The following is a 114,503-nucleotide window of genomic DNA, read 5'->3' on the forward strand; positions in this document are numbered from 1 at the left end:
GCCCTTGAGCCGCGCGGCGGACGAAGAAGGCTGCCACTATGCGGACACCGTGGTCACCACGCCCAAGGGCTTCGTCGAGGCCTACAAAACCTATGCCGAAGGCGGGTGGGTTGGCGTCGGCGGCGACCCGGTCTACGGGGGCATGGGCATGCCCAAGGCCATCTCGGCTCAGGTCGAGGAGATGGTCAATGCCTCCAGTCTCGCCTTTGGCCTGTACCCCATGCTCACGTCCGGAGCCTGCCTGTCCATCGCCGCCCATGCCAGCGAGGCGCTGAAGGAGCGCTACCTGCCCAATATGTATGCCGGTGTCTGGGCCGGGTCCATGTGCCTGACCGAGCCTCACGCCGGCACGGACCTGGGGATCATCCGCACCCGCGCCATCCCTCAGGGCGACGGCAGCTACCGGGTCAGCGGTACCAAGATCTTCATCACCGGTGGCGAGCACGACCTTACTGAAAACATCATTCACCTGGTGCTGGCCAAGCTGCCCGACGCGCCTGCCGGGCCTAAGGGTATCTCACTGTTCCTGGTGCCCAAGGTAATGGTGAACGACGATGGCAGCCTCGGGCAGCGCAACGCCGTGACCTGCGGTTCCATCGAACACAAGATGGGCATCCAGGCATCGGCGACCTGCGTGATGAACTTCGACGACGCCGTCGGCTACCTGGTGGGCGAAGAGAACAAAGGCCTGGCGGCCATGTTCACCATGATGAACTACGAACGATTGGGCGTAGGCATCCAGGGCCTGGCCTCTGGAGAGCGCTCTTACCAGAACGCCATCGAGTACGCCCGGGAGCGCTTGCAGAGCCGTGCCCCCACCGGCGCCCAGGCCAAGGACAAGATCGCCGACCCCATCATCGTCCACCCGGATGTGCGCCGGATGCTGCTGACCATGAAGGCGCTGAATGAAGGCGGGCGGGCGTTCTCCACCTATGTGGCCATGCAGCTTGACGTGGCCAAGTACGCCGAAGACGCTGCCCAACGCACCCGCGCGGAGAACCTGGTGGCACTGCTGACGCCGGTGGCCAAGGCGTTTCTCACCGATGCCGGACTGGAAACCACGGTCCATGGCCAGCAGGTATTCGGCGGCCATGGTTATATCCGCGAGTGGGGCCAGGAGCAGCTGGTACGCGACGTGCGAATCACCCAGATCTACGAAGGCACCAACGGCATCCAGGCGCTGGATCTCATGGGGCGCAAGGTAGTGGGTAACGGCGGAGCCTTCTACAAACTGTTCTCGGACGAGGCGCGGGCTTTCGCCGAGGCCGGCGATGACCACCTGCGGGCGTTCACCGGCCCCTTGCTGGCCGCGCTGGACACGCTGGATGCACTTACAGGCTGGGTATTGGACCGGGCCAAGGCGAACCCGCAGGAAATCGGTGCAGCCTCGGTCGAATACCTGCAGGCGTTCGGCTATACCGCCTATGCCTATATGTGGGCTCGCATGGCGCAGGCCGCGCTCAAGGGTGACGGGGACACCTTCTACGCCAGCAAGCTGGGCACGGCGCGGTTCTATTTCGCCCGGTTGCTGCCGCGCATCCAGTCCCTGGCCGCGGCGGTCAGGGCCGGCAGCGAGTCGCTCTATCTCATGGACGCGGCCGACTTCTAAAGGGCTTACAAGGTGTAAGCCAGGGCTTACATACCCTGGTGGAAATGACTGATTGGCGGCCTTGGGGGGCTTCGGTATCTTGTGCACATGGACGTAGCGCAGGAAGCGCCGAACAGAAAAGGGACACGACAAGGATCACTGCCAAGGTTGGCGGGATGATAAGGATTTCAGGGAAACAAGTCTGCAAACCCCGCTTCGGCGGGGTTTCTTGTTTGCGGGCTATAAGATCCCATGCCCTTGCGCCACTGAACCGCAGCGGCGCGCCAAGGTCTGTTCGGTATACCTTCAAGGAAGCCAAACCATGGACCTGATCCGCATCATATTCGCCATTCTCCTGCCTCCGCTGGGCGTTTTCCTGCAAGTCGGCTTCGGTGGCGCCTTCTGGCTGAACATCCTGCTGACTCTGTGTGGCTACATCCCCGGCATCGTGCATGCCGTTTACATCATCGCCAAACGCTAGGCGTGCTCGCGGATATGGGATTTCGGCAGCTGGCGCTGCCTCCTACTGGATTGCTTTCCCGCTCATGGCAGGTAGTAGGAGCTAGCGCAAGCTAGCGAAAGGCGCTGGCCTCTACAGGCTGTCGTAAAACGCCCATTCGCATTCCAGGGCATGGGCCAGGTTGCTGGCCAGGCGGAACCCGTGGCGCTCTTGCGGGTAATAGTGGGCTTGCACGGGAATTCCCTTGGCCTCCAGGGAAGCGACCATCGCGGCGGTTTGCTCCGGCACCACTACCGTATCCAGCTCGCCCTGGAAGAAAATGACCGGCACCTGGATGCGTTCCGCATGGATCAAGGGTGTGCGTTCGGCATAGCGCTGGGCATCCCGGGCGGGATCGCCGATAAGCCAATCCAGGTAATCCGCCTCGAATTTGTGGGTTTCCAGGGCCAGGGCCTTGGGGTCGCTCACGCCATAGAGGCTGGCGCCGCCGCTGAACGTATCGAGCATAGCCAGGGCGCACAGCGTGGTGTAACCGCCGGCGCTGCTGCCGCGAATGAAGGCGCGCTGGCTGCGTACCCAGCCCTGGTCGCGTAGCCAGGTCACGGCATTGCCAGCATCCTCCACATCCACTACGCCCCATCGCTGATGCAGTGCCATGCGGTAATCACGGCCGTAGCCGCTGCTGCCACGGTAATTCAGGTCGGCCACGGCAAAGCCACGCTGGCACCAGAACTGGATGCGCGGGTCCAGCACCGGGTAGGTGGCCGAGGTAGGACCGCCATGGATGAACACCAACAAGGGCGCTTGCATGGCGTCGCTGGCGGCAGGGTAAAAGAAACCATGGGCCTGACCGTCGCCGCTGGGATAGGAGAATGGCCTGGGTTGGCTGATCTGCTCGGCCGGGAGCAGTGGCTCGGCGCCTGCCAGTACCTGAAGCTCGCCGCTGGCTCGGTCTACCGCCACTACCGAGGCCGGCCTGACAGGCGAGGCGGCGATGGCGTAGACATGGGTGTCATCAGCGCACAGGCTGCGGAAGCGGCTGAAGCCGTTGCCGTATTCACGCAGGCCACGCCCGGCCCGACGCTCGCCGAGGTGGCCGTACCCCTCGCTGAACCAGGTCGCGATGAAGCCGCCTTCGCCCAAGGGATGCCAGGTGGCGGGGCCCAGCTGCCACGGCGCCGCCGCGTGATCGCCCGGCTCGGCAGGCAAAGGGGCCCAGCCCGATGCCTGCTCGGCCCAAGGTTGCCAATAACCGTTGCGGTCACTCAGGCAGCCCAGGCGACCCTGGGCATCGAAGCGCGGCTGCTGCAGGGATTCGGCTTCTTCCTGTCCAGCGATACAGGTGGGTCGCGACCATTTACCGTTCCGCTCGCGCTGGGCGCACATCAACCGAGTACGGGTCCAGGGCAGCTCCGGGCGGCTCCATTCCACCCAGGCCAGGCGGTCGCCCGCTGGGCTGAGCGTGGCGGCGGCGTAGAAGTCCGCCCCCTCGGCCAGTACGCTGCGCTCACCACTGGCACCCTCGAAGGCCACCAGGCGATGGCTGGGGTAGGGCTGTCCTGGGCACTCTTCGACCGCCAACACCTGGCCGCGATGGTAGGCCAGGCCGCCATAGTGATAGCCGCCAGCGCTGAGCAGCACCGGCGCGGCCTGCTTGGTCAATGGCTGACGGTACAGTTGCTGGTCACGCTCGTTGACGAAGAAGAGCGCATCCGGGCCCGCGCAGAACGACCCACCGCCATATTCATAGACACGGCTGCGCACGCTGATTTCGGGCGGCGTTACCAGTTGGGCGTGGCCATTGTGCCAGTGGTACAAGCGGCAGCCGCCTTCCTCCGGGCGAAACTCGTTCCAGAACAGGCCGGCCTCGCTCAGGGCCAGCTCAGCGAAGTCGCGTCCGGCGGCCACGACGGCCATGGCGTCGAGGCGCTCAGCCCCGTGCGATGATTTTCGAGTTCCGCTCATTTCGATAGGTCAGCTCTTCGATGGGCGTTGTACTGTATTCAGCTTCTTCGCGCGCGGCGAGGATCACCCCGTGATGAGCCGACTTGGCGCAAACCGGGTCTGCGTTGCTGGCGTCGCCAGTGAGCATGAAGGCCTGGCAGCGGCAGCCGCCGAAGTCCTTGGTTTTCTCGTCGCAGGAGCGGCAAGGCTCCGGCATCCAGTCATAGCCGCGGAAACGGTTGAACCCAAAGGAGCGATACCAGATGTCGTCCAGGGAATGCTCGCGCACATTGGGGAAGGCCACCGGCAGCTGGCGGGCGCCATGACAGGGCAGGGCGGTACCGTCCGGCGTGACGGTCAGGAACAGGCTGCCCCAGCCGTTCATGCAGGCCTTGGGACGCTCTTCATAATAGTCCGGTGTTACGAAAATGAGCTTGCACGGGTGGCCCTGGGCTTCCAGGCGCGCACGGTACTCGTTGGTGATGCGCTCGGCGCGCTCCAGCTGGGCGCGGGTCGGCAGCAGGCCGACACGGTTCAGCTCCGCCCAGCCATAGAACTGGCAGGTGGCGAGCTCGACGAAATCCGCCTCCAGCGCCAGGCACAACTCGATGATGCGGTCGATGCGGTCGATGTTATGCCGATGGGTCACGAAATTGAGCACCATGGGATAACCGCGCTCTTTGACGGCCTTGGCCATGGCCAGCTTCTGGGCGAAGGCTTTCTTCGAGCCGGCCAGTAGGTTGTTCACCTGCTCGTCGCTGGCCTGGAAACTGATCTGGATATGGTCAAGGCCCGCGGCCTTGAAGCTGTCCAGGCGTTCTTCGGTCAAGCCGATGCCGGAGGTGATGAGGTTGGTGTAGTACCCCAGACGCCGGGCCTCGCCGATCAGCTCGGCCAGATCCTGGCGCACCAGCGGTTCGCCACCGGAAAAACCAATTTGGGCGGCGCCTATTTCCCGCGCCTGGGCCATGACCCGGAACCATTCCTCGGTGCTCAATTCCTTGCCTTGGGCGGCGAAGTCCAGGGGGTTGGAGCAATAGGGACATTGCAGCGGGCAGCGGTAGGTCAACTCGGCCAACAGCCAGAGCGGCAGGCCCACGGGCGGGGCCGCTGGCTCAGACGAGCTGGAGCCAATGCTTTTCACGCGCAACCTCCATGAACTGTTCGACGTCGTCGGCCAGCTCCGGCACGCCGGGGAACTGCTGGTCGAGGCTGTCGATGATGGCTGCCACGCTGCGCTGGCCATCGATCAGCGCGCCTATGGCGCCAGCACTTTCGTTGAGCTTGATCATGCCCTCGGGGTAGAGCAGGACATGCCCCTTCTGCGCAGGCTCATATTGGAATCGATAACCAGGGCGCCACTGGGGAACGCGGGTACGGTCGAAGGTCATAGGGCAATGCCTTTGTGCCAGACCCGTTCCCGGGTCACGCTGTGGTAAGGAGGCCGGTCCAGCGCGTAGGCCATGGTCATGGCGTCGAGCATGGTCCAGAGAATGTCCAGTTTGAATTGCAGGATTTCCAGCATGCGCTGCTGGCCTTCGGCCGTGGTGTAATGGGCCAGGGTAATGGCCAGGCCGTGCTCGACGTCCCGGCGGGCCTGGCCCAGGCGGGTGCGGAAATACTCATACCCGGCCGGGTCGATCCAGGGATAATGGGCCGGCCAGCTGTCCAGGCGCGACTGGTGGATCTGCGGCGCGAACAGTTCCGTCAGCGAACTGCTGGCCGCTTCCTGCCAGCTGGCACGGCGAGCGAAGTTCACATAGGCATCCACTGCGAAACGCACCCCCGGCAGCACCAGCTCCTGGGAGCGCAGTTGGTCAGGGTCCAGTCCCACGGCCTGGCCCAGGCGCAGCCAGGCTTCGATGCCACCGTCTTCACCCGGCGCGCCGTCGTGGTCGAGCAAGCGCTGAATCCACTCGCGGCGTACTTCGCGATCAGGGCAGTTGGCCAGGATGGCCGCGTCCTTCAGCGGAATGTTCACCTGATAATAGAAGCGGTTGGCGACCCAGCCCTGGATCTGCTCCCGGGTGGCACGGCCTTCGTACATCGCCACGTGATAAGGGTGATAGATGTGGTAATAGGCTCCCTTGGCACGCAGGGCCTGTTCGAATTGTGCCGGGGTCATGGCGTGTTGGCTCATGGGGCCTCTCATGTCTGTGTAACTGCGGCTGAAGCTGGCCGGGCCATGACGGCAGGCCACCTGCGCCAGCTTCGCTGCCTTTTATAGCCGGATGCTCATGCCATCGTAGGCGACTTCCACGCCACGGCGCTCCACTTCGGCGCGTTCGGGCGAGTCCTCGTCCAGGATGGGGTTGGTGTTGTTGATGTGGATCAGCACCTTGCGTGGTACGTTCAGCCCGTCCAGCACCTCGAGCATGCCGCCGGGGCCGTTCTGAGCCAGGTGTCCCATCTCCCGCCCGGTGCGGGTGCCTACCCCACGACGCTGCATTTCGTCGTCTTCCCATAGGGTACCGTCCACCAGCAGGCAATTGGCCTCGGCCATGCGCGCCAGCAGGGTATCATCCACCTGGCCCAGGCCAGGAGCGTAGAACAGGCGACCGCCGGTGTTCAGGTCTTCCACGATCAGCCCCAGGTTATCCCCGGGGTGGGGGTCGAACCGATGCGGCGAATAGGGTGGCGCGGCGCTGCGCAGTGGCAGCGGGGTAAAGCGCAAGGCGGGGCAGGCGGGCACGGTGAAGGGCTGGTCCAGGCCAATGGGTTGCCACTGCAGGCCGCCGTTCCAGTGGCTGAGCATGTTGAACAACGGAAAGCCGGTGGTGAGGTCCTGGTGGACCATGTCCGTGCACCAGACCTGATGCGGGCAGCCCTCGCGCAGGCTGAGCAGGCCGGTGGTGTGGTCGATCTGGCTGTCGAGCAGGATGATCGCGCCGATGCCGGTGTCACGCAGCGCACGGCCGGGTTGCAGCGGGGCGAAGCTTTGCAGCTGGGCGCGGATATCCGGCGAGGCGTTGCACAGAATCCAGTTCACGCCATCGTCGGACAAGGCGATGGACGACTGGGTCCGGGCCTGGGCCCGCAGCGTGCCTTCGCGCAAGCCGTGGCAGTTGGGGCAGTTGCAGTTCCATTGGGGAAAACCCCCGCCGGCCGCCGAGCCGAGGATCTGAATGTACATGAGGGCTCCCTGTCGAGCGCAAATGAAAACGCCCCGGAAATTCGGGGCGTCGCTTGCGAAAGGCTCCGACGGCAGCAAGGCCCGTCGGAGTCAGTGCGATCAACGGTTAGCGAAGTACATGGTCACTTCGAAGCCGATGCGCAGGTCGGTGTAGGCAGGTTTAGTCCACATGGGCAGATCCTCGTTAAGGGATGATAGGTCGGCATAGTTTAGTCCACCTGTAGGAGCGGACGTTCAAGCCGAGTCAGGCCACCATTGTACCGAAAGTAACCGGCCAGTTAGGTTAAAAAAAAAGAAAGCGCTTTACCGTTACGGTAAAGATGCCGTCCCCGCTGCCCACCCTTTGGGCGCCTCGCCGCCGTTGGTCAGCACCAGCCAGCCATGCTCGGCATTGACCAGCCGCCACGCCGCGCTGACCAGATCGGCCGAGCGCAAATCGCCCAGGGCCTGCTGCAAGCGCGCAAGGTAGCCTTCGCTATGGCCGCCCAGGTGAGCTTGCCAAAGGGTGTCGGCCAACTGGCCGTTATCCATTTCTTCGGGTTTGAGCCGGTTGAGCAGCGCCTGCCGTAGCCCCGCCAGTTTCTCGCTGCCCAGGTTGCCGACCAACCGCGGCAACTGCTTGAGGAACTGTTCGATATGGCCCAGCAACGCCGGTTGATCCGTGCCAGGCGACTGTACGCCGAATACCAGGCCCGGCTGGCCGGCGATCTGGCGGAAGCTGCTGAACACGGCATACCCAAGTTGCTGCTCCACCCGTAGCCGCTCATAGAAGGGCGTCTGGGCGATCTGGGCGATGAACCGCCAGGCGGCGTCTTCGGCGATCGAGGCCGCTGGGGCGGGACAGAAGAGCAGAAGCGCGTGCTCGCCATTGGCCGCGGAAATGGGCTGCCAACGCTTGCCTTGCATCGGCCGTGCTCGCGCTGGCATGCGAGGGTCTGGCTGGCCCGGCATGGCGCGCAAGGCAAGGTTCAGCGCGCTGCGGCTCGCATCGTTGAAGCCCACCGCCAAGCCTTCCCAACGGGCCACGCTCCACAACTTGTGCAGCCTGCCAGGCTGGATATCTCCAGCTTGCTGACGCACGGTAACGCGTGACAGCCCCAGGCAGTGCTCGGGCAATTGGCGCAGCAGTTCGCGAATAGGGGTTTGCGGGGTAGGCAGCAGGGTTTCGGCGTGGCGCCAGGCTTCGGGTGGGGGGGCGGCGCATACGGCCAGTACCTGTTCGAGCAGCGCAGGCATGGGCTCGCCGATACCGCTCAAGCGCAGTTGCCAATCTTCACCCAGCCGGGTGAACAACAGCTTGACCCCAGCCTGGCGCGCTTCCTGCACCAGGCGCTGCTGGCCCCGATCGACCACTTGCCACAGCCCTTGCTGGTGAGAGCCGCCCAGGTTCCAGCGCAGTATCACTTCAGCTTCATGGCTTGCCTTGTCGGTGCCACTGGCATAGCGCATGGCCCGCGGGTCTGGCACTGGCTGCTCGGGACGTCGGCTGGGCCGCAGGAAGCGATTGCGCTGGGGCAGTCGCCAATGTGCGCTGGTGACAGACGCCCCGGACGGGGACGGTGGCAGCGGATGCAGGGCCCGCTCCGGGCGCAACTGCCCCAGCAACGCGCGTAGCGCGCTCAGGCCCTGGGCATCCAGGCAAGGCGCGTGTATCTGTGGTTGGGCCAGCCGACGCGCCAGCTCCAGGGCGCCGCAGGTCAGCCGCTGGCGATTCTGCAGTAACGCATATTCCTCGCGCAGCATTGGCCAGTCGTCCACTGCCTCGAAGAATTCCAGCCAGTCGAAGGCCAGCGCCTTGATGACGGGGAGGGCCTGCTGGCCGCTGGCGGTAAGCTGGAATTCGATGTCGATCAGGGCCTGGTCTTGGTACTGATAAGGCACCTTGACCCGCAGGCTTTCGATCAACTCCCGGCGCAGCAGCTCGGCCTGCAAGCCGCCGGGCTGGGCATTGGCGCACCAGGTGCTGAAAAACGCGATGGCCTGGGGCGTGCCCTCGGGCAGGCCCTCGCAAGCGAACGCCAGGTTGAAGCGAGGCCCTGGGGGCTGTGCCTGTGGCTCGCCGCTGTCATCCAGCAGCAACGGCGGGGCCGGGGCCGGACGTGGCTTGCCGCGCGGTATCACCGAAGCGGCACGCTGCGCCACCCGCATCAGGTAGTCTTCCGGCTGCGGGCCCACCAGCGTCAGGGTCATGCGACCGCTGTGATAATGGTCCAGGTGGAACTGCCGCAGGGCGACCTGGAAATCAGCGCGGCCCAGCGGCAGGCTGTAGCGGTTGCCTGCATGGAAGGCGCGCAGCGGGTGGCGCGCTGAAAGCGGGCCGGTCAGCCACAGCTGATGATGGGCCTCGTTGTCCCGGGACCAACTGATGAATTCCGCGTGCAACACTTCGCGCTCGCGGCGCTGATCCGAGGCGGTGAGCCGAGGATTGACCAGCATTTCGCACAGTCGCTCCAGTGCGCCAGAAAAGGCCGGTACCGGCACCTCGAAGAAAAAGTCCGTGGCGCGCTCGCCAGTGGAGGCATTGAGTTGCCCACCCTGTCGCTGGACGAACGGCATCAGGGCCTGGTCGCCAGCGAACCGGGCAGTGCCCAGGAAAAACAGATGCTCGAGAAAGTGGGCCAGGCCGGGCCAGGCGGCATCTACGTCATGGCTGCCAGCGTCGACCCGCAAGAAAGCCGCCGCGCGCTTGAGGCGTGGCTCATGGCAGATGTTCACGCGCAGCCCATTGTCGAGTACCAGCGTCTCGCTGGCGGCTGAAGTAACAGCAGACATGGGGATCCGATCCGGTGGCAACAGGCCTTCATCGTAGCGGATCCCCAGAGTGGCGGGGGGAAATTTCGAGTAACAGAGAGGATGCGCGCAGCCTGGGGTCAGTTACGGAAGGCCGCGCCAGTGGCCACTACGCTGGCCGATGGCAACAATTGGCTGATGAAACGATTCCAGCGAGTGATGTTCGACGGCCCGACGAACACTACATCCGCGCTCTGCAGGTCGAACTGGCGCGCCAACAGGAAGGCCGTGGGCTTGCGGGCATCGAGGTAGAACACCGTGGGAGGTTCACCATTATCGGCCTGGGCATTGCGGATCACGTACACCGCTTCGGCGTTGGCGGTTTCCTGGCTCAGCCCACCGGCGTTGCCCAGTGCTTCCATCAGGTTGAAGGTACTGCCGCCGTAGTTCATCACCTGGGGGTTGTGTACTTCGCCCAGCACGTACACTTTGTTGGCGCGGTAATTACCCAGGTGTAGCTGGTCGCCGTTCTTGAGGTAGATCCGGTTCAGCGGCGAGTCCTTGCGGTTGAGGGTGTCGATGTCCAGCAGGTATTCCTTGCCGTCGCGCTTGAGAATCAGCCCGGCGAGGTTGGCGTTGTCCGCTTCGCCACCGGCCTTGCTCAGCGCGCTGACCAATGACAGCGGGACATTGGTGAGCGCCTGCGGCCCGGGGCTGCGGAAGGCGCCAGACAATACCACCCGCTGGCTTTCGTAGCCCTGTACGTTCACGTCCACCTTGGCCACCGTCAGGTAGCGGGACAGGCGCTGCTGCAATTCGGCGCGAAACTGCTCGACAGTCTTGCCGCCCGCCGTGATGGCACCGATGTAGGGGTAGTAGATGGTGCCGTCGCCACGTACCACGCGAGCGGCGGCGCTGCCCTGGTCCGGCCCGGAAGGCGCGTTCAGTTCTTCATGCTCCCACACCGTCACCACCAGTGAATCCCCAGGGCCGATGCGGTATTCCTCCGGCCTGAAGCCGAGCAGCTCGCCAGGTACCGGTTGCGGACGGTACAGCGATTGTTCCTGGGCCACGCTGGCGCTGGTGATCTGGACCACCCGCACCGGGCCGTTGATGCCCGTATCCTCGGAGGCATCGTCGGGGGTCATGTGTTGCCCCGGGGCGAAGGCACAACCCTGAAGCACCGCGCTCAACAACATGGCGAAACACACATTGAGTTTCATGAAAGTCTTCCTTGGAAACGGGCTGCACAGCCCAAAGCATCAATAAGCGTTCTTGTTGACGAAACCCTTGAACAGCGTCAGTGCGATGATCTTCAGGTCCAGCCACACCGACCAGCGTTCGATGTAGTCCAGGTCGTACTCGACCCGTTTCTGCATCTTGTCCAGGGTGTTGGTTTCTCCGCGCCAGCCGTTGACCTGGGCCCAGCCGGTGATCCCTGGCTTGACCTTGTGGCGCAGCATGTAGCAACTCACCAGGCGGCGGTACTGTTCGTTATGGGCTACCGCGTGGGGGCGCGGGCCCACGATGGACATGTCACCCATGAGCACGTTGAAGAACTGCGGTAGCTCGTCCAGCGAAGTGCGCCGCAACAGCTTGCCCAGGGGAGTGATCCGGGCATCGTCGCGGCTGGCCTGACGCACCTCGGCACCGTTCTCCTGAACGGTCATGCTGCGGAATTTCCAGACCTTGATCGGGCGGCCATCGAGCCCGTAGCGCAGTTGGCGAAACAGCACCGGCCCCCGGGATGTGAGCTTGATGGCCAGGGCGATCAGCAGCATCGGCAGGGCGATCACCGCCAGGATCAGGCCGGCGGCAACGATGTCTTCCAGACGCTTGACCAGGCTGCTGGACCCCTCCATGGGGCTGTCGATCAGGCTGATGCTAGGAAGGCCGTTGATGCTTTCGCTGCGCGCATGCAGCAGGTCGAACATGAACACGTCCGGGATCAGGTACACCGAGGCCGTGGTGTCGCTCAGGGCCCTGACCAGTTGCAGGATCACCGCCTCCTGGGCCATGGGCAGGGTGATGTACACCTTGTCGATGCGTCCCTGGCGGGCATGTTCGATCAATTGGTCCAGGCCACCGCGCACGGTCACCCGACGGTTCAAGCCTGAAAGGTCCATCTGCTGCGGCTGGTCGTCATAGAAGCCGAACAGCCGCAGCCCCATCCAGGGCGCCCGGGCCATGGAAAGGGCCAGGCGTTCCCCTACCCGGCCGGTGCCGACGATGGCCACGTTGCGGGTGTTGAAGCCACGCCGGCGCAAGCTGTGCAGGCTGCTGCGAATGGCCAGCCGATAGCCACAGAGTATCGCCAGCACCACAGCGAAGGCCTGCAACTGATGAGCCGTAGGCTGGGCCGCGTCGGTAGGCAACAGCTGGTCGGCCACCAGCAGGCACATGAAGGTCAGCGACCAGTAGGCCGCCACCCGTGCCAGCTCGCGGCCCACCCGCTCACCGCGCCAGGAGCCGTACAGCTTGTGGTATTCGCTCAGCCAGTGGAATACGAGCACGGCCAACAATACCTTGGTCCAGGTTTCGCTGGTGATGGGGCGCAGGTCCAGCCACTCTACCCAAAGTGTGCCACCGGCAATCACGGCCAGGTCGAGCAGGCGGTGCGCCAAGGACAGGAAGGACTGATGGGCGTGGAGGATGCCCTTGTTGGAAGTTGCCATAAGGTCGTCTCGTCAATAGGCCTTTGTCATTCGGGCGCGCACAGGTCAGTCAGGTCGGCCGCTCATAGCGCTGGTGCCGCCGTCTGAGCCGTCGCGAGGGCCAGGCGTGGAGCATTCGCCATGGGTGTCGGCAGCAAGGCCTCGGCGGCCCGGACCTCGACGAACTGGCGCAGTTGGCGTTCGAAACGCCGCTCATTGAACTGCTCGGCTTGCTCGCGGCAGGCCCGGGCGTCGATGCGGTACTGCTCGCGCTCGAAGGTCGCCACCGCGTCGATCAGGGCTTCGGTGCTTTGCCGCGGGTAGAACACCCCGGTGGGCGATGGGTCATCCAGGCCGCGCACGGTTTCCAGAACGCCGCCACGCCCGAAGGCGATCACCGGTGTGCCGCAGGCCTGGGCTTCCACCGGCGTAATGCCGAAGTCTTCTTCAGCGGCGAACACGAACGCCCGGGCGTTCTGTAGATGCTGGCGCAGCACTTCGAAGGGTTGCGGGCCGAGCACGCTTATGTTGGGCCCAGCCAGGGCGCGTACCCTGGCGAGCTCCGGGCCATCGCCGATCACCACCAGGCGTTTGTCCGGCATGGCCGAGAAGGCTTCCACGATCATCGGGATCTTCTTGTACGGCACCATGCGCGAGGCGGTGACGTAGTAGTCCTGCTTTTCACTGTTGAAGCTGAAGCCACTGGTGTCCACGGGCGGGTAGATCACGGTGGACGGGCGCCGGTAGGCCTTGTCGATACGCCGGCCGATGAACCGGGAATTGGCCACGAACTCATCCACGGCCGCGGCGGTACGCTGGTCCCACAGGCGCATGTAGTGCAGGATCATCCGCGCCAGCTTGCCCTTCAGGCCTTTGTGCAGGCCGCTTTCGGCCAGATATTGGTGTTGCAGGTCCCAGGCATAGCGGATGGGCGAGTGTACATAGGCAATGTGAAGCTGGTCCGGGCCGGTGAGCACACCCTTTGCCACGGCATGGCTGCTGGAAATGATCAGGTCGTAGCCGGAGAGGTCCAGCTGTTCGATGGCCATGGGCATCAGCGGCAGGTACTTCTGGTAATGCCGCCGGGCCTTGGGCAAGCGTTGTATGAAGGTAGTGGTGGCGCGCTTGCCACCCAGGCGGGCACGGTCTTCATCGCTGAGAAAATCGATGACCGAGAACAGGTCGGCCTGGGGCCATAGCTTGAACATGGACGCCAACACACGCTCGGCGCCAGCGAAGGTCACCAGCCAGTCATGGACGATGGCGATTTTCATTGATGCTCCCTGGCGCGCCGTTCGGCGGCCTTGATAGTGAGGATGGGCGAGGCGTTGCGGGTGCCTTGCAGCTGGTCGAGCCGGTCACTGATCAGGCGGGCCGAGGCTTGCCAACTGAAGCGGGCCACGTTGCGCATGCCAAGGGTGCGCAAGTGATCGCCGATGGTCGGGTTGTCCAGCACCAGGGCCATGGCCCGGGCCATCTGGTCCACATCCAATGGGTCGAAATAGAGCGCGCTCGATTGCAGCACCTCCGGCATCGATGCCGCGTTGGCGGCCAGTACGGGGCAGCCGCAAGCCTGTGCCTCCAGCGGTGGTATGCCGAAGCCTTCGTACAGTGAGGGGAATACGAAGGCGCTGGCCAGTTGGTACTGCTGGATCAGTTCGGTGTCGCTCAGGCGGCCAAGAAAACGAATGCGAGGGTCGCGCGTGGCCTGGCTGGTCAGGTCAGGGTCAGCGAAGATGCCGTTGGCGGCCCCCACGATCCGCAGTTCCACCTCCGGGTGATGCTCGATCTTCAGGAAAGCTTCGATCAGCCGGGCGAAGTTCTTGTGCGCGCTGGGCGAGGACACGGCCAGCAGGTAAGGCCGTGGGATCTCCAGCCGTCGCGGGCGAAAGGCGCCGCTCACGGCATTGGGCACCACCAGGATGCGTTGCCCGGGAATCCCGTAGAATCCGCCGATTTCTCGACGGGAAAACTCGCTGACAGTGATCAGGGTGTGGGCACGCTTGAGCATCAGCGGGGTCATGAGCCGGTAGGCGGTGCGAAAGGCCCAGCTATAGCTTTCCGGGTGGCGCACATAGGTGATGTCGTGGTGCGTGACCACCTGCCGTGGATAGAACAGCGGTGCGGTCGCGCACAGCGACAACAGCCAAGGCTTGCCTTGCCGACGTAGGTAGGCAGGCAGGTCCAGTTGTTCCCAGAGGTGGCCGCGGTGGCGGCCGATCACTTCGGCCTCGAGGGCCTTGGCGGTGTCCTTCATCCGGATGCCCGGGGGCGAAACGAAGACAAGGTCGTTTCGCTGGGCCTTGAGCGACAGGCAGATCTGCTCGGCGAACCGCTGCACGCCCCGTAGCTCCTGAGTCAGAAAGCGAGCATTGACGACGATCATCTTGTTACATCCTTGTGCGGCAATTCGTTTGCAAGCCGGCCGGTTGGCCCGCTCATGACATGTTCGAGTTTGATGAAGCGCGGCATGCCAGTGACGTCCACCGGGCCCGCCGGCGCGCCGGGCATGTTGAGCGTGACCTGGGTAGGCGCGCCCTGGGTCCAGACCGCCAGCAAACGTTGCTCGCCCTTGCCGAATATCAGCTGTACCACCTGCGCGGTGCCGGGCTCGACGGGCCGGGTTTCGGCTGGCAGGTAGCGGTATTCATTGAGCACCGGGGCGATGGCCTTGAGCGCGGCGTAGGCCGGCTTGGGGCTCAGGTCTTTGCGCAGCAGGCCAAAGTTGTGCTCCTGTTCGGCCGGGTCGCTGCCGTCATTGGCCAGGTCGTACCACCACAGCCCCTTGATCGCGGGCAACGTCTTGGCCAGCAGGTAGGCACGCGCCAGGTAGGTCGCCTGGGTGTCCTCGTCTATGCCGCAGGGATGCAGGCTGCCAGTGCTGTGCCAGGCCATTTCCGTGAGGTACAGCGGCACCGCCTGCCCGGCCACCGCGTCCAGGTGGGCGGACAGCTCGCGCATCCAGCCGATCCAATGCTCGGGGGTATTGCCACCGCCGGTTTTTTCGCAATGCACATAAGGGTGGAGGGAGAGGCCATCCACGTACTTCATGACTCCGCCCTGCAGCAGGCGGTCGGCGAAGCCAACCTTGATGCCATGGCTGGTCACCGCGCCGGCCAGGATGCGCGCCTTGGGGTCGATCTTGCGCAATTGACCGGACGTGTCGCGCACCAGCTCCAGGTAGGCGTCGCTGTAGGCCGGCGATACCGAGTCTTCCAGGTCCCACTCGTTGTATACCTCGTAGAAGCCTACCTGGCCCTTGAGACGCCGTGCCACGAAGTCCACGAAACGCGCGTAGCCCGCGCGCACGGTGGGGTAGATGGGCTTGCTGTCGCTGGAATAGAAACGGTTGCCGTAGCCCAGCATGAGGATGTTGTCCATGCCGCTGTCATGCTGGGCGGCCAGGTACTTGGTCCAGTCCGGCGAAATGCCCAGGACGCCTGGCTGCTGCTCCACCGTGGACCAGAACGCGTCGTCACGCACCGAGCGCACCCCGGCCTCGCGCATCAGGCCAAAGGGTGTACCCACCGGGCGCGGCAGATTGAACAGCCGGGTGTGTACCCCGACGATGAAATCCGGGGCGGCGGCCCAGGCGGGCAGCCCGCCGCTGAGCAGCAACAGGACGCTACAGAGCGCGTGGCGCAGGGAATACAGGGTCACGGGAGAGTTCTCGTAAATACTGCTCGAAAGCGGGGACGGAAGCGCGGGACAACAGGTGCGAAACGGCAATGCCCAGGAAGAGCGCGGCCACCGGTACCTCCAGCACATCAGTGGTCCAGCTGATCAGGGCGATGCAGAAGGTCAGGGTCATGAGCGCGCCGCTCATCCAGTCGCGCCGGGCGGCCAGGCCAGTGAGCAATGGCAGTAACGCGGCATAGAGCACGATGCCGCCAATGCCGAGGGTGGCCCACAGGTACAGCGCCGTGTTGTCGGTGACATAGGGCACATTGGCTGAATACACCGGGAACAGCGCCACGCTGCTGCCGATCATGCCGAACCCGGCGCCCAGTACCCCCCAGCCTTCCCGGTCGATGGCCTGGATCACCAGTGGCCAGGTGTTCACCAGGCGGTCGTAGAACGAGGACAGCATGGTATCGCCGGTGGTGGCATGGGCATCGAAGTCCAGCAGCACAGACAGCACCGGCAGGGCCAAGCCCAGCCCCACCACCAGCAGGAACAGCAGGCGGCACAGCAGCGGCCGGCGCAGGATGGGCAGCAGCAACAGCGAGCAGGTGAAGGCCGCCGCGGTAGATTTGTTGGTGGTCAGCAGTATCGCGCCCAGGGTGCTGGCGAACAGCAGCCCCATGAACAGGCGCGAGCGGGTGAAGGCGGTCAGGTACAGGGCATAGATCGCCATCATCATTGCCGCCGTGGTGGACATCCGCGCGAAGCCGCCCAGGCGATCGGTGCCGCCGGCGGACCAGGCCTGGTTGCCGCGCAAGGTGGTGTCGCCCAGGTTATAGCTGTAGCCCTTCCACGGCACGCTGGTGTACTTGTCCAGCAGGATGCCCAGCATCGAGGCCAGAAGACAGAGCGCGATCACCCAGGCCATCAAGTGTCGCTGGCGTTCCAGGTAGGCGCCACAGAGCATGCCGAACAGCAAGGGGCTGTAGATGAACAGGCTGAAACCGGCGTTGCTGGTGCTGGCGCCGTGCAGCATGCCCAGCAGGCTCGAGGCCAACAGCGACAACAGGGCCAGCCAGAAGCCGCGGCTCAGCCGCGCGCTCAGCAATTCCAGGCAGAACAGCGCCAGGCAGGCCACCTTGGGCAGGTACAGCAAGGCCGAGGCACCGGCCATGTCCAGGAAATAGCGCAGCGCGCCGGAAAAGGTCTCCACCCCGACCAGGCTGGCGGCTGTCAGCGCCATCAGCGTGGACTTGCGAAAAGCCAGGGCAGGCCGCCGCTCAGTCGCTGTGTACGGCAAGGTTGCTGCCATGACGTGGACGTCCTTTGATCACGACTTCGTTAAAGGTGTTCTGGTAAGCATCGAGCATGCGTTCCATGTCCAGGAGGTGCTCCACGCTGCAATGGGCCTGGTCGGTAAGCCGCTGGCGCAGGCTGTGGTCCCGGGCGATCCGGCCCATGGCCGCGGCCAGGGAGGCAGGCTGTTCGGGAAAGCAGAACAGGCCGTTGACGCCGTCCTGAACGATTTCCGTCAGGCCGCCGCGGCAACTGGCGATGACCGGAACCGAATGGGCGCAGGCTTCAACCGCCACCAGGCCGAAGGGCTCGTTCCAGAGAGAGGGCACCACCGCCACGTCGATGGCGCGATAGAAGTGTTCCGGTGATTGGTAGCCGACCAGGCGTATGCGCGGGTTGTCGCCCACTTGTGCCCTGAGCTCGGCCTCATAGGCGGCCTGGCCGCGTCCGGCGATATCCAGGGTCGCGGCCACCTCCAGAGCCTTGAACTGATCGATCAGCCAGCTCAGCCCTTTCTGTTCCGACAGAGTACCCATGTAGCCAAAGCGCACCGGCGCAGGCGCCGCCTCGGCCATGGGCTGGTAAGCAGCGACGCCGGTGTCCGCCCGAGGGCTGGCGCTGTAGACCACGCTGGCCTGCGCCTGGCCGAAGAAGCCGGCGGCGCGAACCCGCTGTAGCAAGAATTCGCTGACCCCAATCACCGCCGCCACCTGGCCCGAGCGTTCGGCGTGGCCTTGGCGCAGGCTTTTGCACAGTGTGCAGGGCGTCTTGCAGGGCGCGCCCTTCTTGAACATGTTGCTACCAGGGCAAAGCAGATAGAGGTCGTGCAACACCTGCACGATCGGAACCCCTGCCGCGGACACTTCATCCCATGCCGCCACAGACCAGCCGGCCAGGTTGTGGCATACCACCAGGTCCACTTTTTCCCGCTGGATCACTTCGCGCACGTACTGGCGCATCGCGCCGTTGTAGCGGTCGCGCAAGTGCCAGCCCAGGCGCGCCAGGGGGCCAGGGCGCTGGGGACTGTAGTGCCAATAGGTGTTGAGCAAGCCGGCGCGGTACACCTTCACCCCGCGCACCTCGCTTACATGCAGGCCGGGCTGCGGCCCGGTGGCCAGCACGCACACGTCATCGCCGCGCCGTTGCAGCCCCTCGGCAGTGCGTTGCAGTACGATCTCGGCGCCGCCGCCCACGTGAGGCGCATACAGGCTATTGATGAACAGTAACTTCATAGGGGGTAGGACTCGTGTGCGCCAAGGCGTCCGGACTCACCGTCACGGATGGCCTGTTCGATCAGGTTGAGCCGTTCCAGCGAGCCCTTGCGCCGGGCGACCTGGCGCAACAGGAACAGGAACAGCGAGCGATTCAGGGCGTACAGCCAGCCCGAGGCGGCCCAGACGTGCTTGTCGAACCAGGCCTGGTTGCGCGCGGCGTAATAGGCGCGAAACTCCGAATTGCCGAGCAGGAAGGTTTCGTAGATGTTCGCGGTGCGTGCCTTGATGTTCCACGAGTGCTCCAGGTCATCCAGCACGGCCTCGGTGGCGAGAAAGATATCGCCGCCGGACGCCGTGATGCGCCAGGTGTACTCGGTGTCGTCGGCGTACAGCAGCAAGTCTTCCAGGGGCAACCCGATGCGCTCGTAAAGCGAGCGGTGCGCCAGCAGCCCGCCGTAGGTGGTGAAAGGCAATCTCACCAGGCCAGTCGGGAGACGCTTGCCCTTGGGCCGCCCCCAGGGTGTGCGCCGCCAGACCTTGTATGGAAGCTGGGCCACGTGGAAGCCGAAGCAACTGGAGCGCCATTGCACCGCGAACGGCCGCGGCACGCCGGCGGCAATATCGGCCTGATGGGTAGGGCGAAAGCCGATCACCGCGGCCTTGTCCCAGCCGCGTCCCTGGGCGCACTCGAACAGGCGCTGGTGCAGCGCATCGATGGCCCCGGGCCTGGGCGCGTTATCGTCGTCCATCAGCCAGATGTACTCCGCGCCCCGTCTCAGGGCCGCCTCGATACCCACCCGATAACCCACGGCCGAGCCGGTATTGGTGGGCAGGTCAATGATCTCCACCTGGTCGGGCCAGGCTGCGCACAAAGCACGCAGGTTTTCGCTGGAGGCATTGTTGACCACGATCACCCGCTGGATACGCCAGTTGCTCAACGAGCGAGCCACCAACGTTTGCAGGTAGCTCAGGCGCTGGCCATAGGTGAGGGTCACCAGGGTGGTGGTGCCGCCAGAGCGGCGCTGCTGCCGGGCTTCAATACGCATGGCTGGCGACCCGCTGCAGGCTGTGCCGGGGCAGTACGACGCGCTGCTGGCGTTGCAGCAGGGTCAGCAGGATCACCGCGCGTTCATCGCCGTCGTTGCACAGGAAAATGGCCTCCAGCTCGCTGCCGCCAGCGATCACCCGCACCTTCTCGCCCTGCTCGAACGGCTGTGGCGCGGCATCGAGGGCCGCCCGCTGGCGGATGCCGGCGATCAGATGCTCGCTGACCGGGCACGGCTGTGGACCGAACGCCACGATCCGGCACACGCCACGGGTCGAACGGATCGGGTACCAGTTGGCGTCGCGCTCCATGCGGATGAACAGATAGCCCGGGAACAACGGTTGCTCAAGCAGGCGGTTTGCCCGTTGCGCGAGCGGTTGCAGCGGCCGATAGCAGGTGAAGCCCTGGCGAACCAGATGTTCCTCGGCCCGCGCTTCCTGGCGGGGCTTGGTCTGGATCAGGTACCAGTTGGCATTGGTGCGGGTGACAGTGGCGTCCATGGCAATGTCCTAGGCGAAGGGGTAGGCGGTGCGCGAGGCTACCGGTGAGGGTGCGGTTGCCGGCGTTGGGGCCGGGCGAGGCGCGGGCAGCAGCAGGTCGTACTCGTTCAGCCACTGGCGAACCTGGGCTACCGGGTTGAACATCAACACATCGATGATCGACAGACAGGGCACGAACGGCTGGCCGAACTGGGCGTAGGCGATGTCATGCATGCGGTGAAAGCGCAGGCTCAGGCCGGCCTGGCGGAAGCGATGTTCTTCATACAGGGCGCGCCCGCCGATAGCGTTGACGTAACGGTTTCCCCCCAGCCGGTGCATGGTCTTGACGACCCGGTCCTGCTTATCGGCGATATCGCGGATGCCCAGGCTGGACGCCAGCAGGATGGGTGTATCGATGCCAAGGTAGGCGCATACCTGGCGCAGGCTGTGTTCCAGGTAGCGGGCCAGGTTGCGCTCCGGGTAGCGCAGGCAGCTTTCCAGCAGCGGTAGCACCTGGGCCCGCTGAGGCGCGCGGGCATAGTGCAGGCTCAGGGTCTTGAGCAGGCTGTCCAGCGCGCCGCCAGCGGTGTCGGCCAGGCAGCGCTCATTGATGGCCAGGCCGTGGATGTCTCGCGCCAGTGGCAGGCTGAACAACCAGGGCTTGCCGCCGCACAGCACGCGGTTGCGATTGATCCAGCCGTCCTTGACGTACTGCAGGTCGTCGCCGAGCACGAACACGTCCGCGCCGGCGATCAGCTGGAAGTAGCCCAGGTAGGGGAACCAGTAGGGCTGCATCATGGCAATGGTGGTATTCATGCTGTCGGTCCTTCGCGCCTCAGGCGCGGCTGTCGCCGTAGTCGTATCCATAGGAGGCGCAGTCGTACTCGGCGGTGGACGCCTTGCGGATCACGCCGTTGAAGATCGCGCCCTTGAGTGACACGCCGTTCTGGGCCAGCCGCCGGCGCGCGACATCCACCTCCTTCACCGTGCTCTGGCCGAAGCGGCTGACCATCATGCAGGTGCCGGCCTGGCGACCTACGAGGGTGGCATCGGTTACCGCCATCACTGGCGGGGTATCGATGATCACCAGGTCGTAATGGGGTGCCAGGGCGTTCAGCAGGTCGCTGAAGTTCTGGTGCATCAGCAATTCGGACGGGTTAGGGGCCGCGTAACCGCAGGAGATGATCTGCAGGTTGTCCACAGGCGTGTCGTGCACTACTTGGGTGAATGGCAACTTGCCGGCCAAGGCGTCGGCCAGGCCGTGGCGCGGTTGCACGCCGAACTGCTGGTGCAGGTAGCCCTTGCGCATGTCGGCGTCGATCAGCAGCACGCGCTTGCCGGTCTGCGCGCTGACCACGGCCAGGTTGGCGCAGACGAACGACTTGCCCACCCCTGGGGTGGGGCTGGTGATCATCAGGACCTGGTTGGGCGCCTCGGCCATGGCGAAGTGCAGGCTGGTACGCAGACTGCGCAGCGCTTCCATGGTCGCTTCCCGTGGCGCCACTACCGCGAGCAGGCGTGACGGTGCCTGGCCCTTGCGGGTCTGCCCGCGGTTCAGGCGTTCCTGCTGGCGCGACAAGGGCAGCGAGGCATACACCGGCAAGCCGAGCTGCTCAACGCTCTCGGGGTTTTCCACACCCCGGTAGAACGCCTGGCGCAGGAAGATCAGCCCTACTGCCAGCAGCGCGCCGAGCACGGCGGCGAAGGCGACGATCAGCTTGCGCATGGGCTTGACCGGTTCTTCCACGTTGGCATCGGCCGCGTCGATGATGCGCACATTACCGATATTGCCGGCGCGGATGATGTCTTGCTCCTGCACGCGGTTAAGCAGGTTGGTGTAGGTCTGGGTGGTGACCTGCATGTCACGGGTCAGGCGCAGCAACTCCTGCTGGGTTTCAGGCAACTGGCCGACCTCGCCCTGCAGCTTGGCCTTCTGCGCTTCGAGCTGGCCGATCTGCTGGCTCAGCGCCACGGATTGCGGGTGCTGGCGGGTGTAGAGGCGGTCCAGGTCGGTGCGCTTGAGGCGCAGCTCCGACAGTTGATTGTCGTAGGCCACTACCTGGTCGAGCAGGGCGCGGGTCTGCTGGCCGATGTCCACGGCATGGGTGCGCAGCTGGAACTCATGCAGGGCCTGTTCGGACTTTTCCAGTTCGGCGCGCACCACTGGCAGTTGCGAGCGTAGGAAATCCAGGCGCTGGGCAGCTTCGGCTGAGCTGCGTTCCACGTTCTGGCGTACATAGCGGTCGCTCACTTCCTTGACCAGCATTACCGCGCGGGCCGGGTCCGCATCCTGGATGGAGAGGTAGACGATGCCAGAATCCTTGCCGGCTTCGCTGACCTTCAGGCGCTCCTGGTACTCCAGGGCGGTGGCCAGTTCCCGGTTGCGCACCAGACGGAACTCGGTGCCAGGCCGGGCCTGCAGCTCACTGACAGAAAGGCTCACGCCACCGCCCTGGCTGTCGCTGCCCACCTGGCCGCTCAACAAGGGCTGGCCGTCCGGGTCTTTCACGGTGTACTGGCCATTGGCGCCAACGGCAAGCGTCAAAGGCAGGCCAAGCAGCGCCTTGGGTACATCCAGCGCGTCCACGGTGATGCGCTCGCCGCCCCAGGCGAAGCGATCCAGCCCCAGTGGAGCGGCGGCCGGTTGGCCGTTGGCCGGCTTGAACTGGCGGGCATACCATTTGCCAAGGACCGGCAAGTAGCGTGGGGTCGCGACTATGTCCAGCTTGAGGTCAGTGATGACCCGGCCAAGCACCGCGCGAGACTTGATCAGCTCGATCTCCGTAGCGGCCTCGGAGACTGAGGTCGGCTTGCTGTTGAACACCGGGGTGGCATCCAGGCCGATTTTCTTGGGCTCGATCTGAATCATCGCATTGGCCTGGTAGACAGGCGTGGCGACCACCGCATAGGCAATGCCGAGCAGTGTGCACAGGCCCACCACCCAGGCGATCAGGACCTTGTGGTCGAACAGCATGCGCAGGATGCTTGCCACGTCGATGCGGCTGTCCTGGTGATATTCCAGGCTGGTACGAGGCATTGCGGTCATGGTCTTGCTCCTGGGCCAGGACTGACGGTGTTCACAAGGGGTTGCTGATGGGGAATGACGGGTTGCATGGCTAACCTCTCCCCACGGGCAAGGCCAGGCGGCGGCACAGGTTGCGGCTAACATTGGCCAGCATCAGCCCCAGGGCGCTGAGCTTTTGCCAAGGCGAAACCGCCGCCAGGGACAACCCGAACAGCTGGGTGACAAAGTGCTCGTAGAGGGCCTGCTGGCCGCGGTGGTGGTAGTAGTTGGCCAGGCAGGCGGCGGTTTGCAGCGACATGTGCAGCTTTTTTTTCTCGCTGCGCATGGAGAAGATTCCGCCGCTGTGCACCCGGTAACCTCCGGGCGCGATGTGTGACAGATACTTGCCCTTGCCGTGGGCGCCGAGCAGTGACCACCAGCACACGTCCATCAAGGGCGCTTGTTCCAGCTCCCGGGGTAGCTCGCGCAGGACGTTGCGGAAGCAGGCGGTAAGGGTGGAAATTCGCCTGCCTTGCATTAGTTCCAGGGCCGTGGCGTCGCGCTGATAGGCGCGGCCCAGTTGCAGGCCCAGTTCGCCGCGTTCGCTTACCATCACGGCATCGTGATAGGTGATGACGTAATCGGGATGGTGCTCGAGGAAATCCACCTGCTTTTGCAGCTTGAGCGGGTCAGTCCAGTAGTCGTCGCCATCGCAATATGCCAGGTAGCGCCCCTTGGCCAGGTTGAACAGCGCAGGGAAGAAAAGCTTGCCCTGCTGGTACTGGTTCTGTTCATGCAGTACCGGGCGGATCAGCTTCGGGTAGCGCTGGGCATAGGCCTGGATGATTTCCCGGGTGCCGTCGCTGGAGGCATCGTCGTTGATCAGGATTTCAAAGGGGAAATCCGTGCGCTGGGCCAGGAAGCTGTCCAGCGTGGCGGCGATGAACGCACGCTGATTGAAGGCCGGGCAAAGGATGCTGAGCAGGGGAACCCTTGCCTCGCCCCAGCGCTGCATGATGTCTTGTTCGGTTCGAATGTTCATCGTCCTACACTCGGTTTGCTGAACAGAAGAGCCACCCTGGCGGTCAGCAGGCGGTCACTGCCGACCACCAGCGCGAGGGTTCCCAGGCCGCACAGGGCCAGGCCGGCGAAAGTCAGCAGGCGATCCTCGCCCGCCATCGAGCGCACGATCGGCTCGGTCAGCCCCAGGCCAAGCAGGGTCATCAGGCTGATCCGCAGGATGTCGCGCAGCCACGCGCCGTGTATTTCGGGAGCCAGGTGCTGGTGCACCACCCTTGGCCAGATGGCGAAGGACAGCAGGCGCAGCACGAACCAGGCCGCCGCCGCGCCCAGCGCGCCACAGCTGTCGATGGCCAGGCACATCACCGGCACGGTGACCGCGGCCGACACCAGGCTGTACCAGACATGCAAGCGGATCCGCCCGTAGGCGTACTGCAGGTGATACTGGAAACTGCTGGCGGCCATGATGGCGCTGCCCAGCGCGTACCAGAACAGGATCGGCTTGCCCCAGTCGGCGGCGGCGCGGTCACCGCTCCAGGCGTAGAGCAGGTCCCCGGCGTGCACCGCCATCACGCTGGCCAGGGGAAACAGCAGCGTGCAGGTAAAGCGGCTGGCCGCCAGGTAGAGCTGGTGCATGTCGCCGTGACGGCCTTCGGCCAGGAGCACGGTCATGCGCGGCAGCAAGGTTTGCACCAGGGGGTTGATCAGCATCAGGATGCCGGTGGTCATCAGCGCCACCAGGGAGAAGTAACCGTATTCGGTCAGCAGCAGACGCTCGGAGAGCAGCATCTTGTCCAGCTGGGTGAGCACGATCCACAGCACCGAGGTGAACGAAAGGCTCAGGGCGAAGGGCACGATGGGCTTGACCAGGGCCCAGTCGAAGCCGCTGAACCAGCGCGGCGCGGGCAGACGGCCGTAAGCCTTGGTGGCGAAGATCAGGGTTTCGATCAGCGCCACGGCGAGCTGGAACTCGAAGAACACCAGGGCGTCCTGGGACACGAAGGCCACCAGGAACAACCCGCCGAAATAGCGCAGGGTAGTGATCACTACGTTGGCGCCGTTGAGCCAGCCGTGCAGTTCCAGGCCTTGCAGGCCGCTCTTGTAGAGGGTGGCGTACAGGCGCAGGGCAACCATCCAGCCCATGAGCACGACACAGTGCACGATGGTGTCGGTCGGCAGTGCCTGGGCGTTGAGCCAGTGGGCGGCGATCCATGGGCTGCCCGCCTGGATGCTGGCCACCGTGGCGACGCACAGAGGCAGGAAGATCAGCTCGAAGGAGCGCAGCAAGCCGCCACTGCCGCGACCGGTCGAGGGGCCGGCATGGTGGTGGTGGGCGATCTGCCGTACCAGGGACGGCGACAGGCCGACGTCCAGCAACTGCAGCCAGGTCTGTAGCACCGTGTAGAAACCGATCAGGCCATACACCTCGGCGCCCAGGTGGCTGAGGTAAAAGGGCATGATCAGAATGCCGATCAGCAGCGCATAGGCCTGGCCAACGTAGTTGAGCGTGGTGTTCTGGAAAATCGATCGTTTGCTGTTCATGACCAGCCCGGCGACTGTCGGTTAAAGGGCGCGACGCAGAGGCGCGACGTTGAAGCGTGGCGACTCGCACTGGCGTAGCAGGGTTTCGACGATGCGTTGCTGGGCAGGCTTGGCCAGGCCGGGGTAGATGGGCAGGCAGAGTACCCGGGCGGCAAGCTGGCGCGAGACCGGCTGCGGCAATTGCGGCTGCAGGTAGTCGATGGTGTCCAGGGACGGATAGAAATAGCGCCGGGGATTGATGCCCGCTTCCTGCAGGGCTGCCCGGGCCGCGAGCATGTCTAGGTGGCTGGCCAGGGCGATCGGGAAATAACTGTGGTTGAGCTCGCTCAGGGCGGTGGGCTGTTGCAGTTGGAGGTAGTCACCCAGGCTGCGCTGGTAGAAGTCGGCGATCTGCGCTCGCTCCTCGAGGATCAACGCGATGTCGTCGAGCACGCACAGGCCCATGGCGGCCGAGAATTCGTTGAGCTTGGCATTGGTGCCCAGACCTTCGATGGTTTCGTAGTCGGCGATGCCGAAGTTGATCATCAGCCGCACCCGCTCGGCCAGGTCGTCATCGTTGGTTACGATGGCGCCGCCTTCGATGGTGTGGAACAGCTTGGTGGCATGGAAGCTCAAGGTACTGACATGGCCCCGGTTGAGCACCGACCGGCCCGCATGAAAGCTGCCGAACGCGTGGGCGCCGTCGTAGATCACTGCCAGGGCATGACGCTGGGCGATGCTGTCGATGGCATCGGCCGCGCAGGGGTTGCCGAACACATGGGTGGCCACGATGGCGCTGGTATCGCTGGCCAGGCTTGCCTCGATGCGGGACGGGTCCAGGTTCCAGGTGGCCGGGCAGATGTCGGCGAACACGGGGCGGATCCGTTCCCAGTGCAAGGTGCTGCTGGTGGCGATGAAGCTGAACGGGGTAGTGATGGCGCTGCCGCGCAAGCCCAGGGCGCGGTAGGCTACTTGCAAGGCCATGGTGCCGTTGTTCACCAGCACGATGTTGCGCACGCCCAGGTATTCTTTCAGGCGCTCTTCCAGCTCACAGCACAGTGGGCCCTGATTGGTGAGCCAGCGTGAGGCATAGATGCCGTCGACGTAGGCTTTGAATTTTTCAAGATTGCCCATGTACGACTTGGTGACATTGATCATGGCTCTTCCTTGCGCAAAGCTTGCGCGGCTGGCTGTGGGGCTGCAGTGCGGACCAGGGAGATCAAGCGGCGGTGTCGGAGCGGGCAACGCTGCGTCGGGCGCGTTGCTGGTTGAGCGTGAGGATCAGCCGCGTAGCCAGGCTGCCGGCATGTGGATCGCCGTAGTGGAACAGGGCGGTGGCGCGCCTGAGATGCGGATCACAGGGCTGGTTGGCATGCAGGCTGCGGTAGCCCCAGAAGAGGTAGAGGTTGCCGGGCACCAGGGGCAGGGTACGCGGCTTGAGCCAGCCGGCATCGATGCCGCGACAGATCAAGCGGCGACTGAGCCTGTTCTGCAGTACCGCTTTCTCGGCTACGTTCAGGGCCACGCTGGCGCGCACCGGGCGCAGATTGGGAAACAGCACCAGGTCGCCGCGCTGTTGGCCTTCTTCGGGAATGAAGACGGGTACCAGCAGCGTGATCAAGGTGGCGTCGTAATGGAAGGCATTGGATTCACGGGCGCCACTACCGCCCTGGACGCAGCGCAACACCGGGAAGATCTCGCGGCTGGCGGCGCTCGCGCCCGTGGCATGGCGGTGCAGGCGGTCCAGCAAGGTGGCCAGTTCGGGCGAGGCGGCTAGCCGCGCCATGGGGCTGTCGGCAAGCGCGTCCAGGCCGTGATAGGCGAAGTACCGGCCGTTGTGCTGGCTGGCGTGCCGCTCGACGTAATGGCGCATGTCTGCCAGTTCATTAGCGCAAAACGCCTGTTCGATCACGGCATGGCCACGCTGGTCCATATCGTGGACCAACAGCGCGATGGAAACCGGGTCATAGCGAAAAGTTGGCGACATGACAAGACACTCTATCCGTGAATGAACTTTATTTGCAGCCGAAGTGCGAACTTCGGCCAAAGCTACCGCCAGCCCAGCTGATAATTAGCAGGGCGACTTGGTAATACCGCACGCGAATTTCGCGGCAACGCCAAGGGCTCTTCCATTGAAGTTGGGCAGCATTTGAACGTTACAAAACTTCAGGTAAGCCGAAGTCCTTCATGCTAAAAACACCAGCATTTAACGGGGGCTGCCTTAGGACACTTGCGGGGATTTTCTTCTGCGGGACTTCATGGCCCGGTCCGAGTCTTTGCCCGGATGAGTGATATATCGTTTTTTCCTGTTGGGCTGTCAATCGTTTCCGTCGAAAAAACAGCTAGAAGCCTTCCATTTTTCCATGAGACAATATAACTCATTGATCCATAACGATATTTTAATTTGACGCCATCTAAATGATGTCATTTTGGCTTTTGATGATGGCTCCGACCTGAAAGGCATTGTTTTTACAGTTGAAAAGCACGGCAACCGCTGGAATTGCTGGCTTTCCCAGGTGTGGCGGAGAAAAAATCGTTCGCTGGCATGGCCAAAACTTTGGCGACGGGTTGCCAGCGAAGGCCTCATGCTGAAATCAGGCCGTGCCGTTAAGTTGACATCACGTCAAGGGTGATCATACAGGTCAGGTCGCCGGTCTTGGAGATAAGGGGTCGAGGCTCGAAGCTTCGCGAGATGGTTGCGGTCCAGATCCGCCACTAACAGGCACTCCTTGGCCTGGGCCTGGGCCGCGGCTACGATCTCGCCAGCCGGCCCGCTCAGGCTACTCAGGCCGCAGTAATGCAGGTCTGCTTCAACCCCACAGTAATTGGCATAGGCGAGGTAGCAGCCGTTTTCGTAGGCACGGGCACGCACGGTGACCTGGGCGACGAACTCGAAGCCCGCCATGTTGGCGGTGGGCACCAGTACCAGCTCGGCCCCGGCCAGGGCCAGTTGTCGCACGGCTTCGGGAAACTCCACGTCGTAGCAGATCAACAGGCCCAGTGACCAGCCATGAAGCTGGACCACGGCGAAGCCTCCATCGCCCGGGCTGAACATGGCGCGGTCCAGCGCCCCAAACAAGTGTGCCTTGCGGTAGTCCAGAAGCCGCTGGCCTTGGGCATCCACCAGTTGCGCCGCGTTGTACACGGCCCCGTGTTCGCTCGCCTCGGGGTAGCCATAGGCGATGGCGATGCCTTGAGCCCGGGCGATGCTGGCCACCGCCTCCGGCAACTCGCCATCCGGGGGCTGGGCCAGCGCTTGGGCGGCCGAGGCGCCAATGTTGTAACCACTGAGGAACATTTCCTGGAACACCACCAGGTGCGCGCCCTGGCGAGCCGCCTCGGCGGCCCAGTGCCCGAGGCGACGCAGATTATGCTCGCTCGATCCAGGCCCGGCGGGCCCCTGGTAGATGGCAATGCGCATAAGGGAACCTCAATCGGGCAGGGCGACAGGGCCCAGGCTGTCGAAGAGATCGCCCGGGCCTGGGTTGTTGGGCGAAGTCTTGCCGCCAAAATGATTCATGATGCCCCATACGGCATTGAGTGACGTCTGTACGGCGCCCTCCACCCAGGCGGGTGTCCAGGACACGTCGTCGCCCGCAATGAAGATGCCGCGTTGCTCGGCGGGCATGTCCTTCTGCACGAAATGGGCGTACATGCGCTGGTTATAGCGGTAATGGCCCGGCAGCGCGCCTTTGAACGCACCGAGGAAGTGCGGGTCCGCCTCCCAGGAAACGGTAATGGGGTCACCAATGATGTGCCCGGCAATGTCTACGGTAGGGTAGATCTTCTTCAAGGCATCCAGCGCCAGCTTGACCCGCTTCTCTACGGGGTGAGGCAACATCTTGAGGGCGTCACTCATCCATGAGTAGGACAGGCAGATCACTCCCGGTTGGCCTTCGCCATTGTCGAACAGATAGGTGCCACGGGTAAGGCGGTCGGTCAGGGTCATGCTCATGGTATCGCGCCCGGTGACCGGGTCCTTGTCCTTCCAGAAAGGGCGGTCCACCATCACGAAGGTCTTGGACGACTGCATATAGCGGGTTCGATCCAGGGCCATCCACATCTTCTGGGAGAACAGCGATTCCTCACATTCGATCTGGGTGGTCAGCAACCAGCTCTGGCAGGTCGCGAGAACCGCCGGGTACACCCGCGTGTGGCCCCACACGTCAGTGACCGCGAACTGGCCGTTGGCTGCCCGCGCCACTTTCTGCACGCCGCAGCGTGGCGCCCCGCTGTGCAGGCTGCTCAGGCTGGTGCCGGCGGGCCAGTGGGCGCAGCGCTCGGGCGCGTGCCGCCAGATGCCCAGCGGTACCTGTTCCACGCCACCGACGACCAGATGCTGATGGTCGTCGCAGTTGGTCATCACCACGCGCAAGATTTCCAGCATGGAATTGGGGAAGTCTGAATCCCAGCCGCCAGTGCCGAAGCCGACCTGGCCGAACACTTCCCGATGCTGGAAGCTCAGCCCGGCGAAGGAGCGCGAAGTGGCGACAAAATCATAGAAGGTACGGTCATCCCACAAAGGTACCAAGGTATCCCATAGTGCCTTGAGGCGCGCTGTGTCACGGTCGCGGATGGCCTGCTGGATCTCGCTGAAGTGAGCGCGTTCTTCCAGTGCGTCGGCCCAGGCGTCGGCCACTTCCTGGAACAGCGGCGGCAGCTCGGAGGCGCTTTCGGCATAGTAGGTTTGCCCCTCCAGATCGATAACGGTGCTCCCGGAAGCCGCGGTCAGCGGGTTGGGGAAGGGCCGGGTTTCCAGGCCGAGCAGGTCCACGTAATGGTAGAAGGCGGTGGAGGATACGGGAAAACGCATGCCCCCCAGCTCGGCGATGATGCCCTCGGCACCTTCGAAGGGCTGCGAACGCAACCGGCCACCCAGGCGCGACGCTTCATACACCACCGGCCGCAGGCCCAGCTTCATGAGCTCGTAGGCGGCCACCAGGCCCGCGATGCCGGCGCCGATAATCGCCACTTCCTTGCCGTGATTGGCTTGCGGAATGCTGCCGAGACCGTCCGGATGGGTGATCCATTGGTCAAACGGGAAGGGAAAGTCCGGGCCGAACACGGTAATCGGCTTGTCGGAGCCAGCAGGATGGCGGTTGGGCTTGAGCATGGGCACCTCGCGGGGTTGCGATCTTGTCAGTATAGAAAGCGATGCCCGGCATTCTAGGTAGGTGCGCGCACGTTATTAAGACGCAGATTGTCGTCTAAATGATCGTTTATCGGTCATTGTGATGCGAGAGTATGCCATTTTGTAACGCTGGCATCTATCAGCCGCGCCCGCGGTCGATCTTGGTGCTCAGGATGATCGAGGTGGTGGTCTTGTCCACACCCTCGATGCCGCCGATCTGGTCCAGCAATTCATCGAGCTGTTCCGGCGAATCCGTATGCAGCCAGGCCACATAATCGAACTCACCACTCACGGCGCACAATTGCTGGATCTGCGCCATGGCGCCGAGACGCTTGAGCACATCGCGGCCAGCCTTGGGCTGCACGGTGATGCCGACGTAGGCTTGCAGCCCGCCGCTCAAGGCGCGCTGGGCCAGGCGCACGCCGTAGCCAACGATGACGCCGGTACGTTCCAGGCGGGCGAGGCGGGCAGTAACGGTGGTGCGGGCAATGCCCAGTTTCCGAGCCAAGGTGGCGACGCTTTCGCGGGCGTTCACCTGCAGGGCGGCAATCAATTGACGGTCAACCCCGTCGAGGGCAAAGGCGCTATGGTCGGTCATTGGATCTCAACGGATGGAGGCATAGGGCTATCCTAGTAAACCGCGACCCGGCAGTCACTCTCTATCGCAGCAAAATACAAAATACCGACGAAACTCTTTTGCGTCGCCTTTTGACAACGGTCGGCAACTAACAGGTTATTTTCGTTTTTTTGGCGCCAACGTTATGGCGAAATGCCATCTACCTATTTATTAATTTGAAGTGGCAATTAAATAATAATCGCTATAGTCGCGTCTGATTCAGCAGGAGCGATCGACATGGCATTGACGCAAGGAAAGTTGTTAGACGCCGTGCCCCCTTTGATAGTGGATCTGGACGGAACACTTTTACGTTCAGATCTATTACTTGAAACCTTCCTAGCCTATGTTCGGAAAAAACCAACCGGGGTTGTTTCCGTTCTTGGCTGGTTGCGTCAGGGCAAGGCCGAACTCAAGGAAGGGCTGGCTCTGGCCGCTGAGCTGGATGTAGCCGTGCTGCCCTACGATCCCGAGGTGCTGGGGTTGATCCGCCAGGCTCGGCGAGAGGGGCGTGAGGTGGTGCTGGCCACCGCCAGCCATCGTACCTTGGCCGAACGCATCGCCGCGCACGTGGGGGAATTCGACGATGTGTTCGCCAGCGAGCAGGGCCTGAACCTTTCCGCCGAGCGTAAACGGGCCCTGCTGGTAGCGCGCTATGGGGAGGGCGGCTTCGATTACCTGGGCAACTCTCGGGACGACCTGGCGGTATGGCCCAGCGCCCGAGAAGCGATAGTGGTCAACCCTGACGCCGGGGTCGAGCGCAAGGCTCGGCGGCTCGCCCAGGTAAGCCAGGTGATCGATTCCAACCCGCCGAGCCTGCGTCTTTGGTTCAAGGCGCTGCGCCTGCATCAATGGATGAAGAATCTGCTGATCTTCGTCCCGCTGCTGGCGGCGCACCTGCTCGGTCAACCGCAGCAGTTGCTCAACGGAGTACTGGCGTTTTTCTGCTTTGGCCTGTGCGCTTCCAGCGTATACGTGCTCAATGATTTGCTGGACCTGAACGACGACCGCCACCACCGCACCAAGCGCAACCGGCCCTTCGCCAGTGGGCGCCTGCGCCTGGGCCATGGACTGCTGGCAGTGCCCTTGCTGCTTACGGCGGCCTTTGGCGCCGCGGCCATGCTGCTGCCGTGGCAGTTCAGCGCGGTGCTGGGCGCCTATTACCTGCTGACCCTGGCCTATTCCCTGTACCTCAAGCGGCAGATGACGGTGGATGTGATTGTGCTGGCCATGCTCTACACGGCGCGGATCATCGCCGGCGTGGCCGCCTTCAGCGTGCCGCTGACGTTCTGGATACTGGCGTTCTCCATGTTCATCTTCCTCAGCCTGGCATTGGTCAAGCGCTACGCCGAACTGCGCGAAGCGCGTTCGCGCGACATGCACGCCATGACCCGCGGCCGCGGTTATTACCCCGGCGACCTGGACATGATCGCTTCCCTGGGCGCCGCCTCTGGCTACCTGTCAGTGATGGTGCTGGCGCTTTACATCCATGATGGCGCCACGGCGTCCTTGTACGCCTTTCCCCATGTGATCTGGCTGGCCTGCCCCTTGTTGCTGTTCTGGATCACTCGGGTATGGATGCTGACTCATCGCGGCGAAATGAACGACGATCCGGTAGTGTTCGCCATTCGCGACCGTATCAGCCAGGTAATCGGCCTGTTGTTCGGTGTCGTGTTCTGGGTAGCCACATGAGCCTCAACTCCTGGGGGCGGGTGCCGCATGCACCGCAACAAGGCCACGGTTGCGGCTGGCGTAGCGAGCTGGCAAAGGCCGCGGCTCGGGTAGTGAAAGGTCATGGCAGCACCCTGCCGTATGGCAATGGGCGCAGCTACGGTGACAGTTGCCTGGCCAGCAGCGACCAGGTGCTGACCATGCGCCGGCTGGACCGGCTTATCGAGGCAGACTGGGCCGCGGGGGTTGTCGAGGTCGAGGCCGGCATGACCCTGGCCGAACTGCTGGCGCTGGCCATCCCTCGCGGGTGGTTTCTGCCGGTAACTCCAGGAACCCAGTTCGCCACCGTGGGCGGCGCCATCGCCAATGACGTGCACGGCAAGAACCATCACCGCCGCGGCACTTTCGGCCATCACCTGATCAGCTTCAGCCTGTTGCGCCATGGGGAGGGATCGCTCCATTGCAGCCCGGACGAGCAGGCCGAACTCTTCGCCGCCACCATCGGTGGGCTGGGGCTTACCGGGATCATCTGCGCGGCGCGCATTCGCTTGATCCCCATTCGCGCCAGCCAGATCGACACCCAGACGGTGCGCTTCGGTGGGTTGGATGAATTCTTCGCCCTTTCCGAAACCCTGGACAGCCAGCACGAGTATGCCGTGGCCTGGGTGGATTGCCTGGCACGCGGCGCTCAGCGCGGGCGTGGGGTATACATCGTGGGCGACCATGCCGCCTATGGGTCTCTGGATACAGGCGGCCAGCCCAGGTTGCGGGTGCCGCTGACGCCGCCGGTATCCTTGGTGAACCGCTATTCCCTCAAGCCATTCAACAGTCTGTACTGGCATGCGCATCCCAAGGTACTGACCCAAGGGCGCAGCCACTACGAGCCTTTCTTCTACCCATTGGACCAGATTCTGCACTGGAACCGCATCTACGGCCGGCGAGGCTTCCAGCAATACCAGTGCGTGCTTCCTGAACGTAGCGCCAGGGCGGCGCTGGGACAGTTGCTCGAGCAGATCGCCGCGGCCGGAGAAGGCTCTTTCCTCGCGGTACTCAAGCGTTGCGGCCACTTGCGTTCGCCTGGCTTGCTGTCCTTTCCAATGGCCGGTGTGTCCCTGGCGCTGGACTTCCCGCAAAGCCCCGCGTTGGGGGAACGTCTCTTTCCCCGGTTGGACGCGCTGGTCCGTGAAGCCGGCGGCCGCCTCTATCCGGCCAAGGATGCGCACATGAGCGGCGCCGATTTTCGCCATGCCTACCCGGCCTGGGAGCGCGTCGAAGCCCTGCGCGACCCCACGCTGATGTCTCGTTTCTGGAACAGGGTCACCCAATGAAAAAAGTGCTGATCATCGGCGCCACCTCCGGCATCGCCAGCGCCTGCGCCCGCCTCTGGGCGGTGGAGCGCTGCGAGTTCTTCCTGGTGGCGCGCAATGTCGAAAAGCTGGAGTTGACCGCCAGCGACCTGCGCGCCCGTGGCGCTGGCCCTATCCACACCCATTTGATGGACGCTACCGCCTTCGCTGCCCATGCCGCGATGATGGCTGCCTGCCTGGCCGCCCTGGGGCAGATCGACATTGCCCTGATCGCCCATGGCACGCTGCCGGACCAGGCTGCGTGCGAGCAGGACGTGACCACCGCCATCAAGGAGTTCACCAACAACGCCACCTCGGTGATCGCCCTGGGCACCTTGCTGGCCAACCATTTCGAGCGCCAGCGCTGTGGCACCCTGGCGGTGATTTCCTCGGTGGCCGGCGACCGGGGCCGAGGCTCCAATTACCTCTATGGTGCGGCCAAGGCAGCGGTGACCACTTTCTGCGATGGCTTGCAGGCGCGCCTGTTCAAGGCAGGTGTGCACGTGGTGACCATCAAGCCAGGCTTCGTCGATACTCCCATGACCCAGGGCCTGCCACTGCCCGCGGCCCTGGTAGCCAGCCCGGCGGCGGTGGCGCGACGGATCGTGCAGGGCATCGGTGCCCGCGCCTCCACGCTCTATGCGCCCGGGTTCTGGGCGCTCATCATGTGGGTGATCCGTGCCATTCCGCAGCCGTTGTTCAAGAGGCTCAAACTGTGACCGCCCTGGCCGCCGGCGGCACCTGGCAGTACCGGGCCGTGGCGCTGTCCGTGGTGGCCTCGGCGTTGGGTTACCTGCTGTTTTCGCTCTGGGCCGGTTGGCAGCCGGTAAGCCATGCGGTGCTGGCCGTGGGTCTGGGCGGCACCTTGCTGGCCTTGGGCATGTCCCTGGTGAACTACGGTCTGCGTTTCATTCGCTGGCAAACCTACCTGGGGCTGATGGGGCACAGGGTGCCCTGGGCCACCAGCTGGCGCATCTACCTGGCCGGCTTCGCCCTGACCACCACCCCAGGGAAGGCCGGCGAAGCGCTGCGCGGGGTGCTGCTCAAAGACCATGGTGTGCCTTGGCCGACCAGCCTTGCGGCCTTCTTCAGCGAGCGGCTTTCGGACCTCTTCGCCGTAGTGCTGCTGACCCTGTTCGGCCTTAGCCTTTACCCCGAAGCCAAGCCGCTGATCTTCCTGGGGCTGGGCCTGGTGGGTGGCGGCTTGCTGGTGCTTTCCCAAAGCCGCCTGCTGGCCTGGGTCGGACGCTGGCTCGCCATGCAGTCTGGCCGCTGGGCACGCTTGCTTGGCACGCCGCTGCAGATCGTGCTCGAAGCCCAGCGCTGCCATCGCCCGGCCATGCTTGCCTGGTCCACCGTCCTTAGTGTGCTGGCCTGGAGCGCCGAGGCGCTGGCCTTTCATTGGATCCTGCAGTGGATGGGCGCGGATGTGCCCCTGGCCTTTGCCGTGTTCGTGTACGCCCTAGCCATGCTTGCCGGCGCGATCAGTTTCATGCCCGGCGGGCTGGGCGGCACCGAGGCGGTGATGGTGGGATTGCTGGTGTGGAAGGGCATGTCCGGCGCCGACGCCGTGGCCGCCACCGTACTCATTCGCTTGGCTACCCTGTGGTTCGCGGTGGGGCTGGGCGCGCTGATGCTGATGCGCGGTCGCCGCGATGCGCGCGCTTGAATCGTTCAAGGAGATGACACCCGTGAAGCAAGGACCCTTCGCTTACCCCCTTGGCCCCCGGGCTACCCCACTGCGTGGCCCCTGGGCGCTCCTGCTCCTGGCCCTCGCCATTACGGCCAGCTTCCTGGCCTCCAGCGGGCCGGTACAGTGGATGGACAATGGCATGTTCCTGGCGGACGCCTCCATCGGCCGCTACTTCAGCGAAACCCTCGGTCCTCTCGACCACCCGCTCTATCAATTCTTCAATACGGCGGTGTTCGAGCTGTTCGGTACCCAGGTGTTGAGCCTGCTCAATTCCATCCTGTTGCTGCCCCTGGCCGCGTCGCTGTATTGGCTGGCAGTGAACCTGGGCGCCCAGCGCAACCTGGCTATGCTCGGCGCCGCCGTGGCCGTGCTAGCCCATGCGGTGTTCTGGGTGTCCACCAAGGCCGAGGTGTATCTGTTCCATGCCCTCTTCGTAATCGCCGCCTATGCCCTTTACTTCGAGCGCCGCGGCAGCCTGGGCGCAGTGAGCAAGCTGCTGTTGATCGGCCTGTTCACCGGCATGGCGGCCAGCATCCATCAGCTGACTTTCATTGTGCTGTTGCCCCTGTATCTGCGCCTGCTGATGGAACAGCGGACACGCCTGCTGCTGACGCTACCGGCCTTTGCCCTAGGCTTCGCCACTGCCTACCCGGCCATGTTCAATGACTTGGATTCAGGCCTTTCCCTGTTCCAGATCGCCCGTCACTATCTCACCGGCGCCACGCCCTTCGAAAGCAATCCCAACTGGGAAGGCAGCATGCTGCGCTTCGACACTATGTGGCATGAGAAAAACTCCGTGGCCTTGCTGTGCCTGTCTCTGTTGGGGCCACAACTGCTCGGGCTGTTGTGCTACCCCAAGGACAGCCGCCTGCGCCTGGTATGGTGGGCGCTGTTGCTCGATTTCATTTTCGCCGCGTCCTATAACGTGAACGACCGCTTCACTTTCTTCCTGCCCGGCGCCTGCTTCGCCGCCATCCTGGGCGTGCTGTGCCTGCGTCAGTGGCTGGGGAATTCACGCTTGGCCAGCTCGGTGCTTCTGGCTTCGGTGTTCTGCTCCCCAGCGGCGCTGCTGTTCATGTGGATGCTCTATTGCGCCGGCCTCGTGCCCCTGCCCGTACATGCCGAAGCGCTGCCCTATCGCAACGACATCCACTATTTCATGGTGCCCTACCTGCGCGACCGCTCCGCCGAAGACTTCGCCCGCTACTACGAAACCTCGGCACCAGCCGGTGCGCTCATCGTCAGCGACTGGACACCCATGGGCGCGCTGCGCTCGGCCCAGGCCGCCGGTGCGTTGCAAGGACGCAGCTTCGAGTCCTGTGACAATGCCAGGGATTTGAGTACGTACCTGAAAGGGGCCGGTGCGTTCCTGCCGCGCATGAGTTACTGCGACAGCCTTACCATGCGTTACAAGTTGGAGAAACTGGTGGTGGGGTACCAACTATCAAGTAAATGAGGCCGAGGCGGGGCCAGACTGCGTGAGGCTTCATTCAACGTCGTTTCGATTGTTGCTGGGACTGAGCCCCTATCGCGGCGTCTTCGATACTGCCGACGATGACTTGCAACAGCACAGAGGCCTTTTCCAACCCATGCATAGAGTCGCTGCCTGAATAGTCAGGGAACCAGGGACGTGCATGGTGAAGACTCCGTGTGCATTCTAGAGCTGCCACGCGTCGTCGCCAAACAAAGGGTGGCAGCTGTACGCAGGTTGGCGAACCGGGACACACGGAACCCGGCAGACAAGCTTGTCTCCCGCGAACAGCCGCCATGACTCGAACTGCGCATACAAAAAGTGTCGGCAGCGGAAATGGGCGCTGTTGCGCCGTGTAGTCTTCAGGTCGCCAAACCTGGTCGCCGTATTTGCAGCGACGGGCGAACCATAGCGGCTACCAAGACGCGGCGCAAGCACAGGCCTCTACGGGTTAGTAGCATTAAAAGGGGGCTAGGTAAGCGCAGCTTTCACGCCAGGTTGGGCGGAGCCTTATGCCGCTTGAAGCGAAACGTCGGTATGACTCGGGGTGGGGTTGCTATCGATCCAGGCTGTGTGAAAACCCTAACTGAAAAATTAGGAAGGCGTCTCTATGCAAAATCTGCAGCTTAGGAAGTGGTAAGTAGACTCAGATTTCGCGTAGGAGCGCGGTTTTGAGGTTTTCAACTGTCTTCGCTTTCAAAAACGTTTTCAGACAGCCTGGACCCATAGCAGCCCTTTGAGGAGGAGCGGCATCGACAAGGAAAAGCAACCGACCTGGTAGCACAGGCCAGAGGACGAGCCAGCCTGGTCACCACCAAGGTTGGCCGATGCGCATGCACCGAAGCTGGAGGCCGGTCTTCAAGCGAGGCAGTGCAAGACAGGCTTTGTCGCTGCATGAGGAGCACTCGTTACTTTCTTATTTTAAAGACCGGCCTGACCGCACTCCCGCCAGACCCCTTAAATTCTTTGTCTATTCTCAGGTCGATTCAAGCACTGTGCACTGGACAGTCCCAAATCAAGGAACAACCTGATGGCCACCATTTTCAATGTCAAAGACTACGGCGCTGTCGGCAATAGCCGCGCCGATGACACCCAGGCGCTGCAAGCGGCAATCGATGCTGCAGCGGCGGCCGGTGGCGGTACGGTGTACATACCCGATGGCAGATACAAAGTAAGTACCCAGTCCCCTGGCACGGTGCTAGTGCTCAAGGATAACGTCAACCTGCAAGGGCAAAGCCGTTCAGTGACAATAGAGCTGGATGAAAAGACCTCAGCCGGCGATATCGACGGCATCATTCATATCAGTGGCACCAATACCAGCGCCCAGGACATCAGAGTGGAGGGCCCTACCCCCTATAACGGCGAAGTCAGTGCCTGGTCCATCGGTGATGGAATAAAGGTGATCCTCGACCGTATCAGCGCCAGCGGCGTTACCGGGTTCGGTATAGACCTGCGCGCAGAGGGCAGTCAGGTTCAGCTCACTAATTCGAGGTCCGACTTCAACGACGGGGGCGGTATCGTCGCCGCGGGGCTCGTGAACAGTATCTTGAGCGACACCTCGGTTTCAGACAACGGTGGAACCGGGCTGGACGTGACCGGCCCGCTGACTGTCCAAGACATGCACATCTTCAACAACAGCGGTCACGGCATTGTCGTCCAGGGCGACGACCAAGGGCGAGCCGCGACGCTGGTGGCAGGCAATTCCAACAGTAACTCAGGCGCAGGGGTGCTGGTCGAAAATGCCCAAGGGGCTTTGATTGACCATATGTGGGTTGACGATAGTGGAGGCTCGGGGATCGTTGTTAAAAACTCCAACAATACCAAGATCCTCTCCAGCGAGATCGACAGCAATGTCCAGTACGGGACCGGGCCAGAAATCCTGCTCGAGGAAAGTACCGGCACCCTGGTGCAGGGCAACACCATCGGCGATCAGACCAAGCCCGAGGCGGGGCATTCTACCTATGGGGTTGAAGAGCGCGGGCATAGCGACGCAAGCCTGATCGTCGATAATTTCATCACCGGTACTTCCGACGGCGAGGTCAAGGTGCTCGGCGCAACCACCCGCGCAGCCAATACTGCGGTAGTAATGACCACCTTCGGCACCGCTGGCGATGATACGATTTCGCATTATCAGGCGACATACGACACCCTGGTGTACGGTGGCGGTGGGCGGGATACCCTTATTGGCGGAACCGGAGACGACACCCTGATAGGTGGCGCAGGGGCGGACCTGATGTCGGGCTACGAGGGTAATGATACCTTCCGTTTCACCCGCATCAGCGATAGCTACAGCACCGCCACGGCAAGCTTTGCCGACACCATCACCCGCTTCGATGTCAGCCGCGACAGCATTGATGTCACCAGCATTGGCTTCAAGGGCTTGGGCGACGGGCATCACGGCACCCTGGCACTTACGTACAGTGCCTACGACAATCTGACCTACCTAAGAAGCCTTGATGCCAACGCCCATGGGCAAGCCTTTGAGTTGATCCTGGACGGGAATTATCAAGATAGCCTGACCAATGACAACTTCCTTGCATTGGTAAAGGGTACCGGTGGGGATGACATGCTGCATGGCACCGCCGGTGGGCCCGATACGCTGGTGGGCGGGGATGGCGCAGACTCGCTTTACGGCCGCGGTAGCGCCGATCGCCTGGTTGGAGGCGGGGGCGCTGATCGCCTGGCCGGGGGCGCTGGTGCCGATACCTTCGCCTATACCCGCACTAGCGATAGCCAGGTGGATGCCGCCGGCAGGGACCAGGGGCGCGACCTGATCTTGGATTTCAAAAGCTCGGAACATGACCAGCTTGACCTCACCGCCCTGGGCTTCACCGGCTTGGGTGATGGCTACGGTACGACGCTCAAGCTCTCCTACGACCCCGGCGCCAACGTCACTCGGCTGAGCTCGCTTGAGCTGGACGAAGCAGGTAACCGCTTCCAGATCGCTTTCGCGGGTGACCGCCTGCTGGACCTGGGCACGAATACCCTACAGTTTGCAGTGGCCGACCAGCTCAGGGTCATGTCGTTGTTCGATAACGATTACGTCGATATCACTGGAACCTCGAAAAGCGACACGCTGACCGGGTCAGCAGGCGACGAGCATATATATGCGCTGGCGGGCAACGATGTGGTGAAAGGGGGCGCAGCCCAGGACACCTTGGTGGGCGGATCTGGCGTGGACCGGCTGACAGGAGGCACCGGTAATGACTACTTCGTTTTCCAGAACGTCGAAGACAGCTATCGCACTGCCGACCGTAGCTACAGCGATGTGATTACGGACTTCGGGCAAGGCTATGATTATCTCGATGTGCGCGCCTTGGGCTTTACCGCCCAAGGTAACGGCCTCGACCACACGTTGAAGATCGATTACAACGAAGCACTTGATCGCACCTATGTGCGTAGTCTTGAAGACGATGATCAAGGCCGATACTTCCAGATAACCGTGAAGGGCAATCACTTGGCCGACTTCCAAAATGGCGACGGGATATCTTTTGCCCCGGTTGGCACGGCCTTCGCCTCCACGCCGGTTGAGCCGTTAGGTGTCGCCACCACATCCGCCGATCACGCCTTGGATTGATTGAATCCATACCCTGACGCGCTCGCCACACAATGGGGGCATGGCAGGGTATGGAGCGCAGCAGTGTTCGCACGCAGTACCGATCACGCCGCCAGCTCATGCTCACTCCGCGGCGTGACGCCTACGAGGGCTACCTCCACGGGCGCGCCTTCGGTCGTTGCCAAGTCGCTGGCCACCGGCGCGTGCATCGTACTGGCCGCGAACACGAAGTTACGGTGTGCCAGGCCAGTAACGTCCCCTTCGAGGGCCAGCTCAAAGGTGTGGCCCTGGGCATCTGCTTCCAAGCTGCGTACATAGGTACGGTCCGAGCCTTCGTTATAGATCACCTTGAGGGTGCCCTTGGTGCCATCCCCCAAACCTGTGTAGCCCAGCGCGGCAACGTCCAGCGTGTCCTTGCTCAGCTCAAAATGGCTGATAAGGTCTGCCTGCCCTCGGTAGGTATCGCTGGCGTTCTCGAAGCGGAAGGTATCTTTGGCCGTGCTGCCAATCAAGTGGTCGGCTCCGCCGCTTCCCACCAAAACGGTGTTTTCGCCTGGGTTGTAGAGCACGTCATACGCCTGGCTGCCCGTCAGAGTGTTATAGAGGCTGCCTGTAGCAGGCCCATCGGCAAAGATGAACTGATCCGCATCACTGCCTACGGCGGACGCGAGGCGCCCTGCATAGTCCAGGTTCAACACGAAGCGACCGTCGTAAAAGTCAGATTCGTAGGATTGCACCACTACATGGCCTACAGCGGCGTCGTACCCGTAATGGAGGGTGTTATTGTAGCCATCCCCCAACCCGGTAAACCCTAGAGCTGAGACGTCGATCAGGTCGCCTTTGCCGTAGGCGAAGTGGGTGATCAGGTCAACCTCCTTATAATCCTCCCTCTCATTGGCGTGACTGTCGGTCAGGTTGCTGTACAGGTACGTGTCCCTGCCACTGACACCGTGCAGCTGGTCGGCACCTGAACCGCCAATGAACACGTTGCCTACGGCTTTGCTACCGTACAGTTCATCCGCCCCTCCACCGCCATCGAGTACGTATTGCTTGGTAGAAGCGCTGTAATCGAGGGTGTCATTGCTCCCAGTGCCTGTGCCCCGAAGCACGAAGTTGCTGGTGCCCAGGCTGGCACTCACATCACCTTTGATACGCACCTCGAAGTAATAGCCGTCGTAGCTGGCCTCCATGGAGCGGACGTAGGTTAGGTTCCGGCCTGCGTCATAGCTCACCGCTACGTCACCGTTATAGCCATCGCCCACCCGCTGAAGCCCCAAAGCCGTGAGGTCCAGGCGCGAGGAGGTGTTCCAGTCTGTGATCAGGTCGGAATGGGACACCCCATTGATCCCATAGCTGTCGTACACCGATTTGAATACGTAGGTGTCAGCCTGGCCGCCGCCGGTGAGGGTGTCTACTCCAGAACCGCCTTCTTGCACGTCTCGCCCGGTACCACCATGCAACACATCGTTGCCTGCATCGCCATACAGGTAATTGGATGCGGTGTTCCTCGCGGTGATGGTGTCGGCAGCCGCGGTGCCTTCCCAGTAGGCTTGGCCCCGAGGCCCGGCCTGAGGGGTAATCTGTGGATGAGTCACAGCGGTAATCAGGTTGGCGTTGGTGAGGCTGGTGGCCAGGTTACCGTCAAATGCCAGCTCGAAGCGGGTGCCGTCGCGTTGCAGCTCATAGTTACGCAGCAGCGTTAGGTCGTTCGCCGGGTCATAGATGATTTTCAGCGTGTCGTGATTGCCGCTGCCCAAACCGGTAAAGCCGGCTGCGGATACATCTAGCAGGTCCTGGCTGACGTCGAAATTGAAGACTGTGTCTTCTTGCACGTCGGGATCCAGTGGATTTATGAAGGCCGCGCGTTTGCCCTCTGTGCTGTCATGGCGGTCCAGATACACGAAGGTGTCGGCACCGGCACCGCCGTAAAGATCATCGCCATCGTCATAGCCAATCAGACGTGCCCCTTCGCTGCCTGCCAGGAGTTCGTCGCTCCCTCCGTCCGAGCCGCTGACTGTGTTGTACCGTGCAGCCGTTGGGGTGCTGCCTGCGAAGTAGAACAGGCCTTTGTCCACTTCAGTGGCCGGATAACCGTCCCGGTACCAACCGTCCAGGTAGAAATGCATCAGGAAGCGGTTGCCTTGGGCATCGGCTTCCAAAGACTCGGCCACGTAATAGCCATGAAGCTGGTCATAGCTGAACTTGAGTGTGCCATTGTAGCCATCGCCCAGCCCGGTAAAGCCTAGAGCGGACACGTCTATGACGTCACGGCCGCTGAGGACGGACCAGATATGGTCGACCCGCGCCGCTCCGGTTTCGTCGTTGACGAAGCTATCGGACACCGCTTTGTAGAGGAAGGTATTCTGAGCGCCGTCGTCCCAGTGGGCGGCAAGATAAATCGTATCGGCGCCCCCGCCGCCATAAAAAGTATTGGTGCTATCCTGGTCACCGCCGTCAGACAGTTTGTCATTGCCTGGACCGCCATTGATGACGTACGAGCCCTTAGAGGGTCGATCATCAAACTTGTAATCCTCGGAGGTCGCATCCACCTGCAGAATGAAATTGTCCTCGGTCAGGGGGTGGCTTAGCTTCCCCTGCAGGCGGACTTCGAAATAGTTGCCGTCGCTGTTGGCCGCTGTAGCGCGCACAAAGGTGATGTCGCTTGCTGTGTTGTAAGTGATGTCCAACTCAGCAAGCTTCAATCCCAGCGCGGTCAGGTCCAGGCGGTCCGTGGCGCGCCAGTCGGTGATCAGGTCGGAATGCGATCCCTGGGCATTGCCATAGCTGTCGCTGAGGGCGGTAAACACGAAGTTGTCTCGGCTGGCGCCACCGGTCAAGGTGTCCACGCCGGCGCCACCGACCAACACGTCAAAGTTACTGCTCGCAACCAAGGCATCCGCCCCGGCGCCTCCTTGAAGGTACACAGGCGATGTGCCGCGAATAGCCAGGTCATCACCGGCGCTTGTACCTTCATAGGCGGTGTAAAGGCCACGGCTTTTGACAGCAATGTCACCTTGTACAGCGGCTGCGGCGCCCTTCGGAATGCTCATGGGTAGTCCTTGTCGAGTAGGAGACAGGCGCCGACGACGGACTGGAGCCAAGTGTATTCAGCGGATCAGACAGTTGCCAGGAGATACCGTTCTGACTTGAGCCCCTAAGGCTGTCGCTGACCCACGCCGCAGTTAGGGAGTGACTGCTTCGGGTCGATTCTGTTGAAAAAGTCGGATTTCAGTTCGCTTGAACTCAGGCACGGCCACCACCGGAGAACCTACTCACCACATTGAGTGGTTTCTCGGCCCTTCGTTGACCTTTACTGCTCGGTTATTGGGTTAGTTTGAGGTTTTTTGCTTCGTGCAGGCGCACCTATCCCGTAACTGGCGGACCTTGAGATTTAAGTTTGGCCAGCCGTCGCAGGTTCTGCACCGCAGCGGCCAGCGTGAACTCATCGGTCGCGCCACTCATGCCACGTAGTCGCAAGCGATCCAATTTCAGGATGCGCTTGAGGTGGGCAAACAACATTTCGACCTTCTTACGTTCGTGGCGAGAGCGCACGTACTCCGGCGTCGCTGCGATGCGCCGAGCCACATCACGCGCGGCTTCATGGACGCTGCGGGCAATCTTGCGAATCGAAGTGTTCGGGCAGCACTTGGCTTTCATCGGACAGGCCGCGCAGTCGGTCTGCCTGGATCGGAAGATGATGGTGTTGGCTTTGGTGACGTGCGAACGCCCGTTCTTGAAGGCACGCCATTCGCTGCGTAATACGTTGCCGGCCGGGCAGCGGTATTCCTCAGTCTCTTCATTCCAGTGGAAATCGTTGCTCGAGAAACTGTCGTTCTTGCGCTCGGTTTTGTCCCATACCGGCACATGCGGCTCGATGTCTTTTTCCTCCACCATCCAGGCCAGCATCGGCGCGGTACCGTAAGCGGTGTCGCCAATGAGGCGTTCCGGCTTGATGTCGAACTGCGCTTCGACCCGATCGATCATCGTCTTGGTGCTCTCGACTTCTGCGGTTCGATGAGCCGGTGTGGGTTCCACATCCATGATCACGCCGTGCTCGGTATCGATCAGATAATTCGTAGAGTAAGCGTAGAAAGCTGGGCCGCCCGGTGCAGCCGTCCAGCGGGCTTGAGGATCCGTCAGCGATAGGCGTTTCGGTAGCGTTTCGGCCAGGGCCTCCTCATCGAGGGCTTCAAGGTACTCACGCACGGCGCGGGTGCTCAGGGACGGATCGCTCCAGTTGACCGGTTCATCACCCGGTACGCCGCGCTGCCGACTCGCATCTGCTTTGATGATGCTGGCGTCCACGGCAAAGCCTTCGCCCTTGACCAGGCCTGCGTCCATGCAGCGACGCAGCACTTCATTGAACAACCAGCGAAACAGATCGCTGTCCCGGAAACGGCCATGTCGATTTTTGGAAAACGTCGAGTGATTGGGTACTTCATCTTCAAGGCTCAACCGGCAGAACCAGCGATACGCCAGGTTCAAATGGGCCTCTTCGCACAACCGCCGCTCTGAGCGAATGCCGTAGCAATAGCCCACGATCAGCATGCGGATCATCAGTTCAGGATCAATCGACGGGCGCCCAATCGGGCTATAGAAATCGGCGAGGTAATGGCGCAGATCGCTCAGATCGAGACACTGATCAATGCTGCGCAGAAGGTGATTGGCTGGGATGTGATCTTCAAGGTTGAACGAGTAAAACAGTCGCTCCTGCCCACTCGATAACTGTCCCATCATGTTGCGTGCTTCCCTGCTGGCCAATGCAGATATTTTGCCGCAGGCCAGACAGGGGAGCTACTTTTTCAACAGAATCGGTCGATAGCTGTCCCTGGCCAGCCTCGGTTTTGTCATTTTCCGTGAACAGCCCGGTACGCGGGCCTGTAAGCTATTCAGGAGGAGGCCCGCTGGCAACTCTCGCAGGATCGTCCGCGATTCGTCACCAATCCTGACAGAGAGCCCCATGACTACACCTGTCCGCCGCGCAACATCCCTTCGCGCTGGTCAACTCAAACACTTAATTCGCGTTGCCGGTATAACCGGGCGTATGCCTGAGCGTGACGTGCTTTTGCTATGGCTGAACCACACCACCGGCATTCGAGTCACCGAGCTGGCCTTGCTGGAGGTCGCAGACGTGCTTTATCCCAGCGGAGCCATCAGGCTGGAGGTGTATCTACGTGCAGACATCACTAAGGGCTGCCGACCGCGCAATGTGTACCTGACCCACGCTCGATGCCTTGCCGCTCTGGACGGCTGGATCGCGGTTCGCTTGCGGCGCCGCTGGAGCCTTTCCAGCACAGACGAATACCGGGGCCTGCGCCCAGGTTCAAAGCTGGTCACCACGCACAAGGGCCAAGCCTTTGAACTGGCGTTCAAGAACCGCGAGCTTGCCAGTGCGCCAGAGGTGTACCGGGCGTGTGATTCGCTCCAGCAGACCATCAGCAGGCAGGCCGGCATCAAGCAGGGGTCGTCGCACGGCGGCAGACGCTCCCTAGCGGCCAAGGTGTTGGTCGCAACCGGAGATGTGGCGACGGATCAGACCATTCTTGGCCATCAGCACCTGGATCACAGCAAGCCCTATTCAAGCGAAGAATCAAGCCGTTCGGTTACCCACCGACATGGCCTATGAAGGCGTCGGTGAGCTTGAGATTTCGCGGGAAGGTGACGTGATCACTCTGCGACCTGCGCGTCCATCCTGGTCATCTTTCTCTGACTTGTCGAAGGCAGATGCTGAGTTTCTGCAAGAGCGCCCCGCTGTGGTCGGCGATGAAGGCAGGTTCAATCTGTGACCACCTACATGCTGATACCTGCCTCTGCTCATTCATCATGCGTGAACACCCGGAAGCAGTGATCAAACGCTTGGCTACCGAAGTTGAGCAGGGCAAGCGGATTGTTATTTCGGCCATCACCTGCGCAGAAATGCGCTATGGCCAGATCGGGAAGAAGGCCTCGGCCAAGCACAAGATGCTGGTGGATGAGTTTGTGAAACGGCTGGATGCCGTGGTGTCGTGGGATCAACGAGCAATCGATGCCATCGTTGAGGTCATGCGTGTGTTGGTCAAAGCAGGCACACCCATTGGCCCTAACGACACGGCTATTGCGGGCCATGCAATCGCTATCGGCTGTACGCTGGTGACCAACGACGTGCGTGAATTTGGCCGTGTTCCTGGCCTTGTTTACGAAGACTGGGTTCAAGAAGAAGTCGTGACCATGGCACAACTGATCGAGGGGCTACGCTCGACCGTGGCGAGCAGGCAACCAAGAACGCCGTGAAGGTGTCGTTTTGGTATGGAACGGCGGGGTGTACGGCTGGAAGGATGAGCTACGCGACCTGGCCTGCGAGTGCCCAAGTGCGTATGCCGTAGACAAGGCCGGGCTGATCTTCAAGGCCGAGGGCGGCGACGATTACAACGGTGCAAAAGCGTGGGTCGCGGTAGTACTGCTGGCTTCGCAAGCGTGCCGTTCGGATCGATGGCAGCGAGGTTTGGTGGCAGAGCGAGCTCCTGAATCTGCGTTGCGACACCGGCTTGGGGCATATCAAGGTGAGTATGAGGTGAGCCCGAACCGACTGCGATTCCCCCGCAACTGGCCAAGCCTGTTCCGAGACTGACACGACCACGGAAAGCAGGGGCGATTCACTTTCTCAGAAAGAACATTCACCCCATCCATCTTGTGGCGGGCGCGTTGATCATTCCTGGCGTTACGGGTTTGAGCACGGGTTGACCGGCTTGCTATGCGCGCCGAGGCATCAGCCCAGAAGCCTCACCACGGCCTGCTTGAACTCACCGATTGAAAATGGCTTGGGCAGCAACTGCATCTGGCTTTCACCAAAGCCATTCACTGGCGTAGCGGTTTCCGAAAAGCCTGAGATAAACAGCACCTTGGCCGTGGGGTGCGCTTCAAGGGTGGCCGAGGCGACTTCGTCTCCACTGATGCCACCGGGCAAGGCAATGTCCGTCACCAACAGCTCAAGGTCCCTGGTTTCCTGTAGCCGCTGCATGGCCTGGGCGCCGGTTTCGCTCTTGATCACGGTATGGCCCATGTCTTCCAACGCCTGGGCCACCAGGTCGCGGATGGCGCCTTCGTCGTCAAGCACCAACACCGAGCCGCGTGGGGCGGTGCTTTCCATCACCGAGGCTGAGGGCTCGGCCGAGCTGCCCGCGTCGAACGCCCCCTGATGAAGCGGCAGGAAAAGGCTTACCGCGGTGCCTTCGCCCGGCACGGACTCGATGTGTACATCACCGGATGATTGCCGAGCGAAGCCATAGACCATGGATAAGCCAAGCCCCGTGCCTGATCCCAGGGGCTTGGTGGTGAAAAAGGGGTCGAAAGCGCGTTCCAGTACCTTGCTGGACATGCCGGTGCCGGTGTCCGATACCCGTATCTGTACATAGTCCCCGGCGGGCCGGGCAGGCAGCGCCTGTGCTGGCTGCTGGGTGATTCGAAGCACCTCAACGCGCAGGCGTCCGCCCTTGGGCATGGCGTCTCGGGCATTGATGCAAAGGTTGAGCACGGCATTTTCAAGCTGGTGGCCGTCGCAGAAGCAGAGAAGGTGCTCTTCCGGGGTAAGCACTTCGAACTCGATACGTGGGGTCAGAGTCCGGGCGATCAGCTCTTTCATCCCGCGAATCTGCTTGATCGGGTCTACCACATGACCGGCCAACGGTTGTCGGCGGGCGAAGGCCAGCAGCCGATGGGTGAGAGAGGCGGCGCGGGTGGAGGCGCTTTTGGCCAGCACCAGGTAGCGCGGCAGCTCGGAGAACCTGCCTTGGTCGAGGCGGCTTTCGAACATGTCCAGGCTGCCGGTGATCACGGTCAGCAGGTTGTTGAAGTCGTGGGCCAAGCCGCCGGTGAGTTGGCCGATGGCGTCCATCTTCTGGCTTTGCTGTAGCTGGGAGCGAACTTCATCCAGGGCCTCCTGGCGGGCTTTCTGCAAGGTGACATCCCGGGCTACAGCAAAGTAGCGCCCGTGTCGCTGGGCGATGCGCCAGTTCAGGTGCAGCAATTCACCATTGGCGCGTTCGCCTTGGGTATCGAGCTCGGCAATGGGCTGTTCGCGCAAGCGCTGCAAGGCCTCGGTGACCTGTTCGGACGTAATGAAGCGATAGAACCCGCCATGCTTGAGCTCTTGCTCGCTACATCCCGTTCGGGCCGGCCAGGCCGGGTTCATGGCCAGCAGCTCGCCGCTTTCGGAAAGGGTACAGATCAGATCGGGAGAGACGTTCCAGATGCCGTCGCGCTCCTGGGTGCGTCGCTCGACTTCTTCCTCCAGGTGCTGGTTCATGCTGTGCACGGAAATCAGGGTGCGTCGTAGAAAAGCGCACACCACGGCCATGGCCAGTGTCACCAGGCCGAAACTGGAGCTGTTCAGCCAGGTCGTCAAATTGTCGGAAGAAAAACCGATAGGCCCGGTGAAAAAAAATTGCGCTGACAGTACAGCCAGGACACAACCCACTAGGGAGGGCCCGACGCCAAACCAGAAGCCGATGATCATCAGTCCGGGAATGAAGAACAGATAAGGTAGCGCCGTCGCAGGAAGCTGCGCGCGCAGGATGCAGCACAGTACGACGATGGCCACGGCCCCTGCGTAGCGAACCGGCCGTTTGAAGCAGGACTGGGCCATGCGGGTCAGCAGAGAAGGAATATGTGCGAAGTAACGACTCAACCAGTACTCCCAGCCGCCTAGCGGTACGCCGACATGCAGTGAACCAGGCGCAACGCCAGTGGTGCCAACACCGTTGTTCGCGCGCGAAAATACAACGATCCAGCGGTACGCCAAAAAGCGAGGCGCTCAGCGACTGCTCATTGTGCTGTATTGAAAGCACGAAGCTGATGACAGGCGCTTGCACCACACCGAGTTAGCACCCGCGTAGGCGCTAGTAGGCCTGGGCGCTGATGGAACAACCCGGGCGCCTGCCCAATGATCGCTCATCCAGCCAGGAGGGCGCTAGCATATGGCAGTGATGCCGCGCGCGGCGCAATCAGCCTTGCCTGCCTGAAAACGCCAAAACCAGGCGGTTATCCAACACCCAACCTAACAGGCAAACCGATGGATATCGCAGGTATCAGCCACGACCGCCCAGGGCCTTGATCAGTTCGGCCTTGGTCATGGTCGAGCGGCCCTTGATATCTTGGCTTCGCGCTTCCTTGAGCAGGCTCTCCTTGCTCTGGGTTTCCAGGGAGGCACCGGAATTGCGGGAATGCCCCTCGCGGGTTTTCGCTGCACGCTTGGCCGAATCCGAACGGGCGGTTTTCTTCTCGCCGGAAGGCGTTTTACTGCCCGAGCCGCCGCTACGCTCGCCGCCACCGGACTGCTTGTTCACCGTGGCCCAGGCCCGCGCTTCGGCCTGGCCTTCAGACATGCCTTTGCGCTCGTAGCTCTCCTCGATGTGCTCGGCCTTGCGTTTCTGCTTGTCGGTATATTTGTCCTTGTCCCCACGTGGCATTGTGGTTCTCCCGGTTGTGTACCTATAGCTATTGAAGCCGAGCGGGGCGCGAAGTGCCGCCGGTCTGGACCAATGGTTGTCCCTTGGGCTCGGTCTTGCAGGCGCGGACGGCACACCCTCGCTAGCACATTGAAGGGCGCATGTTGACGCCAAGCCCGGAACATAGGGCTTTTCAGGACCTACGGGCAGCGTCTCCAGCATCGAATTTGCGCAACCGCAGGTTCATACGCAGGCCATGAAGATGATTTTCCGCCCACATCTCTCCGCCCTGTAAGCGAACCATGCTTCTGGCGATGGCTAGGCCCAGGCCAAAACCATCGCCGCCAGGGCGGTCCGTATGGAGCCGCACGAAGGGCTCGAAAATAGTTTCAAGGGAGGCTTGCGCAATACCTGGGCCATCGTCATCCACCCACAGATGCCAATACGTATTGCAGGCGGCGCCGCCTAACCGGATGTGCCCATCGGCCGGTGAGTAGCGAATGGCATTGCGGACAACGTTTTCCAACGCTTGGACGATACCGTTCAGGTGCGCACTGATGATGCATGGGCCAGGCAGGCTCATGATAAACCGGTCCGCCTCCCAGCCACTTTCGAAACATGCGTTTTCCGTGATCAGTTCCCATACCCGCTCGACATCGATCGGTTCGAGCGGCAAGCGTGGGCGTTCAGTATCCAGCCAAACCAACTCCAATGTGTTATCTACGAGATGACGCATGGCCGTGATTTCTTTGTCGAGCCTCTGCCTTAAGGAGGCTTCATCCAGCTCGTTTTCATTGGCGATCTGGAGGCGGCTCAATGGCGTTCGTAATTCATGAGAAAGGCAGCGCAGGAGGTTGCGCTGGAAGGCAACCGTTTCGGCCAAGCGATCAGCCATATGGTTGAATGCCCTGCCCAGATCGCCCAGTTCATCTTTGCGCATCGTAATGGAAGGTTCGATACGGCGGTCCAGATCGTTCGCGCGAAGCGCATTGGCCTGATCCTGCAACGAGGCCAGGGGGGTGATGAGCATCCTGTAGAGCGAAACTCCCAACACCAGAGCGAGCAAGGAAGGTACCAGGCCATGCAACAGAAACTGTGACCATGGGTTGAAGGCGGAAGGAAACATGCGGGCAGGCAATTGGAGAATCAGTTGGCCATTTACCGGAGGGGCCAAGCCAACGCTCACGTAGGGCATTTGTGGCGAGCGTCGACTCATGGGCATGTCCAGGCCACGGACAAACGTCAGGTTATGTGCCTCCTCAGCGGTCAAGGAGCGGCTCCCCAAAGGACGTAGATCGTTTCCTACCACTATTGCCCATACGCTTTCTCGGCTGGAGAAGTCCCGTAGCCATCGATCGATGCCAGCCTGGCCCTGGCTGAGCCAGGCCCTGCGAGCCTCCCTGCCATAATCTCGAAGCTCGGCTTGCGCCGGCGCAGATAGCCGATAGACCTGTTGTTCTACCTGATAGCCCCATGAACGCCCGACCCAGACGACTATCAGGCACAAGCTCACCAGAAAACCCGACAGCTTCCAAAGCAAGGAATGCCGGCCAGGTACCTTCACGAAGCCGTATCCAAGAGTATGTAGCCTTCTCCCCAGACCGTATCTATACGCCCAGGCCAGCCGATAGCCGCGAGTTTGCGTCGCACGTGGCTGATGTGAAGATCAAGAACCCGATCCTGGCGGGCATACGGGCGGTGAAGTACATGTTGGTAGAGGTGGGCCTTGCTCAACACTTTGCCAGGGTACCTTTGCATGGCTTGGAGCAAGCGAAGTTCTATCGGAGTAAGGTCGGCCGAGGAATGATCCGCCTGGGTGTCAGGTTGGGCTGCATCTGGCGCCGGATTGGTCCGCTGAGTTTGCGCTCGTTCATAGGTCACCCGACGTAGCAGAGCATCGACCCGAACATCCAGCTCCTTGATGCTGAAGGGTTTGGGCAGGTAGTCGTCGGCACCCTGGCTGAAGCCTGTGATGCGGTCTTGCTCTGCGCCCAAGGCTGACATCAGGATTACCGGTACCCGGCACCGCTGCCTAAGGGCTTCGAGGAGCTCCAGGCCGTTCCCGCCAGGGAGCATGATGTCCATGAGAACCAGGTCTACGTTGTCCGCGCAGGCAAGTTCGAGAAACCCTTCGACGTCGAGTTTGACAACAGTGTCGAATCCTCGTCGGCAAAAGTGTTGATGAAGGTGACTCGCCAGCATCGGATCGTCTTCGATTGCAACGATCCGCTTGCGAGCATCAAGGTAGGGCATAGAAAGACTTTAAGATGTGATCAATTCGCATTTGCATCGAAAATCTACTGTGTATGGTCTTTCGCTGCAAGGTTTGCCTTCAATGTTTGCTCCTGTGCCCAGCGCGCGCATTGAGTCACTGCAAAGGACGAAGACGACAGCGCGTAATTGAAGCCCCCCAAATCAAGCGCTAACTTGGTCCGGGTCGTAACGAATGACGAAGCAGGAAAGGGGGTTGAGTAACATAACCGATACGCTCGGTAAAATTTGTAAATGATCTTTAATCACATTCGATATTGATTATCATCTGCGCCGACCGGGCTGCCTCGTGGCCCAGATGCGCCGACGTTTTCGGCGGGTTTGACGCATTCGGATATCGCATTGTGAATTTGTTTTTTTCCAAATCACCATTGGCCTTAGCCCTGCTGGCTGCCGCTTTGCCTACCGCCTTGGCCGCTGCACAGACGCCAACCGATCCCTCGGTTTCGCAGGCAGGGACCAGCAGCGAGGTATTGCTGGACCCAACACTTGTCACTGCTGAGCAAGAGCTGAAACAAGCTCCCGGGGTCTCGGTGATTACCGCCGAAGATATTCGTAAGGCGCCGCCTGTAAATGATCTTTCCGACATCATTCGGAAAATGCCCGGGGTCAACCTCACGGGCAACAGCGCCAGCGGGGTTCGTGGCAACAACCGCCAGATCGATATCCGAGGAATGGGCCCGGAGAATACGCTGATCCTGGTGGATGGATTGCCAGTGACTTCGCGCAACTCCATTCGTTATGGGCGTACCGGTGATCGAGACACCCGAGGCGATACCAATTGGGTACCCGCCGAGCAAGTGGAGCGCATCGAGGTGATCCGCGGCCCAGCGGCGGCTCGCTATGGTAATGGCGCGGCGGGCGGGGTGGTGAACATCATCACCAAGGCGCCGACCAAGGAAACCCATGGCACTTTCAGCGTGTATACCAGCATGCCCAAGGACAGTGACGAGGGCGCTACCAAGAGGGCGAACTTTGGTCTCAGTGGGCCTCTGACCGATCGTCTTTCCTACCGCATGTACGGCAATCTGAGCAAGACCGACCGCGACAGCAGTGATATCAATGAGGGCCATGAAGCCGAAGGCGAGGCTGCGGCGGCTGGCGCTGAAGGCGTGCGCAATGCTGATTTCAACGGTCGGCTCACTTGGAAACTCGACGATCGTCAGAGCCTGGACATGGACGCGGCCTTTAGCCGCCAGGGCAACATTTACGCCGGCGACACCCAATACAACTACGATCTACAGAGCAACCCCAAGGCTGCCAGTGCCAGCCCTTGGGTGGGGCGGGAAACCAACAAGTTGTACCGGCAGAATTTTGCGCTTACCCATAACGGCGACTGGGACTTCGGCACCAGCAAATTCTTCGTACAGTACGAACACACCCGCAACCGGAGGCTCGACGAAGGCCTGACCGGGGGAGTTGAAGGGACTATCAATTCCACCGACTTTTCGACCAGCGATCTGAAGAGTTACCTTGCTCACGGCGAATTCAACCTGCCGTTGGCCACCACTTTCGAGCAAACCCTGACAGTGGGCGGCGAATGGAACCGTCAAGAGCTCGATGACCCCGCTTCGACCAGCCAGGCACTATCCTCGGGCAGCTATTGGAGTGGTAGCACAGGCAGTGACAGCATCGCTGGCGTTCCGTCCGGAACCCGAAGCAGCGCAACCGGGGCTACCATCGGCTCACTCTTCCTCGAAGATAACCTGGAGCCGTGGGCCGGCACGGTACTTACGCCTGGGCTGCGAATGGATCAGCACAGTGACTTCGGTGTCAACTGGTCGCCAAGCTTCAACCTGTCGCAGCGGCTGACCGAGGACTTCACCCTCAAGGCGGGTATCGCCCGTGCTTTCAAGGCGCCTAACCTCTATCAGCTCAACCCCAACTACCTATTGCTCAGTTCCGGTAATGGTTGCCCGGTAGGCAGCAGCGGCAGCTGCTATATCCTTGGCAATGAAGACTTGAAGGCTGAGACCAGTGTAAACAAAGAGCTGGGTATCGAATTCAAGCGCGACGGCTATATCGCCGGACTGACCTTTTTCCGCAACGATTACCACAACAAAGTGGTCGCCGGTACCGATGTGCTCGGTTATTCCTCGGCCGGCAACATGATTCTCAAATGGGTCAATGCCAAGAAAGCGGTCACTCAAGGGCTCGAGGCCAACCTGACCGTGCCGGTAACCGACTCGGTAACCTGGACCACAAATGCCACCTACATGATGAAAAACGAGGATCTGGACACCGGCAACGTGCTGTCGATGATCCCCAAATATACCGTCAACAGCATGTTGGACTGGCAGGCCACGGAAAAACTCTCTACTCAGCTGAGCGTGACAAGCTACGGCCGGCAGAAGCCACCGACGACTGGTACCACCAAGGTAGATGCTGCCGGCGTAGTCACGGACGAAGTGGGTAGCTACAGCCTGGTGAATCTGAATATGAGTTATCAGCTAACCAAGAACCTTCGAGTAGGCGGGGGTGTCACCAACCTGTTCGACAAGAAGCTGTACCGTGCTGGTAACTCGAACTCTGCTGGCGCGGCGACCTATAACCAACATGGGCAGGCCCTGTACTTTACGACCACCGCATCGTTTTAGCCGCGGGCTGGTGACTTTCCAAGGGTAGGCGTCGAGCCGCCAGGCTCGACCAGGCCTTTGCTGTCAGTCACCCGCATGGCTGCGATGTTCGAACCCTGGCCCAGCTATTTGGTAGCGCGTACTCCGCCCCCCACCCGGCAGTCGCTCCAGGCATCCTTTGCTCAGCAGATCGGCCAAATGCCGGGTGGCCGTCGCCTTCGAGACCTTCGCTACTGCCTGATACTGGGCCGCGCTGATGCCGTTTTCGAAGCCCCGCTCGCCGCCATCCAGCAGTCGGTTTAGCACTTTGACCTGCTCCGGCGATAGCTCGCTGCCACGGTGGGCCTGCCAGAATCGCGCCTTGGCGACTACCCGGTCGATACGGGCAAGGGCAGCTTGCTGGCTGCGCAATAGCGTGTGCAAGAACCATTGTAGCCAGGGCGTGATGTCCAGGCTGCCTCGCTGAGAGGTTTCCAAGATGCGGTAGTAGCCGGCGCGGTCGTCGAGGATGCAGGCAGACATCGCATAAAGACGGATGCCTTCGTTGTCGGCTTGCGCCAAGGCCAGGTCGGTCAGGGCGCGGGTGAGGCGGCCGTTGCCGTCATCGAAGGGGTGGAGCGTCACGAACCAGAAGTGAGCGATACCGGCGCGTAGCAATGGGTCAAGGGCGGCGTCTTCACGGCTGCTAGCGAACCAGGTCAGGAATTCGGCCAACTGCTGTTCTAGGCCCTGGCGAGGTGGGGCTTGGAAGTGGACAGTGGGTTGGTCAAGGCGACCCGATACTACCTGCATCGGATAAGGCCCCCGGAGTTCGCCGATGCGGATTGGCTCCGCCATTAGCGAGGTTTCCATGGGGAACAACCAGCGATGCCAGCGAAACAGCCGCTCCTGTGTCAAGGCCTGGTCGTAGTTGCCGGTGGCGTCCATCAACAGTTCGGCCAACCCCTCGCTGCGCGGACTGGGCTGCCCGGTATCGGCCACGCCGAGCCGACGGGCGAGGGAAGAGCGCACGGAGCCGACGTTGAGCTGTTCTCCTTCGATGGCCGAGGAGGTCACGATATTCTGCAGAAGGGCGTTCAGTTGCTGTTGTCTGTCCGCTGCCCCTTCCACGCTCCCGGCCAGGCCGAGCAAGCGGCCTTGCGCCTGGGCACATGCCCTGAGCTGAGGCGCAAGTGCGTCAGCGTTCCAAGTAAAGGCCGGCCATGCCTTGTGTTGCCAGATCCAGAGCATGGCTCGAGCCCGCATAGACAAAGATGAGCCGAATAATAGCGCTATTCGGCTCATTTAGTGAGCCGAATAGGGTGTTGATTCGGCTCATGGCATGATGATTAAGAGTAGAGGGGCGCGTCCTGCCCTTGGGCTTGGCTTGCGCTTTCGCCAGCTTCGTTGGCCTCCACAGCCCCGTCATGTCGAGGCTGTGAGCCGCTCGCGATCAGCCCTTGGCCGTCAGGGCCGAATAGCTGTTCATCAGGTTGCGGTAGTTGGGGATGCGCTGGGACAGCAGGTTGCCCAGGCCTTCGATATCGTTGCGCCAGTCGCGATGCAGTTCACAGGCGACACTGAACCAGTTCATCAACTGCGCGCCGGCGGCGGTCATGCGTGCCCAGGACGCTTGTTGCACGGTTTCATTGAAGGTGCCGGAGGCATCAGTGACCACGAACACATCGAAGCCTTCCGCCAGGGCAGAGAGGGTGGGGAAGGCCACGCACACATCGGTGACCACACCGGCGATGATCAGCTGCTTGCGGCCGGTGGCCTTGATCGCCTTGACGAAGTCTTCGTTATCCCACGCATTGATTTGGCCGGGGCGGGGAATGTAGGGCGCGTCCGGGAACATTTCTTTCAGTTCCGGCACCAGTGGGCCGTTGGGGCCTTGCTCGAAGCTGGTGGTCAGGATGGTGGGCAGACCAAAGAACTTGCCGCAGTCGGCCAGGGCCAGCACGTTGTTCTTGAACTCGTTGGGCGAAAAATCCTGCACCAGGGAAATCAGGCCGGTCTGGTGGTCGACCAGCAGCAGTACGGCGTCGTTCTTGTCCAGGCGCTTGTAGGTAGTCATGTCAGTATTCCTTTGATCGAGAGTGATGGGGATGTGCGCTAGCGGTGGTGTTAGCCAGTGGCCGCTGCATGTGAGGTACTTTAGGGATTGGCTTGGAAAGGAACAATTAGGCAAAAAAGGGAAGTACTGATTCTAATAAAGGGACAATTGGCGCGCAGGTAGGCTTGGCTGTTTCGCCAGCTTCGCTGGCGCCGACAACGCTGGCGAAGGCGGCGGTCAGAGCCGATTCGCCAGCGTCACAGGTACCTAAGCCTGTTCCAAAGCAGCGCTGCCCAGCAATTCGAGCGAGGCGTTGTCCATGATATGGAAGATGAAGTCTGTACTCGCCAGGTCGGCGTGGTTGCCGGCAAGCGTCACCTCGAAGCGCTGGCCTTGGGCATCGGCGTCGTAGCTTTTGATGTAGGTGCGGCTGCCGTCGGCGCTGACCTGAATGGCCAGGGTGCCGTCGCGGCCGTTGCCCAGGCCGGTGAACTCCAGCGCGGAGAGGTCAAGACGGTCCTGGCCGGTGGTAAAGTCAGTGATCAGGTCGCTATGCCCAGTTGTGGTGGTACGGTAGCTGTCCGTGAGGCTGGTGAAGCGGAACAGGTCATCGCCGCTGCCGCCAGTGAGGGTGTCGCGCCCGGCGCCGCCCAATAGCACATCATCGCCCGCGCCGCCGTTGAGGCGGTCGTTGCCGGAGAGGCCATTGAGCACTTCACTGACGGCGGTGCCATCAAGGGTGTCGGCGCTGGCGCTGCCTTCGAGGCTCAAGGGGCTGAACAACACATTGTCCTGATCGAGCAGGTCTTCATAGAGGCCGTTGAGGGTGATCTGGAAACGCTGGCCTTCGGCGTCCGCGTCGTAGCTTTTCAGGTAGGTGCGCCCGGTACTGTCACTTTGCACGATGGCCAAGGTGCCGTCATGGCCGTTGCCGAAACCGGTGAAACCGAGGGCGGAAAGGTCCAGGCGGTCCAGGCTGGCGTTGAAGTCCAGGATGGCGTCCGCGAAAGAGGTACTGGCCGAGCGGTAGCTGTCGCTGAGGCTGGTATAGCGGATCACGTCCGCGCCTTCGCCGCTGATAATGGTTTCCGCACCGCGTCCGCCATCGATCAGGTCGTTCCCTGCGTAGCCGATGATGTTTTCGCGCACGTCACCACCCATGATCACATCGTCGCCACTAGTGCCGATCAGGTCCTCGAACCCGTTGATCAGAGTGCCGAAGCTACGGTCCAGGCTGCCATCGGCATTGAGCCGCAGCACGCCGTAGTTCTCCTCGGCGCTACCTGCCAGCACGATCTTGCCGTCGGCTTGCAGGGCAATGGAGTGTACGGTGTCATTGCCCTCGGCCAGGGAGAAGGTTGCCTTGCCGTCGCCGCTGAAGGCCTTGTCCAGGCTGCCGTCTGGGTTGAGGCGCAGGATGCCGAAATCCGTGCCGAAGTTTTCGGTATCGCTATTGCCCGCCAGGAGAATCTTGCCGTCGGGTTGTACCGCTACCGTAAAGGCCGCGTCCCAGCCGGGAGACACGCTGTAGCTGACATGGCCGTTGGCGCCGAAGGTGGTGTCGAGGCTGCCATCGGCGTTGTAGCGGTACAGCTGGAATTCGCCGTCGGCGCTGCCAGGTAGCAGGATCTTGCCGTCTGCCTGCAACGCCACGGCGTAGTCGAAATTGCCCGTGTCATTGTCGGGTTCGGCGAACTGGACGATGCCCGTGCCGTTGAAGCTGGTGTCCAGGCTGCCGTCCGGGTTCAGGCGGGCCACGGTGTGCAGGCTGTCGTTGCGCCCGCTCACCAGCAGTTTGCCATCGGCCAGCATGGTCGTGCCGGTGTTGGAATAGCTGATGTCCGAGTCTATGCGAGTGACGCCGCCCTGGCCGAAAGTCTGGTCCAGGCTGCCGTCGGTGTTATAGCGGCTGACAAGAAAGTCGATGCTGCCGTCTTGATAACCGGCGCGAGTCACCAGGAGCTTGCCGTTGCCTTGGATGGCGAGGCTGTATTCATCGCCGAGCATCACTTCGTCGGCGATCACCAACTTGCCGCCATCGGCGAAGGCGGTGTCCAGGGTGCCATTGCTGTTGAGGCGCACCACGGCGTATTCATATAGCTCGCCGAAGTTATGGGTGAACCCGCCCACCCAGAACTTGCCGTCCGACTGGATGGCGACGCTGCGGCCGGGATCGTTTTCGCCGTTGATGTCTATCTGGATATTGCCAGTGGCGGAGCGGACAACCCGCACGCCATCGGAGCTTGTGGAGGTCATGGCCTACAGTCCTTTGCTCGAGGAAAAGGGCCCGCATTCGCCGCCAGGAGGCACTGCATGGGTGCTGCGGTGCTTCCAAGCTAGCCGGGTTTGGCGAATTTTCCAGCGCGGCGGCGCCTTCGAGCCACTGGCTAGATAGAGATAGAAGCCGTCAGGTTCTGGTGCATGTATTCAAGGAAGCGGCGTTGGAACAGCATGGTGTGTTCATGGGCGGCCTTCTCCGCGGCATCGGCGTCGCGGGCGGCGATGAAGCCGATGATCTCGTCATGGTCACGACCGAGGCGATGGGTACTGGCGGAGCTGATTACATGGTCGAAATGCAGGTGCAGCAGTCGTTGCCCTTCGCCGAGCAGGCGTTCATAGGCGCTGACCAGGTAAGGGTTTCGCCCGGCCTGGGCAATAGCCAGGTGAAAACGCTTGTTGAGTTCGGACATGGCCTGGAAATCCCCGGAGGTCACGGCTTCCAGGTAAGCGTCGTCGGCCCTGCGGATGGCGAGCAGGTCCTCAGGACGGTGCTGGGTCGCGGCCAGGCGGGAGACCGCCCGTTGCAGCAGGTCCAGGGCCGAGATGTAGTTGGGAAAGTTCTCTATCTCAAAGGGCGTCACCAGGGTGGTGCGGTTGGGCAGTATGGTCACCAGGCCTTCGGCGGTCAGCCGTGCCAGGGCATCGCGCACCGGCGAGCGAGACAGGCCGAATTGCGCGGCCAGGGAGATTTCGTCCAGTTGCTCACCAGGCTTGAGCTTGAGGGTGAGGATCTGCTTGCGCAGCTCGTCATAGATATAGCGGCCCCCATGACGGCGCACGCCGGTGTCCAGCTCTTTCTTCTCAGCCATGTTCAGGTCTCTGTGGGGTAGCCAGCATGATACATGGCACCCCGGTTGGCTTTCATCTGCCGCGGCCAGGCGGCCGCGCCCTCACCGGCTAAGCGTTGAAACCCGAGCCCCAGGTGTCGCTGAGCATGAAGCCTTCGCAGAGCGGATCTTGCGGATCCAGGCCGAGCTGCTGCAAACCGTAGAGCCAGGCGCGGCCGGTGATGCGTGGCAGCACCGCAGGTTTGCGCCCAACCTCCGCACGGCCCAGGAAACCCACCTGGAACTGCCCACCGATGGTGGATTGGGACACCAACTGGTCGCCTACCTCGGCCAGACCACGGGCTGCCAGGGTCGCCAGGTTGGCCGAGCTGCCTGTGCCACAGGGGGAACGGTCCACCCGGCCTGGCGGCAGCGTGGTGCAGGTCTGGTAGGTATGGTGGTCCAGGCGATGGCGGAACATCACATAGGCCACTTCGTTGACCGAAGGCAACAGCGGGTGCTGCAGGCTCACTTGACGATTGATCACTTCCTTGAGCGCGACGCCTGTCTCGGCCAGCTGGCGAGCATGTTCAGGGGCGATGCTCAGCCCCACCTGTTCCACGTCGATCAAGGCGTAATACACCCCGCCGAAGGCGATATCCACCTTGAGGATGCCGTGGTCCGGGGTTTCGATGGGAAAGTCCAAGTGCTCGACGAAGGCTGGCACCATGTCCAGGGAGACACTCTGGCAGCGGCCGTCCATGCACAGGGCCCGGGCGGTGACCAGGCCGGCGGGGGTGTCCAGCACCACCGTGGTTTCCGGTTCGTGCATGGGCAGCATGCCCAGTTCCAGCAGGGCGGTGACCACGCACACGCAGTTGCTGCCAGACATGGGATGGGCCTTGTCGGCCTGCAGCACGATGAAGCCAGCATCGGCTTCTGGCCGGGTAGGCGGCAGTAGCAGGTTCACAGACATCTGCAGGCAGCCTCGGGGCTCCAGGGTCACTAGCCGACGCAGGCTGTCGTCCACCTCGTTGATGTAGTTCATCTTGTCCAGCATGGTGTCGCCGGGGATGCCCAGCACACCGCCAGTAATGACCTTGCCGATTTCACCTTCGCAGTGAACCTCGGCCAATTGCAGGGTTTTTTTCCAGCGCATGATGATGCCTTATCGATAGGGCCGCTCCGGTGCGAGCGTACACGGCAGCGGCGCAATGGGAGGCCGTCAGCCCTGGCACGCCTCGAACACGCGGCGGAACTCTACCTTCTCTTCTTCGGTGAGCGGCAATAGCGGTGCCCGCGCGTTGCCGACCTTGAAGCCGGCCAGCTCGGTCCCGTACTTTACCTTCTGCACGAACTTGCCGCTTTCTAGGTTGGCCATCACGGGGAACATCGTACGCATGATCTCCTGAGCGCCACGGATATCACCGCCAGTGAAGGTGCGATGGAAGGCCACTACCTTTTCCGGGAAAATGTTGGCTGGCCCACAGATCCAGCTGTCCGCGCCCCAAAGGTAGAAGTCCAGGGCCTGATCGTCGGAGCCGCAGGAAAGCTGCAGCCCTTTATATTGCTCGCCGATCTCGATGGCGCGCAGCAGGTTGCCGCTGCTTTCCTTGATTCCCAGCACACGCGGGTGCTCATGCAGCGCGGCGATCACATCCATGCCCACTTCCACATTGGTGCGGATGGGGTAGTTGTACAGCACCACATTGATGTCCGGGAAGGTGTCCAGGATGGTCTGGTAATGGGCCAGCAGCTCGGCCTGTGAAGGCAGGGCGTAATAGGGCGGGGCGATCAGCAGGTTGGTGTAGCCCGCGTCCACAGTCTGGCTTACCTGTTCCAGCACTTCACGCGTGCAGGAGCCGTTGGCGCCGGCGATCAGTGTGCCGCGTCCGCCAACCACTTCCTTCACAGTAGCGAGGATCTGCCGCCGCTCATCGTTGGCCAGTGCATAGTATTCACCTGTGGAGCCCAGCGGAACGAAACCGCTGACGCCCGCGGCCAGCTGGGTTTCCAGGATAGACGCCAGGGTGTCGTGATCGACCTTGCCAGCAGCGTTGAAAGGGGTGACGAGGGCGGGCAGGATGCCATTCAATTTCACGGTGTCTCTCCTTGGGGTTCAGTAGGCGTAACGGCGCAACAGCCGTCCTTCCACCACGCCAACCAGGCGGGTGAGCGGGAAGGCCACGAGGAAATAGATGACGGCCACGGCCGAAAGGAACTCGACGGGGCGGGCGGTGCTGTTGGAGATGTTCTGGCCTACGAACATAAGGTCGGCCACGCCCACCGAGGAGATGAGCGCGCTTTCCTTGAACAGGCTCACCACATTCGAAAGCAGGGGCGGCACGGCACGCAGCAGCGCTTGGGGAAATACCACATAGAGCACCTTTACTCTGGACGTGAGGCCCAGGGCGATGCAGGCGTCGTGCTGTTCGCTGGCGATGGACTTGAGCGCGCCGCGGAAGGTTTCGCTGGTAATCGCGCCCATATATAAAGTGAGCGCGATCAGCACGCTGGCGTAGGGCGGGATGTTCAAGCCGAACACCACCGGGAAGCAGAAGAAGACCCAGAACAGCTGGATCAACAAGGGCGTGCCACGGAAGAACTCGACGTACAGCGCCAGCGGCAGGCGCAGAACGGGCGTTCTGACTTGACGCAGCAGGCTCACCACGAAGCCCCAGAGGCTGCCCAGCAGCGCGCAGACCAGGGTGAAGGCCAGGGTCAGCAATAGCCCCTTGAACAGCACGGGCCAGTAACCAGGCACAACCGAGAAATCGAGCGGCATAATGGTTTCCTCAACGTTGCGCGGCCAGGTCCTGGCGCCTTTCGAACCACTGCACGAGCTGGGCGATGGGCAGCGAGAGCGCGAAGTAGATCAAGGCGATCAGGGTGTAGGTTTCCAGTGGGCGATACGCTTCGGTAGCCAGGCTCTTGCCCACGTACATCAGGTCTGAGACGGCGACTATGGCCACCAGGGCGCTTTGCTGCAGGGTGCCGATGCCGTTGGTCATCAGTACAGGCAAGGCGCTGCGCAATGATTGCGGCAATACCACGTAGAGCGTGCGCTGCCAGGGCCGCAGGCCGAGCGCGACGCAGGCATCGAGGTGTTCTCGGGGTACGGCCTGCACTCCAGCGCGATAGGCCTCGGCATTGAAAGCCGTCAGGTTCAGGCCAAGGGCCAGAAAGCCCATGGCGACCGGGTCGACGAAGACGTTGAACAGCATGGGCACGCAATAGAAGAACCAGACGATCTGAAGCAACGCCGGAGTGCAGCGAAAGAATTCGATGAACAGCTGGGCCGGCCAACGAACGAAGAACCAGCGACTAAGCGTCATCAGGCACAAAAGGAAACCGCAGGTCAGGCCGATCAGATTGGCCACCAGGGCCAGTTCCAGGGTTACCTTTAGCCCATCCAGCAAGGCTGGCAGGCTACCGCTGAGAAAGTGGAAATCGAATTGGTAATTCATCGCGGCGCGCCTCAGTCCAGATGCAGCACTTTTTCCAGGAATTCCCGGGTTCTCGCTTCACGCGGAGCGGTGAACAATTGCTGGGGCGGGCCTTGCTCGACCACCTTGCCGTTGGCGCAGAACACCACCCGGGTCGCGATATGGCGGGCGAAATGCATGTCGTGGGTCACGATGATCATGGCCATCTTCTGGTCGGCCAGTTGCATCATCACGTTCTGCACCTCGGTAACCATCTCTGGGTCCAGGGCGGACGTTACTTCATCGAACAGCATCAGCCGAGGCTCGAGCATCAACGCCCGGGCAATGGCCACCCGCTGCTTCTGGCCTCCCGAGAGCTGGCTGGGGTAAGCATGCAGCTTGCTTTCAAGCCCCAGCCGCGACAGGTAGGCACGAGCCTTCTCGGTAGCCTCGGCCTTGCTCAGGCCATGGACCCTCACCGGGGCCAGAATCAGGTTGCCCAGCACTGAGAGGTGAGGGAACAGGGTGTAGTGCTGGAACACCATGCCGATCTGCTTGTGCAGCGCCTCGTCCAGCGGCTTGCCGTGCTTGCGGCTGCCGTCGATATAGGGCTTGCCCTGGAAGTGAATGCTACCGCCCTGGATGCTTTCCAGGCCCATCAGCACGCGCAGCAGCGAGCTCTTGCCACTGCCGGAAGGGCCGATGATGACCAGCCGGTCATCGGCGCGCATGCTCAGGGTCATCTGGTCCATCACCACCAACTGCTCGCTGTAGGCCTTGCGCACCTGACGCAGCTGGATGAAATCGCCGTCTTCGACTGAATCCGGGGTGAGCGAAGCCTGTGGCGGCGCGGCCACCAAATAGGGAGTGTTCATGGGGTCGTCTCCACGCAGGCACGGCCAGCCGTGCCCCTGGTAGTTCAAGGGTTACGGGTTGCGACCCGCTACGGCCAGTTGGGCATTGGCCTTCTCTACCAGCTTGTCGATATCACCGGCATCACGTCGCTGCTGCAGGTAGATGTTGAGCACTTGCTGATCGGCGACGGGCATGTCACGGGCTACACCGAAGGCAATGCCTTGTTTGGCCAGGGCCGGCTGCAAGGCCACTTCCTTGGCCCAGTCATTGCGCTGGATGAACAAGCGATTGGTGTCGCTGGCGTCGGCCAACACATCCGCGCGGCGGGAGATCAGCGCCATGCGGGTCTCGTCCAACCCAGGCAGGCGCATGATCCTGGCGTGCTGGATTTCCCGGGAGATGGCCTTGTCCGCTGAAGTACCGGACATCACCGCGATGGTGACGCCGTCCTTGTCGTAGTCGGCCAGGCGGTTGCTAGCAGTGGCGAACTTGGGGTTCTCCTTGTTCACCATCAAGGACACGCTGTAGTCCACGGCCGGGGTCGAGAAGCCCACCGCCAGAGCGCGCTCTGGCGTGGGATTCAAGGCCATGGCCATGTCCCATTTGCCACTCTGAATGCCGGCGACCTGGTTGTCCCAGCTGGTGTCCACGAACTGGACCTTGACTTTAAGGACGTTCTCGCCGAAGTCCCGGCACAGGTCGACGAAATAGCCGCTGTACTGACCGGATGCGGCATCACGCATCACATAGGGCGCGGCGACCGCGGCGCCACAGCGCAGCACGCCGGCCTTCTGTACGTCTTGCCATGAATTGCCGGCCGCCGATGCAACGGTTGCCGCGCTTAGCGTAGCCGCCACCAGGGCGGCCCGGGCCAAGCGGATGTTGATGAAACGAGGAGCTGCACGAACCATGATTTCACCTCTGGCGTTGAACTTGTTCTTGTAGGCAGAAGAGCAAAGCGTGTTCACAAGCAGTTGCTTGAATTCGTGTTGTATGCAACGTTGCATTCAGGTTAGGTCGCCTTTAAGATCCCTGTCAACGGGAAAATCACCGGCTGTTCTCAGCGGTCCTTCAGCTCCTGTTTCTCCATTCAATAGTGCCAGGCAGCACCTGGCCCGTGCCTAGCCCAAGGAGTGCTCGTGCCGTCCATCGTCGTCGTAGGTGCTGGAATCATCGGCACCACTATCGCTTACCAACTCCAGCGGACCGGCAAACGGGTGCTGCTGGTGGACAAGAACGAGCCTGGCCGCGGAGCATCGTTCGGCAACATGGCCAGCATCGCCGTGACTGAATTCATGCCCGCGTCCCGTCCCGGGGTATGGGCGCAGATGCCCAAATGGCTGCTCGATCCCGAGGGCCCTATCTGCGTGCGGCCCGGCTACCTGCCCAAGCTCACGCCCTGGTTCCTGCGTTTCCTCGCCGCCAGCCGCCCGGCGAAGGTGCGCGAACTAGAGGCCTCTGGCGCTGCCCTGTGTGCTCGGGTCCATGAAGACTTGTCACAGTTGCTCAAGCAGACCGGCCTGGAACACATGCTCAGCGATCAAGGCTGCCTGAGCCTGTACACCGACGAAGCGGAATTCCGCGCCGACCGCGAGCACATCGAGGTCCTGGAGCGCTTCGGCTTCGCTCACCAAGTACTGGACCAGGCTGCGCTCCAGGCCTTGGAACCGGCCTTGGGGAAACAGATCGGTAAGGCAGTGCTTTTTCCAGAAAATCGCTCCATCAGTGATCCGCACAAGCTGGTGCTGGAGCTGGCGCAACGCTTTACCGCCCTGGGTGGGGAGATCGTGCGTGGTGAAGTCGTGCAATTCGACCGGAGCAATGGTGGTGTTTCTGGCGTGCGTCTGAGCGACGGCCGCGTATTGGCTGTTGAGGAAGTGGTGCTGGCCGCCGGTGCCTATACCGCCCGGCTGTCAAAGCTGATCGGCGAGCCCATTCCGTTGGAAACCGAGCGGGGTTATCACACCCAGGTGATGGCGCCGGGCATCAGCATGCGCCATTCCATCATCTGGCCGGCCAAGGCGTTCATGGTCACCCCTACTGCTGGCGGCGTACGCATCGGCGGCACCGTGGAAATGGCTGGGCTGGAGGCGCTGCCCAATTACCGGCGAGCCCAGGTGCTGGTCAAGCGCGCCAAAGAGGCCTTGCCCACGCTGCAGGTGGAGGGCATCAGTGAGTGGATGGGCCACCGCCCGGCAATGCCGGACACCGTCCCAGTGATGGGCCGCTCGGCGACCCAGCGCAATGTCTGGTATGCCTGCGGTCACGGACACCTCGGGCTCACCTACGCCGCCACCACGGCCCGGCTGCTGGCGGACCTGATCACGGGGCAGCAACCGCCCGTGGACATGACGCCGTATCGAGTCAACCGATTCTGATCACGATGGACTGGACAAGGGCAGGTAACCGATATGCGAAACATGCTTTACATCGACGGGAAGTGGATAGCCCCGGCAGAAGGCGGCTATCAGGAAGTCACCAACCCCGCCACCGAGGAGCCGATCCAGGAAATTGCCTACGCTACGGAACAGGACGTGGATGTGGCGGTGAAAGCCGCCCGGCGCGCCTTCGACCGGGACGGCTGGCCAAGGCTCAGCGGAACGCAGCGGGCCCAGTATCTGCGTGCCATTGCCCAGGGCATTCGCCATCGCCAAGAGGAAATTGCGCGCCTGGAGGTGCTGGACAACGGCAAGCCATTGCCTGAAGCACTCTGGGATATTGGCGATGCCGCTGGCTGCTTCGATTTTTACGCGGACCTGGCCGAGCAACGCGATAGCGAAGGCCCGGAGGTGATCGCCCTGGCCGATGAGCGCTTCACCTGCAAGGCAGTGAAGGAGCCGATCGGGGTGGCTGGCGCGATCATCCCATGGAACTACCCGCTGCTGATGGCCGCCTGGAAAGTCGCCCCAGCATTGGCTGCGGGCTGCACGGTAGTGCTCAAGCCGGCCGAGGTCACCTCCCTTACGGCGATCCAGCTGGCGGCCATCATCGATGAAGCCGGGGTGCCGCCGGGTGTATTCAACCTGGTGACGGGGGCAGGCTCGGTGGCCGGCCAGGCGATCATTGACCATAAGGGCGTGGACAAACTGGCCTTTACTGGGTCGGGCCCGGTGGGGTCGCGCATCATGGCCGCCGCCGCTCGGGACATCAAGCGGGTGAGCCTTGAGCTGGGGGGTAAATCGCCCTTCGTGGTGTTCGACGACGCCGACTTGGAGCAGGCGGTGGAGTGGATCATGTTCGGGATCTTCTGGAACCAGGGGCAGGTGTGCTCGGCGACCTCGCGCGTTCTGGTCCAGGAAGGGCTTTATCCGCGGCTGTTGGCCCGTCTGGTGGAAGAGACACGCAAGATCCGCATCGGCAATGGCCTGGACGAAGGGGTGCTCCTCGGCCCTCTGGTGTCCAAGCGTCAGCATGAGCAAGTGCTGGGGGCCATCGAGGCGGCGAAAGCGGCCGGGGCTACCGTGGCTTGTGGCGGCCAACGCCCAGCCGGCTTCGACAAAGGCTACTACCTCGAGCCCACCGTGCTGACGGATGTGCCCTTGGACAGCGCCGCCTGGGTGGAGGAGATCTTCGGGCCAGTGGTGTGCGTGCGGCCCTTCGCCAGTGAGCCTGAGGCTATCGAACTGGCCAATGACTCCCGCTTCGGCCTGGCCGCCGCGGTGATGTCCGGGGACGAAGCCCGTGCCGAGCGGGTGGCTGCGGCCTTCCAGGCAGGCATTGTGTGGATCAACTGCTCCCAGCCCACCTTCACCGAGGCGCCCTGGGGTGGCTACAAGGAGTCCGGCATCGGCCGGGAGCTTGGCCGCTGGGGCCTGGATAACTATCTGGAAACCAAGCAGATCACTCGCTACACCAGCAAGCAACCGTGGGGCTGGTACATCAAATGACGCAAGCAGGCAGCGGCGGCGAGCATTCAAGGCCGCTGCCTTCCGATACCCATTCAGGCACCCAATCAAGGAGACGCGGCATGACAACAGCACTGAAAGGGCAGACCATTCTGGTCACCGGCGCTTCGGGCGGCATCGGCGCCGCCATTGTGGCGCAGCTGGCGGCGGAGGGCGCACGGGTCATCATCCACTATGGACGCGACCAGGCGGCTGCCGAGCGGCTGCTCGACCAGATCGGCGGCCGCGGTTTCGTGCTGCAAGGGGACCTTTCCACGCCCCAAGGCCCGTTTGAGCTCTGGGCCCAAGCCGTGACACTGGCCGGCAGGGTAGATGGCTTGGTCAACAACGCTGGTATCCGTACGGAAATCTCCATCGAAGCGACGCCTGAACAATGGACGACTGCCTGGCAGCGGGAATTTCAGGTCAACTTCTTCGCCGCCGCGGACCTGTGCAAAGAGGCCGTGCGTCATTTCAAGAAAATCGGCGGCGGGCGCATCGTCAACATGGCCAGCCGTGCGGGCCAGCGGGGTTACGCGGCAGACGCCTTGCCCTATGGCGCCACCAAGGCCGCCCTGGTCAACCTGACCAAGTCCATCGCTCGCTCCTTCGGGCCCGACGGCGTGGTCGCGGTGGCGATTGCACCAGGCTGGGTACAGACCGAGATGGCCGAAGCCTTCATCGCGACTCACGGCAAACAGGCGGCGGTAGCGGACATTCCTATCGGCGAGATGGCCAGCCCGGCCGAGGTCGCGGAGCTGGTGGCATTTATATTGCGCAAATCTCAGGCTTCGCTCAACGGCGCCACCCTGGACGTGAACGGTGGCAGCTATATCCGCTGACCGTGTTAACTGATGGCTACGGACAGGAGCCTGCAATGAGATTGCAAGACGAACTTGCGTTACTGATTCGCCAGGAGCAAACCCTGCAATTCAAACGTTTCGACGAAAACACCGCCTGGCAGCTGGGTAGCGCCCTGCATGAGCGAGCGGTGGGGGAGGGTTGGCCGCTGGTGATCGACATTCGCCGTTTCGAGCGCCCGCTGTTCTTCGCGGCCCGGCCCGGTATCACCCCGGACAACGGCGAATGGGTACGGCGCAAGGTCAACACCGTGCAACGCTTCCTGCGAAGCTCCTATCGGTTGACCTATCAGCTGGCCATCGAGCAGCAGGACATCCAGCAACGCTACCACCTGGACCCGGCCGACTATGCCAGCTGCGGCGGCGGCTTTCCGCTGATCGTGCAGGGCGCTGGGGTGATCGGCAGCGTAACGGTGTCGGGGCTGCCCGACCGCCAGGATCATCAGTTGATCGTCGATGCGCTGTGCGACCTCCTCGGCCATGAACGGGCTGCGCTCTCGCTGCCCGCTGAAACTCCCTTCTAGCTGAGATCGCCTCAGGCCACGGCCTGGGCGCCGGTGATTTCCACCAACGAGCCACACATGAAGGCCGCTTCGTCCGATGCCAGGAAGGCCACCAGGGCCGCTACCTCCTGCGGTTGGCCGATGCGGCCGAAGGGCACCAGCCTGTCCAGGTCGGCAATGGTACGGCCGTTGCGGCGCACGCCGGCTTCCAGCATGGGCGTGTGGATTTCACCTGGACAGACTGCATTCACCCGCACCTTGTGCGGCGCATAATCCCGCGCCAGGTTCTGGGTGAAAGACGCCACTGCTGCCTTGGTCACGTTATAAGCAATATGTCCCGGCGCCGGATGCAGGCCCCACTGGGAAGCGGTATTCACGATGGCCCCGCCGCCCTGCGCGATCATGCCGGGCAGTACCGCGCGGCATAGGTGGAACATCGAATCCAGGTTCACCGCGAAGCTGGTGTGCCAGTCTTCTTCGCTCAGGGCCAGCAGGTTGCCGCGTCGGTTGATTCCAGCATTGTTGACCAGGAGATCAATGCGCTCAAAGCGGCTCAGCACTGTCTGTACCAGGCCCCGACAGGCCTCTCCCTGGGCAATGTCCGCCGCCAGCGCAAAGGCGCTGCCGCCATCTGCCTCGATAACGCGAGCCACTGCCTGGGCCGCCTCAAGGTTCAGGTCATTGACCACCACGGTGGCGCCTTCGGCCGCCAGCCTGCTAGCGATAGCCGAGCCGATCCCGCCTGCGCCCCCGGTAACGATGGCGACCTTGTTTAAAAAACGCTGCATTGGGCGATTCCTGTGACCGGGATTGAAGTACGCCCAGGTGACATCCTTCGCGACGGCGTCGCCCGGGCGAAGAAATTATCGAATGGTGTTAGCCTCCACCGAGGCTTTGTCCACCAGCCGCTCGATATCACCGCTGTCGCGCTTCTGCTTGAGGTAGATGTTGAGCACATCCATGTCCGCCAGGGATATATCCCGACGCACTCCAAAGGCGACCCCCTGTTTGGCCAGTGCCGGCTTGGGCAATACCTCCTTGGCCCAAGTGGGATTGGCCACAGCGAACAGGTGGTTGGTGTCGCTGGCGTCAACCAGTACGTCGGCGCGCTTGGACATCACCGCCAGGCGCGTTTCGTCCATGCCGGGCAGGCGCATGATCTTGCCCTGCCTGATCACGCTGGAAATGGCCTTGTCCTGAGCCGTGCCTGACATCACCGCAAAGGTCAGCTCGGGTTTATCGAGGGTAGAAAGGTCGTCGGTGATGTTGGTCAGCTTGGGGTTGTCCTTGTTCACCAGCAGCGACACCTGGTAATCCGTCGCTGGCACGCTGAAGCCTACCGCCAGGGCTCGTTCGGGCGTTTGGTTCAGAGCCATGGCCAAGTCCCATTTGCCGCCCTGCAAGCCCGCTACCAGGTTGTCCCAATTGGTGTCCACGAATTGCACCTTCACCTTTAGCACCTTTTCGCCAAAGTCGCGGCAAAGGTCCACAAAGTAACCGCTGTAATCGCCTGACTTGGCGTCTCGCATCACGTACGGAGCCGCCACCGCCGCGCCGCAGCGCAGCACACCGGCCTTCTGCACGTCTTGCCACAGGGAAGGTTCAGCCGCCTGAGTAGTGGGCAAGCCCAGCAAGGCTCCACACAACCCGGCGCCCATGAGCATCGCTTTGAAAGAGGAAGGGATAAGCCTGACCATTTTAAACCTCACCTTTAGTTCGTTGTTGTAGGCAGGAAGGTAAAACGCTGGCACCACGCTTATGTATGCATGGTTGCGTACAGGCTAGGAGTGTAGGAATTGGTTGTCAATCAGAAAGCGAATTTGCGAGGTGGGTTTCCACGGGTAGGGAGACCTCAGGATGGAAGTCTGTGGAACTACCCATATCTCAGAACCAGCCAGCGGTGCTGATCCGGGGCCAGGTACAAGTACTTGAGTCCATGCTGGCTCGCTTCAGCGAGCTTGCGAAGCAAGCGCCCCATGTAGTCAAAGGCATCTGACGATTCGCCTAACCTTTCGCCAGGACGCTGGCAAGAATTGGAAGCTTGCGCGCCAGAAAGGTCAGCCGCAGCGGTGACGCTTGAAGCGGGCATTGGCGTTATTGAGCGCAAATAAAAAGCCGCGCAATGCGCGGCTTTTCGAAGCTGGTGGGCCCACACGGACTCGAACCGTGGACCAAAGGATTATGAGTCCTCTGCTCTAACCAACTGAGCTATAGGCCCTTTTAGAGAGCGGCGATTATAACGAGCCTTTTGGCTCGGTGCTATCGGAAAGAACCATTTGTCAGGGCGCTTTAGGCAGGTTTCTTGCCGCTGCGCGATGAGCGACTGCCGCTGCTGGCTATATTCGTCGATTCTCCAGCGCAGGCCGGGCTTGGAAAGCGCGTTCACGGCTGGCCAGTCTTCGTCGAGGATGGTTCCCAGCTGTGTCGCGGGTGTCTATGGTCTGCCAAATAACAAACCCCGGGGCGGGCCCGGGGTTCTGGGTGTTGCGCTGAAGCTTACTCGTCCAGGAACGAACGCAGGTGTTCGCTACGGGTCGGGTGACGCAGCTTGCGCAAGGCCTTGGCTTCGATCTGACGGATACGCTCGCGGGTCACGTCGAACTGCTTGCCCACTTCCTCGAGGGTGTGGTCTGTGTTCATGTCGATACCGAAGCGCATGCGCAGTACCTTGGCTTCACGCGCGGTGAGGCCGGACAGCACTTCGCGGGTCGCTTCCTTGAGGCTTTCCACCGTGGCCACGTCGATCGGAGACTGCATGGTCGAGTCCTCGATGAAGTCACCCAGGTGGGAGTCTTCATCGTCGCCGATCGGCGTTTCCATGGAGATCGGCTCCTTGGCGATCTTCAATACCTTGCGGATCTTGTCCTCGGGCATTTCCATGCGCTCGCCCAGCTCTTCCGGCGTAGGCTCACGGCCCATCTCCTGCAGCATCTGCCGGGAGATACGGTTGAGCTTGTTGATCGTCTCGATCATGTGCACCGGAATACGGATGGTGCGCGCCTGGTCGGCGATGGAGCGAGTGATCGCCTGGCGAATCCACCAGGTGGCGTAGGTCGAGAACTTGTAGCCGCGACGGTATTCGAACTTGTCCACCGCCTTCATCAGGCCGATGTTGCCTTCCTGGATCAGGTCCAGGAACTGCAGGCCGCGGTTGGTGTACTTCTTGGCGATGGAGATCACCAGACGAAGGTTGGCCTCGACCATTTCCTTCTTGGCGCGGCGGGCCTTGGCCTCGCCGATGGACATGCGCCGGTTGATGTCCTTGATCTCTGCCACGTTGAGGCCGGTTTCGGCCTCAAGGTCGATCAGCTTCTGCTGGCAACGCTGGACATCCGCCTGCACGCGGCCGATGGCCTCGGCGTACTTGGCCTTGCCCTTGGCCAGGAACTCGCTCCAGCCCTGGTCCACTTCGTTGCCGGGGAACAGGCGCAGGAAGTCGGCACGAGGCATGCGGGCGTCACGGACGCACAGCTGCATGATGGCGCGTTCCTGGGCCCGGACACGGTCCAGCGCGCCACGGACTTGCTCCACGAGCACTTCGTACTGCTTGGGCACCAGCTTGATCGGCATGAACAGCTCGGCCAGCTGCAGCATCTCGGCGATGCCTTCCTTGCTGTCGCGGCCATGCTTCTTCAGCACCTTGCGGGTGGCTTCCAGCTGCTCGGCCACGGCGCCGAAACGCTGGCGAGCCACTTCCGGATCCGGCCCGCTTTCGCCTTCTTCTTCGTCGTCGCTGCTGGCTTCCTCGTCCTCTTCCTCGTCATCCTTCTCGGCCACGGCGGCGGCCTTCGGGTCGACCGGCACAGGCATGTCCGAGGGGCTGGCGATCACGTCGTCAGGATCGATGTACCCGCTGAGCACGTCCGACAGACGGCCACCTTCGGTGGTGACGCGGTCGTATTCGCCAAGGATGTAATCCACGGTGCCGGGGAAGTGGGCGATCGCCCCCATCACCTCGCGGATGCCTTCCTCGATGCGCTTGGCGATTTCGATCTCGCCTTCGCGGGTGAGCAGCTCCACGGTGCCCATCTCACGCATGTACATGCGGACCGGGTCCGTCGTGCGGCCGATATCGGTTTCGACGGCAGCGAGCGCGGCGGCGGCTTCCTCGGCCGCGGCTTCGTCGGTGTCCGCCTCGGCCAACAGGAGGGCATCCGCATCCGGAGCAGTCTCGAATACGTTGATCCCCATGTCGTTGATCATGCGGATGATGTCTTCCACCTGTTCCGGATCTGAAATATCCTCGGGCAGGTGGTCGTTGACCTCCGCGTAAGTCAGGTAGCCCTGCTCACGACCGCGGGTGATCAACTCTTTGATACGAGATTGCTGTTGCGCTTTTCCGGACATAACACCCTATCCACTGAAGGTCTTGGCGGGCAAAAAACAAGCCGAGGATTATACCCGAGCTAGGACCTCACACGCCAGTTGAGGTCGGGTTTTGTGCGTTTGCGTTGCGGCTAAGCAGCTCGCGCAGCAGGTTTTTTTCCTCTGCGCTCAGTTCGCCCTGCCTGGCCTTTCGAAGCAATTGCTCCAGACTGCGTTCGCGTTGGCGGGCGGATAGACTGGAAATGGTGTCGAAAAACTGTTGTTCAAGGTTGTCGGCATCGATCAGCCATTCTTTCTCCGCCAGGGCCCTCAACAAGCGCCCTTGGTCGGTACCGTGCCAGCGCGCGATCAATTGCAGCGAGCGAAGTCGAGGATTTTTCTGCAGTGCCTCGAGCAGTGCGACCAGCAATTGCGCGTAAACATGATCTTCATCGGCCAGATGGCTGGCATCTTCAACCTTGGCCGCCAATTGCGGGTGATGCAGCAGCGTGCGCAGGGCGCTGAGCGTGGGCGGCTCAACGGTCGTGGGCACCCGAGGGGCTCGCGGTTCGAAATTGCGTTTGCCGCCTCGTTCCCATGGCTTGCCATCGCGCTTGCCACCACCCTTGCGCGGTTGCCAGCCCTGGCTGGGCTCGGGCATGGGAGCCGAAGCGTCCAGATAAGCCGGTACATAGTCACTCTGGCCGTGGAAATCCATTCCGTCAGCACCGGCCCCTTCATGGCCGACAAAGCTTGAAGGCTCCGAGGCGCGCGGCGGGGCGGGCTGCGCCGCGCGAGCCAGCTGGTTCAGGGCCTCGCCGCTCAGGCCGGTGATTTCCGTCAGCCGGGCCCGCATCAGGGCCTTGAGGTTGGCGCCGGGTACCTGGTCGATCAAGGGCGCCGCCAGGGTAACCATATGGGCCTTGCCTTCCAGCGAGCGCGGGTCCGCCTCGTCGGACAGCTGCTGGAAGAAATAATCGGCCAGCGGCTGCGCATGCTGCGCGATGCGCGCGCGGAAGGCGTCCAGGCCCTCGGCGCGGATCAGGGTGTCCGGATCCTCGCCCTCGGGCAGGAACAGAAACCTTGCCTTGCGGCCATCCTGCAGGCTCGGCAGCGCGGCTTCGAGGGCGCGCCAGGCAGCGTTGCGGCCGGCCTGGTCGCCGTCGAAGCAGAACAGGATGCTCGGCACCAGGCGGAACAGCCGCTTGATATGCTCCTCGCTGGTCGCCGTGCCCAGGGTGGCCACCGCGTTGCGCAGGCCCTGCTGGGCCAGCGCGATCACATCCATGTAGCCCTCGACCACGATCACTTCGTCAAGGTTGCGGTTGAACTTGCGCGCCTCGTAGAGCCCATAAAGCTCCTGGCCCTTATGGAACACCGGGGTTTCCGGCGAGTTCAGGTATTTAGGCTTGTCATCCCCAAGTACCCGCCCGCCGAACGCGATCACCCGGCCCCGGCTGTCGCGGATGGGAAACATCACCCGATCGCGGAAGCGGTCGTAGCGCTTGCCACTTTCGGCGTTTTCCACCAACAGCCCCGCATCGAGCAGGGCGCGCTGCTGCAGCGTGTCGCTGGCCAGGTGGCGCAGCAGGTTGTCCCAGCCGGGCGGAGCGAAACCCAGGCCGAAGTCCCGGGCGATCTCGCCGGTAAGACCCCGCCCCTTGAGGTATTCCACCGCGCTTCTGCGTGCCGGGTGCTGGCGCAGGGCCTGGCGATAATAGTCCGCGGCCGCGGCCAGCAGGGGGTAGAGCGGCGAATCCGTCGGTTGGCGCGGCTTGCTGCCGCGACGGGATTCCTCCCGGGGCACTTCCATGCCGGCCGCTCGCGCCAGTTCCTCCACGGCCTGGGGAAAGTCCAGGTTGTCGTGGTCCATCACGAAGCCCAGCGCGTTGCCGCCGGCGCCACAGCCGAAGCAGTAATAGAACTGCTTGTCGGGGCTTACGCTGAAGGAGGGGGTTTTTTCCTTGTGGAAGGGGCAGCAGGCGGTGTAGTTCTTGCCGCTTTTCTTGAGCTGAATCCGGGCGTTGACCACATCGAGAATGTCGGTGCGGTTGAGCAGGTCGTCGATGAAACCTTGCGGGATGAGCCCGGCCATGGGGTGACCTCGGATCCGAGACGGTGCTTCAGTTTAACGGCCAGGCATGGCCATTCGCAGCGAATGGTAGGTTACGAAAAGCAGGAGGGTGGCGGCTTGATGCGCCCGATGAAGAGAGCGGAGCCTGCCGGAATTACCGGGCCCACAATTGCCAATGGCCCGGCTTTTTAGGGCCGGGCCAGACAAATGCTTGCAGCGAACGCTTGTATCAGTACAGGCGAACGGCGCGGCGCTGTTCGCGCTGGACTTTCTTGGCGTGACGCTTGACCGCTGCGGCTGCCTTGCGCTTGCGCTCGGAAGTCGGCTTTTCGTAAAACTCGCGGCTACGAACTTCAGCCAGTACACCGGCTTTTTCGCAGGAGCGCTTGAAACGACGCAGAGCTACGTCGAAGGGTTCGTTCTCTTTAACTTTGACGGCTGGCATCCAGGGCTACCTTAATTCATTACCGGGGCAACGTACCCCTGCTGGAAGCGCGGTGGAATACGTCGGTTTTCAAGGGTTGCGGATGTTACCCGTTGGAGCCGCGGAATGCAAAGCCTCTGATCGAAAACCGCTGGTCGGCGCGCCGGGGCGCGACTATCATGCGCGCCTTCGTTACCGCCTCGGCAAAGGCCAATTGATACCCATGCTAGTACTGGGACTGGAAACATCCTGCGATGAAACGGGCGTCGCGCTCTATGACAGCGAGCAGGGCCTGCTCGGCGACGCGCTATTCAGCCAGATCGACCTGCACCGTGTCTACGGTGGCGTGGTGCCGGAGCTGGCTTCCCGCGACCACGTAAAGCGCATGCTGCCGCTGATCCGCGAAGTGCTCGATCAGGCCGGGCGCGCGCCTTCGGACATCGACGCCATCGCCTATACCGCCGGCCCCGGGCTGGTGGGCGCGCTGCTGGTTGGTGCGTCCTGCGCCCAGGCCATGGCGTTTGCCTGGGGTATCCCGGCCTTGGGTGTGCATCATATGGAAGGCCACTTGCTGGCGCCCATGCTCGAGGACCAACCGCCAGCGTTTCCCTTCGTGGCGCTGCTGGTATCCGGCGGCCATACCCAACTGGTGCGGGTCGATGGCATCGGCCAGTACCAGCTGCTGGGCGAAAGCCTGGATGACGCGGCCGGGGAGGCGTTCGACAAAACCGCCAAACTCATGGGCCTGCCCTACCCGGGCGGCCCGGAAATCGCGCGCCTGGCCGAGCAGGGGCAGGCCGGGCGCTTCGTGTTCCCGCGTCCGATGACCGACCGCCCTGGGCTGGACTTCAGTTTCAGCGGCCTGAAAACCTTCACCCTCAACACCTGGCAGCAGTGTGTCGCCGCTGGGGAGGACAGCGAGCAGACCCGTTGCGACATCGCCCTGGCATTCCAGCAGGCAGTGGTGGAGACTCTCGCCATCAAGTGCAAGCGGGCCCTCAAGCAGACGGGCCTCAAGCAATTGGTGATCGCTGGCGGGGTAAGTGCCAACCGGGCCTTGCGCACCCACCTGGAAGCCATGACGGCGGAATTGGGGGGTGGTGTGTACTATGCGCGGCCACGCTTCTGTACCGACAACGGCGCGATGATCGCCTACGCCGGTTGCCAGCGGTTGTTGGCCGGCCAGCACGACAGCCTGGGCATCCAGGTGCATGCCCGCTGGCCGATGGAGCAACTGCCTGCTATCTAGCCGCGCTGGGTGCGAGCTTTAGAAATGACGTTCCCGGCCGGCGAACAGGTCCCTGAGATTGGCCCGATGACGCCAGATCACCAGCGCCGTGAGCAGGGTCATCGGCAGCAACGCCTGGGGCGCCTGCCAGGCCAGCAGGGGCAAGGTCAGGGGGATGGCGGTCAGCGCGGCCAGGGAGGCGGTACGGCTGAGCTGAAAGGTCAATAGCCATACGCCTACCGCCAGCAGCAGGGCTGGCGGGTATAGCCCCAACAGCATGCCGGCAGCCGTGGCCACGCCCTTGCCACCGCGAAAGTTGAAATACAGGGGAAACAGGTGGCCGATGACGGCGCACAGGCCTATCCAGGCCTGGGCCTGCAGCCCCAACCCCAGGGCCTTGGCCAGCAGTACCGGTACGAGGCCCTTGGCGAGGTCGCCGACTAAGGTCAAGATGGCGAGCTTGCGGCCGGCCACCCTGAGCATGTTGGTGGCCCCGGCATTGCCCGAGCCGCTGGTGCGCGGGTCGGGGATCCCGGCGCCACGACTGAGCAGGATGGCGAAGGACAGTGAGCCGAGCAGGTAGGCCAGGACGGCCAGTAACCAGGGCATGCTAACTATTCCGGGCGAGAATGCTCGGATTCTAACGGCGCGAAGCGCCTTTGTCGTCAGGAGAGACTGCTTGGACAGCGTGTTCATCGAAGGCCTGGAGGTCGATACCGTGATCGGCGCCTATGACTGGGAGCGCGAGATCCGCCAGTGCCTGCGGCTGGATTTCGATTTCGCCTGGGACAACCGCCCCGCTGCGGATGGCGACGACCTGGCCTTGGCCCTGGATTACGCCAAGGTGTCCGAAGCCGTTCAGGCGTTTGCCAGCCAGGCGCGCTTTGAGCTGGTAGAGACCTTCGCCGAGCGTCTGGCGGCGCGTCTGATGAGCGAATTCGGCATTCGCTGGTTGCGGTTGCGGGTGACCAAGCCTGGTGCGGTGCCAGCGGCACGAGGCGTGGGTGTGGAGATCGAGCGCGGATGTCGCTGACTCGGGTCTACCTTGGCCTCGGTAGCAATATCGACCGTGAGGTTCATCTTTGCGCTGGGCTGGACGCGCTGGCGGCCATGCTCGTGGACATGCGCTGTTCACCGGTGTTCGAAAGCGAACCGGTGGGCATCAAGAGCGGGCCTTTCCTGAACCTGGTGGTCACGGGGCTGTGTGACATGCCTCTGATGGCGCTGGATCGTCGCCTGAAGTTCATCGAGGCGGATAACGGCCGCTACGCCCCGGACCGCAAAGGCCTGCCGCTGGATATCGACGTCTTGATGTACGGCCGGCAAGTGGGCAATTTCGACGGATTGGTATTGCCGCGCGAGGAAATCCTGCGTAACGCCTTTGTGCTCTGGCCCTTGGCCTTGCTGGCTCCGGATGAGCTGCACCCCGGAGAGGGGCGCAGCTTCGCTGCGCTATGGGCCGAGGCGAAGATCGACCAGCAGCTGCGGCAGGTACCCTTCCAATGGGCCCCCGGGGCGCTGGTTCAAGGCTCAGCCCGGTAGGCCTCCAACGCGGCCAGGCGGGCTTTCTTGAGGGCTTCGCCCAGGGCCTGCCCCGTCAGGCCGGCCTCTAGCAATGGTTTGACCGCCACGTCCCGGGCTGTGGCAGCGGCGTCGCGCAGAAACGCTCCGGGCTCGAAGGTTTCCTGCCCGATGCAGAGGGCAGCGTTTTCACAGGTGTCGATGAATTCCGCGAAGCGTTGGGGGCGTCGATAGATGTCGAAGGCCTGGAGCAGGTCGAACAAGGCCTGGGTGGGCAATGCACGCGCCTGGCTGGCCAGCGCATGGTAGCGGCCACTTAGCTGAGCCAATTCCTGGCAGTCCCGAGGTACCTTGAAGCGTAGGCTCACCGCCTGGATGTCGGATACCTCGCCCTTCGCGCTTGAGCTGTCCCCAGCGTAGCTCAATGGCAGCAGCAGGCTGGCCCAGCGTATGGCCAGAGGATGCTCGGCACAGGCGGCCTGGGCCAGGCAAGCGATACTCCATTGTCCAAGATCGACCACTGCGGCCGGTGTTCGCGCCGAGCGCTCGAACAGGGCCTGCAATTCGGGGAACAGGACCTTCAGGGCGCCGCAGGCCCGGAGGGTTTCGAAGAACACCGTCGGTCTGGCTTCCATCAGGGCGCGGGAGATCTCCTTCCAGCTTCTTTCAGGGGTCAACGCCTGCAGCTCCCCCGACTCGCTCAGTTGCGTCATAAGCGCGAGGGTTTCGGGGGCGATACGAAAGCCCAGGCCGGCGTAGCGTGCGGCGAACCTGGCTACCCTGAGCACGCGCAAGGGGTCTTCGGCGAACGACGGGGACACATGGCGTAGCCAGCGTTCGGCAAGGTCTCGCTGGCCGCCGTAGGGGTCGATGACGTGCCCGCTGTCGTCTTCGGCCATGGCGTTGATGGTCAGGTCACGGCGGCGCAGGTCTTCTTCGAGGGTCACGTCCGGGCTGGCATGGAACACGAATCCGCCATAGCCCCGGCCGCTCTTGCGCTCCGTCCGGGCCAGGGCGTATTCAGCGCCGGTGCGCGGGTGCAGGAATACAGGGAAATCCGCGCCCACGGGCCGATAGCCCAAGGCATGCATCTGTTGCGCGCTGGCACCGACCACCACCCAATCGATGTCGGCCACCGGCAGGCCGAGGAGGCGGTCGCGCACGGCGCCGCCGACTTTGTATACCTTCATGCAGTTCTCCTTCAGCGCCGCAGGATATACCCGTGGCGCCGAAGGTTCACTCACAGGTGCACGACGGTCATGTCCAGCCGGTTATAGCTGTCATCGCCCTGCTCGTTGCGCGGCGGCACGTGATGGACCTTCACCACCTGGTCGCCCTGGACGGTCTCCAGGTGCACGTCGAAGCCCCACAACCGATGCAGATGCTTGAGTACCTCCTCGGTGGACTCGCCCAGCGGCTTGCGGTCGTGTTGCTGGTGACGCAGGGTCAGGGAACGATCACCGCGGCGATCGATGCTCCAGATCTGCACGTTGGGCTCGCGATTGCCCAGGTTGTACTGGGCCGCCAGGGTTTCACGGATGATCCGATAGCCGCTGTCATCGTGGATGGCAGGTACCAGCAGGTCGTCGCGCTGGTCGTCGTCCAGGATGCTGAACAGCTTCAGGTCGCGGATCACCTTGGGCGACAGGTACTGCAGGATGAAGCTCTCGTCCTTGAAGCTGCTCATGGCGAACTTCAAGGTAGAGAGCCAGTCGCTGCCGGCGATGTCCGGGAACCAGCGACGGTCTTCCTCGTCCGGGTTCTCGCAGATGCGGCGCAGGTCCCGGAACATGGCGAAGCCCAGGGCGTAGGGGTTGATGCCGCTGTAATAGGGGCTGTCGTACCCGGGCTGAAACACCACGCTGGTATGGGACTGCAGGAATTCCATCATGAAGCCGTCGGTGACCAGGCCTTCGTCGTACAGGTCGTTGAGCAAGGTGTAGTGCCAGAAGGTCGCCCAACCTTCGTTCATGACCTGGGTTTGCCGTTGTGGATAGAAATACTGGGCGATCTTGCGCACGATACGCACCACTTCCCGCTGCCAGGGCTCCAGCAAGGGGGCGTGCTTCTCGATGAAATAGAGAATGTTTTCCTGAGGCTCGGCGGGAAAGCGCGCGTGGTCCTGCTCGCTGGTTTTCTCCATGGCCTTGGGAATGGTTCGCCACAGGTCGTTGATCTGTCGCTGAAGGTGCTCTTCCCGTTCTTTCTGGCGGCGCCGCTCTTCTTCGGCGGAAATGGGGTAGGGGCGCTTGTAGCGGTCCACGCCGTAGTTCATCAGAGCATGGCAAGAGTCGAGCAGGTCTTCCACGGCGTCGATGCCGTAGCGCTCCTCGCACTGCATGATGTACTGCTTGGCGAACACCAGGTAGTCGATGATCGAGCTGGCGTCCGTCCAGGTGCGGAACAGGTAGTTGCCCTTGAAGAAACTGTTGTGGCCGTAGCAGGCATGGGCGATCACCAAGGCCTGCATGCACATGGTGTTCTCTTCCATGAGGTAGGCGATGCACGGGTCGGAATTGATCACGATCTCGTAGGCCAGGCCCATCTGCCCACGGGTGTAGGATTTTTCGGTGCTCAGGAAGTGCTTGCCGTAGGACCAATGATGGTAGCCCAGGGGCATGCCTACCGAGGCGTAGGCATCCATCATCTGTTCAGCGGTGATGACTTCGATCTGGTTGGGGTAGGTATCGAGGGCATAGCGCTCGGCGATACGACTGATTTCCCGGTCGTAGGTCTGGATCAGCTCGAAGGTCCATTCCGAACCTACGGACAGGGGTTGGCGCTTCTGCTCTCTGGCGGTCATGTCACTAGCCTGCGCTGGAAGAGTTCACGGAAGACCGGATAGATATCCCCGGCCGTCACCAACTGCTGCTGGGCGAAGGTTTCCGGGAAGTCTTCGCCGATACGCTCGTATTCGAACCACAGGGCCTGGTGCTCCCTGGGCGTGATCTCCACGTAAGTGTAGTACTGCACATGGGGCATGATCTGCTTGGTGAGGATGTCCCGGCAGATGGGCGAGTCGTCGTTCCAGTTGTCCCCGTCCGAGGCCTGGGCCGCATAGATGTTCCACTCGTTGGTGGGATAGCGCTCGGCCATGATTTCCTGCATCAGCTTCAGCGCGCTGGAGACGATGGTGCCGCCGGTTTCCCGGGAATAGAAGAACTCTTCCTCGTCCACTTCCCTGGCGCTGGTGTGGTGGCGGATGAACACCACCTCGATCTTGTCGTAGTTGCGCTTGAGGAACAGGTACAACAGGATGAAAAAGCGCTTGGCAATGTCCTTGGTAGCCTGGGTCATGGAACCGGACACGTCCATCAGGCAGAACATCACCGCCTTGGAGCTGGGGTTGGGGTGCTTGACCAGCAGGTTGTATTTCAGGTCGAAGGTATCGAGGAAGGGCACCCGATGAATGCGTGCACTGAGCTTTTCGACTTCCGCTTCCAGCGCCTGGATGTCGCCGAAGTTGTCCGGCTCTTCCCGTCGAAGCCGCTCGAGTTCGGCACGCACCTCCCGTAGCCGGGCGCGGCTGCTGCCGGACAGCGCGATACGCCGGGCATGGGCCGAGCGCAGGGTACGAATGATGTTGATGCGCGATGGGTTGCCTTCGTTGGCAATGCCCGCGCGGACCGTCTTGAAGGTATCGGAACCGGTGAGATGCCGCTTGACCAGGTTGGGCAGTTCCAGGTCCTCGAACATGAATTCAAGGAATTCCTCCTGGGTGATCTGGAACACGAACTCATCCATGCCTTCGCCGGAGTTGCCCGCCTTGCCCTGGCCCTTGCCGCCTCCGCCACCTCCTTGCGGCCGCGGAATATGCTGTCCGGACGTGAACTCCTTGTTGCCGGGATGGACGATGGTCTGCTTGCCGCCGCGACCGTGGTGCAACACGGGTTCGTCGATGTCACGGCCAGGAATGCTGATCTGCTCGCCATGCTCCATATCGGTGATGGAGCGGCGGCTGACCGCTTCTTCCACCGCTTTCTTGATGTGGTCACGGTAGCGCCGCAGGAAACGCTGGCGGTTCACCGTGCTTTTGTTCTTGCCATTCAAGCGTCGGTCGATCACATAACTCATGGCCCCTCCAGGAACTCGGGGCAGCTTCAAGCTTCAAGCTTCAAGCCGCAAGAAAGAGCAGCCAGCGCGGCCGCAAGCTGGCGCGTCAGGCGATGCCTGCGCGCAACTGCCTGCAGCTTACGGCCTGTCGCTTACTGGGACTTGCGAACACGCAGGTACCACTCGGAGAGCAGGCGAACCTGCTTGTCGGTGTAGCCACGTTCCACCATCCGGGTAACGAAGTCGTTGTGCTTCTGTTGATCTTCCTTGCTGGCCTTGGCGTTGAAGCTGATGACGGGCAGCAGGTCCTCAGTGTTGGAGAACATTTTCTTCTCGATGACCACCCGCAGTTTTTCATAGCTGAGCCAGGTGGGGTTCTTGCCGTTGTTGTTGGCGCGGGCGCGAAGCACGAAGTTGACGATCTCGTTGCGGAAGTCCTTCGGGTTGCTGATGCCGGCGGGCTTTTCGATCTTTTCCAGTTCTTCGTTCAAGGCGACCCGATTGAGGATCTCGCCGGTTTCCGGGTCCCGGTATTCCTGATCCTGAATCCAGAAGTCCGCATAGAGCACATAACGGTCGAAGATGTTCTGGCCATACTCGCTGTAGGACTCCAGGTAGGCTGTCTGGATTTCCTTGCCGATGAACTCGATGTAGCGCGGCGCCAGGTATTCCTTGAGGAAACGCAGGTAGCGCTCGCGTACTTCGGCCGGGAACTGCTCCTGCTCGATCTGGTGTTCGAGCACATAAAGCAGGTGAACCGGGTTGGCGGCCACTTCATGGGGGTCGAAGTTGAATACCTTGGACAGGATCTTGAAGGCGAAGCGGGTGGACAGGCCGGTCATGCCCTCATCCACGCCCGCCGAATCGCGGTATTCCTGGATGGACTTGGCCTTTGGGTCGGTGTCCTTCAGGTTTTCGCCGTCATAGACCCGCATCTTCGAGTAGATGTTCGAGTTCTCCGGTTCCTTGAGCCGGGACAGCACGGTGAACTGGGCCAGCATCTTGAGGGTGTCCGGCGCGCAATGGGCCCTGGACAGCGAGCTGTTGACCAACAGCTTGTCGTAGATCTTGATCTCATCGGTCACGCGCAGGCAGTAAGGCACCTTCACGATATAGATACGGTCGATGAAGGCCTCGTTGTTCTTGTTGTTGCGGAAGCTATGCCATTCAGACTCGTTGGAGTGCGCCAGCAGCACGCCATTGAAGGGAATGGCCCCGAGCCCTTCGGTACTGTTGTAGTTGCCTTCCTGGGTCGCGGTAAGCAGCGGGTGAAGCACCTTGATCGGTGCCTTGAACATTTCCACGAATTCCATCAGGCCCTGGTTCGCCCGGCACAGGGCGCCCGAGTAGCTGTAGGCGTCGGCGTCGTTCTGGGGGAATTCCTCCAGCTTGCGAATATCCACCTTGCCCACGAGGGCGGAGATGTCCTGGTTGTTCTCGTCTCCAGGTTCGGTCTTGGCCACGGCGACCTGGTTCAGGATCGACGGGTACAGCTTGACCACCTTGAACTGGCTGATGTCCCCACCGAATTCCTGCAGGCGCTTGGTGGCCCAGGGCGACATGATGGTGTTGAGGTAGCGCTTGTCGATGCCGTAGTCCTCCTGAAGGATGTCCCCGTCTTCATTGACGTTGAACAGCCCCAGGGGCGACTCGAATACCGGGGAGCCCTTGATGGCGTAGAAGGGCTCTTTCTCCATCAGTTGCTTGAGCTTTTCGGCCAGGGACGACTTGCCTCCCCCCACCGGGCCGAGCAGGTAGAGGATCTGTTTCTTCTCCTCGAGGCCTTGGGCGGCATGGCGGAAATAGGAAACGATCTGCTCGATGCAGTCTTCCATGCCATGGAAGTCACGGAAGGCCGGGTAGCGGCGGATGGTCTTGTTGGAGAAGATGCGGGACAACCGCGGATCCGTCGTGGTATCGACCAGCTCCGGTTCACCGATGGCCATGAGCAGCCGCTCGGCCGCGGATGCGTAGGCCCTGCGGTCGGCTTTGCAGAGCTCCAGGTATTCCTGCAGCGTCAACTCTTCCTGACGCGTGCTTTCGAAACGCTGTTGGAAGTGGCTAAAAATACTCATGACGTCACCTCGCTCGATACCGGAGCCGACGTCGGATCACTTAAGCCGATGCTTGGTGGCAGCCGAAGCCAGCCAGCTGCCCTTTTCCCCCAGAACACCCGAAAATCGCTCCCGATGACCCGCGCGCCGGTGTGCCGGCTCTCCCCTGTTTTGGATGGCCTGGGCTTAAGGATAGTTGGTAATCCAGAAATTCAAGGGCGCCCACGCGTTTAGTTACAACCGCGAAAGGGGGAGTTGGGCTAGGAGCCCCGGAATCCGGCGCCCCGTGAGGCATGCGAAGATGACAAAAAAATTCAGTCGCCGGCTTGGCGAGCGATGTCGTCAGGGTAGGTCTGGCGCCAGAGCTCGAAGCCGCCGTCGAGGCTGTAGACGTCCGAGAAGCCTTGACTGACCAGATAGGCCGCCGCGCTCTGGCTGGAGTTGCCGTGATAGCAGACCACGACCAACGGAGCGTCCAGGTCGGCTTGGGTAATGAAGTCGTGCAGTGAATGGTTGTCCAGATGACGGGACTGGGCGATATGCCCGTTGGCGAAGGTCTGCGGATCGCGGATATCCACGACCACGGCGCCGCCGGCGCGCAACGCCTGGGCTTCTTGCGGGGGAATGCGTTTGAATTCGGACATGCTCGGCTCCAGGCGTTAGCAGAGAGGGCACTTGCACTGATGAAGTTGCAAAGTGTCCAGGTTCATCAAGGTCATTGCGTTGCCCCAGACGCACCCCGTGTCCAGGGCGAATACGCCAGGCTCGTCGCAGCGGCCTTCCAGCGCGGCCCAATGGCCGAAGATGATGCGGATGTGGCGGCTGCGTCTGTGCTTGTGGCTGAACCAGGGCGCGTAGCCAGGGGGCGCGCTGTCCGCCCCTTCCTTGCCCTTGAGGTCCAGCTTGCCGTCGGCGGTACAGAAACGCATGCGGGTAAAATAGTTGGTGATAACCCGCAGGCGGGTGACGCCTTCCAGATCCTTGTGCCACTTGGCCGGCTCGTTGCCGTACATGCCGTCCAGGAAGGGCTCCACCAGGTTGTCGTCGCGCAGGGCGGTTTCCACCTCGGCGGCGTAGCGCAGCGCCTTGCTCAAGGGCCACATGGGCGGAATGCCGGCATGCACCAGGGCAAAGTTGCGTGGCTCGTCGTAATGCAGCAGCTTTTGCTGACGCAGCCACTGCACCAGTTGCCCGCCGTCGGGTGCCTCGAGGATCTCGGCCAGGGTGTCGTTCTTCTTCAGGCGCTCGACGTTGTACCAGGCTGCAAGCAGGTGCAGGTCGTGGTTTCCCAGGGTGCAGACCAGCGAATCGCGGATCGAATAAAGGAAGCGCAGGGTTTCCAGGGATTGCGGGCCGCGATTGACCAGATCGCCCACCAGCCATAGCTGGTCCCGGGCGGGGTCGAAGGCCACCTCGTCCAGCAGCGTCTTGAGCGGATCCAGGCAGCCCTGCAGGTCACCTACGGCATACACGGCCATCAGTGCAGGGCTCCGGGCATGGCCAGGCGGAACGGCGCGATAATGGCGTCGAAGTGTTTACCGTCTTCGGCCACCATCTGGTAGCTGCCCTGCATGTTCCCCACCTTGGTAGCCATGATGGTGCCGCTGCTGTAGGTATGGGCCTGGCCCACCCCGATCAGCGGTTGCTGGCCGACCACGCCAGGCCCGCGGACCTCCTCGACCTTGCCGTTGCCGTCGGTGATCACCCAGTGGCGCGACATCAGACGCGCGGGTACCTGGCCTTTGTTGCGTACAGTGACTGTATAGGCGAAGGCATAACGGCCCTGCTCGGGGTTGGATTGCTCCGCCAGGAAGCGCGTATCGACGCTGACGTCGATGTGATAACGGGAATCGGACATGGTGCCTGGACCTAAAGCGAATGACGTGGGGACGAGGCCCGATGAAAGCAGTCTAGGCCATAGGATGGCCTAGGTGCCTCAGGGTGCGGTCGGCTGGTCGGCCAGCTGGTCTGCCAGGCGGACGAACGCGGCCAGGTCGAGCTGCTCGGGGCGCAGGCTGCCGTCCACCTGGGCGGCCTCGATGGCCGCGGCGGGCAGTAGTGCCTTCAGGGTATTGCGCAGTGTCTTGCGGCGCTGGTTGAAGGCTTCGCGTACCACCCGCTCCAGGGCGCGCGCATCCTTGGCCGGGTGCGGCAGGGTGTCATGGGGTACCAGGCGAACGATGGCCGAATCCACCTTCGGTGGCGGGTTGAACGCCCCGGGGCCCACGTTGAACAGATGTTCCACGCGGCAGTGGTACTGCACCATGATCGACAGACGCCCCCAATCGCCGCCGCCGGGACCGGCGGCCAGGCGTTCGACCACCTCTTTCTGCAGCATGAAGTGCATGTCGCGAATCAGCGCGGCATTGCTCAGCAGATGGAAGATCAGTGGCGTGGAGATGTTGTACGGGAGGTTACCCACCACACGCAGGCTACGCGGGCTGGCACCCAGGCGGTTGAAGTCGAACTTCAGGGCATCGCCCTGATGCAGGCTGAAGTTGCCGCGGTTGTCGAATCGCTGGTGGAGAAGGGGAACGAGGTCCTTGTCCAGCTCGATCACGTCCAGCTGAGCGCCGCTGTCGAGCAGCCCTTCGGTGAGCGCGCCCTGGCCCGGGCCGATTTCGAGCAGGCGCTCGCCTTCACGGGCGTGGATGGCCCGCAGGATGCGGTCGATGACGCCGGCGTCGTGGAGGAAGTTCTGCCCGAACCGCTTGCGCGCCCGGTGTTGGTATTGCTCGTTCATCGAGGTGCCTCAGCCATTTGATAGGCGGTTTCCAATGCGACCTGCAGGCTGCCGGTGTCGACCTTGCCGCTGCCGGCGAGGTCCAGGGCGGTGCCATGGTCGACCGAGGTGCGGATGATCGGCAGGCCCAGGGTGACGTTGACCGCCGCGCCGAAGCCCTTGTACTTCAGCACCGGCAGGCCCTGATCGTGATACATGGCGAGCACCGCGTCGCAGTGCTCCAGGTGTTTGGGAGTAAAGAGCGTATCGGCGGGCAAGGGGCCCACCAGGTCCAGGCCATCCTGGCGCAGCCGTTCAAGCGTGGGTTCGATCACGTCGATCTCTTCCCGGCCCAGGTGGCCGCCTTCCCCAGCGTGAGGGTTCAATCCGCACACCAGGATCCGGGGGCGGGCAATGCCGAACTTGTTCACCAGGTCGTGGTGCAGAATGCGGGTCACGCGCTCGAGGCGTGCCGGGGTGATGGCGTCGGCCACCTCCCTTAGCGGCAAATGGGTGGTCACCAGGGCTACGCGCAGCCCACGGGTGGCCAGCATCATCACCACATGGTCCGCCCGTGTCAGGTCTTGCAGGAATTCCGTGTGGCCGGAGAACGCCGTGCCGGCATCATTGATCACGCCCTTGTGCACCGGCGCGGTGATCATGCCCGCGAACTGGCCGGCCAGGCAGCCTTCGGCGGCCAGGGTAAGGGTGCGTAGCACGAAGCTGGCATTGGCCGGGTTCAGCACGCCGGGTACCACGGGCGCGGCCAGGCGCACGTCCAGTACATACAGGCTGCCAGCAGGCGCCGGGTGGTGGGGCAGGGCGTCGAGGCTGACCGGAATCAGGTCAACGGCCAGCCCCAGGCGCGTGGCCCGCTCGGCGAGCAGGTCACGACTGGTGATGGCGACAAGAGGATGAGGCTGGGCCTGGGAAGCCAGCAGCAGGCACAGGTCGGGCCCTATGCCGGCTGGCTCGCCGGGCGTGACGGCGAAACGCGCCACGCTCACTGCTTGATTTCGACGTAGGCCTCGTCACGGATCTGACGGAGCCAGGTTTGCAACTCCTCGTCGTACTTGCGGTTGCGCAGTACATTGAGGGCCTGCTGTTCCCGAGCCTGCTGGGTCGCATCGGTGGCGCGCCGGCCCAGGACTTCCAGGATGTGCCAGCCGAACTGGGTCTGGAATGGCCGTGACACGGTATCCACAGGCGTTTGCGCCATGACTTCACGGAATTCCGGCACCAGCGACTGTGGGTCGATCCAGTTCAGGTCGCCACCGTTGAGGGCCGAGCCTGGGTCTTCCGAGTAGTTCTTGGCCAGGGTGGCGAAGTCTTCGCCGTCCTTGATCCGGGTGTAAAGGGTTTCGATCAGGCGCTGGGTTTCCGCCGGGCTGCGGATCTCGCTGGGCTTGAGCAGGATATGGCGAACATGGACCTCATCGCGCATCTCCGCCTGGCCACCTCGGGCTTCCAGCAGTTTGAGGATGATGAAGCCACCCGGCGTGCGCACCGGTTGGGTCACTTCTCCCGCTTTCATGGACGCCAGCATCTGATCGAAGGGCGGTGGCAACTGGGCCGCTTTGCGCCAGCCCATGTCGCCCCCTTCCAGGGCGTTGTCACTGGCCGAGCGCGCGGTGGCCAGGCTGGCGAAGTCCGCGCCCTGGCGCAGTTGCTGGTAGAGGTCCATGGCCTGTTGGGCCGCGGCCTGGATCTGTCCGGCATTGGCGCCCTCGGGGGTGGCGATCAGGATATTGGCCAGGTGGTATTCCTGGGACAACTGGGCCTTGCCCATGTCGGAGGCCAGGAAGTTCTTCACTTCCTGTTCGCTGACCTGGATGCGCTCGGCTACCCGGCGCTGGCGCACCCGGCTGATGACCATCTCCCGGCGAACCTGGTCCCGGGCGGCTTCGTAGGACAGGCCGTCATGGGCCAGGGCCGCGCGGAACTGATCCAGGCTCATGTTGTTGCGCTGGGCAATGGTGCCCATGGCGGCGTTGAGCTCCTCGTCGGTGATCCGGATGCCGGAGCGTTCCCCGATCTGCAACTGCAGGTTTTCCAGGATCAGGCGGTCCAGCACCTGCTTCTGCAATTCCTCCATGGGTGGCTCGCCACCGCCACGCTTGGCGATGGTCTGCCGCACTTCCTGCATGCGCTGGTCCAGCTGGCTCTGCATGATCACGTCGTTGTCGACGATGGCCATGACCTTGTCCAATGGCTGGACCTGGGCATGTGCCAGGGTACCCAGAAACAGTGCGCCCAACAGCATGGGGCGCAGGCGATCACATAGCTTGGTCTTCACGTTCACGATAACCCTGAATGCCTTTGTCGAGGAAACCTTCGACCTTGTTGCCTACCACGCCACCCAGGCCCTTGAGCACGATTTGCAGGAAGATGCCGCGATCGCCCTTCTCGTTCTCTGGAGCGGCCTGGCTGTACTCGTCGTAATCCACCCAGTAGCGGTTGATCAGGCGCAGCTTCCAGCAGCAATTGTCGTACTCGAAGCCACCGAAGGCCTCCAGCGTGCGGTTGCGGTTGTAGTCGTACTGCCAGCGGCTGATGAGGTTCCACTGCGGCACCAGCGGCCAGATGACGGAGAAGTCATGCTGCTGGATCTTGTAGTAGTCCTTCACGTAGTTCGGGTTCGCAGTGCCGTCCTTGTTGTACGGCGTGCCGTAGTCGCCGCCGAACCCCCAGCGCCCGGTGGCGGTATCGTAGTGAATGGCGTCGTCACGATAGCGGAAGCCGGCGTTGACCACCTTGTTCGGGTTGTCTTCAGGCTGGTAATGGAACATGGCGCTGCCGGAACGGGTGCTGCGGCTGTCCGGGTCCCAGTTGAAGTCCGACGTGAAGCGCCAGTCGCGGTTGAAGCGGTATTCGTATTCCAGGGCGTACGGGGAAACGTCCGACTGGGCCTCGTCGCGGTCCTGGTAGGCGATCTGTGGCAACTGGACCTTGCGGTCCTTGAAGTACAGGGCCTGGCCGATGCTGAAACGCTGGCGTTCGAAACCGTTGTCCTCGATCCAGCGGCTGGTCACGCCCAGGGACAGCTTGTTCTCGTCGCCGATGCGGTCGCCGCCACTGAAGCGGTTGTCACGGAACAGCGACGAATAGCTGAACACGCTTTCGCTGGTGTCGAATACCGGAATGTCGTTCTGGTCTTCGTACGGAACGTAGAGGTAGAACAGGCGCGGCTCGAGGGTCTGCCGGTACGCGGTGCCGAACATCTGGGTGTCGCGGTCGAAGTACAGGCCGCTGTCCACGCTGAAGATCGGGACGCTGATGTTCTGGGAACTGCTGTAGGACTCGCCCGTGGCGTTTTCCTGGGTAAGCAGGTCGGCCTTGCCTTTGGAGTCCAGGTCCAGGTCGTACTGGGTGTACTTGTACTTGAGCGTGGGCTTGATGTAGCCGTAGCTCCAGTCCAGCGGCAGGCTGACGGCCGGGACCAGGTCCAGGCGGTCACCGTTGGCGCGGGCCAAGCCGAATACATTCCGGTCGATGCGCGGCGAGGATATGCCATCGTCGTCGGTATAGGTGCCAGTACGCAGGTCCCGGTCGAAGCGCACGGCTTCGGTATGATAACTGAACTGCAGGCCCGACGGGTTGTACGGCAGTACGCCGTCGAGCGTCAGCTGGGGCAGGCGGTCGTAGGGGGTGATTTCCGTAACGGTCGCCAATTGGTAGGACTGCACGTTCAAACGCGCGGTGTAGCCCTGCCCGCGGTAGGTGAGGGCGCCCTGCTGGTTGACGAAGTCACGGTCTTCCACGCCGACCTGATCGGTTTGCAAGTCTTGGAAGTAGTAAGGGTCGCTGATGCGGGTGTAGTCCACTTCGCTCAGCAGGCGCGAGTCCAGGCCGCCCTTGTGCTGCCAGTTGATCATCCAGCGGCGCTTGGAGTAGTCGGACTGTTCCTTGCGGTCGTCGTTCTCGTCGTTAAGGTAGGCGGCGCCGAACTGCCCTTCGCTGCTGGGCGTCAGGTAGCGGAACTCGCCTTCCATCAACAGGCCGCGCTTGGCCATGTAGCGGGGGTACAAGGTGGCGTCGTAGTTCGGCGCCAGGTTGAAGTAGTAGGGCGTGACCAGGGTCAGGCCGTTGTCGCTGCTGCTCGAGATGCTCGGCGCCAGGAAGCCGGACTGCCGACGATCATCGATGGGGAAATAGAAGTACGGCGTGTAGAGAACGGGGAAGTCCTTCACGCGCAGGGTTGCGTTGGTCGCGGTACCGAAACCGGTGGCCGGGTTCAGCGTGATGTTGTTGCCCTTGAGCGACCAGGCATTGCTGTTCGGCTCGCAGGTGGTATAGGTGCCGTCCTTCAAGCGGATGATGGCGTTCTCTGCCCGCTTGGCGTAGAGGGCCGAGCCCCGTGCGCGCTGCTTGTGCAATACATACTCGGCGTTGTCCACCTGGGCCGCGCCGGTGTCGAGCTGCACCTCGGCATGGTCGCCCACGATCAGCGCGCCGTTGTCGCGAATCTTCACGTTGCCGTTGAGCTCACCGCGGTTTTCCGCCTGGTGCAGGGCCGCTTCGTTCGCTTCTACCTGCATGCTGCCCTGACGCATGACCACATCGCCGGCCAGGGTCGCGGTCTGCGACTGCTCCTCGTAGCGCGAGGCGCGGGCGTTGATATAGGTGGGCGCGTCCGACTTGGACGTTTTGTCGCTCATGCCCGGACGCAGGGGCTCTACATAGGCGCCGGAGCAGTAGGGGCCGGTTTCGGCCAGCTGCGCCGGCGTGAGCTTCTCGCGAGGGACCCAGTCCAGGTGGCTGTAGTCCGCGCTGCGCGACTGCAGGCCACGGCCCTTGCTTTCGGTGACCAGGGTAGGCCCGGCGGCGGCCTCGCCAGTGGATGCCTCGCCTTCGCCAGTGGAGCTGACCGAAGAGGCGGTATGCTGGGGGCGTGGTGGCAGGCTGGGGTTGGTGTCGCGGGTCTTGCAGTCCCAGGAACCGGAAGCCGACACCTGGCAGTCATACTGCGGCGCGGCGCTCACGTAGGCGGCGGCGAGGGGTTGCATCGCCAGCAGGCCGCCGGTCACGAGCAACGGAAACTTTCTACGAAACGCGGGGGATTTCAATGCCATCTTATTAGTCCGGGCTTCCTGCGTGCCATCTGCCCGTGCGGGTGTGCACGCCTCTCGATGGTCTGAAAAAGATGCTGGATAATAAAGCATGACCCGCTTGACGGCTAGCGCCGTCGGAGACTCTCTAAATGCCCGATCAAGATGTACGCCTGGAACTTCTCAAGCCTTGGCTCAAGGCCCGCCTTACCGCGCTCTACCAGGAGCAGGGCTGGGGCGAGGTTCCTCACGGCGAGTTGACCCCCGCCAGCAGCGACGCGAGTTTCCGCCGGTATTTCCGCTGGGCGTCCCCTGAGCGAAGCTTCATCGTGATGGACGCGCCGCCGCCCCAGGAAAACTGCGCGCCCTTCGTGCACATCGATACGCTGCTGGCCAGCGCGGGGGTGCATGTACCAACCCTTCATGGGCAAGACCTGGAGCGTGGCTTTCTACTGCTCAGTGACATGGGCCGGCAAACCTACCTGGACGTGATCGAAGAACAGAACGCCGACGCCCTGTTCGCCGACGCCATCCAGGCGCTGCTCAAGTTGCAGGCCCTGCCCATGGACGCGGCGCTGCCCAGCTACGACGAGGCCCTGCTGCGACGTGAGCTGGAACTGTTCCCCCAATGGTATGTACAGCGGCACCTGGGTGTGGAATTCACCGACGCCCAGCAGGCGCAGTGGAGCGCGGCCAGCCAGTTGCTGATCGACAGCGCCCTGGCGCAGCCCCGGGTCCTGGTGCACCGGGACTACATGCCCCGCAACCTGATGGTGAGCAGCCCCAACCCTGGCGTGCTGGATTTCCAGGACGCGGTATACGGGCCCGTCACCTATGACGTGACCTGCCTGTTCAAGGATGCTTTCCTCAGTTGGCCCCAAGCGCGGGTGGCGGACTGGCTGGGCCAATACTGGCACGCTGCGCGAGCCCAGGGCGTGCCGGTACAGGACACCTTCGCCGAGTTCCTGCGCGCCAGCGACCTGATGGGTGTGCAGCGCCACTTGAAAGTGATCGGCATCTTCGCCCGCATCTGCCACCGTGACGGCAAGCCGCGCTACCTGGCCGACGTGCCGCGTTTCTTCGCCTATATCCGCGCCGTCGCCGGACGGCGCGAGGAACTGGCCGAGCTCAATGCCCTGTTGGACAGTTTGCCCATCGCAGCTGAGGCCACGGCATGAAGGCGATGATCCTGGCCGCTGGCAAGGGTGAGCGGATGCGGCCACTGACTCTGCATACGCCCAAGCCGTTACTGCGGGCCGCCGGCATACCGCTGATCGAGCACCAGGTGCGCGCCTTGGCCAGGGCAGGGCACCGTGAACTGGTGATCAACCACGCCTGGTTGGGCGAGCAGATCGAAGCCTACCTGGGAACGGGAGAGCGCTGGGGGGTGAGCATCGCCTACTCACCCGAGGGCCAGCCCCTAGAAACCGGCGGCGGCATCTATAAGGCTTTGCCATTGCTGGGCGCGTCGCCCTTCATTCTGGTCAATGGCGACGTGTGGACCGACTACGCCTACGCTCGATTGAGCCTGGCCCCTGGTGCCCTGGCCCACTTGGTAATGGTGGATAATCCGGAGCATCACCCCGTCGGGGACTTCGCCTTGCGCAATGGCTACCTGGCTTCTTCGCCAGGCAGCGAGGGCCTGACCTACAGCGGCATCGCCGTGCTCGACCCGGCTCTGTTCGCCGGCTGCGTTCCTGGCGCATTCAAGCTGGCGCCCTTGCTGCGCCAGGCCATGGATCAGGGGCGGGTGACGGGGGAGCACTACCGTGGACGCTGGGTTGACGTGGGCACCCCCGAGCGCCTGGCCGAGGTGGATCGGCTGCTGGGCGGCCCACCGGCGGGAGCGCGCTGATGCTATGGCCGGTCACGGTAGTGGGCACCGCGGCGGGTTTTGCCCTGGCGCATATTCCTGGCGGCATCCTGGGGGCGTTACTGGGGCAGTTGGTGGACCGCCGGCTGGACCTGCAAAGCTGGGCGGACCTGTGGGCGCGCCTGCGGGGTAAAGCGGGCCTTGCCGAAGGCGACCTGCTGTTCGTGCTGCTCGGTCGCCTGGCCAAGGCCGACGGCCGGGTGCAGGAAAGCCATATCAACCAGGCGAGAAACGAAATGGCCCTGCTCGGGCTAGGCGAGCCGGCCCGCAAGCAGGCCATCGCTGCCTTTGGCCGAGGCAAGGCCGGCAAGGATTCGCTGCAAGGCCATTTGCGACGCCTGCAGGGGCAGCCCACGACGGCAGAAGGGCTGCTGCGCGCGTGCTGGCGCATGGCCTGGGCCGATGGCGAAGTCGGCGCCAATGAGCGGCAACTGCTGCTCGATTGGGGGAGCTGGCTAGGCTGGACGGCGCCGCGCATCCGTGCCTTGGGTGCCGAATATGCCCCGGCGTCCCGCGTCTTGCCTCAGGCCAACGATGCCTACGAAAACGCCCTGCGCGTGCTCGGGGTGACCGGGGCCAGCGAGGTCGAGCAGATCAAGCAGGCCTACCGGCGCCTGCTCAGCCGCCATCATCCGGACAAGCTTCAAGGCCGCGGGGCCAGCGAGGCCCAGGTGCGCGCGGCGACGGAGCGCACCCGGGAGTTGCATGGGGCATTCGAGGTGATCAGGCGCAGGCGTGGCTTTTAAGGGCCGCTCAGGACTGTGGGCTCAGCCAGCCCCTGACCCGGCGATAGAGCTGCTCGTCCGCCGCGCTCTTGTCGCCGGGCACGCCGCTGAGTTCGGTCTGGCTGTACTGGCTGCCGGGCTGGCGCTTGCTCGCTTGCAGGCGCTGGGCCGCAGCGCTGCGCAGGGCGGGGTTGCTGGCGTAGTAGATGTCTGCCACGGGCACGCTCAGTTGCGGAGCCAGTTGGTCCAGGCCGGCGGGCGCGGCTTCCGGCGTCTTGCCGGCGACCATCACCAGCCTCTGTGCGCGGGATGGCTGGCGGTCGCTCAGGTAACGGGCTGCCCAGTACGCGCCGGTGCCATGGCCCAGTAAAACGATATTGCGCGCCTTGACCTGTTGGGCGAAGGCGATACCGGCATCGATACGGGCAAAGATACGCGCGGCATCGTTTTTCAATTGTTCGTCCGGCCCCGGTGGTTGGGCTTGAGGGCTGGGTTCGGCGCCGCTGGCGGCGGCCTCTTCGATGGGCGCGTTGGCATCGGCCGGTGTGGCGCTGCTGCCGGCCGCGACAGGCGCCGGCGGTTCGATGCCACGAGGCTGCATGGCTTCGCTGAGCAGGTCCGGCAGGGTGAGACTGAGCGTGCCCCAGCCTGCTTCTGGCAAGCGAGTGCGCAGCGGCGCCACTGCTACAGGCCAGTTGGCGCTTTCCCCCGCGCCCGGCACGATGATCACCAGGCCGACAGGGTCCGCCGTGTCGGCCGGCAGCCAGAGGGCCATAAAGTTATCACCGCTGGCCTGCAGGGTTTGAATCTGGGCCGGCGGCAATTGCCGGGCAAGCGCCTGGGCATCTTCCGCGCTGCGCTCGAGCAATGGCGGGCGTTGCGCCGGCTTGGCCGGGGGCGCTTCGGCGGCGGGCTCGTCGGCATGGGCGCAGAGCAGGGGCAGGGCCAGGGCAGTGGCCAGGGTAACGAGCGTGGCACGGCGGAAAGCGCGCATCGAGGGTTCCATTTTCATTGCTTTGCCCAAGCCTAAGATGATTCCGTCCCCGTCGCCACCCCGCCATCGGCTACAATGCGCGCCACCGTGTTCAGCCTACAGGTCCAACATGCAACCGTTCGCCATTGCGCCTTCCATTCTCTCCGCCGACTTCGCTCGCCTGGGCGAGGAGGTCGATAACGTACTCGCCGCCGGAGCGGACGTGGTGCACTTCGATGTGATGGACAACCACTATGTGCCCAACCTGACCATCGGCCCCATGGTCTGCGCCGCGTTGCGCAAGTACGGCATCACCGCGCCCATCGACGTCCACCTGATGGTCAGCCCGGTTGATCGGATCATCGGCGACTTCATCGAAGCCGGCGCTACCTACATCACCTTCCACCCTGAAGCCACCCAGCATATCGACCGCTCGCTTCAGCTGGTGCGCGACGGCGGTTGCAAGTCAGGACTGGTGTTCAACCCGGCCACGCCCCTGAACGTGCTCGAGTACGTGATGGACAAGGTGGACATGATCCTGCTCATGAGCGTCAACCCGGGCTTCGGCGGGCAGAAATTCATCCCCGGCACCCTGGACAAGCTGCGCCAGGCGCGGGCGTTGATCGACGCAAGCGGTCGCGACATCCGCCTGGAGATCGATGGCGGAGTGAATCTGCACAACATCCGTGAGATCGCGGCCGCCGGCGCCGATACGTTCGTAGCCGGGTCGGCCATCTTCAATGCTCCGGACTATCGGGCGGTGATCGACAGCATGCGCGCGGAACTCGCCCTGGCGCGCCCATGAGCGGCCTGAAGCGCTTGTTCCCGGCCGGCTTGCCCCGGCTGGTGATGTTCGACCTGGATGGCACCCTGATCGACTCGGTGCCAGACCTGGCCGCCGCGGTAGACCAGATGCTCGCCCAACTGGGGCGCCCACCGGCGGGTATCGAGGCGGTGCGGGTATGGATCGGCAACGGCTCGCGGGTACTGGTGCGCCGGGCCTTGGCCGGCGGCCTGGACCACGCCGAGGTGGATGATGCTCTGGGCGAGCAGGCGCTGGCCCTGTTCATGACGGCCTATGCCGCTGAGCATGGACGCACCACGGTCTACCCAGGCGTGCGGGAAACCCTGAAGTGGCTGGACGGTGAAGGGGTAGAGATGGCCCTGATCACCAACAAGCCTGAGCAGTTCGTGGCTCCCTTGCTCGATGAGCTCAAGCTGGGGCGCTATTTCCGCTGGATCATCGGGGGCGATACCTTGCCTCAGCAAAAGCCGGACCCGGCCGCTTTGCTCCATGTGATGAAAATGGCTGGCGTAGGCCCCGAGCAGGCGCTGTTCGTCGGAGATTCGCGCAATGACGTGCTGGCTGCCAAAGCGGCCGGCGTACCCTGCGCGGCCTTGACCTACGGCTATAACCACGGCCGGCCGATCGCTGAGGAAGGGCCTGACCTGGTGATCGATGACCCGCGTGAGCTCTTGCCTGGTTGCTTCGAGCGGTCCGCTGAGATAACGTTGCCCGACACCCCTGCCTCATCGAGTCGAGTATCTCCCGTGGCGGTTACCTGCAAACTCTGGATGAAAGTCATCAAGGCCCTGGCCCGTTGGCGCTGGCGCGCCTGACTTCCCCTGGCCGGCCTGCCGGCGCGTTTGCACGTTTTCCGATTCCTACCTCCGCCACGAGGCCGCTATGACCCGCGAAGAATTCCTGCGCTTGGCCGATTCCGGTTACAACCGCATTCCCCTGGCCCATGAAACCCTGGCCGACTTCGACACGCCGCTGTCCATCTATCTCAAGCTTGCCGACGAACCCAATTCCTACTTGCTCGAGTCTGTGCAGGGCGGTGAGAAATGGGGCCGGTACTCCATCATCGGTTTGCCCTGCAGAACGGTGCTGCGCGTTCATGGCCAGGTCGTGACCGTTACCCGGGACGGGGCGGAAACCGAGCGTCATGAGGTAGAGGACCCGCTGGCCTTCGTTGAAGCCTTCAAGGCACGCTACCAGGTGCCGACCGTGGCCGGCCTGCCGCGCTTCAACGGCGGGCTGGTAGGTTACTTCGGCTACGATTGCGTGCGTTACGTGGAAAAGCGCCTGGGCCCATGCCCGAACCCGGACCCTATCGGCGTGCCGGACATTCTCCTGATGGTGTCCGATGCCGTGGTGGTGTTCGACAACCTTGCCGGGAAAATCCATGCCATCGTGCTGGCCGACCCGAGCCAGCCCGATGCCTACGAACAAGGCCGCGCGCAACTGGCGCAACTGATGGAGCGCCTGCGTCAGCCGATCGCGCCGCGCCTGGGGCTGGATTTCTCCCGCGCCACCACTCAGGAACCGGACTTCCGTTCCAGCTTCAGCCAGGACGATTTCGAGGCCGGGGTCAGTACCATCAAGGAATACATCCTGGCCGGTGACTGCATGCAGGTGGTGCCATCCCAGCGGATGTCCATCGACTTCAACGCAGCCCCCATCGATCTGTATCGCGCCCTGCGTTGCTTCAACCCGACCCCCTACATGTACTTCTTCAACTTCGGGGACTTCCATGTAGTGGGTAGCTCGCCCGAGGTGTTGGTGCGGGTGGAGGACAACCTGGTAACGGTACGGCCGATCGCCGGCACCCGGCCCCGTGGCGCCACTGAAGAGGCGGACCGGGCCCTGGAACTGGATTTGCTCAGCGATGAAAAAGAGCTGGCCGAGCACCTGATGCTCATCGACCTGGGCCGCAATGACACCGGGCGCGTAGCTGAAGTCGGCAGTGTGCAAGTCACTGAAAAAATGGTGATCGAACGCTACTCCAACGTGATGCACATCGTGTCCAACGTGACGGGGGAGCTCAGGCAGGGCCTGACCGCCATGGATGCGCTGCGAGCCATCCTGCCGGCTGGCACCTTGTCCGGCGCGCCGAAGATCCGCGCGATGGAAATCATCGATGAGCTGGAGCCGGTCAAGCGGGGCGTGTACGGCGGCGCGGTGGGCTACTTCGCCTGGAACGGCAACATGGACACGGCCATCGCCATCCGCACGGCGGTGATCAAGGACGGGGAGCTCCATGTCCAGGCAGGGGCCGGCATCGTCGCCGACTCGGTGCCCGCGTCTGAATGGGAAGAAACCCTGAACAAGCGGCGGGCGATGTTCCGTGCCGTCGCCCTGGCCGAGCAGGCCAAGGCTGAATAAAAGGCGCGGCCCTGCCGGGGCCGTCCGATCCGGAATTCGAGAGGTTCGCGCCATGCTGCTGATGATCGATAACTACGACTCCTTTACCTACAACATCGTGCAATACCTGGGCGAATTGGGCGCCGAGGTGAAGGTGGTGCGCAACGATGAGCTGAGCATTGCCCAGATCGAAGCCCTGGCCCCCGAGCGTATCGTGGTATCGCCAGGGCCATGCACGCCGAGCGAAGCCGGTGTGTCCATCGAGGCCATCCACCATTTCGCCGGCAAGCTGCCGATTCTTGGCATCTGCCTGGGTCACCAGGCGCTGGGCCAGGCCTATGGCGGTGAAGTCATTCGCGCCCGTCAGGCCATGCATGGCAAGACCAGCCCGGTCAGCCACCGCGACCAGGGCGTGTTCGAAGGCCTCGCCCAACCCTTGACCGTTACCCGCTACCATTCCCTGGTCGTCAATCGGGAGAATCTGCCCGATTGCCTGGAAATCACCGCCTGGACTCAATTGCCCGACGGCAGCGTCGACGAAATCATGGGCCTGCGGCACAAGACATTGAACGTGGAAGGGGTGCAGTTCCACCCCGAGTCGATCCTGACCGAGCAAGGCCATGAGCTGCTCGCCAATTTCCTCAAGCAAACCGGCGGCACCCGCCAGGGTTAAGGATCGTTCATGGACATCAAGACAGCCCTCGGCCGTGTGGTCAGCCAGCTGGATCTCACTACCGATGAAATGCGCGTGGTCATGGGCCAGATCATGACCGGCCAATGCACCGAAGCCCAGATCGGCGCCTTCCTGATGGGTATGCGCATGAAAAGCGAAAGCATCGACGAGATCGTCGGTGCGGTATCGGCCATGCGCGAACTCGCCGGGCGAGTGGAGCTTCGCTCCCTGGACCGTGTGGTGGACATCGTCGGCACCGGGGGCGATGGCGCCAATATCTTCAACGTTTCCACCGCTGCGGCCCTGGTCGCCGCCGCCGCCGGATGCACCGTGGCCAAGCATGGCAACCGCGCGGTGTCCGGCAAGAGCGGCAGCGCCGACCTGCTCGAAGCGGCCGGGGTGTACCTGAACCTGACGCCTGCGCAGGTCGGGCGCTGCATCGACAGCATCGGTATCGGCTTCATGTTCGCCCAGGCGCATCACGGCGCCATGAAGCACGCCGCGGGGCCGCGTCGGGACCTGGGGTTGCGTACCCTGTTCAACATGATCGGGCCGCTGACCAATCCGGCAGGCGTGCTGCACCAGGTGGTGGGGGTGTTCAACCCGGCGTTGTGCCGGCCCCTGGCCCAGGTGTTGCTCCGTCTGGGCAGCAAGCACGTGCTGGTGGTGCATTCCCGGGACGGGCTGGATGAGTTCAGCCTGGCGGCACCCACGACGGTAGCCGAATTGAAGAACGGCGAAGTGCTGGAGTACAGCATCGAGCCGGAAGACCTGGGCGTGCGCAGCCAGAGCCTGCATGGGCTGACCGTGGAAAGCCCCCAGGCTTCCCTGGCGTTGATCCAGGATGCGCTGGGCCGCCGCCGCACGGAAAACGGCCGCAAGGCGGCGGAAATGATCATGCTGAACGCAGGCGCGGCGCTCTATGCCGCGGACCACGCCAGCAGCCTCAAAGACGGCGTGGCCTTGGCCAGCGACGCCCTGCATACCGGGCTGGCCCGGGAAAAGCTCGAAGAGCTCGGCGCCTTCACGGCGGTATTCAAACAGGAGAACGAAGCATGAGCGTGCCCACGGTGCTGGAACGAATCCTCACGCGCAAAGCCGAGGAAGTGGCTGAACGCAAGGCGCGCCTGAGCCTGGCCGAGCAGCAGGCCGCCGCGCGCGAGGCCGCGCCGACACGCGGCTTCGCCCAGGCGATGCTGGCGCAGCGGGCGGCGAAGAAGCCGGCCGTGATCGCCGAGGTAAAAAAGGCCTCCCCGAGCAAGGGCGTGATCCGCGAAGCCTTCGATCCGGCGGAGATCGCGCGAAGCTATGCCGCGGGCGGCGCCACCTGCCTTTCGGTACTGACCGACGTGGACTTCTTCCAGGGCGCGGACCTCTACCTGCGTCAGGCACGCGAAGCCTGCTCGCTGCCGGTGATCCGCAAGGATTTCATGATCGACCCTTACCAGATCTACGAATCCCGTGCCCTGGGCGCGGACTGCGTTCTGCTGATCGTATCCGCGCTGTCCGACGGGCAGATGAGCGAGCTCGACGCCGCCGCCAAGGATGCCGGCCTGGATGTGCTGGTGGAAGTGCATGACGGTGTCGAACTCGAGCGCGCCCTGGCGTGCCTGGACACGCCGCTGGTGGGAGTGAACAACCGCAACCTGCATACCTTCGAGGTCAGCCTGGAAACCACCCTGGACCTGCTGCCGAAGATTCCACGAGACCGTATGGTGGTGACTGAAAGCGGCATCCTCGGGCGGGCCGATGTCGAGCTCATGGAAATCAACGATGTGTATGGTTTCCTGGTTGGCGAGGCCTTCATGCGAGCCGAGCAGCCGGGCGATGAATTGGCCCGCTTGTTCTTCCCCCGTCGGTAACCCAGGAACGGCTGATAGCCGCTCGAAGCGGAGGCTTTGCCCATGACAGTGGTACAACGGATGACCACGGAGGCAGGCTTGCAGGCGGAGCTCGCCTTGCTGGGCCAGGTCTGTGACGGCACGCGGGAGGATGGGGTGCTGTTCTGGCAGCCTACCGACCAGGCGCTGGTGATGCCGCGGCGCATGGCGCGGCTGCCTGCCTTCGCTCAGGGCGCGGTGGCGGCCGAGGACCAGGGCTGGCCGGTGCTGCTACGGGAAACGGGCGGCGAGCCGGTGCCGCAATCGGCGGCCACGGTGAATGTTGCCCTGGTGTACGCCGCGCCGCGCGCGGAAGGTGATCTCAACCGCCTGGAACGAGCCTATCTGCGCTTGTGCGAGCCGCTCTGTGACTTGCTGACACGCCTCGGCGGTCAGGCCAGCCTTGGCGAGGTGCCCGGCGCTTTCTGCGATGGGCGCTATAACGTCAATCTCGATGGCCGCAAGTGGGTAGGCACGGCCCAGCGCTGGCGCCAGTCGCGGCACTGGGGCGGCCCGGTGGTACTGGTGCATGGCGCGTTGTTGATGAGCGACCAGCGCCAAGCCATGATCGATGTCGTCAATGCGTTCAATCAAGGAGCGGAGCTACCCCAGCGGTGCCAGGCAGGCAGCCATCTGGCCTTCGCTGAGCGATTCCCTGGGGTGGATGCGTTCTTGCCGCTGTCCAAGGCTCTGGAAGAAGAGTTGGCCGCCGTACGACGACTGCATCAGCGTGTGCCGTAGACCACCATGGTCTTGCCCTTGACGTGAATCAGCTGGCGCTCCTCCAGGTCCTTCAGCACGCGGCCGACCATTTCCCGGGAACAGCCAACGATGCGGCCGATTTCCTGGCGCGTAACCTTGATCTGCATGCCATCAGGGTGGGTCATGGCATCGGGTTCCTTGCACAGGTCAGTGAGGCAGCGCGCCACTCGCCCGGTCACATCATGGAACGCCAGGTCGCCAACCTTGCGGGTGGTTCGCCGCAGGCGATAGGCCATCTGCGTGCTCAGGCTGTAGAGGATCTCCGGTTCCAGCCGAACCAGTTCCCGAACCTTGGCATAACCGATCTCGGCCACTTCGCATTCTGTCTTGGCGCGTACCCAGGCGTTGCGCTCACCTTCCATATGGGGTGGGTCGAACAGCCCCAGCTCACCGAAGAAATCGCCCTGGTTAAGGTAGGCGATCACCATTTCACGACCGTCGCTATCTTCAATGAGGATAGTGACCGACCCCTTGAGGATGTATGAAAGAACGGTGGACTTGTCGCCTGCGCAAATGATGTTGCTCTTGGCGGCATAGCGGCGCCGCTGGCTATGGGCCAAAAGCTTGTCGAGATGGGTGATCTTGGTGGCTGACGCGACCATGGGCAAGGTTCCGGTACAGATCGACGATAAAGTGCGGTGAGGATTGCCATCAATTTGGCGTCAGCTTAACAGCACTTCCTATGTATCGCGATATCTACCGATAACTTGAGACAAGTCTCATTTTCGAGCCGGATTCCCCGCCGAACGGCTGTGCTAAGCTGGCGCCCTTTTCACGGGAGAGCCAGTTATGAAGGCACGTATTCAGTGGGCCGGTGGCGCCATGTTCATTGGCGAGTCGGGCAGTGGTCATGCAGTGGTCATGGATGGCGCCCCCGAGAGCGGTGGACGCAACCTGGGCGTGCGGCCCATGGAGATGGTGCTGATCGGCCTTGGCGGTTGCAGCAGCTTCGATGTGGTGGCCATTCTGAAAAAAGCGCGCCAGCCGGTTGAGCGTTGTGAGGCTTTCCTGGAGGCCGAGCGCGCCGAGGAAGATCCCAAGGTATTCACCCGCATCCACCTGCGCTTCGTGGTGGAAGGGCGCGGCCTGAAAGAATCCCACGTCAAGCGTGCCGTGGAACTCTCCGCCGAGAAGTATTGCTCGGCGTCCATCATGCTGGGCCGCGGCGGTGTGCATATCACTCACGAGTACGAGATCGTCGAGCTGGGCGCCGCCGACATCCAGGCATCATAAAAGCGCTTCATACTCTGGCGCAGGGTGGCGCGGGTCTGCATAATGCGCCACTTTTTCAAGGCCGACCTTGAAACCGGGAAGCCGGGCTAGACAACCAAAATCGCCATTGCGAAGAGGTGTAAACCGTCCTACGCAGACGCCACCTGGCGCCTGACGGGCATGCTTGATCACGCGGCGTGGCCGCATTCAAAGAGAGTTTTCAGACGGTGAAAAGCAAACTCAAGCTCCATGGGTTCAACAACCTGACCAAGACCTTGAGCTTCAACATCTACGACATCTGCTACGCGCAGACGCCGCAGGATCAGCAAGCCTACGTCGAGTACATCAACCAGGAATACGACGCGGCTCGGCTGACCCAGATCCTCACGGACGTCGTGGATATCATTGGTGCCAATATCCTGAACATCGCGCGTCAGGACTATGAACCGCAGGGCGCCAGCGTGACCATCCTCATTTCCGAACAGCCCGTTACCCCCACCGACAGCCAGATCGAAGAATCGCCTGGGCCGTTGCCGGACACCATCCTGGCTCATCTGGACAAGAGCCATATCACGGTACATACCTATCCTGAAATCCATCCGGACGATGGCATCGCGACCTTCCGCGTGGACATCGACGTGTCGACCTGCGGCGTGATCTCGCCGCTCAAGGCGTTGAACTACCTGATTCACCAGTTCGATTCGGACATCGTGACCGTGGATTACCGCGTGCGGGGCTTCACCCGGGATATCGAGGGGCGCAAGCATTTCATCGACCACGAGATCAATTCGATCCAGAACTACCTTTCCGAGGACACACGCGGCGCCTACCAGATGGTGGACGTGAACGTGTACCAGGACAACCTCTTCCACACCAAGATGTTGCTCAAGGAGTTCGAGCTGGACAATTACCTCTTCGGGGACGCCACCAGCAACCTCTCTGCCGAGCAGCGTGCCCAGGTGACCGAGCGCGTCAAGCACGAGATGCTGGAAATCTTCTACGGCCGTAACGTCGGCTGACCTGTAAGGCCCGTGGCCGGCGCGGTCACGGGCTTGTCGCAAGGGGCAGAGGCATCGCCTTGCCTTATACGCGATAGGTGCTCTTGGTCATCACCTTGGCCATCAGGCTCATGCCAAGCTTGACCGGCAGCGGGAAGCGCACGCCTCCGGCATCCAGGGCCGCCTGGGCGTGGTGGGCTTCGTCGGTGCGCATCTGTTCCAGGATCGCCCTAGATTTCTGATCCTCCACGGGCAGCTTGTCCAGATGCTCATCCAGATGCTTGCACACCTGCTGTTCCGTAGCCGCCACGAAACCCAGGCTGACTTTGTCGCTGATCAGCCCCGCCAGGGCGCCCATGCCAAAGGACATGCCATAGAACAAGGGGTTGAGTACGCTCGGCCGACTTCCCAGCTGGCGGATGCGCTGTTCGCACCAGGCCAGATGATCCACTTCTTCGTTGGCCGAATGCTCCATCGCATGGCGGATGTCCTCACGGCGTGCGGTAAGGGCCTGCCCTTGATAAAGCGCCTGGGCGCAGACCTCGCCGGTATGGTTGACCCGCATCAGGCCCGCCACGTGCTTGCTCTCGGCTTCGCCCAGGGCGACGTCCGGTTGTACCAGGGCCGGAGAAGGGCGCGAGGGCTGGCCGCTGAAGGGCAGCAGCGTGCGCGCGGCGTTGTCGGCCTGCAGCAGTAGCCGGTCGAGGGCGGTGTAGTGTCTTTCGTTTGCCACGGATGCCTCCGGTGAAAAGGGGTAGACGGGCGTGCCTCGGTACGAACCCTGGCTTTCAGCCCGGCGGCCAGTGCATCTGACGCTGGCCCAGGACATGCAGGTGAATGTGATAGACCGTTTGGCCACCCATTTCATTGCAGTTCATGACCACGCGGAAACCGTCCTCGCAGCCCAGCTCCTTGGCCAGCCGCTGGGCGGTGAACAGAATATGCCCAGCCAGGGGCTTGTCCTCTTCGGTAAGGTCGGCCAGGGTGCGAATGCACTTCTTCGGCACTACCAGGAAATGCACCGGGGCTTGGGGTGCAATGTCGTGGAAGGCGATGACCTGGTCATCTTCATAGATGATGTTGGCGGGGATTTCCCGCCGGATGATTTTATCGAACAACGTATCCACAGTGGTTCTCCCTGTCGTCGTGCCCTTCAGTGTACTCAAGCGAACGGCCTCGCGCCCACTTCCCGTGCCGTCACGGGCGGGTATAACGAGCCAATGCCGCTGCCGCCGCCTTGCGCACCAGCCAGCGAGGGGCCATCCGGGCCGCCCGGGACAGCCAGCGCACCCGCCAGCCGGGCACGATCAGTGCCTGGTCCCGCTCCAGGGCAAGCACGGCCTGGCGGGCCACTTCCTCGGCACGCAGGGGCAGTCGGCTACGAGCCAGGGCGGAGGGCATGCCTGCGGATTTGAGAAGCGGGCCTGGACATAGCACGCTGACCTTGACGCCGCTTTGCCTGAGTTCTTCGCGCAGGCCTTCGGAAAGGTGCAGTACATAGGCTTTGCTGGCCGCGTAGCTACTGATCCAGGGGCCGGGCTGGAAAGCGGCCAGCGAGGCCACGTTGAGAATCTGCCCTCCACCCTGTACCGCCATGCTGTTGCCGATGGCATGGCACAGGCGGGTCAGGGCCAGCATGTTCAGCTCAATGATATCCTGTTCGCGGAGCCAGTCCTGGGCGAGAAAGTGGCCTTGCGAATGTAGGGCCGCGCAATTGACCAGCAGGTCGATACGCTTGCCGCTTTCTTCCAGTTCGAGCAGGAAGCCCGTAAGGCGAAGCGGCTCGCTGAGATCGCAGGCGCGAAACAGCACCTCTACGCCAAAGCGTTGCGTGAATTCGATGGCGATAGGCTCGAGGTCGTCCCGGTAGCGGGCGACCAGCAGCAGATTGCGGCCCCGTCGCGCCAGGGCCTCGGCCAGCGCCAGGCCAAGGCCGCTGCTGGCGCCAGTCACGAGGGCATAGGAAGGCATAGGGTATCGGCACACATAAACATGAATGCCGGCAGTTTAACGGTATGTAGCGGTGGGCTCAAAGCCTCTGGGCCAGCAGTTGCTCGCCCAGGGTCTGCCCTATGGAAAAGCTTAGTAGCAGGATCACGACCAGGGAACAGCCAAGCAGAGCAAGCTCCGCCCGCGTGGCGGGTGGTGGTACGGGGCCATGTTTATTGGCCTGCTTGTGGCCTGGCCAGACCAATAGCATAAGGTCGAATGCCAGGCCCACGAACGGGATCAGCCGAACTGGCACTGCCCACCATTCCCAGCCGAAATCCTGCAGGCGACGGCGGGCAAGAATGCAATTTATCACGATGAAGGGCAGTGCGTAGGGCAGTGCCGCCATCATTGACCAGTGCAGCAACTCGTCCTTGATACCCCACAACAAAAGTACGGGTATCACGGCAATGGCCGATGTCCAGGAAAGGTAACGGAGTCGGTTGATACGGCCCGTCAGGGCTAGAAGCCGGACGGGCGCATGGGAGGTCGAAGGGGGCGCGACGTTCGTCATACAGACAATTCCTTTTAGGTCTGAAATGGCCGCGCACTATAGGGGCTTCGCGTTTATCCTGCAGGCTCGAAGGGTTTCCGGGTTTTTCAGAACGGCTTGATCACCACCAGCACGACGATTACCAGCAACAGCACCACCGGGATCTCATTGAACCAGCGATAGAATTTGTGGCTATGGCGGTTCTCGTTGCGCTCGAAGCGTTTACGGTGAGCGCCACAGACATGGTGGTAGCCGATCAGCAGCACGACCAGCAGTGCCTTGGCATGCAGCCAGCCCATTTGCAGCCAGCTGGGGTTCAGGTACACCAGCCAGGCGCCGAAGATCAGGGTGAGCAGCATCGAAGGGGTCATGATGCCGCGGTAGAGCTTGCGCTCCATGATCACGAAACGCTCCCGGCTGGGGGTGTCTTCGCTCATGGCGTGATACACGAACAGGCGTGGCAGGTAGAACAGTGCGGCGAACCAGCACACCAGCGCCACGATGTGCAGCGCTTTGATCCAGAGATAGAGCATGAGTCGGCTTCCCACGGTTTAGGACGCTGCGATAGTAGAGCGCCGCGGCCGACACGTCACCTTGGCAGTTGTGGCGCGGGTTGCGCGCCCCTATCATCGGATCTTTTCCACGTGGTGCGCTCAAGGCGGGTATGTACATGGTCAAGGTCGGAATCGTTGGTGGCACCGGTTACACCGGTGTCGAGCTGTTGCGCTTGCTGGCGCAGCATCCCCAGGTGGAAGTGGCGATCATCACGTCCCGATCCGAAGCTGGCGTCTGCGTGGCCGACATGTACCCGAACCTGCGCGGCCACTATGACCAGCTCAAGTTCAGCGTGCCGGACACCGTGGCCCTGGGTGCTTGCGACGTCGTGTTCTTCGCCACGCCCCATGGCGTGGCCCACGCCCTGGCCGGGGAACTGCTGGCCGCAGGCACCCGGGTCATCGACCTTTCCGCTGATTTCCGCCTGGCGGACGCGGACGAATGGGCGCGCTGGTACAACCAGCCCCATGGCGCGCCCGGCCTGCTGGACGAGGCCGTGTATGGTCTGCCAGAGGTGAACCGCGAGCGCATCCGTGCGGCGCGTCTGATCGCGGTGCCAGGCTGCTACCCCACCGCGACCCAGTTGGGTTTGCTGCCCCTGCTGGAAAATGGCCTGGCCGATCCGGCGAGGCTGATCGCCGACTGCAAGTCGGGCGTCAGCGGCGCCGGGCGCGGCGCGAGTGTCGGCTCGCTGTTCTGTGAGGCAGGTGAAAGCATGAAGGCCTATGCGGTGAAGGGGCATCGGCACCTTCCCGAAATCACCCAGGGCCTGCGCCGTGCAGCCGGTGGCGAAGTGGGGCTGACCTTCGTGCCGCACCTTACGCCGATGATCCGCGGCATTCATGCCACCCTTTATGCCACGGTCGTGGATCGCTCGGTGGACCTGCAAGCCTTGTACGAGCAGCGCTATGCCGATGAGCCCTTCGTGGATGTGATGCCAGCCGGCAGTCATCCGGAAACCCGTTCCGTGCGCGGCGCCAACGTGTGCCGAATCGCCGTGCACCGTCCGCAGGCAGGGGATCTGGTGGTGGTGCTTTCCGTGATCGATAACCTGGTCAAGGGGGCTTCGGGCCAGGCCGTGCAGAACCTGAACATCATGTTCGGGCTGGATGAGCGTATGGGGCTGGCCCACGCCGGCCTGATGCCTTGAGGCCCTGAGCCGGTAAAGACGGCGGGGAGCGCGGTTACCCGGGCAATTGTTGACCATTTTGCTCGGGGAAGCGGATAATGTATCCATTCCGCATCAGGTTCGGCTTGCGCCGGGAGAGTCAAATGAGTGTCGAAACCTTCACCCCCACGGTATTGCAGTTCACTCAGGGTGCCGCCCACAAGGTGAAGACCCTGGTCGATGAAGAGGGCAATGACCGCCTCAAGCTTCGTGTATTCGTTACCGGTGGTGGGTGCTCGGGCTTCCAGTACGGCTTCACCTTCGATGAAGAAATCGCCGAAGATGACACCATCGTCGAGCGCGAAGGGGTGAGCCTGGTGGTCGATCCAATGAGCTTCCAGTATCTGGCGGGCGCTGAAGTGGACTACCAGGAAGGCCTGGAAGGGTCTCGCTTCGTGATCAACAACCCCAACGCCAGCACCACCTGCGGTTGCGGCCAGTCATTCTCGATCTGAATCCGCCGCACCCGGAGCGCCGCGCCTAGCGCGGCGTTTTCGTTCATGCCGGGTAGATAGCGCCGAGGATTCGTGGCCCCTTGCTGCCTGTCACCTCTGGCCGGTTGGCCGGGATGCCCTCCAGGCAGCAGTGGGCCAGCCAGGCGAAGGCCATGGCCTCCATCCAGTCCGGGTCCACCTGCAGTGCCGAGGTGCTGGCCACAGGCGTGCCGCCCAGCAGGGCCTGCAAGCGTGCCATCAGAGCTCCGTTGTGAGCACCGCCGCCGCACACGAACACGCCCTCGGGCGAGGGCATCTGCTGGATCAGGGCCTCAGTGATGGTGCGCGCGGTGAGCTCCAGCAGTGTTGCCTGCACATCCTGTGGCGCGATGCTCTCGAAGGCGTTCAGGTGTCGATGCAGCCAGGGAAGGTTGAACACTTCCCGGCCGGTACTCTTGGGGCCTGTGGCCGTGAAGAAAGGGTCTGATAGCAGGCGCTGCAACAGGGGGGCATGCACCTGGCCACTGGCGGCCCAATGCCCGTTGCGGTCGAAGGGGGCGCCGCGGCAGCCGTAGATCCAGGCATCGAGCAGAACGTTGCCAGGGCCGCAATCGAAGCCCAGCACCGGCTGGCCAGGGCGCAACAGGCTCAGGTTGGAAAAGCCGCCGATATTGAGCACTGCCACGGCATTGCCCTGGCCACCAAAAAGCGCTTCATGAAACGCGGGCACCAGGGGCGCCCCCTGACCGCCGGCGGCGACGTCGCGGCGGCGGAAGTCGGCCACCACGGTAATCCCGCAGCGCTCCGCCAGCAGGGCAGGGTTGCCGATCTGCACGGTGAAACCCCGTGCCGGCTCGTGGCGGATGGTTTGCCCATGGCTGCCGACCGCCCGAACTCGCTCTGGCGAAACGTCGGCCTTGGCCAGCAGTTGCTTGATTCCCTCGGCCGCCAGGGTGCTCCAGGCATTTTCCGCCAGTGCCGCGCGGGCAATTTCGTCTTCGCCAGTGGTACACAGGCTCAGCAACTGGGCGCGCAACGGCTCGGGGAGCGGCACGTAATGCGAGGCCACCAGGCGCGTACGCTCGGTTTGTTCCACCAGTGCGATGTCCAGGCCATCGAGGCTGGTGCCCGACATCACACCGATGTAGAGCGCCATCTCAGCGCTTGCTCGCTACGAGAGTGGCGCGTTCCTGGTCCATGCGGGCCATCAGAGGTTGCGCGACCTGGAGGAAACGCTGGCGCTCGTTACGGGCGATAGGGTCTGCCATGGGCAGCTTCTGCCCGAGCGGATCCACATGCACGCCGTTGACCTGGAACTCGTAATGGACGTGCGGGCCAGTGGACAGCCCCGTGGTGCCGATATAGCCGATCACCTGGCCCTGCTTGACCGGGCTGCCGTCGCGGATGCCCTTGGCGAAGCCTTGCATGTGCCCATACAGGGTGCGGTAGGTGTTGCCATGCTGGATGATTACGGTATTGCCGTAGCCTCCTTTGCGCCCGGCCAGGATTACCTTGCCGTCACCGGTGGCCTTGATCGGAGTGCCGCGCGGCGCAGCGTAATCCACGCCCTGATGCGCGCGGATCTTGTTCAGGATGGGGTGCTTGCGGCCGCCGGAGAAGCGCGAGCTGATACGGGCGAAATCCACGGGTGAGCGCACGAACGCCTTGCGCATGCTGCTGCCGTCGGCCGTGTAGTAATTGGTGTTGCCCTGGCGGTTGGTATAGCGCACGGCCGTGTAGGTCTTGCCGCGGTTGATGAAGCGCGCCGAAAGCACGTTGCCGGTGCCGATCACCTTCCCATCGAGCACTTTCTGTTCATAGACCACGTCGAACTGATCGCCAGGGTGGATATCCTGGGCGAAGTCCACGTCGTAGCCGAAGATGTTGGCCAGGTCCATCACCTGGGCATGGCTCAGCCCGGCGCGCTGGGCCGACACCGATAGCGAACTGGTAATGGTGCCGTGGGCATAGGCCGCACGCATCACCGGGGTTTCGACGCTGCGCTCGAAGGCAAGACGGCCGCTGGCATTACGCTGCAAGCGGATGGATTCCAGGCGTGAGAGCTTGGTATGCAGCGTTTGCAGCTTGCCATCAGCCGTGAGCTCGAACTCGAGTACCTGGCCTTTCTTCAAGTGGGCGAATTGCCTGGCCTGCTTGTCGCTGTCCAGCGCGGACTGCGCCTCGGCGGCCGACAACCCCACTTTTTCGAACAGAGACGACAGCGTATCTCCACGACCCACCACTACCTGGCGGTGCAATTCCGGTTTGGCGGGCTCGGCGGTCGCTACTTCCGGCTGGGCTGGCTCGCTGGCGGGTTTGCTGGCCGTGGTATCGGCCTCTGTTTCGCCCTCTATCTGGGCGAAGGGGGAGGGGGCGCTTTCCGGCACTCCATCGGCAGTGTCGGCGCGCTGATCCTGCAACAGCTGTGCGGGCGGCTCCAGGTCGATGGCCAGCGAGGTCTTCTTGGCTTCGACCTCGCTCGATGGGAAGACAAGCAAGGCAAGACTGAGAAGCGCGGCGAGGCCACTGGCTGCCAAAAGGTGAGTTTTGGGGTACAGGGGCGGCGCTTTGGGAGAGGCGTCGGTCATAGATTTAGGCTTAAAAAATGAGAATGAAAATGAATTGGAAAAGATGAATGACATGATGAATATGAAATAACTGCCTAAAATATAACCAATTCACTGCCGAGGCAAGCTTTCCCAGACGCTTTCAGACCTGGGCTGAGTCACATCACCGAGCGGCTTGGGTTTGGCGTGACGATCTTGTATGTTGGGCGTTTTTGAATTGCAGCCTTTGGGTCGTTATATGAACTCTGTCGAGGAGCAGCTCGCGCTCATCAAGCGCGGCGCGGAAGAGGTACTGGTCGAAGCCGAGCTGGTGGAGAAGCTCAAGCGTGGGCAGCCGTTGCGTATCAAGGCCGGGTTCGACCCGACCGCGCCAGACCTGCACCTGGGTCATACGGTGCTGATCAACAAGCTGCGGCAATTCCAGGATCTGGGGCATCAGGTCATTTTCCTGATCGGCGACTTCACCGGAATGATCGGGGACCCAAGCGGCAAGAGCGCGACCCGTCCGCCGCTGACGCGTGAGCAAGTGCTTGAGAATGCCGAAACCTATAAGAGCCAGGTGTTCAAGATTCTCGACCCTGCGCGGACCGAGGTCGCCTTCAACTCGTCCTGGCTGGACAAGCTGGGCCCCGCCGATTTTATCCGCCTGGCCTCACAGTACACCGTTGCCCGTATGCTGGAGCGTGACGATTTCCACAAGCGCTACAGCACCAGCCAGCCCATTGCGATCCATGAGTTCCTTTACCCCTTGGTGCAAGGCTATGACTCGGTCGCGTTGAAGGCCGATGTAGAGCTGGGTGGTACGGACCAGAAATTCAATCTGCTCATGGGGCGTGAACTGCAGCGCGGATATGGGCAGGAGCCCCAGAGCATCGTCACCATGCCTCTGCTCGAAGGGCTGGATGGCGTAAAGAAGATGTCGAAGTCGCTGGGCAACTATATAGGCATCCAGGAAGCCCCGGGCGTGATGTACAGCAAGCTGCTGTCTGTGCCGGATACCCTGATGTGGCGCTATTTCGAGCTGCTGAGCTTCCGCTCCATGGCCGAGATCGAGCAGTTCAAGGCCGACGTGGCCGCTGGCGCCAATCCACGGGACATCAAGATCAAGCTGGCTGAGGAAATCATCGCTCGCTTCCACGGGGAGGAAGCGGCTGCCAACGCCCACCGTGGCGCTGGCAACCGTATGAAGGATGGCGAACTGCCGGAGGATCTTCCGGAGGTCCTCCTGACGGCAGGGGAGGCTATGCCGGTCGCGGCCGTGCTGAATCAGGCGGGCCTGGTCAAGAATGCCGCCGCCGCGCGTGATCTGCTAAGTGCTGGCAGCGTTCGCATCGATGGGCAGGTAGTAGACCGTACCTTCGTGTTCGAGCTGGGTGCGACCCACGTCTGCCAGGCAGGCAAGAAGGCCTTTGCGCGCATCACCCTCAGCGCTGATTAAGTTTATTCAAATAAGTGTTGACGGCCTTTCGAAACCCCTTATAATGCGCCCCACTTCCAGCGACAACGGAACGGCAAACTCCTTGAGAATCAACGAGTTAGCGGTTAAGGTAAGC

101 protein-coding genes, 1 tRNA gene and 2 pseudogenes (1 of these 104 only partly in view) are annotated in these 114,503 nt (G+C 62.5%); 36 read left to right on the forward strand and 68 right to left on the reverse strand.

The window, feature by feature from the left end; genetic code table 11:
- Nucleotides 1-1,609, forward strand: partial view of an acyl-CoA dehydrogenase C-terminal domain-containing protein gene (locus BN1188_RS02925; protein ID WP_040259746.1) — the 3' portion only. It extends 167 nt beyond the left edge of the window; only the last 1,609 of its 1,776 coding nucleotides appear in the window; its start codon lies off the left edge, out of view; the stop codon is at nt 1,607-1,609.
- 301 nt (nt 1,610-1,910) lie between these two features.
- Nucleotides 1,911-2,069 carry a YqaE/Pmp3 family membrane protein gene (locus BN1188_RS02930; protein ID WP_011063854.1) on the forward strand — a complete coding sequence of 53 codons (159 nt, stop codon included), beginning with the start codon at nt 1,911-1,913 and terminating at the stop codon, nt 2,067-2,069.
- A gap of 111 nt (nt 2,070-2,180) precedes the next feature.
- Here BN1188_RS02930 and BN1188_RS02935 read toward each other — a convergent pair whose 3' ends face one another.
- From BN1188_RS02935 to BN1188_RS03040, 22 genes are all read right to left on the reverse strand, one after another.
- Nucleotides 2,181-4,013, reverse strand: coding sequence for an alpha/beta hydrolase family protein (locus BN1188_RS02935; RefSeq protein ID WP_040259747.1), 1,833 nt, complete (start codon nt 4,011-4,013; stop codon nt 2,181-2,183).
- The gene (gene pqqE, locus BN1188_RS02940; protein ID WP_040259748.1) at nt 3,979-5,136 is read right to left on the reverse strand and encodes a pyrroloquinoline quinone biosynthesis protein PqqE; all 1,158 of its coding nucleotides are present in this window, start codon (nt 5,134-5,136) and stop codon (nt 3,979-3,981) included. Before pqqE ends, BN1188_RS02935 begins: the two co-directional genes overlap by 35 nt.
- Nucleotides 5,108-5,383, reverse strand: coding sequence for a pyrroloquinoline quinone biosynthesis peptide chaperone PqqD (pqqD, locus tag BN1188_RS02945; RefSeq protein WP_040259750.1), 276 nt, complete (start codon nt 5,381-5,383; stop codon nt 5,108-5,110). Before pqqD ends, pqqE begins: the two co-directional genes overlap by 29 nt.
- On the reverse strand, nt 5,380-6,132 hold the full coding sequence (gene pqqC / locus BN1188_RS02950; RefSeq protein ID WP_040259751.1) for a pyrroloquinoline-quinone synthase PqqC: 753 nt from the start codon (nt 6,130-6,132) through the stop codon (nt 5,380-5,382). Before pqqC ends, pqqD begins: the two co-directional genes overlap by 4 nt.
- A gap of 81 nt (nt 6,133-6,213) precedes the next feature.
- Nucleotides 6,214-7,125 (reverse strand): pyrroloquinoline quinone biosynthesis protein PqqB, encoded by a 912-nt coding sequence (gene pqqB, locus BN1188_RS02955; RefSeq protein WP_040259752.1) that lies wholly within the window; start codon nt 7,123-7,125, stop codon nt 6,214-6,216.
- Between the two features lie 99 nt (nt 7,126-7,224).
- Nucleotides 7,225-7,296 carry a pyrroloquinoline quinone precursor peptide PqqA gene (gene pqqA / locus BN1188_RS02960; RefSeq protein ID WP_003243383.1) on the reverse strand — a complete coding sequence of 24 codons (72 nt, stop codon included), beginning with the start codon at nt 7,294-7,296 and terminating at the stop codon, nt 7,225-7,227.
- A 138-nt stretch (nt 7,297-7,434) separates the two neighbouring features.
- The gene (pqqF, locus tag BN1188_RS02965; RefSeq protein ID WP_052469128.1) at nt 7,435-9,897 is read right to left on the reverse strand and encodes a pyrroloquinoline quinone biosynthesis protein PqqF; all 2,463 of its coding nucleotides are present in this window, start codon (nt 9,895-9,897) and stop codon (nt 7,435-7,437) included.
- A 98-nt stretch (nt 9,898-9,995) separates the two neighbouring features.
- Nucleotides 9,996-11,078: a polysaccharide biosynthesis/export family protein gene (locus BN1188_RS02970; protein WP_040259753.1), complete on the reverse strand. Its 1,083-nt coding sequence runs from the start codon at nt 11,076-11,078 to the stop codon at nt 9,996-9,998.
- A 39-nt stretch (nt 11,079-11,117) separates the two neighbouring features.
- Nucleotides 11,118-12,530, reverse strand: a complete 1,413-nt coding sequence (locus BN1188_RS02975) for an undecaprenyl-phosphate glucose phosphotransferase (protein ID WP_040259755.1) — start codon at nt 12,528-12,530, stop codon at nt 11,118-11,120.
- Between the two features lie 62 nt (nt 12,531-12,592).
- Nucleotides 12,593-13,783, reverse strand: coding sequence for a glycosyltransferase family 4 protein (locus BN1188_RS02980; RefSeq protein ID WP_040259756.1), 1,191 nt, complete (start codon nt 13,781-13,783; stop codon nt 12,593-12,595).
- Nucleotides 13,780-14,895, reverse strand: coding sequence for a glycosyltransferase family 4 protein (locus tag BN1188_RS02985; protein WP_040259758.1), 1,116 nt, complete (start codon nt 14,893-14,895; stop codon nt 13,780-13,782). The genes BN1188_RS02980 and BN1188_RS02985 overlap by 4 nt, the downstream gene beginning before the upstream one ends.
- The gene (locus BN1188_RS02990; protein WP_052469129.1) at nt 14,892-16,169 is read right to left on the reverse strand and encodes a hypothetical protein; all 1,278 of its coding nucleotides are present in this window, start codon (nt 16,167-16,169) and stop codon (nt 14,892-14,894) included. The genes BN1188_RS02985 and BN1188_RS02990 overlap by 4 nt, the downstream gene beginning before the upstream one ends.
- Complete coding sequence (locus BN1188_RS02995) at nt 16,135-17,445, reverse strand: hypothetical protein (protein ID WP_232430889.1); 1,311 nt, start codon at nt 17,443-17,445, stop codon at nt 16,135-16,137. Before BN1188_RS02995 ends, BN1188_RS02990 begins: the two co-directional genes overlap by 35 nt.
- Nucleotides 17,414-18,661, reverse strand: a complete 1,248-nt coding sequence (locus tag BN1188_RS03000) for a glycosyltransferase family 4 protein (RefSeq protein ID WP_040259759.1) — start codon at nt 18,659-18,661, stop codon at nt 17,414-17,416. The genes BN1188_RS02995 and BN1188_RS03000 overlap by 32 nt, the downstream gene beginning before the upstream one ends.
- Entirely contained in the window at nt 18,658-19,689 is a 1,032-nt protein-coding gene (locus tag BN1188_RS03005; RefSeq protein ID WP_052469130.1) for a glycosyltransferase, read from the reverse strand. The genes BN1188_RS03000 and BN1188_RS03005 overlap by 4 nt, the downstream gene beginning before the upstream one ends.
- The gene (rfaH, locus tag BN1188_RS03010) at nt 19,679-20,188 is read right to left on the reverse strand and encodes a transcription/translation regulatory transformer protein RfaH (protein WP_040259761.1); all 510 of its coding nucleotides are present in this window, start codon (nt 20,186-20,188) and stop codon (nt 19,679-19,681) included. The genes BN1188_RS03005 and rfaH overlap by 11 nt, the downstream gene beginning before the upstream one ends.
- A 9-nt stretch (nt 20,189-20,197) precedes the next feature.
- Nucleotides 20,198-20,983, reverse strand: coding sequence for a WbqC family protein (locus tag BN1188_RS03015; protein WP_084596139.1), 786 nt, complete (start codon nt 20,981-20,983; stop codon nt 20,198-20,200).
- A 19-nt stretch (nt 20,984-21,002) separates the two neighbouring features.
- Nucleotides 21,003-23,213: a polysaccharide biosynthesis tyrosine autokinase gene (locus BN1188_RS03020; RefSeq protein ID WP_040259762.1), complete on the reverse strand. Its 2,211-nt coding sequence runs from the start codon at nt 23,211-23,213 to the stop codon at nt 21,003-21,005.
- Between the two features lie 70 nt (nt 23,214-23,283).
- Nucleotides 23,284-24,213 carry a glycosyltransferase family 2 protein gene (locus BN1188_RS03025; RefSeq protein WP_040259763.1) on the reverse strand — a complete coding sequence of 310 codons (930 nt, stop codon included), beginning with the start codon at nt 24,211-24,213 and terminating at the stop codon, nt 23,284-23,286.
- Entirely contained in the window at nt 24,210-25,733 is a 1,524-nt protein-coding gene (locus BN1188_RS03030; RefSeq protein ID WP_040259764.1) for a lipopolysaccharide biosynthesis protein, read from the reverse strand. The genes BN1188_RS03025 and BN1188_RS03030 overlap by 4 nt, the downstream gene beginning before the upstream one ends.
- A gap of 21 nt (nt 25,734-25,754) precedes the next feature.
- Nucleotides 25,755-26,870, reverse strand: a complete 1,116-nt coding sequence (locus tag BN1188_RS03035; protein ID WP_040259765.1) for a DegT/DnrJ/EryC1/StrS family aminotransferase — start codon at nt 26,868-26,870, stop codon at nt 25,755-25,757.
- Nucleotides 26,871-26,931: 61 nt separating this feature from the next.
- Nucleotides 26,932-27,699 (reverse strand): hypothetical protein, encoded by a 768-nt coding sequence (locus tag BN1188_RS03040; protein ID WP_052469131.1) that lies wholly within the window; start codon nt 27,697-27,699, stop codon nt 26,932-26,934.
- Between the two features lie 442 nt (nt 27,700-28,141).
- Here BN1188_RS03040 and BN1188_RS21555 point away from each other — a divergent pair, with 442 nt between their 5' ends.
- Nucleotides 28,142-28,345, forward strand: coding sequence for a hypothetical protein (locus BN1188_RS21555; protein WP_148485238.1), 204 nt, complete (start codon nt 28,142-28,144; stop codon nt 28,343-28,345).
- Here BN1188_RS21555 and BN1188_RS03045 read toward each other — a convergent pair.
- From BN1188_RS03045 to BN1188_RS03055, 3 genes are all read right to left on the reverse strand, one after another.
- Nucleotides 28,336-29,133, reverse strand: coding sequence for a carbon-nitrogen hydrolase family protein (locus tag BN1188_RS03045; protein ID WP_040259766.1), 798 nt, complete (start codon nt 29,131-29,133; stop codon nt 28,336-28,338). The genes BN1188_RS21555 and BN1188_RS03045 overlap by 10 nt on opposite strands.
- Before the next feature lie 9 nt (nt 29,134-29,142).
- Nucleotides 29,143-30,825, reverse strand: coding sequence for a flavin monoamine oxidase family protein (locus BN1188_RS03050; RefSeq protein WP_040259767.1), 1,683 nt, complete (start codon nt 30,823-30,825; stop codon nt 29,143-29,145).
- A 157-nt stretch (nt 30,826-30,982) separates the two neighbouring features.
- The gene (locus tag BN1188_RS03055) at nt 30,983-31,441 is read right to left on the reverse strand and encodes an Lrp/AsnC family transcriptional regulator (RefSeq protein WP_040259768.1); all 459 of its coding nucleotides are present in this window, start codon (nt 31,439-31,441) and stop codon (nt 30,983-30,985) included.
- 255 nt (nt 31,442-31,696) lie between these two features.
- On the opposite strand from BN1188_RS03055, the gene BN1188_RS03060 reads away from it, so the two are divergent.
- From BN1188_RS03060 to BN1188_RS03085, 6 genes are all read left to right on the forward strand, one after another.
- The gene (locus BN1188_RS03060; RefSeq protein ID WP_040259770.1) at nt 31,697-33,148 is read left to right on the forward strand and encodes a UbiA family prenyltransferase; all 1,452 of its coding nucleotides are present in this window, start codon (nt 31,697-31,699) and stop codon (nt 33,146-33,148) included.
- Nucleotides 33,145-34,455 (forward strand): FAD-binding oxidoreductase, encoded by a 1,311-nt coding sequence (locus tag BN1188_RS03065; protein ID WP_040259771.1) that lies wholly within the window; start codon nt 33,145-33,147, stop codon nt 34,453-34,455. Before BN1188_RS03060 ends, BN1188_RS03065 begins: the two co-directional genes overlap by 4 nt.
- Nucleotides 34,452-35,192: an SDR family oxidoreductase gene (locus BN1188_RS03070; RefSeq protein WP_040259773.1), complete on the forward strand. Its 741-nt coding sequence runs from the start codon at nt 34,452-34,454 to the stop codon at nt 35,190-35,192. Before BN1188_RS03065 ends, BN1188_RS03070 begins: the two co-directional genes overlap by 4 nt.
- A complete protein-coding gene (locus BN1188_RS03075) occupies nt 35,189-36,142 on the forward strand; it encodes a lysylphosphatidylglycerol synthase transmembrane domain-containing protein (RefSeq protein WP_040259774.1) in 954 nt (317 codons plus the stop codon). Before BN1188_RS03070 ends, BN1188_RS03075 begins: the two co-directional genes overlap by 4 nt.
- A 70-nt stretch (nt 36,143-36,212) precedes the next feature.
- A complete protein-coding gene (locus tag BN1188_RS03080) occupies nt 36,213-37,622 on the forward strand; it encodes a hypothetical protein (RefSeq protein WP_040259890.1) in 1,410 nt (469 codons plus the stop codon).
- 1,045 nt (nt 37,623-38,667) lie between these two features.
- Nucleotides 38,668-41,214, forward strand: coding sequence for a glycosyl hydrolase family 28-related protein (locus tag BN1188_RS03085; protein WP_040259776.1), 2,547 nt, complete (start codon nt 38,668-38,670; stop codon nt 41,212-41,214).
- A gap of 83 nt (nt 41,215-41,297) precedes the next feature.
- On the opposite strand, the gene BN1188_RS22085 is transcribed toward BN1188_RS03085, so the two are convergent.
- Nucleotides 41,298-44,243 (reverse strand): calcium-binding protein, encoded by a 2,946-nt coding sequence (locus BN1188_RS22085; RefSeq protein ID WP_052469132.1) that lies wholly within the window; start codon nt 44,241-44,243, stop codon nt 41,298-41,300.
- Nucleotides 44,244-44,556: 313 nt separating this feature from the next.
- Entirely contained in the window at nt 44,557-45,930 is a 1,374-nt protein-coding gene (locus BN1188_RS03095) for an IS1182 family transposase (RefSeq protein ID WP_040259777.1), read from the reverse strand.
- A gap of 307 nt (nt 45,931-46,237) precedes the next feature.
- Here BN1188_RS03095 and BN1188_RS03100 point away from each other — a divergent pair, with 307 nt between their 5' ends.
- The 4 genes and pseudogenes from BN1188_RS03100 to BN1188_RS21875 form a co-directional block, all read left to right on the forward strand.
- Nucleotides 46,238-46,819, forward strand: a complete 582-nt coding sequence (locus BN1188_RS03100) for a tyrosine-type recombinase/integrase (protein WP_052469133.1) — start codon at nt 46,238-46,240, stop codon at nt 46,817-46,819.
- Nucleotides 46,809-46,979, forward strand: a complete 171-nt coding sequence (locus BN1188_RS21865) for an AbrB/MazE/SpoVT family DNA-binding domain-containing protein (protein ID WP_084596141.1) — start codon at nt 46,809-46,811, stop codon at nt 46,977-46,979. The genes BN1188_RS03100 and BN1188_RS21865 overlap by 11 nt, the downstream gene beginning before the upstream one ends.
- A pseudogene (locus tag BN1188_RS21870) lies at nt 46,976-47,385 on the forward strand (type II toxin-antitoxin system VapC family toxin); the annotation flags it as partial. The gene BN1188_RS21865 and the pseudogene BN1188_RS21870, both read left to right, overlap by 4 nt.
- Nucleotides 47,386-47,400: 15 nt before the next feature.
- Nucleotides 47,401-47,626: pseudogene (locus BN1188_RS21875) on the forward strand (antirestriction protein ArdR); the annotation flags it as partial.
- Between the two features lie 312 nt (nt 47,627-47,938).
- Here the strand turns inward: BN1188_RS21875 and BN1188_RS03120 are convergent.
- From BN1188_RS03120 to BN1188_RS03135, 4 genes are all read right to left on the reverse strand, one after another.
- Complete coding sequence (locus tag BN1188_RS03120; RefSeq protein ID WP_148485239.1) at nt 47,939-49,855, reverse strand: ATP-binding protein; 1,917 nt, start codon at nt 49,853-49,855, stop codon at nt 47,939-47,941.
- 400 nt (nt 49,856-50,255) lie between these two features.
- The gene (locus BN1188_RS03125) at nt 50,256-50,636 is read right to left on the reverse strand and encodes a hypothetical protein (protein WP_040259780.1); all 381 of its coding nucleotides are present in this window, start codon (nt 50,634-50,636) and stop codon (nt 50,256-50,258) included.
- Nucleotides 50,637-50,808: 172 nt separating this feature from the next.
- The gene (locus tag BN1188_RS03130; RefSeq protein WP_040259782.1) at nt 50,809-52,179 is read right to left on the reverse strand and encodes a histidine kinase sensor domain-containing protein; all 1,371 of its coding nucleotides are present in this window, start codon (nt 52,177-52,179) and stop codon (nt 50,809-50,811) included.
- Nucleotides 52,176-52,868, reverse strand: a complete 693-nt coding sequence (locus tag BN1188_RS03135; protein WP_040259783.1) for a response regulator transcription factor — start codon at nt 52,866-52,868, stop codon at nt 52,176-52,178. The genes BN1188_RS03130 and BN1188_RS03135 overlap by 4 nt, the downstream gene beginning before the upstream one ends.
- 362 nt (nt 52,869-53,230) lie before the next feature.
- On the opposite strand from BN1188_RS03135, the gene BN1188_RS03140 reads away from it, so the two are divergent.
- Nucleotides 53,231-55,483, forward strand: a complete 2,253-nt coding sequence (locus BN1188_RS03140; protein ID WP_084596142.1) for a FepA family TonB-dependent siderophore receptor — start codon at nt 53,231-53,233, stop codon at nt 55,481-55,483.
- 63 nt (nt 55,484-55,546) lie between these two features.
- On the opposite strand, the gene BN1188_RS03145 is transcribed toward BN1188_RS03140, so the two are convergent.
- From BN1188_RS03145 to BN1188_RS03190, 10 genes are all read right to left on the reverse strand, one after another.
- The gene (locus BN1188_RS03145) at nt 55,547-56,692 is read right to left on the reverse strand and encodes a Fic family protein (protein ID WP_040259896.1); all 1,146 of its coding nucleotides are present in this window, start codon (nt 56,690-56,692) and stop codon (nt 55,547-55,549) included.
- 202 nt (nt 56,693-56,894) lie between these two features.
- Nucleotides 56,895-57,518: an isochorismate family cysteine hydrolase YcaC gene (ycaC, locus tag BN1188_RS03150; RefSeq protein WP_040259784.1), complete on the reverse strand. Its 624-nt coding sequence runs from the start codon at nt 57,516-57,518 to the stop codon at nt 56,895-56,897.
- A 246-nt stretch (nt 57,519-57,764) separates the two neighbouring features.
- A complete protein-coding gene (locus tag BN1188_RS03155; protein WP_052469135.1) occupies nt 57,765-59,753 on the reverse strand; it encodes a M10 family metallopeptidase C-terminal domain-containing protein in 1,989 nt (662 codons plus the stop codon).
- A 131-nt stretch (nt 59,754-59,884) separates the two neighbouring features.
- Nucleotides 59,885-60,586, reverse strand: coding sequence for a GntR family transcriptional regulator (locus tag BN1188_RS03160; RefSeq protein ID WP_084596143.1), 702 nt, complete (start codon nt 60,584-60,586; stop codon nt 59,885-59,887).
- A gap of 88 nt (nt 60,587-60,674) precedes the next feature.
- A complete protein-coding gene (locus BN1188_RS03165) occupies nt 60,675-61,703 on the reverse strand; it encodes a proline racemase family protein (RefSeq protein WP_040259786.1) in 1,029 nt (342 codons plus the stop codon).
- A gap of 66 nt (nt 61,704-61,769) precedes the next feature.
- Complete coding sequence (locus tag BN1188_RS03170; protein ID WP_040259788.1) at nt 61,770-62,645, reverse strand: dihydrodipicolinate synthase family protein; 876 nt, start codon at nt 62,643-62,645, stop codon at nt 61,770-61,772.
- A gap of 18 nt (nt 62,646-62,663) precedes the next feature.
- Nucleotides 62,664-63,329, reverse strand: coding sequence for an amino acid ABC transporter permease (locus tag BN1188_RS03175; protein ID WP_040259789.1), 666 nt, complete (start codon nt 63,327-63,329; stop codon nt 62,664-62,666).
- Nucleotides 63,330-63,339: 10 nt separating this feature from the next.
- Entirely contained in the window at nt 63,340-64,011 is a 672-nt protein-coding gene (locus BN1188_RS03180; RefSeq protein ID WP_040259790.1) for an amino acid ABC transporter permease, read from the reverse strand.
- 11 nt (nt 64,012-64,022) lie between these two features.
- Entirely contained in the window at nt 64,023-64,844 is an 822-nt protein-coding gene (locus BN1188_RS03185) for an amino acid ABC transporter ATP-binding protein (protein WP_084596144.1), read from the reverse strand.
- Between the two features lie 51 nt (nt 64,845-64,895).
- The gene (locus tag BN1188_RS03190) at nt 64,896-65,735 is read right to left on the reverse strand and encodes a transporter substrate-binding domain-containing protein (RefSeq protein ID WP_040259900.1); all 840 of its coding nucleotides are present in this window, start codon (nt 65,733-65,735) and stop codon (nt 64,896-64,898) included.
- Between the two features lie 228 nt (nt 65,736-65,963).
- Between BN1188_RS03190 and BN1188_RS03195 the strand changes: the two genes are divergently transcribed.
- The 4 genes from BN1188_RS03195 (at nt 65,964) to BN1188_RS03210 (ending at nt 70,092) form a co-directional block, all read left to right on the forward strand.
- The gene (locus tag BN1188_RS03195; RefSeq protein ID WP_040259791.1) at nt 65,964-67,202 is read left to right on the forward strand and encodes an NAD(P)/FAD-dependent oxidoreductase; all 1,239 of its coding nucleotides are present in this window, start codon (nt 65,964-65,966) and stop codon (nt 67,200-67,202) included.
- 33 nt (nt 67,203-67,235) lie between these two features.
- Nucleotides 67,236-68,711: an aldehyde dehydrogenase family protein gene (locus BN1188_RS03200; RefSeq protein ID WP_040259792.1), complete on the forward strand. Its 1,476-nt coding sequence runs from the start codon at nt 67,236-67,238 to the stop codon at nt 68,709-68,711.
- An 80-nt stretch (nt 68,712-68,791) separates the two neighbouring features.
- Nucleotides 68,792-69,550, forward strand: coding sequence for an SDR family NAD(P)-dependent oxidoreductase (locus BN1188_RS03205; RefSeq protein WP_040259793.1), 759 nt, complete (start codon nt 68,792-68,794; stop codon nt 69,548-69,550).
- A gap of 35 nt (nt 69,551-69,585) precedes the next feature.
- On the forward strand, nt 69,586-70,092 hold the full coding sequence (locus tag BN1188_RS03210; RefSeq protein ID WP_040259794.1) for a heme-degrading domain-containing protein: 507 nt from the start codon (nt 69,586-69,588) through the stop codon (nt 70,090-70,092).
- A gap of 11 nt (nt 70,093-70,103) precedes the next feature.
- On the opposite strand, the gene BN1188_RS03215 is transcribed toward BN1188_RS03210, so the two are convergent.
- The 6 genes from BN1188_RS03215 to rpsU form a co-directional block, all read right to left on the reverse strand.
- Complete coding sequence (locus BN1188_RS03215; RefSeq protein WP_040259795.1) at nt 70,104-70,859, reverse strand: SDR family NAD(P)-dependent oxidoreductase; 756 nt, start codon at nt 70,857-70,859, stop codon at nt 70,104-70,106.
- Between the two features lie 75 nt (nt 70,860-70,934).
- Nucleotides 70,935-71,768 carry a transporter substrate-binding domain-containing protein gene (locus tag BN1188_RS03220; protein ID WP_040259796.1) on the reverse strand — a complete coding sequence of 278 codons (834 nt, stop codon included), beginning with the start codon at nt 71,766-71,768 and terminating at the stop codon, nt 70,935-70,937.
- A gap of 444 nt (nt 71,769-72,212) precedes the next feature.
- Nucleotides 72,213-72,289, reverse strand: a tRNA-Ile gene (locus BN1188_RS03225).
- Nucleotides 72,290-72,567: 278 nt separating this feature from the next.
- Nucleotides 72,568-74,418 carry an RNA polymerase sigma factor RpoD gene (rpoD, locus tag BN1188_RS03230; RefSeq protein ID WP_040259797.1) on the reverse strand — a complete coding sequence of 617 codons (1,851 nt, stop codon included), beginning with the start codon at nt 74,416-74,418 and terminating at the stop codon, nt 72,568-72,570.
- A 67-nt stretch (nt 74,419-74,485) separates the two neighbouring features.
- Complete coding sequence (dnaG, locus tag BN1188_RS03235) at nt 74,486-76,471, reverse strand: DNA primase (RefSeq protein WP_040259798.1); 1,986 nt, start codon at nt 76,469-76,471, stop codon at nt 74,486-74,488.
- A gap of 208 nt (nt 76,472-76,679) precedes the next feature.
- Nucleotides 76,680-76,895 carry a 30S ribosomal protein S21 gene (gene rpsU / locus BN1188_RS03240; protein WP_002551877.1) on the reverse strand — a complete coding sequence of 72 codons (216 nt, stop codon included), beginning with the start codon at nt 76,893-76,895 and terminating at the stop codon, nt 76,680-76,682.
- Between the two features lie 202 nt (nt 76,896-77,097).
- On the opposite strand from rpsU, the gene tsaD reads away from it, so the two are divergent.
- A complete protein-coding gene (gene tsaD, locus BN1188_RS03245; RefSeq protein ID WP_040259901.1) occupies nt 77,098-78,123 on the forward strand; it encodes a tRNA (adenosine(37)-N6)-threonylcarbamoyltransferase complex transferase subunit TsaD in 1,026 nt (341 codons plus the stop codon).
- A gap of 18 nt (nt 78,124-78,141) precedes the next feature.
- On the opposite strand, the gene plsY is transcribed toward tsaD, so the two are convergent.
- Nucleotides 78,142-78,711, reverse strand: coding sequence for a glycerol-3-phosphate 1-O-acyltransferase PlsY (gene plsY, locus BN1188_RS03250; protein WP_040259799.1), 570 nt, complete (start codon nt 78,709-78,711; stop codon nt 78,142-78,144).
- Between the two features lie 70 nt (nt 78,712-78,781).
- Between plsY and folB the strand changes: the two genes are divergently transcribed.
- Both folB and folK read left to right on the forward strand, forming a co-directional pair.
- On the forward strand, nt 78,782-79,135 hold the full coding sequence (folB, locus tag BN1188_RS03255) for a dihydroneopterin aldolase (protein WP_040259800.1): 354 nt from the start codon (nt 78,782-78,784) through the stop codon (nt 79,133-79,135).
- Complete coding sequence (gene folK / locus BN1188_RS03260; RefSeq protein ID WP_052469136.1) at nt 79,126-79,644, forward strand: 2-amino-4-hydroxy-6-hydroxymethyldihydropteridine diphosphokinase; 519 nt, start codon at nt 79,126-79,128, stop codon at nt 79,642-79,644. Before folB ends, folK begins: the two co-directional genes overlap by 10 nt.
- Here folK and BN1188_RS03265 read toward each other — a convergent pair.
- The 11 genes from BN1188_RS03265 to BN1188_RS03315 form a co-directional block, all read right to left on the reverse strand.
- Nucleotides 79,626-80,813 carry a multifunctional CCA addition/repair protein gene (locus tag BN1188_RS03265; RefSeq protein ID WP_040259802.1) on the reverse strand — a complete coding sequence of 396 codons (1,188 nt, stop codon included), beginning with the start codon at nt 80,811-80,813 and terminating at the stop codon, nt 79,626-79,628. The genes folK and BN1188_RS03265 overlap by 19 nt on opposite strands.
- Before the next feature lie 50 nt (nt 80,814-80,863).
- The gene (locus BN1188_RS03270; protein ID WP_040259803.1) at nt 80,864-82,426 is read right to left on the reverse strand and encodes a SpoVR family protein; all 1,563 of its coding nucleotides are present in this window, start codon (nt 82,424-82,426) and stop codon (nt 80,864-80,866) included.
- Nucleotides 82,423-83,697 (reverse strand): YeaH/YhbH family protein, encoded by a 1,275-nt coding sequence (locus tag BN1188_RS03275; protein WP_040259804.1) that lies wholly within the window; start codon nt 83,695-83,697, stop codon nt 82,423-82,425. The genes BN1188_RS03270 and BN1188_RS03275 overlap by 4 nt, the downstream gene beginning before the upstream one ends.
- 131 nt (nt 83,698-83,828) lie before the next feature.
- Nucleotides 83,829-85,751 (reverse strand): PrkA family serine protein kinase, encoded by a 1,923-nt coding sequence (locus tag BN1188_RS03280; RefSeq protein WP_040259805.1) that lies wholly within the window; start codon nt 85,749-85,751, stop codon nt 83,829-83,831.
- A 293-nt stretch (nt 85,752-86,044) separates the two neighbouring features.
- Nucleotides 86,045-86,374, reverse strand: coding sequence for a thiosulfate sulfurtransferase GlpE (gene glpE / locus BN1188_RS03285; protein WP_040259806.1), 330 nt, complete (start codon nt 86,372-86,374; stop codon nt 86,045-86,047).
- Nucleotides 86,375-86,389: 15 nt separating this feature from the next.
- A complete protein-coding gene (locus BN1188_RS03290; protein ID WP_052469137.1) occupies nt 86,390-87,208 on the reverse strand; it encodes a symmetrical bis(5'-nucleosyl)-tetraphosphatase in 819 nt (272 codons plus the stop codon).
- On the reverse strand, nt 87,208-87,588 hold the full coding sequence (gene apaG, locus BN1188_RS03295; RefSeq protein WP_040259807.1) for a Co2+/Mg2+ efflux protein ApaG: 381 nt from the start codon (nt 87,586-87,588) through the stop codon (nt 87,208-87,210). The genes BN1188_RS03290 and apaG overlap by 1 nt, the downstream gene beginning before the upstream one ends.
- A 78-nt stretch (nt 87,589-87,666) precedes the next feature.
- Nucleotides 87,667-88,473 (reverse strand): 16S rRNA (adenine(1518)-N(6)/adenine(1519)-N(6))-dimethyltransferase RsmA, encoded by an 807-nt coding sequence (gene rsmA, locus BN1188_RS03300; protein ID WP_040259808.1) that lies wholly within the window; start codon nt 88,471-88,473, stop codon nt 87,667-87,669.
- Entirely contained in the window at nt 88,470-89,459 is a 990-nt protein-coding gene (pdxA, locus tag BN1188_RS03305) for a 4-hydroxythreonine-4-phosphate dehydrogenase PdxA (RefSeq protein WP_040259809.1), read from the reverse strand. The genes rsmA and pdxA overlap by 4 nt, the downstream gene beginning before the upstream one ends.
- A complete protein-coding gene (locus tag BN1188_RS03310) occupies nt 89,456-90,748 on the reverse strand; it encodes a peptidylprolyl isomerase (RefSeq protein ID WP_040259904.1) in 1,293 nt (430 codons plus the stop codon). Before BN1188_RS03310 ends, pdxA begins: the two co-directional genes overlap by 4 nt.
- Nucleotides 90,729-93,524: an LPS-assembly protein LptD gene (locus tag BN1188_RS03315; protein WP_040259810.1), complete on the reverse strand. Its 2,796-nt coding sequence runs from the start codon at nt 93,522-93,524 to the stop codon at nt 90,729-90,731. The genes BN1188_RS03310 and BN1188_RS03315 overlap by 20 nt, the downstream gene beginning before the upstream one ends.
- Nucleotides 93,525-93,652: 128 nt before the next feature.
- Between BN1188_RS03315 and BN1188_RS03320 the strand changes: the two genes are divergently transcribed.
- Genes BN1188_RS03320 through BN1188_RS03330 form a run of 3 tightly spaced genes read left to right on the forward strand, consistent with a single transcriptional unit; the run spans nt 93,653 to nt 96,119 of the window.
- Nucleotides 93,653-94,678 (forward strand): aminoglycoside phosphotransferase family protein, encoded by a 1,026-nt coding sequence (locus BN1188_RS03320; protein ID WP_040259811.1) that lies wholly within the window; start codon nt 93,653-93,655, stop codon nt 94,676-94,678.
- On the forward strand, nt 94,675-95,355 hold the full coding sequence (gene murU / locus BN1188_RS03325; RefSeq protein ID WP_040259813.1) for an N-acetylmuramate alpha-1-phosphate uridylyltransferase MurU: 681 nt from the start codon (nt 94,675-94,677) through the stop codon (nt 95,353-95,355). The genes BN1188_RS03320 and murU overlap by 4 nt, the downstream gene beginning before the upstream one ends.
- Nucleotides 95,355-96,119: a TerB family tellurite resistance protein gene (locus tag BN1188_RS03330; RefSeq protein WP_040259814.1), complete on the forward strand. Its 765-nt coding sequence runs from the start codon at nt 95,355-95,357 to the stop codon at nt 96,117-96,119. The genes murU and BN1188_RS03330 overlap by 1 nt, the downstream gene beginning before the upstream one ends.
- Before the next feature lie 7 nt (nt 96,120-96,126).
- On the opposite strand, the gene BN1188_RS03335 is transcribed toward BN1188_RS03330, so the two are convergent.
- Nucleotides 96,127-97,092, reverse strand: coding sequence for an alpha/beta hydrolase family protein (locus BN1188_RS03335; RefSeq protein ID WP_040259815.1), 966 nt, complete (start codon nt 97,090-97,092; stop codon nt 96,127-96,129).
- A 109-nt stretch (nt 97,093-97,201) separates the two neighbouring features.
- On the opposite strand from BN1188_RS03335, the gene rpe reads away from it, so the two are divergent.
- The 7 genes from rpe to BN1188_RS03370 all read left to right on the forward strand — a co-directional run bounded on the left by rpe (nt 97,202) and on the right by BN1188_RS03370 (nt 103,513).
- Entirely contained in the window at nt 97,202-97,876 is a 675-nt protein-coding gene (gene rpe / locus BN1188_RS03340; RefSeq protein ID WP_040259817.1) for a ribulose-phosphate 3-epimerase, read from the forward strand.
- Nucleotides 97,873-98,691 (forward strand): phosphoglycolate phosphatase, encoded by an 819-nt coding sequence (locus tag BN1188_RS03345; protein ID WP_040259818.1) that lies wholly within the window; start codon nt 97,873-97,875, stop codon nt 98,689-98,691. The genes rpe and BN1188_RS03345 overlap by 4 nt, the downstream gene beginning before the upstream one ends.
- 67 nt (nt 98,692-98,758) lie before the next feature.
- A complete protein-coding gene (gene trpE / locus BN1188_RS03350) occupies nt 98,759-100,240 on the forward strand; it encodes an anthranilate synthase component I (protein ID WP_040259820.1) in 1,482 nt (493 codons plus the stop codon).
- Between the two features lie 52 nt (nt 100,241-100,292).
- Complete coding sequence (locus BN1188_RS03355) at nt 100,293-100,892, forward strand: anthranilate synthase component II (RefSeq protein WP_040259821.1); 600 nt, start codon at nt 100,293-100,295, stop codon at nt 100,890-100,892.
- A gap of 9 nt (nt 100,893-100,901) precedes the next feature.
- A complete protein-coding gene (gene trpD / locus BN1188_RS03360; protein ID WP_040259822.1) occupies nt 100,902-101,951 on the forward strand; it encodes an anthranilate phosphoribosyltransferase in 1,050 nt (349 codons plus the stop codon).
- Nucleotides 101,948-102,754: an indole-3-glycerol phosphate synthase TrpC gene (gene trpC / locus BN1188_RS03365; RefSeq protein ID WP_040259823.1), complete on the forward strand. Its 807-nt coding sequence runs from the start codon at nt 101,948-101,950 to the stop codon at nt 102,752-102,754. The genes trpD and trpC overlap by 4 nt, the downstream gene beginning before the upstream one ends.
- Nucleotides 102,755-102,796: 42 nt before the next feature.
- The gene (locus BN1188_RS03370) at nt 102,797-103,513 is read left to right on the forward strand and encodes a lipoate--protein ligase family protein (protein ID WP_040259825.1); all 717 of its coding nucleotides are present in this window, start codon (nt 102,797-102,799) and stop codon (nt 103,511-103,513) included.
- Here the strand turns inward: BN1188_RS03370 and crp are convergent.
- Nucleotides 103,498-104,136, reverse strand: a complete 639-nt coding sequence (gene crp, locus BN1188_RS03375) for a cAMP-activated global transcriptional regulator CRP (protein WP_040259826.1) — start codon at nt 104,134-104,136, stop codon at nt 103,498-103,500. The genes BN1188_RS03370 and crp overlap by 16 nt on opposite strands.
- A gap of 187 nt (nt 104,137-104,323) precedes the next feature.
- Between crp and BN1188_RS03380 the strand changes: the two genes are divergently transcribed.
- The gene (locus BN1188_RS03380; protein WP_040259827.1) at nt 104,324-104,767 is read left to right on the forward strand and encodes an OsmC family protein; all 444 of its coding nucleotides are present in this window, start codon (nt 104,324-104,326) and stop codon (nt 104,765-104,767) included.
- 206 nt (nt 104,768-104,973) lie between these two features.
- Entirely contained in the window at nt 104,974-105,765 is a 792-nt protein-coding gene (gene speD, locus BN1188_RS03385; protein ID WP_040259905.1) for an adenosylmethionine decarboxylase, read from the forward strand.
- A 64-nt stretch (nt 105,766-105,829) separates the two neighbouring features.
- Here the strand turns inward: speD and coq7 are convergent, their stop codons facing one another.
- The 5 genes from coq7 to hemJ form a co-directional block, all read right to left on the reverse strand.
- Entirely contained in the window at nt 105,830-106,477 is a 648-nt protein-coding gene (gene coq7 / locus BN1188_RS03390) for a 2-polyprenyl-3-methyl-6-methoxy-1,4-benzoquinone monooxygenase (RefSeq protein WP_040259828.1), read from the reverse strand.
- 55 nt (nt 106,478-106,532) lie between these two features.
- On the reverse strand, nt 106,533-106,871 hold the full coding sequence (locus BN1188_RS03395) for a histidine triad nucleotide-binding protein (protein WP_040259830.1): 339 nt from the start codon (nt 106,869-106,871) through the stop codon (nt 106,533-106,535).
- 70 nt (nt 106,872-106,941) lie between these two features.
- Nucleotides 106,942-107,715, reverse strand: a complete 774-nt coding sequence (locus BN1188_RS03400) for an SDR family NAD(P)-dependent oxidoreductase (RefSeq protein ID WP_040259832.1) — start codon at nt 107,713-107,715, stop codon at nt 106,942-106,944.
- A 58-nt stretch (nt 107,716-107,773) separates the two neighbouring features.
- Nucleotides 107,774-108,247: a DUF805 domain-containing protein gene (locus tag BN1188_RS03405; RefSeq protein ID WP_040259833.1), complete on the reverse strand. Its 474-nt coding sequence runs from the start codon at nt 108,245-108,247 to the stop codon at nt 107,774-107,776.
- Nucleotides 108,248-108,333: 86 nt separating this feature from the next.
- The gene (gene hemJ / locus BN1188_RS03410; RefSeq protein ID WP_040259835.1) at nt 108,334-108,759 is read right to left on the reverse strand and encodes a protoporphyrinogen oxidase HemJ; all 426 of its coding nucleotides are present in this window, start codon (nt 108,757-108,759) and stop codon (nt 108,334-108,336) included.
- Nucleotides 108,760-108,896: 137 nt separating this feature from the next.
- On the opposite strand from hemJ, the gene argC reads away from it, so the two are divergent.
- Both argC and erpA read left to right on the forward strand, forming a co-directional pair.
- Nucleotides 108,897-109,931 carry an N-acetyl-gamma-glutamyl-phosphate reductase gene (gene argC, locus BN1188_RS03415; protein WP_040259907.1) on the forward strand — a complete coding sequence of 345 codons (1,035 nt, stop codon included), beginning with the start codon at nt 108,897-108,899 and terminating at the stop codon, nt 109,929-109,931.
- A gap of 122 nt (nt 109,932-110,053) precedes the next feature.
- A complete protein-coding gene (gene erpA, locus BN1188_RS03420; RefSeq protein WP_040259836.1) occupies nt 110,054-110,404 on the forward strand; it encodes an iron-sulfur cluster insertion protein ErpA in 351 nt (116 codons plus the stop codon).
- Nucleotides 110,405-110,447: 43 nt separating this feature from the next.
- Here the strand turns inward: erpA and BN1188_RS03425 are convergent, their stop codons facing one another.
- Nucleotides 110,448-111,539: an anhydro-N-acetylmuramic acid kinase gene (locus BN1188_RS03425; protein ID WP_040259837.1), complete on the reverse strand. Its 1,092-nt coding sequence runs from the start codon at nt 111,537-111,539 to the stop codon at nt 110,448-110,450.
- 1 nt (nt 111,540) lies between these two features.
- A complete protein-coding gene (locus BN1188_RS03430; protein ID WP_040259839.1) occupies nt 111,541-112,971 on the reverse strand; it encodes a peptidoglycan DD-metalloendopeptidase family protein in 1,431 nt (476 codons plus the stop codon).
- 217 nt (nt 112,972-113,188) lie between these two features.
- Here BN1188_RS03430 and tyrS point away from each other — a divergent pair, with 217 nt between their 5' ends.
- Complete coding sequence (gene tyrS, locus BN1188_RS03435) at nt 113,189-114,388, forward strand: tyrosine--tRNA ligase (RefSeq protein WP_040259908.1); 1,200 nt, start codon at nt 113,189-113,191, stop codon at nt 114,386-114,388.
- Nucleotides 114,389-114,503: the final 115 nt, after the last annotated feature.

Origin of the sequence: Pseudomonas massiliensis (genome assembly GCF_000826105.1) — a bacterium.
In the GTDB taxonomy this organism is placed as follows: Bacteria; Pseudomonadota; Gammaproteobacteria; order Pseudomonadales; family Pseudomonadaceae; genus Aquipseudomonas; species Aquipseudomonas massiliensis.

Excerpts from the sequence above, each read along its gene's own strand:
- BN1188_RS02930 (WP_011063854.1), top strand. The coding sequence starts at position 1,911 with ATGGACCTGATCCGCATCATATTCGCCATTCTCCTGCCTCCGCTGGGC.
- BN1188_RS02935 (WP_040259747.1), bottom strand. The coding sequence starts at position 4,013 with ATGAGCGGAACTCGAAAATCATCGCACGGGGCTGAGCGCCTCGACGCC.
- pqqD (WP_040259750.1), bottom strand. The coding sequence starts at position 5,383 with ATGACCTTCGACCGTACCCGCGTTCCCCAGTGGCGCCCTGGTTATCGA.
- pqqC (WP_040259751.1), bottom strand. The coding sequence starts at position 6,132 with ATGAGCCAACACGCCATGACCCCGGCACAATTCGAACAGGCCCTGCGT.
- pqqB (WP_040259752.1), bottom strand. The coding sequence starts at position 7,125 with ATGTACATTCAGATCCTCGGCTCGGCGGCCGGCGGGGGTTTTCCCCAA.
- pqqF (WP_052469128.1), bottom strand. The coding sequence starts at position 9,897 with ATGTCTGCTGTTACTTCAGCCGCCAGCGAGACGCTGGTACTCGACAAT.
- BN1188_RS02970 (WP_040259753.1), bottom strand. The coding sequence starts at position 11,078 with ATGAAACTCAATGTGTGTTTCGCCATGTTGTTGAGCGCGGTGCTTCAG.
- BN1188_RS02975 (WP_040259755.1), bottom strand. The coding sequence starts at position 12,530 with ATGGCAACTTCCAACAAGGGCATCCTCCACGCCCATCAGTCCTTCCTG.
- BN1188_RS02980 (WP_040259756.1), bottom strand. The coding sequence starts at position 13,783 with ATGAAAATCGCCATCGTCCATGACTGGCTGGTGACCTTCGCTGGCGCC.
- BN1188_RS02985 (WP_040259758.1), bottom strand. The coding sequence starts at position 14,895 with ATGATCGTCGTCAATGCTCGCTTTCTGACTCAGGAGCTACGGGGCGTG.
- BN1188_RS02995 (WP_232430889.1), bottom strand. The coding sequence starts at position 17,445 with ATGGCAGCAACCTTGCCGTACACAGCGACTGAGCGGCGGCCTGCCCTG.
- BN1188_RS03000 (WP_040259759.1), bottom strand. The coding sequence starts at position 18,661 with ATGAAGTTACTGTTCATCAATAGCCTGTATGCGCCTCACGTGGGCGGC.
- BN1188_RS03005 (WP_052469130.1), bottom strand. The coding sequence starts at position 19,689 with ATGCGTATTGAAGCCCGGCAGCAGCGCCGCTCTGGCGGCACCACCACC.
- rfaH (WP_040259761.1), bottom strand. The coding sequence starts at position 20,188 with ATGGACGCCACTGTCACCCGCACCAATGCCAACTGGTACCTGATCCAG.
- BN1188_RS03015 (WP_084596139.1), bottom strand. The coding sequence starts at position 20,983 with ATGAATACCACCATTGCCATGATGCAGCCCTACTGGTTCCCCTACCTG.
- BN1188_RS03020 (WP_040259762.1), bottom strand. The coding sequence starts at position 23,213 with ATGACCGCAATGCCTCGTACCAGCCTGGAATATCACCAGGACAGCCGC.
- BN1188_RS03025 (WP_040259763.1), bottom strand. The coding sequence starts at position 24,213 with ATGAACATTCGAACCGAACAAGACATCATGCAGCGCTGGGGCGAGGCA.
- BN1188_RS03030 (WP_040259764.1), bottom strand. The coding sequence starts at position 25,733 with ATGAACAGCAAACGATCGATTTTCCAGAACACCACGCTCAACTACGTT.
- BN1188_RS03035 (WP_040259765.1), bottom strand. The coding sequence starts at position 26,870 with ATGATCAATGTCACCAAGTCGTACATGGGCAATCTTGAAAAATTCAAA.
- BN1188_RS03040 (WP_052469131.1), bottom strand. The coding sequence starts at position 27,699 with ATGTCGCCAACTTTTCGCTATGACCCGGTTTCCATCGCGCTGTTGGTC.
- BN1188_RS03045 (WP_040259766.1), bottom strand. The coding sequence starts at position 29,133 with ATGCGCATTGCCATCTACCAGGGGCCCGCCGGGCCTGGATCGAGCGAG.
- BN1188_RS03050 (WP_040259767.1), bottom strand. The coding sequence starts at position 30,825 with ATGCTCAAGCCCAACCGCCATCCTGCTGGCTCCGACAAGCCGATTACC.
- BN1188_RS03055 (WP_040259768.1), bottom strand. The coding sequence starts at position 31,441 with ATGACCGACCATAGCGCCTTTGCCCTCGACGGGGTTGACCGTCAATTG.
- BN1188_RS03060 (WP_040259770.1), top strand. The coding sequence starts at position 31,697 with ATGGCATTGACGCAAGGAAAGTTGTTAGACGCCGTGCCCCCTTTGATA.
- BN1188_RS03065 (WP_040259771.1), top strand. The coding sequence starts at position 33,145 with ATGAGCCTCAACTCCTGGGGGCGGGTGCCGCATGCACCGCAACAAGGC.
- BN1188_RS03070 (WP_040259773.1), top strand. The coding sequence starts at position 34,452 with ATGAAAAAAGTGCTGATCATCGGCGCCACCTCCGGCATCGCCAGCGCC.
- BN1188_RS03085 (WP_040259776.1), top strand. The coding sequence starts at position 38,668 with ATGGCCACCATTTTCAATGTCAAAGACTACGGCGCTGTCGGCAATAGC.
- BN1188_RS22085 (WP_052469132.1), bottom strand. The coding sequence starts at position 44,243 with ATGAGCATTCCGAAGGGCGCCGCAGCCGCTGTACAAGGTGACATTGCT.
- BN1188_RS03095 (WP_040259777.1), bottom strand. The coding sequence starts at position 45,930 with ATGATGGGACAGTTATCGAGTGGGCAGGAGCGACTGTTTTACTCGTTC.
- BN1188_RS03100 (WP_052469133.1), top strand. The coding sequence starts at position 46,238 with ATGCCTGAGCGTGACGTGCTTTTGCTATGGCTGAACCACACCACCGGC.
- BN1188_RS21865 (WP_084596141.1), top strand. The coding sequence starts at position 46,809 with ATGGCCTATGAAGGCGTCGGTGAGCTTGAGATTTCGCGGGAAGGTGAC.
- BN1188_RS03125 (WP_040259780.1), bottom strand. The coding sequence starts at position 50,636 with ATGCCACGTGGGGACAAGGACAAATATACCGACAAGCAGAAACGCAAG.
- BN1188_RS03135 (WP_040259783.1), bottom strand. The coding sequence starts at position 52,868 with ATGCCCTACCTTGATGCTCGCAAGCGGATCGTTGCAATCGAAGACGAT.
- BN1188_RS03145 (WP_040259896.1), bottom strand. The coding sequence starts at position 56,692 with ATGCTCTGGATCTGGCAACACAAGGCATGGCCGGCCTTTACTTGGAAC.
- ycaC (WP_040259784.1), bottom strand. The coding sequence starts at position 57,518 with ATGACTACCTACAAGCGCCTGGACAAGAACGACGCCGTACTGCTGCTG.
- BN1188_RS03155 (WP_052469135.1), bottom strand. The coding sequence starts at position 59,753 with ATGACCTCCACAAGCTCCGATGGCGTGCGGGTTGTCCGCTCCGCCACT.
- BN1188_RS03160 (WP_084596143.1), bottom strand. The coding sequence starts at position 60,586 with ATGGCTGAGAAGAAAGAGCTGGACACCGGCGTGCGCCGTCATGGGGGC.
- BN1188_RS03165 (WP_040259786.1), bottom strand. The coding sequence starts at position 61,703 with ATGCGCTGGAAAAAAACCCTGCAATTGGCCGAGGTTCACTGCGAAGGT.
- BN1188_RS03175 (WP_040259789.1), bottom strand. The coding sequence starts at position 63,329 with ATGCCGCTCGATTTCTCGGTTGTGCCTGGTTACTGGCCCGTGCTGTTC.
- BN1188_RS03180 (WP_040259790.1), bottom strand. The coding sequence starts at position 64,011 with ATGAATTACCAATTCGATTTCCACTTTCTCAGCGGTAGCCTGCCAGCC.
- BN1188_RS03185 (WP_084596144.1), bottom strand. The coding sequence starts at position 64,844 with ATGAACACTCCCTATTTGGTGGCCGCGCCGCCACAGGCTTCGCTCACC.
- BN1188_RS03190 (WP_040259900.1), bottom strand. The coding sequence starts at position 65,735 with ATGGTTCGTGCAGCTCCTCGTTTCATCAACATCCGCTTGGCCCGGGCC.
- BN1188_RS03200 (WP_040259792.1), top strand. The coding sequence starts at position 67,236 with ATGCGAAACATGCTTTACATCGACGGGAAGTGGATAGCCCCGGCAGAA.
- BN1188_RS03205 (WP_040259793.1), top strand. The coding sequence starts at position 68,792 with ATGACAACAGCACTGAAAGGGCAGACCATTCTGGTCACCGGCGCTTCG.
- BN1188_RS03210 (WP_040259794.1), top strand. The coding sequence starts at position 69,586 with ATGAGATTGCAAGACGAACTTGCGTTACTGATTCGCCAGGAGCAAACC.
- BN1188_RS03215 (WP_040259795.1), bottom strand. The coding sequence starts at position 70,859 with ATGCAGCGTTTTTTAAACAAGGTCGCCATCGTTACCGGGGGCGCAGGC.
- BN1188_RS03220 (WP_040259796.1), bottom strand. The coding sequence starts at position 71,768 with ATGGTCAGGCTTATCCCTTCCTCTTTCAAAGCGATGCTCATGGGCGCC.
- rpoD (WP_040259797.1), bottom strand. The coding sequence starts at position 74,418 with ATGTCCGGAAAAGCGCAACAGCAATCTCGTATCAAAGAGTTGATCACC.
- dnaG (WP_040259798.1), bottom strand. The coding sequence starts at position 76,471 with ATGGCCGGGCTCATCCCGCAAGGTTTCATCGACGACCTGCTCAACCGC.
- rpsU (WP_002551877.1), bottom strand. The coding sequence starts at position 76,895 with ATGCCAGCCGTCAAAGTTAAAGAGAACGAACCCTTCGACGTAGCTCTG.
- tsaD (WP_040259901.1), top strand. The coding sequence starts at position 77,098 with ATGCTAGTACTGGGACTGGAAACATCCTGCGATGAAACGGGCGTCGCG.
- plsY (WP_040259799.1), bottom strand. The coding sequence starts at position 78,711 with ATGCCCTGGTTACTGGCCGTCCTGGCCTACCTGCTCGGCTCACTGTCC.
- folK (WP_052469136.1), top strand. The coding sequence starts at position 79,126 with ATGTCGCTGACTCGGGTCTACCTTGGCCTCGGTAGCAATATCGACCGT.
- BN1188_RS03265 (WP_040259802.1), bottom strand. The coding sequence starts at position 80,813 with ATGAAGGTATACAAAGTCGGCGGCGCCGTGCGCGACCGCCTCCTCGGC.
- BN1188_RS03270 (WP_040259803.1), bottom strand. The coding sequence starts at position 82,426 with ATGACCGCCAGAGAGCAGAAGCGCCAACCCCTGTCCGTAGGTTCGGAA.
- BN1188_RS03275 (WP_040259804.1), bottom strand. The coding sequence starts at position 83,697 with ATGAGTTATGTGATCGACCGACGCTTGAATGGCAAGAACAAAAGCACG.
- BN1188_RS03280 (WP_040259805.1), bottom strand. The coding sequence starts at position 85,751 with ATGAGTATTTTTAGCCACTTCCAACAGCGTTTCGAAAGCACGCGTCAG.
- glpE (WP_040259806.1), bottom strand. The coding sequence starts at position 86,374 with ATGTCCGAATTCAAACGCATTCCCCCGCAAGAAGCCCAGGCGTTGCGC.
- BN1188_RS03290 (WP_052469137.1), bottom strand. The coding sequence starts at position 87,208 with ATGGCCGTGTATGCCGTAGGTGACCTGCAGGGCTGCCTGGATCCGCTC.
- apaG (WP_040259807.1), bottom strand. The coding sequence starts at position 87,588 with ATGTCCGATTCCCGTTATCACATCGACGTCAGCGTCGATACGCGCTTC.
- rsmA (WP_040259808.1), bottom strand. The coding sequence starts at position 88,473 with ATGAACGAGCAATACCAACACCGGGCGCGCAAGCGGTTCGGGCAGAAC.
- BN1188_RS03315 (WP_040259810.1), bottom strand. The coding sequence starts at position 93,524 with ATGGCATTGAAATCCCCCGCGTTTCGTAGAAAGTTTCCGTTGCTCGTG.
- BN1188_RS03320 (WP_040259811.1), top strand. The coding sequence starts at position 93,653 with ATGCCCGATCAAGATGTACGCCTGGAACTTCTCAAGCCTTGGCTCAAG.
- murU (WP_040259813.1), top strand. The coding sequence starts at position 94,675 with ATGAAGGCGATGATCCTGGCCGCTGGCAAGGGTGAGCGGATGCGGCCA.
- BN1188_RS03330 (WP_040259814.1), top strand. The coding sequence starts at position 95,355 with ATGCTATGGCCGGTCACGGTAGTGGGCACCGCGGCGGGTTTTGCCCTG.
- BN1188_RS03335 (WP_040259815.1), bottom strand. The coding sequence starts at position 97,092 with ATGCGCGCTTTCCGCCGTGCCACGCTCGTTACCCTGGCCACTGCCCTG.
- rpe (WP_040259817.1), top strand. The coding sequence starts at position 97,202 with ATGCAACCGTTCGCCATTGCGCCTTCCATTCTCTCCGCCGACTTCGCT.
- BN1188_RS03345 (WP_040259818.1), top strand. The coding sequence starts at position 97,873 with ATGAGCGGCCTGAAGCGCTTGTTCCCGGCCGGCTTGCCCCGGCTGGTG.
- trpE (WP_040259820.1), top strand. The coding sequence starts at position 98,759 with ATGACCCGCGAAGAATTCCTGCGCTTGGCCGATTCCGGTTACAACCGC.
- BN1188_RS03355 (WP_040259821.1), top strand. The coding sequence starts at position 100,293 with ATGCTGCTGATGATCGATAACTACGACTCCTTTACCTACAACATCGTG.
- trpD (WP_040259822.1), top strand. The coding sequence starts at position 100,902 with ATGGACATCAAGACAGCCCTCGGCCGTGTGGTCAGCCAGCTGGATCTC.
- trpC (WP_040259823.1), top strand. The coding sequence starts at position 101,948 with ATGAGCGTGCCCACGGTGCTGGAACGAATCCTCACGCGCAAAGCCGAG.
- BN1188_RS03370 (WP_040259825.1), top strand. The coding sequence starts at position 102,797 with ATGACAGTGGTACAACGGATGACCACGGAGGCAGGCTTGCAGGCGGAG.
- crp (WP_040259826.1), bottom strand. The coding sequence starts at position 104,136 with ATGGTCGCGTCAGCCACCAAGATCACCCATCTCGACAAGCTTTTGGCC.
- BN1188_RS03380 (WP_040259827.1), top strand. The coding sequence starts at position 104,324 with ATGAAGGCACGTATTCAGTGGGCCGGTGGCGCCATGTTCATTGGCGAG.
- BN1188_RS03400 (WP_040259832.1), bottom strand. The coding sequence starts at position 107,715 with ATGCCTTCCTATGCCCTCGTGACTGGCGCCAGCAGCGGCCTTGGCCTG.
- BN1188_RS03405 (WP_040259833.1), bottom strand. The coding sequence starts at position 108,247 with ATGACGAACGTCGCGCCCCCTTCGACCTCCCATGCGCCCGTCCGGCTT.
- hemJ (WP_040259835.1), bottom strand. The coding sequence starts at position 108,759 with ATGCTCTATCTCTGGATCAAAGCGCTGCACATCGTGGCGCTGGTGTGC.
- argC (WP_040259907.1), top strand. The coding sequence starts at position 108,897 with ATGGTCAAGGTCGGAATCGTTGGTGGCACCGGTTACACCGGTGTCGAG.
- erpA (WP_040259836.1), top strand. The coding sequence starts at position 110,054 with ATGAGTGTCGAAACCTTCACCCCCACGGTATTGCAGTTCACTCAGGGT.
- BN1188_RS03425 (WP_040259837.1), bottom strand. The coding sequence starts at position 111,539 with ATGGCGCTCTACATCGGTGTGATGTCGGGCACCAGCCTCGATGGCCTG.
- BN1188_RS03430 (WP_040259839.1), bottom strand. The coding sequence starts at position 112,971 with ATGACCGACGCCTCTCCCAAAGCGCCGCCCCTGTACCCCAAAACTCAC.
- tyrS (WP_040259908.1), top strand. The coding sequence starts at position 113,189 with ATGAACTCTGTCGAGGAGCAGCTCGCGCTCATCAAGCGCGGCGCGGAA.